The organism is Paenarthrobacter histidinolovorans, assembly GCF_014647595.1.
GTDB classification, from domain to species: Bacteria; Actinomycetota; Actinomycetes; order Actinomycetales; family Micrococcaceae; genus Arthrobacter; species Arthrobacter histidinolovorans.
Genome location: NZ_BMPM01000001.1, coordinates 1 through 115343, shown reverse-complemented (window position 1 = coordinate 115343; position 115343 = coordinate 1). Strand labels below are relative to the sequence as shown.

Genomic DNA, 115343 nt, shown 5'->3' with positions numbered 1-115343 from the left:
GGCCACCAGGGTAATGGCTGTTCCCGCGCCGGGGATTCCCGCGATGTCGAGTACACCGGCGAAGGGGGACTTCAGGCCTTCAGAGCCCACAGGAAGAATGGCGGCGATAACGAAGACAGAACCGATGTAGAAGACCAGGATGCGCCAGACCACCGTGCGGATCGCTTTGCCGACGCTGTGTGCCGGGTTTTCGGTTTCGGCAGCGGCAACGCTGACGATTTCGGTGCCGCCGAAAGCGAAAATCACTACGAACAGTGCCGCTGCGATGCCACCGATGCCGTGGGGCGCAAAGTCGCCGAAGGCGGAGAATCCCGGCGACGCGGCGTTGGGCAGCCAGCCGAACAGCAGTGCGGCGCCGATGAGCAGGAAGATCACAATGGCCGCGACTTTCAGGATGGCGAACCAGAATTCGAACTCCCCGAAATTCCGGACGCCCACCAGGTTGATCCCGGTGAAGACCACCATGAAAACCAGCGCCAGGACCCAAACCGGGATCACTGGCCACACCGAGAAGAGCAGTCCGGCCGCCCCCAGTGCTTCGGCTGCGATGACCACCACCAGCTGCAACCACCAAAGCCAGCCGATGGTTCCGCCGGCGGTCTTGCCCATGGCTTTTTCGGCGTAGACGGAGAAGGCTCCGCTGTTGGGGTTCGCCGCCGCCATCTCACCCAGGGCCCACATGACAAGGATGATCAGTGTTCCAGCTACCAGGTAGGAGATCAGGACGGCCGGCCCGGCGGCCTGGACGCCGGCGCCGGAGCCAAGGAAGAGGCCCGCGCCGATCGCGCTGCCCAGTCCCATCATGGTGAGCTGGCGGGGCTTGAGTGAATGGCCGAGGCCGGATGTTGGGGCAGGAGCCGCGATGGACTTCGTTGTCATACGTGTCTACCTTCTATGGATTTCATACGGGGCGTGGCGTGCCGGCCTGTTGGGCCTGGCAGGCGGGGCGTCGACGACGCAGCAAGAGCCGTGGAATAATTCTCGCAGTTTGTAAGATACATCACTTTTTGCTTAGGCGATGTGATGAGTAGAGAACCCCGGGGACAGGAACTTGGATGCTGGTCGATGCGCTTGATGCAAAAATTGTACGTTTCTTCACGGATTCACCGCGATCCTCGGTGCTGGAGGCCTCGCGGGTGCTGAAAGTTGCGCGGGCGACGGTGCAGTCCCGGATTGACCGGATGATCGAAAACGGGGTCATTGGATCCTGGGTTCCGCAACCGGATCCGGCCAACTTCGGCTTCCCTGTAGTGGCTTTCTGCTCGGTCACCATCACCCAGGAGATTGGCCATGACGCCATCATTGAGAGCCTCAGCGCCATCCCGGAGATCATTGAAGTGCACACGGTTACGGGTAATTCCGACCTCATGGTCCGGATCGCGGCCCGGTCCAACCCTGACATGCAGCGCGTGCTGGATGCCATGATTGCCACCAAATCCGTCGTCCGCTGTTCCTCCGTGATTGTGCTTAACAGCCACATCCAGGGCCGCACCCTGCCCTTGATGGAGGCCGCAGCGAAGGCAGTGTGACGCAAAGCATTTTGCGGACCGCGCGCAGAGTCGTACCATTAGTTCTAGTCAACATGACTTTAACTAAGATTCCGGTTCCTGGACCGGCGGCGATGAAGCGAGGTGAACGCCGCGAATCCCAGCTCCGCCAACGTCGCCGAGAGGCGGCTTGCACCGCCGTCGTTGGCTATTTCAACGGTGATTTTCGCCCTCCGCCCCAGCGAAAAGTCCGGGCGCCCCACACTATGGCTGCCACTGGTGCGTCGCATCCGAGAGCCTTACAAGGACATGTGGGCCCTCCCGGGCGGCCCCTTGGCCCATGACGAGTCGCTCCAGGACGCGGCCTCAAGGAATCTCCGCGAAACCACCGGCCTGACGCCGCATTACCTCGAGCAGCTCTACGCCTTCGGGGGACTTCACCGATCACCCACCCAACGTGTGGTGTCCATCGTCTACTGGGCGCTGGTTCAACCCACGGAGGCTGCGCTGGCGGACGAATCCGAGAATGTGCGGTGGTTCCGTGCAGACCGGTTGGGCGAACTCGCGTTTGATCACAACGCAATCGTGGATTACGCGCTGTGGCGGCTTCGGAACAAGATGGCCTACGGGTCCATTGCCTACCACCTGCTGGGGGAGTATTTCACTCTCGCCCAGGTTCGTGAAGTCTACGAAGCCGTGCTGGACCGGCAACTCGATCCCGCGAACTTCCGCAGACACATCAAGGCCACACCGGAAATCGAAGAAACCGGTGAATACCTGCAAGGCGGAAAACACCGCCCACCCCGCCTCTACCGCTTCACCGGCACGCCCGGCCTCGGGCCAGATAACAGGAGTACACCATGAGCAGCGTCAACACTGCCGTCCAGCTGATCACTCGCGAAGAAGCCGAGAAAGGCCTCTCCCGCACAGGATCCACGTGCAGCCCGGCCCTGGCCAGGGGCCCCTGGGAATACGACCTTGCCGAAGCCCTCGCCGGCGAGCCCGCCTACGGCCCCGGCGCCTCCAGCAGCGACATCGCACCCAAGGCGACGCCGCGCCAAGGCCAGCTTCCGGAAGAGTACAAGAAAGCCACAGACGCCGAACTGGACGCACGTATTCGTGCCGCCAAAGCGACGCTCGGGGACCGTGCCGTTATCCTGGGGCACTTCTACCAGCGTGACGAAGTCATCCAGTACGCGGATTTTGTGGGCGATTCCTTCCAACTGGCCAACGCAGCACTGACCAAACCGGACGCCGAAGCCATCATCTTCTGCGGCGTGCATTTCATGGCCGAAACTGCCGACATCCTTTCCACTCCTGAGCAAGCGGTAATCCTGCCCAATCTCGCCGCGGGCTGCTCCATGGCGGACATGGCAGACGAAGACTCCGTTGAGGAATGCTGGGAACAACTCGAGGAGATCTTCGGTACCGAGGTGGATGACCAGGGCCGCGTTCCGGTCATCCCCGTCACCTACATGAACTCCTCAGCGGCGCTGAAGGCCTTCTGCGGCCGCAACGGCGGCATCGTCTGCACCTCGTCCAACGCCAAGGTGGTCCTGGAATGGGCCTTCGAACGTGGCCAGCGTGTCCTGTTCTTCCCCGACCAGCACCTCGGCCGCAACACCGCCAAGGCACTGGGCGTTCCGCTGGAACAGATGCCCATGTGGAATCCACGCAAAGAGCTGGGCGGCAACGACGAGCAAACGCTGCTGGACTCACGGGTCATCCTTTGGCATGGCTTCTGCTCGGTGCACAAGCGCTTCAACGTGGGCCAGATCGAGAAAGCCCGCCAGGACTTCCCCGGGGTCAACGTCATCGTGCACCCCGAATGCCCCATGGAAGTCGTGGACGCCGCCGACTCTGCCGGTTCCACCGATTTCATCAAAAAGGCGATTGCCGCAGCCACCGAACCCACCACCTTCGCGATCGGTACAGAGATCAACATGGTGAACCGCTTGGCCGCGGAAAACCCGCAGCACACCATCTTCTGCCTCGATCCCGTAATCTGCCCGTGCTCCACCATGTACCGCATCCACCCCGGCTACCTGGCCTGGGTGCTTGAGGAACTCGTTGAGGGCCGCATCGTCAACCGCATCACTGTGGACGACGCCGTACAGGACAACGCGAAGATTGCCCTGGAACGCATGCTGGCCGCCAAGCCGGCATAGCCAAACCGGCACACATCAGACCCGGCACACACCAGAACTAGCCGAATCGAGCCCAACATGACTACAGAGAGCCTGGCTGGACGGCCCACCCACGGACGGTTGATCGTCATCGGAAGCGGCATCGCCGGCCTGTACTCTGCCTTGCTCGCCGCGGAGGCAGGTGCTGAGGTGGTTCTGCTGACCAAGGGCGCGCTTGCGGACAGCAACACGTATTACGCGCAAGGCGGGATTTCCGCTGTGCTGGAAGAACCCGCTCCAGGTGACACGGTGGCTGCCCACATAGCCGACACCCTGCGGGCCGGCGCCGGCCACTGCAACGAGGAGGCCGTACGAGTACTCTGCACCGAAGCGCGGCGGGACATCGCAGGACTCGGGCGGTTCGGCGTGCGGTTCGATCTTGACGACGACGGCGGGCCGGCACTCGGGCTCGAGGCCGCCCATTCGGCTCCCCGGATCCTCCACGCCGGCGGCGACGCTACAGGTGCGGGAGTCGCATCGGCGCTGATCAGGACCGTCCTGGACTTCCAGGCGCAAGGCAGGATCCAGGTGGTCGGGCATGCCCAGGTCACGGAGCTCATCCACCATGCAGGCCAGGTGGTGGGCGTGAATTTCCTCCGCGGGGGCCGTGGGCACAGCCTCCGTGGCCACTCGGTTCTTCTTGCCACGGGAGGCGCCGGGCAGCTGTTCGCGCAGACCACCAACCCCCAGGTGGCGACAGCCGACGGGCTGGCACTCGCGTGGCGTGCAGGAGCTGCCGTCGCCGACCTCGAATTCTTCCAGTTCCATCCCACCTGCATGGTGCCCGGTGGAGCCGCCCGCGAAGCCGAAGACGATACGCACCCCCTGCTGATCTCCGAGGCTGTCCGCGGCGAAGGCGCCATCCTTCTTGACGCCAACGGCCATCGCTTCATGCCCGGCTACCATCCCGACGCCGAGCTGGCTCCGCGGGACGTTGTCTCCCGCAGCATCGCCCTGCACCTTGCCACATTGGGCGACCCCAACGGCCACGTGTTCCTCGACGCCACCGTCATTGAGGAATCCCGCGGTGCAGGGTTCCTGGAAAAGCGCTTCCCCACTCTCAGCCACCACACCCGCCAGGCTGGCCTGGACTGGACCAGGGACCTGGTTCCAGTGGCACCGGCGGCGCACTACTGGATGGGTGGGGTGGTGACCGACCTCCACGGCCGGACCTCGGTTCCCGGGCTTCTCGCTGCCGGTGAAGTCGCGTGTACCGGTGTGCAGGGGGCCAACCGGCTGGCCAGTAATTCCTTGCTTGAAGGACTCGTGTTCGGGCGCAGGGCTGTTGAGGCGTTCCTGGGTACGTCGGGTGCGTCGCCAGACGGAGTCCCTCTGCGTGCTAACTCGGCCGCGGGCGGCCTCGCTTCTACGCACGCTGCCGGGACCCCGCCCGCCGGGCAGAGCGTCCCCGTCGCCCGAACGGCGCTGTCGGGAACTCTGGAACTGCCGGAGGATCCGGCACCTGCGGCCGGGTTCTCGCGGGGCGCTTTGCGGCGGTTGATGACCGCCAAGGCCGGGGTGCTCCGCAACGGGGTATTGCTTGCCGAGGCTGAGGCTGCGCTCGAAGCGTGGGCCGAAGAAGCGCAGCCATTGGACGCTGCGGAGTCCCTGGATGTCCGGGAGCACGAGGACGCCAATCTTTTGCTGGCTGCCCAGTTGCTCGTGCGGGCTGCCCGGGAGCGCCGGGAATCCCTGGGAGCGCACTACCGCAGCGACAGCGCGGGCCAAGCGGCCGCCGTCGATGATTTTGATAAGCGTTACACCCTGAGCCGGAAAGTGAGCCTTGTCCATGACTAACCTGACCCTCCCCGCGGGCCCCGTGCGGGACATCCTGGAACGGGCCTTCGCCGAGGACGCGCCCAGTGGGGACATCACGTCCCAGCTGCTCATTCCGGCCGAGGCGCAGGCCGTTGCGGTCCTCAACGCGAGGGTTCCCGGCGTGTTCAGCGGCGGGACCGTGTTCCGTGATGCCATGAAGACAGTGGACCCGGACACTGAAGTGGAACTGCTGCTGGCCGATGGTGAAGCTTTCGACGCCGGAACGCACCTTGCCCGCGTCAGCGGCAGCGCCCGTTCGGTCCTGCTGGCCGAAAGGGTGGGCCTGAACCTGGTACAGCGCATGAGCGCGATCGCCACCAAGACCGCCGAATTCGTCCGCCTGGTTGAAGGCACGCGTGCCCGGATCACCGATACCCGCAAAACCACCCCCGGGCTGCGGGTGCTGGAACGCTACGCCGTCCGCTGCGGCGGGGGAGCGAACCACCGTTACAGCCTCTCCGACGCCGTACTCGCCAAGGACAACCACCTCGCAGTCATGACCGGTGGCGACTCAGGCAAACTGACCGAACTGCTGATCGCTGCCAAAGCACAGCTCGGCCACACCACGCACTTCGAAGTCGAAGTGGACAGCGCAGAGCAGATCGAACCTGTGCTGGCCGCCGGCGTGGACACCATCATGCTGGACAACTTCTCCCTGGAGGAGCTGCGCGCCGGCGTCAAGCAGGTCGATGGCCGGGCCATTGTGGAAGCCAGCGGCAACGTGAACCTGGACACCGTCACCGGCATTGCCGCGGCAGGAGTGGATGTCATCTCCATCGGCGGCCTGACCCACAGTGTGAACGCCCTGGACCTTGGCCTCGACATCGAACTCACGCCGGGCCGGAACTGAAAGCCGGCTCCTGTAATGATCTTCCTCGACGCAGCAGCCACCACGCCGGTCCGCCGCGAAGTGCTGGAGGCCATGTGGCCATACTTGAGTGGCGAGTTCGGGAACCCCTCAAGCCACCACACCCTGGGTGAAGCAGCGGCGGCTGCGCTCGCGGGGGCGCGTTCCGGCGTCGCGAAGGTGTTCAACTGCCGCCCCGGCGAAGTGACCTTCACCTCGGGTGGCACGGAAGCGGACAACCTTGCCGTCAAAGGCATCGCGCTGGCGCGGCGGGAGGCGGATCCTGCCCTGAACAGGGTGGTGATCAGCGCAGTGGAACACCCGGCGGTGGAGGAATCGGCGCGCTACCTTCAAAGGGTCCATGGCTTCGTCGTGGACATCGTGCCCGTCGACACCGACGGAGTTGTCACTGTGGATGCGCTGCGCCAGGTCCTGCAGCCGGGAACAGCGCTGGTAAGCATCATGTACGCGAACAATGAAATCGGGACCGTACAACCCATTGCCGACCTGGCTGTGGTCGCCCACGCCGCCGGTGTTCCCTTCCACACCGACGCCGTGCAGGCTGCCGGGTGGTGCGCGCTGGATGTCAAGGAGCTCGGCGTTGATGCCATGAGTATTTCAGCCCACAAATTGGGGGCGCCAAAGGGGTCCGGAGCCCTCTTCGCCAAAGGTCGGCTGCGGCTGGAACCCCTCATGCACGGAGGCGGGCAGGAGAGGGGCAAGCGTTCGGGAACGGAGAACGTGGCCGGAGCTGTCGCTTTGTCCACGGCCTTGACACTCTCCCACGCCGAACAGCGGGAACAAGCGCACCGCGTGGCACAGTTGCGTGACCAGTTCATTCACCAGATCCTGGACACGGTGCCTGACGCCATGCTCACAGGACACCGCAGCCAGCGCTTGCCTTCAGTAGCGTCCTTCTGCTTCCCGGGAACCAGTGGCGAATCGGTCCTGCTGGAACTCGAACGCCTGGGAGTTGTGTGCTCCAGCGGTTCAGCGTGTGCTGCCGGATCGGATGCGCCTTCGCCAGTGTTGGTGGCCTTGGGCATCACCCCGGAAACCGCGCAGACAGCGGTTCGTTTCAGCTTCACCTCCACTGTCTCCGAGGACGACCTGGAGGCGGCCGCCGCTGCCGTGGGAACCGCCGTCGCGCGTGTCAGGAAGCTTGCGGCCCCGCAGGCCGGCTGACCCAACGTGCGGTACCGGACATGCCACGCTAGACATGCCGTGCCCGCCGGAAGATCCAATGCCGCAGCAAAGTGAAGCGGACGGCGGTGGCAACGAACCCGGACAACGTGGTGGTCCAGAGTTCCTCAGCGACGCTGGCACCAGGCTTGAACAGATGCAGTACCCCCAGGCTGCCACCAGTAATCAGCAACGCGATGCCAATCACGATCACCCCGCTGAGATGGTCCTGGGCGCGCTTCTTCCTGCCTGTGATCTTGAACGTCAGGCGGCGGTTGAGCGCTGTGTTCATCAACGACGTCAGTATCAGCGCCACGGCGTTCGCCAGTTGCGGATCGATCAGGGGACGCAACAGGGCATAGATGGCCAGCGAGCTTCCCGTGCAGACGATTCCGACGCCCGTGAAGCGGAGCAACTGCCTCACGACCGGGTACTTCAACAGGCCGCGATGCCGTTTCCGGGGTGGCTTTTGTGGTGGAGACGGCAGTAGCCCTGTGGCGTCCGCAGCTGTCTCCATGGGTTAAGCCTGACACACTATGCCGGCAGTTCCTCCCAGGAGGCGCCGGTCACGGGGTTGCTGAGCTCTCCGATTCCCTCGATTCTGCACACCACGGTATCGCCGGGCCGAATGCGCGTGCTTTCGGCCGGGAAGCCGGTGAGGACCAGGTCCCCGGGCTGGAGAGTCATGAAAGAGGTGAGGTAGACCAGGATTTCGTCGACTTTCCAGCCGAGATCGGCTGTGCTGGCAGTCTTCAACGCGGTTCCGTTATGAACGATCCCGATGCCCAATTGCGGGTAGTCCACCTCGGTGACTATCCATGGGCCGGCCGGGGTGAAGGTGTCCTGGCTCTTGGCGCTGATCCACAATTCATCGCTTTTCTGCAAATCCCGGGCTGAAACATCGTTGCCGATGGTGAAACCCAGAATTGCGGACTGTGCCGTTTCCAAGGTCAGATTCCGCGCTGCGCGGCCGACGACGATGGTCAACTCCGCTTCGGGGTCCACGCGACCGACGGACGCGCTGAGCTGGATCGCTTCACCCGGGCCGATCACGCTTGACGCCGCCTTGTGGAATGCCTGGGGAGGCAGGTTGCGGCCAGGTTGTCCGGTGTTGTGGGCCATGCCGAAGACGTTGACCGGCACGGACGGTGCAAGGAACCTGAAGGTGTCCTCAGTGACTTCCGAGCCTCTTTCCCAGCCCCCGCGTGACGGGCTGGCGGCATTTGCCCGGGATGACGGGAACGGGGAGTCGATGACGGACCATGTCCTTCCCTCCGCGGAGGCGAAATCGGGGGCGTCGTTTGCCACGAAGAAATGCTCGTCCGGTGAAGCCGGATTGAGGGGGCGGACGCGGGCGATTCGACGCGGAAGAGTTGAAGTCATGATGACATCCTACGTCCTCTGTTGGCGGTGCCGCGAGTGCGGGGACCACCGCTGTGCCCTTTTGCCGCGCCGTGGAGGGAAGCCCACAGGCGCGGGGCTTAGAATCCCTCTCATGCGTCTGGCGATTATCGGTTTGGTTCTGCTTGTAGCGGGCGGGGTAACCGTGGCCACGGGGGTCCTGCCGTGGGACGAAGTCATTGTCCTCGTGGACAGGGTGGCCCCGATCCTGGCATTTGTCGTCGCCATGACAGTCGTGACCGAACTGGTCAGTGAAGCCGGTACCTTCCAGTGGGTCGCCCGGCATCTGCGTACCTGGGGCCGGGGACGCAGCATCCTGCTGTGGTTGCTGCTGGCGCTGTTCGCCACCTTGAGCACCATTTTTCTTTCCTTGGATACGACGGCGGTCCTCCTCACCCCCGTGGTGGTCACCGTGGCCAGGCAGGCGGGCCTGCCTGTCCTGCCGTTTGCGTTGACAACCGTATGGCTGGCGAACACAGCCAGCCTGCTGCTGCCCATCTCGAACCTCACCAACCTCCTGGCCCAGCACAATCTGGGTGGGATAACCCCGGCAGAATTCGCACAGCTGATGTGGGCGCCGTCGCTGGCCGCCATCGTGGTGCCCATGGCATTCATCGCCTTGGTTTTCCGGCGCGAACTGCGCAAGAGCTACGCCCTGGAGGCATCCCGCCCAACGGTGGCCGCCACGGCAAAGGCTCCCGACCGCCTCCTGCTGGTGGGCAGCGCAATAGTCCTGATGTTGCTGCTGCCCGCGTTGGTGTCAGGTGCCGCCATTTGGATCCCGGCATCCGTGGCAGCGGCTGTCCTGGCGGTCCTGTTCGTTGTACGTCGGCCCGCAGTCCTGAAAATCACGCTGATTCCCTGGTCGCTTCTGCTGTTCACCTGTGGACTGTTCCTGGTGGTCGAAGCCACCCAATACTTGGGCGCATCAGCAGTGCTGGGGAGGGTCGCGGGCGAAGGTGATGGCTTCATCGAACTCCTGAGGCTGGCCATGACCGGCGCCCTCGGTTCAAACGTCGTCAACAACCTGCCGGCCTACCTCCTCGCGGAACCGCTGGCCGGCACCCCGGAGAGGATGGCGGCGTTGCTGGTGGGGGTCAACGCGGGTCCGTTGATTGCACCGTGGGCGTCCCTGGCCACGTTGCTGTGGCACGACAGGCTGATGCGGATGAACGTACTGGTCAAATGGCAGGGCTATGCCGTGATGGGCCTGCTGGTGGCGCCACTGACCATAGTTGCCGCCATTGCCGCGCTCGCAGCCTTCGGGCCCGGCGGCTTGTTCGGCTAGCTTGTTGTTCGGCTAGCTTGCGTACATTTCGCCGACCGGAACCTCCGCGGCCAATCTGTTGGCCGGGCCTGCGAGCGGGCACGCCCAAGCCTCGTTGTAGGCGCAGGACGGGTTGTAGGCGAAGTTGAAATCCAGGATGAACTCCTGCCCGGTGCCGGTTTCCCTCGTTCCGTGGAACGAGCCCTTGATGGTGTCCAGAAGGTACCTGCCGGCTCCGTAGCTGCCGCCCTGTTTACCGGCGGTCGCATCACGGAACGGCACGAAGATCCCGCCCCCGTAGCTCCGCAGCCGCCAAGCAGCCAAGGAGCCAAGTCCGGGCAGCTCGAACGTGCCAATCCGGGTGAAAGGCACCACGCCGTCGGTCCCGGTCTGGACATTCATTTCCTGGCCCAGGCCTTCCGGCTGGAGCATGGCATGGAAACGGTAGGCGGGATCATAACCGGCGGTCTGCAGTCCGGAAAACGACGCCTTCATCTCCGGCGTCAGGGCGGAAGCAGGATGCGTGGCAAACATCAGGTCCCGCTCCTGGCGCCAGTACACGTGTGCGTCAAAGGGATTTGTCGCTGCGAGTTGCCGGACTTTGTCATAGAGGGCGAAAGTCTTCAAACGCCAATCAGCTATGTCTACTGCGGACATCGTGGGGATAGTGTCCTCGGATTCGTCGTGCTGGGTGGGGGCCATACCCTCAGCCTAGCCCTGTGCGTGTCGCGGCACCCCCGCCGATAGGCTGTGGTCATGACTGGCACGAGGAACCTGGGCAGCTTTCCGCTCAAACTGGCCGCCGTGGCGCTGGCGGGCTCGATGGTAGTGGGTACGGCGGCCTGCTCTTCCGAAAACAAGGGTCCGCAGGTCACCTCGACGACGACATCGCGGCCCAACAGTTCCGAATCGGGAACCGGGTCTCCGGAAGCCACGACGTCGACCCCGGCCGCGGATGCCGACCAGGCGGCGTCTTCACCTGGCCCGGGCGGAACGGAAGCCCCCTCCGGGTCGCCGACCGCGGGCCCGGGTCCGGCGCCCACGGCCCTTTCGTGGAAAACCTATACGGATGCTGCCAAGAGCGTCAGTTTCGAGCTTCCCAAGGACTGGATCGCCCAGTCGGCAGAACCTGCGGCCGGCTCGTTGGCCGGCGCCGTGAAGGTGGAGGTCAAGGATGGTTCCGGGAAATACATAGCAACCCTCCAAACGGGACTGCCACCTTCCGCTCCTGCTGCCTGCCCGGCCGGACAAGGGACGCCCTATGTGGTTGTCAGCAGCACGCCCCTGGACGTACCGCACTCCGACGGGCCGGACACCATAGGTCCGCGGATGGTCTTCCGCGTCATCCAGGGATATAAGTTCTTCGGTTCCTATGGAATTACCAATATGGTGGCCGGCCTCGATGGTCAGGCGTGCGAGCTGGTCAACCGTGTGCAGGGACCTGCCGGAAAGGGCGACTTCTCGTTCGGCGATGTCCTTGCACTGCACGCCTTCGCGTCCGAGGAAAAAGTGGCACCCGTGAAGTCTTTCGACACGCTGGACCTGGCCGCAAAGTACGTGGCCCACGATTCTGAATTCGCCAACGTCCAGCGGATGCTACTGTCTCTGAAGGTCAACCCGTAGTCCTGGGATTGGCTGATCCACACATTCGGCGGCGTTGGGGGCCGCGCGCCGCAACCCAGTCCGGAGATCAATGGAACGCAATGTTGCTGCCACGCTCGTTTTCAAGACCGCAGCCAACACCAAAGTAGCCATGGCCGTTGCCGTGGCCAACAACCCAGGCTATGACCTGGTGACCGAAAACCTGTCGGTTACTGTTGCGGGCGAGGAACTCCCTGTGGCCGAACTCAGCGAGCACCACGGTGGACGGTTCCACTATCTCGAGTTCGCCGAGCCCAGCGAAGTAACGGTGGAGTACCGGGCAAGTGTCCACGGCTACGCCATCCCTGATACGTCCACTCCCATGGAGCTCATCCGGTATGTCAGGCCAAGCCGGTACGCGGAGTCGGACAGGCTGCTGCCCACCTCCTATGCCGAGTTCGGCGCCCTGCAGGGCGCTGAATTGCTCCACGCCGTGCGTGACTGGGTCCACGAAGAGCTCCGCTACGTCAGTGGTTCGTCGCGGGGAACAGACGGAGCCGTGGAGACTCTGCTGCATCGCAAGGGCGTGTGCAGGGATTTTGCCCACCTCGCCATTGCCTTGTTGCGCTCCAAGGATGTTCCTGCGCGTCTTGCTGCCGTCTACGCCCCCGGGCTGAGCCCCATGGATTTCCATGCTGTAGCTGAGGCATATGTTGACGGAGCCTGGCGGATCATTGATCCCACCGGCCTGGCGCCGCGCGAATCCATGCTCCGCATTACCGCCGGGCGAGACTCCTCGGACACCGCGTTTCTCTCCACGGTGGGTGGAAGCCTTTCGCTGAAGACCCTCAAGGTCAGCGCTTCCATCAACGGAGAGCTCCCGGTGGAGGATCACCGGGAGCTCGTCAGCCTGCGCTAGTGTCCGGCCACTGAGGCGCGGAGCTTCTCGGTCAACCGCAAGAGTTCACGCTGTTCATCAGCCGTAAGCGCGGGCGCCACCAAGGTGGCGATGTCCCGCACGTGTTCGCGCCCAATGGCTTTCTGAAGTTCGCGTCCGGCTTCGGTGAGGGCCAGCAGAACCCCGCGGCCGTCGTCGGGGGCGGTTGTGCGCTCCACGAGCCCGCGCTTCTCCAAGCGGTCAACCAAGCGGCTCAGGCTGGACTGGCTCAGCAGCACCTTGTCGTTGATTTCGTTCAGGCGGAGCTGGCCTGAAGGGCACCGGGAGAGCGTGAAGAGGACATCGTACTCCTTCACGGGCAGGGACTTGAACGCCGGTCCGGACTGCAGCTTCCGCATCACCGCCACCTGGGAGCGGAACAACGACTCCCAGGTTTCGGCGGCGAGGCGGACGGCAGAGGACCCTGAAGGGGCGGACATCAGGCGTCCTGGCCCGCTGCACCGGCGGTAGCCGATTCGGTGACGTTGGCTTCCAGCGCGGCTGCCACGCGGGATGCGTGGGTGGGCGCGTCCGGCACGTGCGCGGGCTTCATGGCGGCGTATTCCTTGCGCAGGACCGGCAGGACTTCCTCGCCGAAGAGGTCCAGCTGCTCCAGGACGGTCTTCAGGGGAAGACCGGCGTGGTCGATCAGGAACAATTGCCGCTGGTAGTCGCCGAAGGCCTCACGGAAGGTCAGGGTCTTTTCGATGACTTCCTGCGGGCTGCCCACGGTCAGGGGCGTTTGCGAGGTGAAGTCCTCCAGCGATGGGCCATGGCCGTAGACGGGGGCGTTGTCGAAGTACGGACGGAATTCCTTCACGGCGTCCTGGGAGTTCTTCCTCATGAAGAACTGGCCACCCAGGCCCACGATCGCCTGGTCGGCCTTGCCGTGGCCGTAGTGCTCGTAGCGCTCACGGTACAGCCCGATCAACTGCTGGTAGTGCTCCTTCGGCCAAAAGATGTTGTTGGCGAAGAAGCCGTCGCCGTAGTAGGCGGCAACTTCCGCGATCTGGGGAGTACGGATGGAACCGTGCCATACGAAAGGCGCGACGCCGTCCAGCGGCCGCGGTGTGGACGTAAAGTTCTGCAGCGGGGTACGGAACTTGCCGGACCAGTTGACGGTGTCCTCGTCCCAGAGCTTGCGGAGCAGGCTGTAGTTTTCGATCGCGAGTTCGATGCCGTCCTGGATGTTCTTGCCGAACCACGGGTACACGGGCGCCGTGTTGCCGCGGCCCAGCACCAGGTCCACGCGACCATCGGAGAGGTGCTGGAGCATGGCGAAGTCTTCGGCGATCTTCACGGGGTCGTTGGTGGTAATCAGCGTGGTCGCAGTGGACAGCGTGATGCGCTCCGTCTGGGCGGCGATGTACGCCAGCGTGGTGGTGGGGGAGGAGGAGAAGAAGGGGCGGTTGTGGTGCTCGCCCAGGGCATAGACATCCATGCCGATTTCTTCGACCTTCTTGGCAATGGCAACGGACGCCTTGATGCGTTCGTTTTCGGTGGGCGTGCGGCCCGTTGTGGGGTCAGCCGTGATGTCGCTGACGCTGAATACGCCGATCTGCATGATGTGCCTTTCTCCCTGCCCGTGGTTCCGGGCTCTGTAGACAGTGTACCTCAAACTAGATGCATTTGCATGTATCGCTGGCTGTAACAGAACAGGGCCGGGAATTGTTCCCGGCCCTGCTTCAAGGGTTTGTTGTGGCGTTATTCGCCTGGGTTGTGGGCCGCGCGGCGGCCGGTGACCCGGGGGATCATGCCTGTCGTCCAGTCCTGGAACCCGTCCGCGCCACTGCCGCCCTGGCCATTGCTTCCGGTTGCCGGGGTTGGCTTTTCCTGCAGCTGCCTCAGCAATTGCTTCTTCTCCCTGCGGCCTTCCACCAGCTTGTAGAGCACAGGGACCAGCACCAGCGTCAGGGCTGTGGAGGAGACGAGCCCGCCAATGACCACGATGGCCAAAGGTTGCGAGATGAAGCCCCCGCCGCCAGTCAGGCCCAACGCCATGGGTGTCAGCGCGAAGACCGTGGCCAGGGCCGTCATCAGGATGGGACGCAGACGTTGCCGGGCACCGTGGGTGATGGCGTCAGCTACGTTCATGCCAGGGCGGCCGTCATGCGGCTTTCGGTATTGGTTGATGAGGTCGATCAGGACGATCGCATTGGTGACAACGATGCCCACCAGCATCAGCATGCCGATCAGTGACGGCAGGCCCAACGGTACACCGGTCAACAAAAGGAGGCCGACAGCGCCCGTGGCTGCGAAAGGCACCGATACCAGCAGGATCAGGGGTTGGACGAGGGACTTGAAAGCCGCCACCATGATCACGTAGACAATGGCGATCGCCGCCAGCAGCGCCAAGCCCAATTGGCGGAAGGACTCGGCCTGCTGGGTGGTTGCGCCGCCGATGGTGGCTGTGACGCCGGCAGGCAGTTCGACTTTGGCCAGTCGCTCCTGGACCGCGGTGCTGACGCTGCCCAAGTTGGATCCCGACGGCGTGACGGTCACCCGCGCGGTCCGCTGGCCATTGCTGCTGGTGATGGACACCGGCGTGTCCACCTGTTCGACGGCGGCGATGGTCTCCAGCGCGACGCCTCCGCGGGCCGTGGGAAGCTGCAGCGCCCGAACGGCGGCAATGCTGGTAAACCGGGTCCCTTGGCCGATCTGGACCGGGTAGTCATCCGTATCGATCCGGACTGTGCCGGCAGGGATGGGGCTGACAGTCGAGGCAAGGAACGCCCCCACCTGCTCCTCGGTCAATCCCGCAGCTACGGCCTTGGCGCGGTCCACCCGGACCTGGACCACAGATTGGGTGGACGCCAGGTTCGTGGAGACTTCCGTGCTGCCGGGAACACCCTCCATGGCCTTGACCATGGCATCACTGGCAGTCTTCAAGTCGGCGGAGTTTGCAGCCTTGATGGTGATATCCACCGTGGAGGACGTGCCGAATCCGCCTTGCTGGGAGCCGACAGTGATCTTTCCTGCCGCCCCGGCAAGCTTGCTCCGGACCTCCTCCTGGAGCTTGCCCTGGTTGACTTTCTCGTCAGTGACAATCGTGAACGTCGAGTTTGATGAACCCGTGGAGGTCAGGGCAGCGAAGCCGGTCTGGGCATTGCCGGAAGTAACCTGCACATCCTTGATGCCGTTGATGCCCTTAAGGGAATCCTCGACCTTTGTGGCTTCGTCACTGGTGGCCTGCAGGCTGGTGCCGGCCGGAAGGACCTGCCGGACAGTCATGCTGTTCTCCCCGGAGCGGCCCAGCAGGTCCGTGGCCAGGAGCGGTGACACTGCGACGGTGGCCACCAGGACCAGCGCTGCGGCCGATAGGGTAATGACCGGGTGCTTCTGGGTCTTCGTCAGGATGGGAAGGTAGCCACGCTGGAGCCGGCTCCGCTGCTCGGCCTCACGCGCCTTCTCTGCTGCCTCCTTGGTGGAAGCAGTTGCCTCCGAGCCCTTCCGGGCTGAGGACAGGAACCAGTAAGCGAGCACCGGGACGATGGTCAGGGACACCAGGAGCGAGGACAACAGCGCTATGGTCACGGTCAGCGCGAAGGGACGGAACAACTCACCGGCGAGATCGCCCACGAAGGCGATCGGCAGGAACACTGCCACCGTGGTCAGCGTCGACGCTGTAATGGCCCCTGCCACTTCGCGGATCGACGTCAGGATGGCCGTGAGCTTGTCCTCGCCATAGCTCAAATGCCGTTTGATGTTCTCGATCACCACGATCGAATCGTCAACCACGCGCCCGATGGCAATGGTGAGGGCACCCAAGGTGAGGATGTTAAGCGAGTACCCGGTGGCTGAAATGCCGATGAAGGTTATCAGCAGGGAAAGTGGAATGGACACTGCCGTGACCAAAGTCGAGCGGACAGACATCAGGAACACCAGGATGACCGCCACAGCAAACCCGAGGCCCAGGAGCCCTTCGGTGGTGAGGTCCTTGATGGATTTCTCAATGAACGGGGCCTGGTCAAAAACAGGAGTGAACGTGGCGTTGTTGCCCAGTTCCTCTTCCATCGGCTTTATGGCATCCCGAACCGCGTGGGAGATCGCCACGGTATCGCCCTCGGGCTTCTTGGTGACGGACAGGGCCAATGTCGGCTTGCCGTTCGTGCGCGTGATGGAGGTTGCGGCGTCGTCTTCGATGCTGACGTCGGCCACGGCTCCGATGGTGGTGGCTTTGTTGGCTCCTGCCAGCGGGAGTCCCTTGATGACGTCCAGGGAGTCCACAGGGCTGCCGAGCTGGAGGGACAACGTTTTGCCCTGGTCCTCGATGGTGCCGACAGGAACCAGGGTCCCGTTGTTCTTCAACGCACTGCTGATCGACTGGACCGAGGCCCCTGTTGAAGCGAGATCGGCCTGGCGTGGCTGGATGAGGATGTGCTGGCTGGCGCCGCCAGTGACATCGGCGCCACGGACGCCGTCGATCTTCTGGAGCCGGGGCACGCTGAGCCTGAGCAGGTCCGCGTTGAGTTCGCTCAGTGGCTTGTCGGACGAAACGGCCAGGTAGACGATCGGGAAGTCACTGATGTTGCCGGCGATGGACTGGGGTTCCACGTTGGCGGGCAACACGCGCTTGGCGTTGGAAATGGCCCGGTCAATCTGGTTGCGTGCGCGGTCCAGGTTTGATCCATAGGTGAACACCATGGTGATCTGCGAAACGCCGTTGCGTGAGGTGGACGAGGTCGATTCAAGTCCTTCGACGCTGTTCAGCGCAGTTTCAAGGGGCTGGCTCAGCTGTTTGTCGACTACCTCCGGGGAAGCGCCTGGCATGGAGGTGACAACCGTGATCTGCGGGAACTCGATGGAGGGGATGAGTTCCTGTTTCAGCGATCCCATGGTGATCACGCCGAACACCGCCGCAAAGACGGTGATCAGCGCGATCAGGGCCCGGTTTCCCAGTGAAAGCTTGGCCAGGCGGAACATTGCATCGACTCCTGTGGTCTACGAAACGATTCGTCTGACGGGAACCGGCCGCAGCCCCGGTGTGGATCAGCCCTGGACGGCGTTGGCCACTTCCAATTGCAGGGACCTGGCAGTGCTGGCTTCCAGTTCGGTGGCAAGGTCCGGGTTCTCGTTGAGCTTGACGCCGTAGCCCGGCATCATGTCCTTGAGCTTGGACTGCCAACCCTTGAAGTTCTTGGGGAAGGACTTCTGCAGGAGTTCGATCATGATCGGCACAGCAGTGGACGCTCCGGGCGATGCACCGAGAAGGGCGCCGATGGAGCCATCGCGGGAGGCAATGACCTCGGTGCCGAACTGCAGGACGCCACCCTTCTGGGGGTGTTTCTTGATGATCTGTACACGCTGTCCGGCAGTGATAAGTTCCCAGTTGCTGCCGACGGCTTCGGGGTAGTACTCGCGCAGCGATTCCACCTTGGCCTCGTGCCGCTTGGCGACCTCCTTGATGAGGTAGGCCGTGAGGTCCATGTTGTCCTTGGCCACTGCCAGCATGGGGATGATGTTGCCCGGGCGGATGGACAGGGGAAGGTCCAGGTAGCTGGAAGTCTTCAGGAAGTTGGTGGAGAAGCCGGCGTACGGACCGAACAGCAGGGAGCGCTTTCCGTCAACATAACGGGTGTCCAGGTGGGGTACGGACATCGGGGGAGCGCCCACCGAGGCCTGGCCGTAAACCTTGGCGCTGTGCTGGGAGGTGATGGCGTCGTCGGTGCAGCGGAAGAACTGTCCCGAAACCGGGAATCCACCGTAACCCTTGCTTTCAGGAATGCCCGAGGCCTGCAGGAGGTGGAGCGCGCCGCCGCCGGCGCCAACGAAGACGAAGTTGGCGTGGATGCGGCCGTGCTCACCGGACTTGGCATGCTTGATGGAAAGATCCCAGCCGCCGCCTGCCGCGCGGTTGATGTTGGTGACGTCGTGGCCGTAGTTGACCTCCGCGCCGCTGCCCTGCAGGTAGCCGGTCAGCTCCCGGGTCAGGGCGCCGAAATCGACGTCGGTGCCTTCAGCTGCGCGGGTGGCAGCCACACGCTGCTTGCGGTCACGGCCCTTGACGATCAGGGGTGCCCACTTGGCGATCTGGTCCTGGTCCTCGGTGTACTCCATGCTGCGGAACAGCGTGTTGGGCTTGAGGGCCTCATAGCGGGTCTTGAGGAATTTCGCGTGGTCATCGCCAATGACGAAGCTCATGTGCGGAACGGTGTTGATGAAGCCCTTGGGGGATCCGATCACCTTGGTGTCCACCAAGTGGGACCAGAACTGGCGTGAGAGCTGGAACTGTTCGTTGATGTGGAGGGCCTTGGCAGGATCCACCGAACCGTCCTTGGCTGCCGGTGAGTAGTTAAGCTCACACAAGGCAGCGTGTCCCGTACCGGCGTTGTTCCACGGTCCAGAGCTTTCGAGCCCCGCTTCGTCGAGTCGTTCGAACAGGGAGATGGTCCAGGTGGGTTCAAGTTGCTTGATGAACGCACCAAGGGTGGCACTCATGATTCCGCCGCCAATAAGGACGACGTCGGCATGTTGAGTCTTGGAAATGAAGGTCACGATCAATCTCCGTTAGCGGCGGCACTGGCTGTCACAGAATATCCCCGCGCAGACCCAATACTGAAATTGTGGGGAATCGTCAAGGCTTTAAGCGGACGTTCGTGAAAACTTCGTTGAGGACCGGTGAAGCCGGGTAGCTTTCCACCTTGTTGGACAACGCCAGGGCCGAGATGGGGAAGGCGATGGGGACTGCCGGCACGGAGGCTGCAATCTCGGCGTTGATGGCCTGGTACTGGGCATTGCGCTCGTCACCCTCGGGCATGGCGCGTGCCCTTTCGATCTTGTGGAAGACCTCGGAGTCCGTGTAGCCGAATTCCGCCCGTGTCTCCCCGAACAGGGGACCCAGGAAGTTGTCGGCATCGGCATACGAGCCGTTCCATCCGAGCAGGTGCAAGCCGCGGTCCCCGGCGGACTGGACCTTTTGAAGGTAGCCGTTTTCCCAGTCGATAGGCACCGGTTTGATGTTGAGTCCCACGGCCACTAACTGGCGGCTGATTTCGGCGTAGATCTTCTCGGGAGTAGGCATGTAGGCCCTTGTGGCATTCAGCGGGTAGTAGAACTTCAGTTCCTCACCCTTGTAGCCGGCCTTCTCAAGGAGTTGCTTGGCCTTTTCGGGGTTGTATCCCAAGGACGGCGCATTGTTGTTGAAGCCGCTGAGCTTGGGCGGCACGAACTGGGACGCCTGGGCAGTGTTGTCGATGAAGAACTTGCGGATCAGGGATTCCTTGTCCACGGCCATCTCAATGGCCTGGCGGACTTCAAGCTTGTCCAAGGGTGCAACTGCCTGATTGATGCCCAGGTACATGACGGAGAACGGGTCCCGTTGGATGATCTGGACGCCCTTCTTGACCAGTTGGTCGAAGGTTGTCGGCGTTACGAGGTCGTACGCGTCGATCTTGCCATCCAGAAGAGCCTGCTGCCGTGTCTCGGCGCGGTCGTAGGGGATGAAGTTGATGGTGGCTATCTGGCCCCTGTTGCCCCAATAGCCTTTGTAGCTTTGGAGTGTGATCTTGTTCTCGTCCCAGGTTCCAAATTCGTACGGACCAGTGCCCACCGGGTGGCCCGCGTAGGCGGAGACGGCTTGGCCGTTCCGGGTCTGGTCCAGCACATTGGCACGTTGCGACTCCAGTGCCGCCGGGGAAGAGATAGCGAAGGCCGGAAGCGTCAGGGCCTGCAGGAATCCGGTGAAGGGCCTCGTCAGGTTGATCTGCACGTCGGTGGCTGAGACCACCTTGCAGTCCTTGAAGATGGAGAACACGGGCTCGTCGGAGTAGGCCTTGAAGACGCCCTGGAACGAGATTCCCGGTGCTTGCTTCCGAAGATCGGCCGGGAAACTGAACCAGCGGTTGAAGTTGGCACAAACTGCCGTGGCGTCGAAGGGTGTTCCATCGTGGAAGGTGACTTTGGAACGGAGGGTGAAGTCGTACGTCAGCCCGTTGTTGCTGTCCTTCCACTCCGTAGCCAGCAGGGGAGTGGTCTCTCCGGTTGATCCGTCGACGCCTACCAGTCCCTCAAGGACCTGGCGCGTCACGCGGTAGGACTCGGAATCGGCCGTCATGGCGGGGTCAAGGCCCAAGGGCATCGAGGCCGTGCCGAAGTTGAAGGTGGCAGCCGGCTCGGCCGTGGCGGAGCTTCCGGTCGACGACGACGGCGCTGGACCGGGCACTCCTGTGCATGCCGTGAGCCCCAATACCGCAAAAACAGAGCCCACCTTGAGCAACTGCACGGTCAGGCTCCGCATTTTGCTGCTTGCCACTCTTGTCCCCTCAAGCCGGTTGGAATGCCATGGCCGGCTTAGGCCAGACCGCAATCCAGTCTAGTTGAACGTCCTGAATGCACCTTCCAGCGCTTTTTCAGGAAGCTATCCCCGCTGCTTGAGGAAAAACCCCCGGCTCTGCAGCCGGGGGTGTTCCGCGTGCCCTTGGCCACGGCCTTACTTAACACTTGTGCGCAAGGGGGGACTTGAACCCCCACGCCCGAAGGCACAGGAACCTAAATCCTGCGTGTCTGCCAATTTCACCACTCGCGCTGGCGGGCATCAGGGCCCCCTTGGGGTGCCCCATGCCATATACGGCCTCCAGTGTACCCGCTACTGGTCCAGCTTGAGGTCCCGGCGCAGCTTGGCTACATGGCCTGTGGCGCGGACGTTGTATTGGGCCAGGGAAACCTTTCCATCAGGGTCTACCACGATGGTGGAACGGATCAGCCCCTGGTAGGTCCGGCCGTAGTTCTTCTTCTCGCCCCATGCCCCGTAGGCGTCAGCGACGGTGTGTTCCTGGTCGGACAGGAGGGGGAAAGTGAGCTGCTCTTCCGCGGCAAATTTGGCGATGGCTTCCACAGGATCGGGAGAGACTCCAACAACTTCGTAGCCGGCTGCCTGCAGGGATCCCAGAGTGTCCCTGAAGTCACACGCCTCTTTGGTGCACCCGGGGGTCGAAGCAGCCGGGTAGAAGTAGATGATGGTTTTACGGCCGCGGAAGTCGGACAAACTGACGTTTTTGCCCGATGCGTCCTGCAGGGTGAAGTCCGGTGCCTCGTTGCCCGGGATAAGTCGTTCCGCCAAAATATGCTCCTTGCTTTCGGTCGCGATTTCCCAGTTTAGACCGCAGAAGCCGCGTCCCCGGCCCTTGCGCGCATATACTGTCGGCATGCCAGATATGGAGAGATGGCCCACTACCCGACTGCTTTCGACAGCTGCGCGCCTGGTGGAAATCTCGTGGAACGAAAAATTGAAGTCCATCGGCCTTACCCACGCTGGTGTCATTGCCATGCAAGTACTTGCAGCCAAGGGTGCAATTACCCAGGCGGCATTGGCCGAAGTTGCGAGGGTCAAAGCCCAGACCATGGGGACCACCCTTGCCAGGCTTGAGTTGCACGGGCACGTTACCCGCCAGCGCAGCGACTCTGACCGCAGAAGCCACGTGGTCACCCTGACAGAGGCCGGCAGTGCAGCCCTTGCGGAAGCCGTGAAGCTGGAGCAGGAAGTGCTGTCGCCCGTTGCTGTGGATACTGCGAGGCTGCGCGAGGAACTCAGGATAGTTGTCCGGGGGCTCGCGGGCTTGCCAGCGCCGGAGCAGGAATCCCAGGAAGTCCAAAGCGACGTGCCGCAGGCCTGATTCAAAACCGGCCGGGCACTTGCCCGCCGGGAATTCCTGCCGGTACAAAAAGTAAAGGCTCCGGATCGTGTAAACGATCCGGAGCCTTTTGCCTTTGTGCACCCCCCGGGACTCGAACCCGGAACCCATTGATTAAGAGTCAATTGCTCTGCCAGTTGAGCTAGAGGTGCAGCTATTGTTTCGGTCCCGGAAGGAATTCCCATTCCCTGCGGACCTCCGCAACGACAAATAACTCTACACCACAATTCGTGGGTTCAAAACCACGCTCAAGGTGACGCCCACCACGGTGTGCGGTTGCATTCCAGAGGAAAAACAAAAGACCCTGGAGTGAATTCACTCCAGGGTCTTTCAGTGGTGCACCCCCCGGGACTCGAACCCGGAACCCATTGATTAAGAGTCAATTGCTCTGCCAGTTGAGCTAGAGGTGCAGCTGTTGATTTCGATCATCCGTGGGGCGTTTCCTTCCCCGGCGATCTCCGCAACGACATGTAACTCTACACGACTTGGTCCGAAGTGTGAAATCGGGATCCCGCGCTTGGCGCGCTTCACGGGTTGCCCCGCAAAATCAGCGCAAAGTCAGGGTTTTTGTTGTTGCTGAGCACCCACAGATCGCCGTTCGGAGCACGGGCGACGTCGCGCAAACGGCCGTATTCACCTGTGAAATAAGCCACAGGAGTTTGTGCTGTTGGACCGTCGAGGGGAACGGCCCAGAGCCGCTGGCCACGAAGGGCGCCGGTGTAAGCCACCCCATTGACGATTTCCAGTCCACTCGGCGAAGCCTCGGCCGTCGAGGGCCAAACGACCTTCGCGTCGGTCAGTCCGCTTCGGCCTGGTGCTCCCGTCACCAGCGGCCAGCCGTAGTTGCCTCCTGGTGTGATGAGATTCAGCTCGTCATCCACATCGGGGCCGAACTCGCTTGCCCACAGCCTGCCGTCGGCATCCCAGGCCAGGCCTTGGACGTTCCGGTGCCCGTAGCTGTAAACGGGACTGTCCCCGAAAGGATTGCCAGGTGCCGGGCGCCCCTCCGGGGTCAGGCGTAGGATCTTGCCGCCCAGAGCGTTCGTGTCCTGCGGCTGCTCCCTCCGCTGGGAGTCTCCGGTGCCGACGTAGAGCATCCCGTCCGGGCCAAAGCGAATGCGCCCTCCGTTATGGGTAGAGGCCTTTGGGATGCCCGCGAAGATGACCTCGGGCGCCCCAAGGCCCAAAGCCCCCGAGGCATCCTCGCTGAGGCGCATCCGGGCGATCCGGTTGTCAGTTGCCGACGTCAGGTAGGCATAGAGCCAGCGATCGGAGGCGAAGGATGGCGACAAGGCAAGTCCCAGCAACCCGCCTTCTCCTCCAGGAACGACGCCGGGTACCTCGGCTATGGGGGTCGCCCGGCCGTCCTTGATCTTCACGACTTTCGCTGAATCACGTTCGGACACCACGGCGGTGCCGTCAGGCAGGAAGACCACAGACCACGGCAGCTGCAAGCCGACGTCGAGCTTTTGCACGACATCAGGCGCCGGCAGTGCCGTCTGCGGAGCCTGGCCGGTTCCGGAGCCGGCAGGAGGTGGGGTGGCGGCAGTGCCGGGCGAGGAGGCGTCTCCAGTGCAGGCTGAAATTGTCACCGCCAAGGCAAGCGCGAAGCCCGCCGCCAGGCGCCGTTGTCTTGATGACTGTTTTCCCACGCTCCGTTGCCCCATGACCCTGTGTGTTGGTTCCTGACGCCAGGGTTTCCTGGCGGCCTGTTCAGTGTCTGCTGCTCAGTGCCTGCTGCTCAGTGTCTGCTGTTCAGTGTCTGCTGCGCCGGGGCGGCCGGAATCCGGCGGCTTCAGCGTGGGCGGCGGATTCGAACCAGACGTCGGCTTCGACGTCGTTGTAATCAGCGGCGTCTTCATCGTGGTAGGTCATGGTCGCCGCAATTGCCTTGACCGGATGGCCTTCGCGCTGCGTGCTGGACGAACCGGTTCCGTAGGGTTCCTCCGCCGCGAGGTGTCCGGACGGGCCGGTTTCTTCAACTGGAGTGTCTTCAGCTGTGGTGCCTTCAGCTGGGGTGCCTTCAGCAGTGGTGTCTTCAACAGTGTCTTCAGCGGCGGCGCTTTCGGCGCCGGGAAGCGTGGGGGAGTGTGGAGCGGTGTACTCCTGGTGATGGACCGGGGCGCCTCCTGCATCAGTCCAGGATGATTCCCATTCGGCTTTGTCGGCTGCCTCATCGGCCCTGGCGACGTCGTCTGCTGTGACCTCTGCCATGGGCGCATCCTGCCAGTCGTCTACGTCGCCGGCGTCCGCCGAATGCAGTTTGGCATCGGTGTCCACTACCGGTTCGTCCACCACCGGCTCCTCGACAACCGGGACAGCGATGACGGGTTCATCGACCGTCAGGCCCGGCGTTGCGGGCTCATGCCGCTCGGCGTTGGCGTCGAAATCCCCAGGTTGAACGCTTGCTTCGCCAACGGCAGGTCCAGCTGTTTCGCCGGCAGGTTCTACTGCTTCTTCAGCGCGTTCAACTTCACGGTGTTCAACTTCAGCGCGTTCAACTTCACTGTCCTGAACTTCACTGGGCGGTTCGTCGCCGGTTGGTCCGCTGCCCTGGGCGGCTGCCTTGCCCAGGTTGGTCACTCCGGCCAGTCCGGCGACTCCGGCCGTCACCGCACCCGGATCCGGCACGGTCCCGGTATTGGTGGGCTCCATTGCTGCGGGAGGCTGGCTTGCGGCGGTATTCGAGGTTTTGTTGCGGCTCATGAGCCACCAAACAATCGCGACGACCAAAACAATGACAATGACCCAAATTAACCAATCCATGGCGGGTGCCCTTCTGCTCACAGGGGTGCAGTACGTGGTATTTCCGACGTTACGTGCCTGCTATTGGGCTGTCCAGCGTTTGAGCGGCCGGTCCCGGAATTGATCAGATTACTTAGGAAGGGCGGCCGGCAATTTCTTTGGAGTGAATTCCTTCGAGTCACCTAGTCTGGCTTCATGGACTTCAAAAGGCTGCAGATCCTGCGCGAGTTGGCAGACCGCCAAAGCGTGGGCGCCACTGCAGATGCGATGAATGTCACCGCGTCTGCCGTTTCCCAGCAGTTGAAGACACTGCAGGCCGAATTGGGAGTAACCCTGGTGGAAAAGGCCGGCAGGGGAGTGCAACTCACTGAAGCCGGACAGGCAATGGCGGCCGCAGCAGCCGAAATCGCCACCGCCATGGCCCGCGCCGAGTCCACCGTGGACAGCTACCGGAAAGGCTGGCAGACCCACGTTTCAGCGGCGTTCTTTCCAAGCGCTGCAGAGATGCTGCTGCCGGGAATGCTGCATCGTGTGGCAGCCGTGGAGGGGCTGGGCTTCGATGCGCATTTCGAGGATCCGGGCACGGCACATTTCGCTCCGTTGGTGGCCGACTATGACATCGTGCTGGCCCACAGCGTGGACGGCCCCGAGGTCTTTGCCCGGCGCGGACTCGCGGTAATCCCGCTGCTGGAGGAAGCACTCGACGTCGCAATGCCTGCCGGGCACCCGCTGGCGTCCAAAGCACGGCTGACTCCGGAGGATGTGGTGGACCACCCTTGGATTGGCGTTCCGGAAGGATTCCCTTTTGACGCTGTCCTTCGGCAAATCGAAGTCCATGCAGGTAAGCACGCCACGCGCGGCCAGCGCTATCCGGACCTGCGGGTGCTGGAGGCTTTGGTGGGAGCTGGACACGGTATCTGCCTCCTTCCCCGCTATACGGCCCGCGCGAGTGCACGGAGGGGATTGGTCCTGCGGCCTTTGACGGGAGTGAAGGCGAGCAGAAGCATTGTGGCCCTGGCGCGGCAGGAGGTGGCCGCACGATCCACGATTGCCCGTGTACTGGACATGCTCCAGGCCGAGGCGGCCGGGATCGCCGGCCAGCTGGACGAATCCTGACCCTGCGGGTGGACCTCACAGGTGGCGGGTTGGCGCAATATTTGCCGGTTCGGGCTTAACCCGGCGGGGAACAAGCCCAGCCGCCACCAGGTACACATAGACTTTGGTCATGACCGACACCAACATTGCTACAGACAACACGCCGGACATCAAACCCCGCAGCCGGGTGGTCACCGATGGCATCCATGCCGCTCCTGCCCGTGGCATGTTCCGCGCGGTCGGCATGGGCGATGACGACTTTGCCAAACCCCAGATTGGTGTCGCGAGCTCGTGGAACGAAATTACCCCCTGCAACCTCTCCCTTAACCGGCTCGCGCAGGGCGCCAAGGAAGGCGTCCATGCCGGCGGTGGCTTCCCGATGCAATTTGGCACGATCTCCGTTTCAGATGGCATTTCCATGGGCCACGAGGGCATGCACTTCTCGCTCGTCTCCCGTGAAGTCATTGCCGACTCCGTGGAAACCGTGATGCAGGCCGAGCGTATCGATGGTTCGGTTTTGCTGGCCGGCTGTGACAAGTCCCTTCCCGGGATGCTCATGGCAGCAGCCCGCCTGGACCTGGCCTCGGTGTTCCTCTACGCCGGCTCGATCATGCCCGGCTGGGTCAAACTCGAAGACGGTTCGGAGAAGGAAGTCACTCTCATCGACGCCTTCGAAGCGGTGGGTGCCTGCGCCGCCGGCAAGATGAGCATGGAAGACCTCACCCGCATCGAAAAAGCCATTTGTCCCGGCGAGGGTGCCTGCGGCGGCATGTACACGGCCAACACCATGGCGTGCATCGGGGAGGCCCTTGGCATGTCCCTGCCGGGGTCGGCGGCACCGCCGTCGGCAGACCGCCGTCGTGATGACTTTGCGCGCAAGTCCGGCGAAGCTGTGGTCAACCTCCTGCGCCTGGGCATCACCGCCCGCGACATCATGACCAAGAAGGCGTTCGAGAATGCCATCGCCGTCACCATGGCTTTCGGCGGGTCCACCAACGCCGTGTTGCACTTGCTCGCCATCGCCCGCGAAGCCGAAGTCGAGCTGACGCTGGATGACTTCAACCGCATCGGCGACAAAATCCCGCACCTGGGTGACCTCAAGCCCTTCGGCCGCTACGTCATGACCGACGTGGACAAGATCGGTGGCGTGCCGGTCATCATGAAGGCACTGCTCGACGCCGGTCTGCTGCACGGCGACTGCCTCACCGTTACCGGCAAGACCCTCGCCGAAAACCTCGCCTCGATTAACCCGCCGGACCTTGATGGCAAGATCCTCCGCGCCCTGGACAACCCGATCCACAAGACCGGCGGCATCACCATCCTTCACGGCACCATGGCTCCGGAGGGCGCCGTGGTCAAGAGCGCCGGCTTCGACGCTGACGTCTTTGAAGGAACGGCCCGCGTGTTCGAGCGCGAACAAGGTGCCCTCAACGCTTTGGACAACGGCGAGATCCACAAGGGCGACGTCGTGGTTATCCGTTACGAAGGCCCCAAGGGCGGCCCCGGCATGCGCGAAATGCTTGCCATTACCGGCGCCATCAAGGGTGCCGGCCTCGGCAAGGATGTGCTGTTGCTGACCGACGGCCGCTTCTCGGGAGGAACCACCGGCTTGTGCATCGGCCACGTTGCGCCTGAAGCCGTCGACGGCGGTCCGATCGCCTTCGTGCAGGACGGCGACCGCATCCGCGTCGACATCGCTGCCCGCTCCTTCGACCTCCTGGTCGATGAAGCGGAGCTCGAAGCCCGCAAGGAGGGCTGGCAGCCGCTTCCCGCCAAGTTCACCAAGGGTGTCCTCGCCAAGTACGCCAAACTGGTCCACAGTGCTTCCACGGGAGCCTACTGCGGATAATTTCCTGTCCACGGCTCCGCTCCGACCTCGGAGTGGAGTCCGGCAGGCGGACATCGCTGTCCAAATAGTGAGATACGATAGTGGTCAATTGACACGTATCTCACTTTGAGGGAACACTGAACGCATGATCACATTCGTTACCGTCGGCGTCGTCGTCCTTACCAAGCGCGTGGCTTAGCCCGACTGGTAACGAACCGTCACGCGCAAACCCCTCGAAGAGCCGCAAGGCTGAGGGGTTTTTTTATTCCCCGAAGCAAGACACATCAACTGAAGATCCACTAAGGAAGAGTCCGATGAGCAAAGGATCGCCGATCAGCCCCTCGCTGATGGCTGCAAAGTCCGCTGGAGCCCACAAAGCTCCGGAAAAGGTCGACCGCACGGCTGAGGCCGTCGTCGTCGACGCTGCTGCACCTCTCTCTCCTGTACTTGGGCCGAACACCGTTGTACCCCCGACGGTGATGACCGGCTCGCAAGCAATTGTCCGTTCGCTCGAAGAACTCGGCGTGGACGATATTTTCGGTTTGCCCGGTGGCGCGATCCTGCCCACCTATGACCCCTTGATGGCCTCCAGCATGAATCACATCCTGGTCCGTCACGAACAGGGAGCCGGCCACGCCGCGCAAGGCTACGCCATGGTTACCGGACGGGTTGGCGTTTGCATCGCCACCTCCGGACCCGGTGCCACCAACCTCGTTACCGCCATCATGGATGCCCACATGGACTCCGTGCCGATGGTGGCCATCACCGGCCAGGTCGCCAGCGGAGTCATCGGTACCGATGCCTTCCAGGAAGCGGACATCGTGGGAATCACGATGCCCATCACCAAGCACTCATTCCTGGTGACCGACCCCAACGACATCCCGCATGTCATGGCCGAAGCTTTCCACCTGGCATCCACCGGCCGGCCCGGTCCTGTCCTGGTGGATATCGCCAAGGATGCCCAGGTTGGCCAGATGACCTTCTCCTGGCCACCGAAGGTGGATCTTCCCGGGTACCGTCCCGTGGTCCGTGGGCACAACAAGCAGGTCCGCGAAGCTGCCAAGCTGATCGCAGCATCCAGCAAGCCTGTTCTCTACGTGGGCGGCGGTGTGGTCAAGGGCCACGCATCTGCCGAACTGATGGAACTGGCGCTGGCTACCGGCGCCCCTGTGGTCACCACCCTGATGGCCCGTGGAGCGTTCCCGGACTCCCACCCGCAGCACGTCGGCATGCCCGGCATGCACGGTTCGGTCTCGGCGGTCACCGCCCTCCAGCAGGCAGATCTGTTGATCACCCTCGGCGCGCGCTTCGATGATCGCGTGACAGGTGTCCTGAAGACCTTCGCGCCCTTTGCGAAGGTCATCCACGCCGACATCGATCCCGCGGAAATCTCCAAGAACCGTACAGCCGACGTCCCGATCGTCGGTTCGGTCAAGGAAATCATCCCGGAACTCACGGAGGCCGTGAAGGCCCAGTTCGAGCAGAGCGGCGCTCCGGACCTCGACGCGTGGTGGGCCTTCCTGGGCAACCTGCGCGATACCTACCCGCTGGGTTGGACGGAGCCCGAAGACGGACTGTCTGCCCCGCAGCGCGTCATCAAGCGGATCGGTGAACTCACGGGTCCGGAAGGCATCTATGTTGCAGGCGTTGGCCAGCACCAGATGTGGGCCGCCCAGTTCATCAAGTACGAGCGCCCCCATGCCTGGCTGAACTCAGGTGGTGCAGGAACCATGGGTTACTCCGTTCCGGCAGCGATGGGTGCCAAGGTTGGTGAGCCGGACCGAGTGGTCTGGGCCATTGACGGAGACGGCTGCTTCCAGATGACCAACCAGGAACTGGCTACCTGCGCCATCAACAACATCCCCATCAAGGTGGCCATCATCAACAACTCCTCGCTGGGCATGGTCCGCCAATGGCAGACCCTGTTCTACGAAGGCCGCTACTCGAACACCGATTTGAACACTGGCCACGACACCGTCCGGATTCCGGACTTCGTCAAGCTGGCGGACGCCTATGGTTGTGCAGCCTTGCGTTGTGAGCGCGACGAGGACATCGACGCCACCATCCAGAAGGCGCTTGAGATCAATGACCGCCCGGTGGTCATCGACTTCGTTGTGAGCCCCAACTCCATGGTGTGGCCGATGGTGCCCTCGGGTGTCAGCAACGACCAGATCCAGGTTGCCCGCAACATGACCCCGGAATGGGAAGAGGAGGACTAGGCATGACCCGTCACACATTGTCCGTTCTGGTCGAAGACAAGCCCGGCGTGCTGACCCGCGTGGCCAGCCTCTTCGCCCGGCGCGCGTTCAACATCAATTCACTTGCCGTGGGCCCCACCGAGGTTCCAGGGATGTCCCGCATGACGGTCGTCGTCGATGCCGACGGCGACCTCATCGAGCAAGTCACCAAGCAGCTCAACAAACTGGTCAACGTGATCAAAATTGTGGAGCTGACTTCCGAATCTTCCGTACAGCGTGACCACATCCTGGTCAAGGTACGTGCGGATGCCGCGACACGTCTGCAGGTTACCCAGGCTGCAGACCTGTTCCGTGCCGCTGTCGTCGACGTGTCCACAGACTCGTTGGTGATCGAGGCAACCGGTACCCCCGAGAAGCTCGCTGCACTCTTGTCAGTGCTCGAGCCGTTCGGCATCCGTGAAATCGTGCAGTCCGGCACCTTGGCCGTTGGACGGGGATCCCGCTCCATGAGTGACAGGGCGCTACGCTCCGCGTAAAACCAGGCGTGATGGGTCAGCGGATGTCGTTGGCCCATCCTGCCGAGCGTTGCGTCCAGAACCGCAGCACCACATCAATATCTACGAAAAACCACTCAAGAGGAGTTACGCAAGTGACTGAAATGTTCTACGACGACGACGCAGACCTGTCGATCATCCAGGGCCGCAAGGTAGCCATCGTTGGCTACGGCTCCCAGGGCCACGCCCACGCACTGAACCTGCGCGATTCCGGCGTCGAGGTTGTTATTGCACTCAAGGACGGCTCGAAGTCGGCCGCCAAGGCCGAGGACGCAGGTTTCACGGTCAAGAACGTTGCCGACGCCGCCGAATGGGCCGACGTCATCATGATCCTGGCACCGGACCAGCACCAGCGCGCAATCTACAACGACTCCATCAAGGACAAGCTGACCGAGGGCAAGGCACTGGCGTTCGCCCACGGCTTCAACATCCGCTTCGGCTACATCGAGGCGCCGGCCGGCGTTGACGTCATCCTGATCGCCCCGAAGGCGCCGGGCCACACTGTGCGCCGCGAATTCGAAGCCGGCCGTGGCATCCCGGACATCATCGCTGTCGAGCAGGACGCTTCCGGTTCCGCCTGGGATCTGGCCAAGTCCTACGCCAAGGCAATCGGCGGCACCCGCGCCGGCGTCATCAAGACCACTTTCACCGAAGAGACCGAAACCGACCTCTTCGGCGAGCAGTCCGTCCTTTGTGGTGGCGTTTCCCAGCTCGTACAGTACGGCTTCGAAACCCTCACCGAAGCCGGCTACCAGCCGCAGATCGCCTACTTCGAGGTTCTCCACGAGCTCAAGCTCATCGTTGACCTCATGTGGGAGGGCGGCATCGCCAAGCAGCGCTGGAGCGTTTCCGACACCGCTGAGTACGGTGACTACGTCTCCGGTCCCCGGGTCATCACTCCCGAGGTGAAGGAAAACATGAAGGCTGTCCTCGCGGACATCCAGAACGGTGCTTTCGCAAAGCGCTTCATCGACGACCAGGACAACGGCGCAACAGAGTTCAAGGAACTCCGCGCCAAGGCCGAGCAGCACCCGATCGAAGAAGTTGGCCGCGAGCTGCGTTCACTGTTCTCCTGGCAGCAGCAGGACGCCGACTACGTCGAGGGTTCCGCAGCCCGCTGATTGCCCCGCGTGGCAGCAGCCCTGCACCAGCACTAAGCAGCGACGCCCGTCCGGCGATATTCAGCCGGGCGGGCGCCGCCGTTTCCAGCACCGTTTCTCCACCGAATTGCATGCCCGGTGGTGCTGTGAAGTTCTTCACATCGCTTCCGGTCCGGCCGTAACATCCCTCGCCGGCACCGGAAACAAGGCCCGGATTCGATATTCTGGGCTGGTCCCGGCGCCGTGCCCCGGGCCACGCATCCGCTCCTTGTCCAGTTCTGTCCCAAGTTGTCCAAAGTAAGGTGCCACCCCGTGTCAGCCAGCAAACCCGTTGTCCTCCTCGCTGAGGAACTTTCGCCCGCAACAGTCGAGGCATTGGGCCCGGATTTTGAAATCCGCCAGACCGACGGTGCCGACCGTTCCCAGCTGCTGTCTGCCATCGCCGACGTCGATGCCATCCTGGTCCGCTCAGCCACCCAGGTGGACGCCGAGGCAATCGCCGCAGCGAAGAACCTCAAGGTCATTGCCCGTGCCGGAGTAGGACTGGACAACGTGGACATCAAGTCCGCGACGCAGGCCGGCGTCATGGTGGTCAACGCACCGACGTCCAACATCGTCTCGGCCGCTGAACTCACTGTGGGTCACATCCTCAGCCTCGCCCGCCACATTCCGCAGGCCAGCTCGGCGCTGAAGAACGGCGAATGGAAGCGATCCAAGTACACCGGCATTGAACTCTTCGAGAAGAAGATCGGCATCATCGGCTTGGGCCGCATCGGCGCCTTGGTGGCAGCACGGCTCCAGGGCTTCGAAACCGAAATCCTCGCCTACGACCCCTACATCACCTCTGCCCGGGCCGCGCAGCTGGGCGTCAAGCTGGTCACCCTCGATGAACTTTTGGAGAACTCCGACTTCATCACCATCCATATGCCCAAGACGCCGGAAACGGTGGGCATGCTGGGCGCCGACGCCTTCCGGAAAATGAAGGAATCCGCGTATGTGATCAACGTTGCCCGTGGTGGCCTGGTTGATGAGGAAGCCCTTTTCATCGCGTTGAAGGAAGGCCAGATTGCCGGCGCCGGCGTTGACGTTTTCGTCAAGGAGCCCAGCACCGACCTGCCGTTCTTCGAACTCGACAACGTCATTGTGACCCCGCACCTCGGCGCATCCACCGACGAAGCCCAGGAAAAGGCCGGCGTTTCCGTCGCCAAGTCCGTCCGACTGGCCCTCGCCGGCGAGCTCGTGCCCGATGCCGTGAATGTTGCCGGTGGCGTCATTGCTCCCGACGTTCGTCCCGGCATCCCGCTGATCGAAAAGCTGGGCCGGATCTTCACTGCGCTCACCCACGCTTCTTTGACGCAGATCGACGTCGAAGTTGCCGGTGAGATCGCCGCACTGGACGTCAAGGTGCTCGAGCTGGCAGCGCTGAAGGGTGTGTTCGCCGATGTTGTCACGGAGCAGGTTTCCTACGTCAACGCGCCGGTCATCGCCGAGCAGCGCGGCATCAACACCCGGCTCATCACGACTCCGGATGCCGAGGACTACCGCAACGTCCTGACCATCCGCGGTGCCCTCAGCGACGGTTCGCAGATCTCCGTGGCAGGTACGCTGACGGGTCCCAAGCAGGTGGAGAAACTCGTTGGTGTCAACGGCTACGACGTGGAGATCCCGATCAGCGAGCACCTCGTGGTGGTGGCATACGCCGACCGCCCGGGCGTGATCGGTACTATCGGCCACATTCTCGGCATGAACAACATCAACATCGGCGGCATGCAGGTGGCCCGCCAGACCGAAGGGGGCCAGGTTCTTGCGCTGCTGACCATCGACAGCTCTGTTCCGCAGCAGGTACTGGAAGCCATCAAGGCCGGTATCGGTGCAGACATGGTACGCGAAGTGGACCTGGAGGACTAGGACTGATTCACATCAGCTGAAGTCCGCGTGCCGGCGACACACCTTTGGCACGCAGAAGTGGCCGGTCTGCTTACAATGGCTGGGTCCGGGATTCGGACCCGGCAGCAGGCCGGCCACAACTTTCAGCACACCCAGCCCGGTATTCCGCTGTGTCTTTTCAGGATTACCGGACCACGTGTGCGCGCCCGCAATCAAGGTCTCAGGGAGCCCAATGAACGCCGTCCAAAGGTTCATCAGAAGCCGTGTGCTGCTGCTGACCGCGGCCATTTTGATCGTCGCAATGTGCTTGTCCGTCCTCGTCCAGAGCCAGTCGCAGGCGGCCCTGAACCGGACAGTGGACGAGAACTCGCGGGGACTCTACGACATCCTGGTCCAGGCCAAGCCTGACCAGTCACAAAAGGACGACGGTGGTTCCCTGATCCAGCCGGAAATCGCCAATGGCCAAGGCGGAATCAGCTTTGACCAGTTGGAGAAAATCCGGGGCATGGGCCAGACAGCCGTGGCAGCCCCCATCAGCCTGGTCTCGCGGGTGTCCCAGAACCTTGAAGCTCCGCGCCTGAACGCGATGGACTACCTGGGGTACAACTCAGGACTCGCCGGAGCCGTAACGGCCGGTGACCCCTCAGCCATGGATTCCAGCAAGTGGCCCGCCGCGGAGTCGGTGTTCTCCGATTCTCCCAAGAAGTACCGCTTGACCGCTTCGGCCACGAGCTCGGACGGCGTCAAGGAGCAAACACTCTTCAAGACCAGCGCCGAAGGCACTTTGGGCAAGGGCCGCCTGGTACAGCAGCAGGCAGCAGGCGGCAGCAACGTTCGCATTGCCGGCCCCGACGGTGAAACGGGCATCAAATTCCCGGCGCCCGCTCTCGGCTCCGAGCACAACCTCTTCAATCTCTCCGTCGCCCTTCCCATGGCGCCGGAGGTGACAGAGTCCGTCGTCGCCGTTGATCCAGCCGCCGAAAGGGCGCTGCTGGGTTCGGCCGGCGACTTCCTCGCGCCGCTGGAGAAGGCTCCGCCCGCAGACGCCCGCGACGCGGGCGCGATCGGCCGCCACTTCGAAAGCCTCTTCACCACGGGCCTCACCATGGACCAGCTTGAAGAGGGACCGGATTTCCTCGGTGTGAAGCTCAAGTACTGGGCGCCGCTGATGACGCAGTACCAGCAGGCCAAACGGGACGGACTTTTGACCGCTGATTCGAAGGCCATTCCCTTGATCGTTCGCACGGGCACGTCCCTGGACCTGAAGTACTCGGTGAAGATCGAGGAACTGGACTCCAACGGGAACGTGGTCAAGGACGTAGGAACCGTCACCAAGTCCTTGGACAAGGACTACCTGCCGTTCGTTTCGAAGTCTCCGTTCGCGCTGCAGTGGCCCGGATCCACTGACCACAGCCAGTTGCTGGGCAGCACCGCCGCCTTCAGCCAGGGCCTTTACGACCCCGCCACCTGGAGCACTGCGTTCGCCGCCGCCCCGAAGTACAAGGACGGCGACGAAGCCGCCAACGGTGCTTCCGACAAGAGCGCGACCCCGGGGGACTGGGTAACGGTCAACCGTTTGCCAGAGAAGTCCTCCTTCGGCGCTGCCGTGGACCAGACCCAGCGCAAGCCCGTGGACGAGCGCTCGTACCGGGAAGACCTTGAGACCGGCAAGAAGCCGGCGGCACCCCTGCCCATGGTCTATGGCACCTTTGACCCCGCCGCGGTCCAGGCTGCGGCCGGTGACGTGAACAAACTGCCCTTGGGCGGTTACGACCCAACGCCCATGACCCTGACCAAGGACGCCGAAGGCAAAGACGTTGCGGGCTCGGAGCTCAAGCCCTCCCTCAGCGCAACGGGTCTGGTCAGCCAGTCCGCAGGCGCCATCACCGATTACTACGGCCTTGCAGCTGCCCGTGGCTACGACTCCAACGCCAACGTCATTGACGCCGTGCGGGTCCGTGCCTCAGCCACCGGCAACTGGAAGACAGCCCAGCCCGAGGTCGAGAAGCTGGCTGCACAGATCCGCGAGCTCGGTCTGGAAGCCACTGTCGTGGCCGGCTCCGCTCGTGAAGACGCCAACATCTTCGTGCCCGGATACAGCAAGGACGACGCCGGCAAGGAGTCTCCGCTGGGCACCGTCCAGCAGTCATGGGTCCGGCAAAATGCGGCTGACGCCGTCTCCGGCTCCCTGACCGGAACCAACATCACGCTGCTGTTCCTGACGTTGCTGGGTGCCACGCTCCTCACCGGAGCGTCCACTGTCAGCTACATCCGACAGCGCCGAAGCGAGGCAGGCATCCTCCGGGCCATGGGCTGGACGCAAAAGCGCATCCGGTCCTGGGTGCTCGAAGAGTTTGCCGTAGGCGCTGCGGCCCTGGCCGCTGCAGGCGTCATCCTCAGCCTCCTGAGCTGGAACATCGCCACCGTCATCGTGTCAGTGACCATGCTGGTCATCTACAGTGCCGCTGCCCTCCTGGCAGCGCAGCAGTTGCGGCACCGTGTGGTGATTGACCAGGAACCCCAGCACGACGAGCGGCTGGTCACCGTTGACTCACCCCTGACGTTCGCCAACAGGCAGCTGACCACCAACCGCTTCAACTCCATCTCCCTGGCTGTCGCAGTGGGTGTGTTTGGCGCCGCTGTGGGTGCCCTGATCGCCCTGCTGATCGACATCCCCCGCGCGGCGGGTGCCAGCGCCCTCAGTGGCCTGGCCGCTGCCAGCATTGCTTTACCGAGCGTGATCCTCGCCGTCTTCGGCGTCGTGGTGGGCCTCTTGCTGACCCTGGTCACCGGCAGGTTCGAGCTCCATGCCAAGCGGGAATACCTTGGTACCTTGCGGGCCATGGGCTGGAACCCGGACATGCTGGGCCAGGTCCGGTTCTTCGAAAACGCACTTGTCGGCACAGTGGCACTTCCCCTGGGTGTCCTCGGTGCCCTGGGGCTGGGTTTGCTCCTGGCCCCCTACGCAGCCCTGTGGGCCGGGCTCGCCGGCCTGCTGGCCGTAATTTGCTGGATTCCCATTGCAACGAAAGTAGTCAAATGACTGACAACCTCAACCCCGAGCTGACGGCCACCCCGGAATCCACGGAAGAGTCGCTGCAGACCAGGGCCAACACCATCGTGAGAGCCGCTGACCACGCAACACCCCTGGAACTGAGCCGGGTTACCATCCACTACGGCGGCGACAAGGGCGGCGCTGAGGAAGTCGACGTCGTCGACGACTTCAACCTGACCCTCCACGCCGGCGAAATGCACTGTGTCGCAGGCCGAAGCGGCTCCGGCAAGACCAGCATCCTGACGGTCAGCGCCGGACTGACGCTGCCGACGTCGGGCAAGGTCTTCTGGGAGGGCCAACCGCTGGAGGCCATGGGCGACGACGAAATCGCGGACCGCCGCCGGGCGCTGATCGGTTACGTGGACCAGGGTGGTGCACTGATCGATGGCATGAGCGCCTTGGAGAACGTGCTGCTGCCCGCTGTCCCGGACGGCGAAGTCGAACAGCGCACGGAGATGGCGAAAGACCTCCTGGATCTTGTGGGCCTTGGGCGTCGAATGCGCCACCGCCCGGCCCAGCTTTCCGGTGGTGAGCGCCAGCGTGTGGCGATCGCACGTGCCCTGATCCTCGGCACCCGCGTGCTGGTGGTGGACGAACCGACGGCAAGCCTTGACCGTGCGGCCGCCAACCGCATCATTGGCATCCTGAAGGACACCACCAGTGATGGCATCGCCGTGCTGGTGGCTTCGCACGACCACGAGCTGGTGCGGCTCAGCGATACGCTGACCGAACTTAACTAAGCTATTTCATCCGAAAAAAAGGTAACTTCTTAGAGTGACGTCTCCAGAGAAATCCCCGTTCTACATCACCACCGCAATCAGCTACCCCAATGGCGTGCCGCATATTGGCCACGCCTATGAGGTCATTGCGACTGATGCCATGGCGCGCTTCAAGCGCCTTGACGGGCATGAGGTTTTCTTCATGACCGGAACGGACGAGCACGGCCTCAAGATGCAGCAGTCCGCCGAGAAGGAAGGTCTCACGGCCAAGCAGCTCGCGGACCGCAACTCCGCTGCGTTCAAGCAGATGAGCCTGGACCTGGGCATCTCGCACGACCGCTTCATCCGCACCACGGACCCGGACCATTACACGGCATCGCAGGCCATCTGGAAGAAGATGGAAGCCAACGGGGACATTTACCTGTCCAAATACGAAGGCTGGTACTCGGTCCGTGACGAGGCGTACTACGTCGAGGACGACACCGTGGTGAAGGAGGACGGTCTTCGCTACTCCAAGGAAACCGACACCCTGGTCACCTGGACCGCCGAGGAAAGCTACTTCTTCCGGCTCTCCAACTACCAGGAAAAGCTTCTGGAGCTTTACGAAGCCCGGCCCGAATTTGGTGCTCCGCAGTCGCGCTTCAACGAGGTCATCAGCTTTGTAAAGCGCGGCCTCGAGGACTTGTCCATCAGCCGTACAACCTTCGACTGGGGCGTTCCGGTCCCGGGCGACGAAAAGCACGTCATGTACGTGTGGGTCGATGCCCTGACCAACTACCTCACCGGCGTGGGCTACCCCGATGTGGAATCGGAGGCCTTCAGGAAGTTCTGGCCGGCCGATGTGCACGTGATCGGCAAGGACATTTCCCGCTTCCACGCGATCTACTGGCCCGCATTCCTGATGAGTGCCGGACTGGAACTGCCCGAGCGCGTCATGATCCATGGCTTCCTCACCAACAACGGTGTGAAGATGTCCAAGTCCCTTGGCAACGTTGTGGCCCCCCAGGACTTCGTGGCGCAGTACGGCCTGGACCAGTGCCGGTACTTCTTCCTCCGTGAGGTTCCATTCGGCGCGGACGGCAACTACAACCACGAGGCCATCGTGGGCCGCATGAACGCGGACCTCGCCAACAACTTCGGCAACCTTGCCCAGCGCTCCTTGTCCATGGTGGCGAAGAACTGCGAGGGCAGGGTTCCGCAGCCGGGCGCGTTCTCGTCCGAGGATGAGGCACTCCTGGAGCAAGCCGGTGCGTTGCTGGAGACGGCCCGGAGTGCCTTCGAAAAGCAGGAATTCAGCCGGGCGCTCGAGGCCATTTGGACGGTATTGGGCGATACCAACGCCTACTTCGCCGAACAGGCTCCGTGGGTGCTGCGGAAGACGGACATCGAGCGCATGAACACGGTCCTCTACGTCACGTTGGAGGTTGTCCGGATCGTAGCGATCCTCGCCCAACCTGTCATGCCGACGTCGTCCGCAAAGCTCCTTGACGTCCTCGGTCAGCCGGAAGGCGACGCACGCCAGTTCGCTGCCATCGCCACGCCGCTGGCGGCCAGCACCGAACTGCCGGCACCGGCGCCCGTCTTCCCGCGTTACGAGGAACCTGTCGAGCCTTAAACCCTCGCGGTCTTACCAGCCCTGAACAAGAAACGCTCTCCCACTTTCTCCGGATAAAACCGGGGAAGCGGGAGAGCGTTTCCCGTTTGCGTGCCATGAGCAGCCGGAGGGGTTACGCGGTAGCAAGCCCTTCAACCGGCGACAACCGTGCCGCGCGGCGGGCCGGTACCACCGAAGCCAGCAGACCAGCCACCACCGCGACTCCGAAGACCGCCGCCAGCTGGAGCCACGGCACCGTCGGAACAACGGTCGCCACGCCGCCCAAGGTGGCCTGGGCGCCAAGCCAGCCGTACACGATGCCCATGCCTGCGCCCATGATGGCGGCGACGCCGGCCACGAGCACCGCTTCGATCGCCAACATGCCACGCAACTGGCCGGTCGTCAGGCCAAGGGCGCGCAGGAGCGAGTTCTCCCGGGTCCGTTCCAGGACTGAGAGGGACAACGTGTTGGCGACACCGATCAAGGCGATCACCACAGCAACCCCGAGGAGCCCTGTGACCACCAGGAGGAGGACATCGATGATGCTGTTGAACGTGACACGCTCGATCGCGGCGCCGCTGACGGCGCTCTCATTGACGCCCAGCGCCGCGGCTATGTCCTTCTGCAGCGCCTGTACCCGGTCCCCGGACACGGAATCGTCCAGCTTCACCCACACCATGCCCGGTGTGCCAGGCAGGGGACCGGAGGTGAGGCTGGAGGACTCCAGGAACGCCGGGACGTGGCGGGTCCGCAGGACCTTCGAGTCGAGGGTGACCTTGCCGCCCGCCGTCGTCAGCGTGGCTGGACCTTTCGGCGAGTCTTCGGGCAAGTAAACCGTGCCGGGGCCTGGCTTCAGATGGTTGTCCCGCAGGACAGCTGCGGCATCAGCTGCGGACAGCCCATAAACGGTGGTTCCACCGGAGGTGTCGTCCTGGATCGTCCCTACGGGCTGGAGCAGGACCGCGGCGCTGACGCCGTCGAGCCCCTTGATTCGCGGGATAGCCTGTGCGGGGTCGGCGGAAGCTGCCCCCTGCGTCGCGGTCTGAGCGGCAAGGTCCACCGGATAGTTCTCCGCCAGGGTGTCGTTGAACGCCTGCCGGGAGGTCGCTGCGCCGGTCATCATGAGGGAAACCAGGGTGACGCCGATCAACAACGCCGCTGCTGTTGCCGAGGTGCGTGCAGGGTTGCGGGTGGCATTCACTGCCGCGAGCTTGCCGGGGACACCGGCCGGTGCAGCCAGGCGGCCGGCGAGGGCAACCACAGTGGGGATGAACAGCGTGGAGCACAGCAGGATGCCCACAAACGAGGCCGCGCCGCCCACCAAGGCCACCCCGAGCGCCACGTTGATGCTGCCGTACACCAGCAGCACCGTTCCGCCGAGCAGAGCCGCCAGGCCCACGAAGAGCCGGACCTTGCCGCGACGGTTCCGCACCGAGGCGTCATCGGCCGGCCGCAGCGCGGCAAGAGGGGCGACGGCGGTGGCCGCCTTCGCCGGGACCAGCGCCGCAACCACGGTCAGCAGGGTTCCGGCGACCAAGCCGGCAATAATGGCCGACGGCGGCACCGCCAACGTTGCGAACGCCCGCTCTGGCTGGGACTTGGCCCATGCAATCAGGGCGGTCATCAGGCCGGTCGCGGCGAGGACGCCCAGCACCGAGGAGATGAAGCCGACCACAAGCGCCTCAAGCATGACTGACCCACGGATCTGGCCCCGTCCGGCGCCAAGGCAGCGCAGGAGCGCGAGTTCCCTGGTCCGCTGGGCCACCAGGACGGAGAACGTATTGGCCACCACCAAAGTTGAGACCAGGATGGCGATGCCTGCGAAGGCAAGAAGGACAATCGTCAGTTGGTCCTGGCCCGCGCTCAGCATGGCTACCGTTGAGGTCACCTTCTCCTGGCTGGTCTCAAGCACCGGCTCCACCGCTCCCGCGGCTTCCATCCGGTGGGCGATATATTCCTTGGCCGAAGAAACATCTTCACCTGGTTTAAGGGCAAACTGCAGCCCGGAGTACCCCGCGCCCGCGTCCTGCACTGCATTGAGGACAGACTCGGTGGCAACAAGCTGCGCCGCTGAGGAGGAGAAGGGGTCGTTGGTGGCCTGGAGCAGGCCCGAAATGGTGACCTTCGCATTCTTGACCGGACCCCCGCCCTGCAACACCAGCGTGCTGCCAACCGCCAGGCCAAGGTGCCCGGCGGTCTTGACGTCGATCGCCGCCTCCAAGGCGTTGGCAGGCATGGAACCGGAACTGAGCACGGCACCTTCCAAGGAACCTGGGGCCGCGTTCCGAAGGCGCCCGTACTGCTCGCCCCCACCTGCCTGGAACGTCACGTAGGTGGACCGCTCGGCGTAGCTGGATTCCACTGCCGGGGCGGACACCGCAGCATCCACCGCGGCCTGGGTGAAAGCTTCGCCGTTTTTGGACGTGGCGACGAGATCGGCGTTGCGGTAGGCCTCCCCGATACTGGCGCCCAGAGAGGCATTGGTACTGGCGCCGACCATGAGTGTTGAGGACAGGAACATCACGGACAGCATGACGGCAAGTCCGATGGCAATGAACCGCCGGAAATGCGTCGTCAACTGGGACAGGGCAACGCGCAACATGCCTCAGGCCCCCAGCTTGCCGAGGGCCGTCAGGACGGAGTCCGCCGTCGGCTGGTGGATCTCGCCCACAAGGCCGCCGTCACTCATCAACACCACCCGGTCCGCGTAACTGGCCGCCACAGGATCGTGGGTCACCATGATGATGGTCTGGCCCATCTCCTGGCTGCTGCGGCGCAGCAAGGCAAGCACTTCGCCGCCCGCCTTGGAGTCCAGGTTGCCCGTAGGTTCGTCACCGAACACGACGTCGGGCCGCGTCAGCAGCGCACGGGCTACCGCCACGCGCTGCTGCTGGCCGCCGGACAGCTCATGCGGACGGTGCTTCAACCTGTCCTTCAACCCAAGGGTGCCAACAACGGTTTCCAGCCATCCGGCGTCGGCCGTTGTCCCTGCCAAGGCGAGCGGAAGCGTGATGTTCTGCTCGGCAGTCAACGTGGGCACCAGGTTGAAAGCCTGGAAAACGAAGCCGATCCGCTCGCGGCGAAGCGCCGTGAGCTGGCGGTCGTTGAGTCCGGTGAGCTCTGTCCCACCCAGGACGATCCTGCCGGAGTCGGCTGTATCGAGCCCTGCCAGGCAGTGCATGAGCGTAGATTTGCCGGATCCGGACGGACCCATAATGGCCGTGAACTTACCGGCATCGAAGCGTACCGAGACTTCGTTCAGGGCCGTCACGCTGGTATCGGCGCGGCCGTAGCTCTTGGTCAGGTTGAAAGCCTCGACGGCGGGACGCGCCTGGGCGGCGTCCGAACCTGTGGGGCGACCGGTTCCGGGAGGATGGGGGAGAGGCGTGAATGTCGTCATGGTTCCACGCTATGATCCGGCGCCGGCCTGCGGGATCGGGCTGCGGGCCCATTGTCGCCGGGCGATGCTCATACCGTGGTCTGAGTCTAGGTCCCGGGGGCCACGACCCCGGTCTCGTAGGCGATGACCACTACCTGCACACGGTCCCGGGCTCCCAGCTTGGCCAGGATGTGCCCCACATGGGTCTTCACCGTAGCTTCCGAGAGGAACAGTCCCGCTGCGATCTCGGGATTGGATTGTCCCTGGGCGATGAGTTGGAACACCTCGCGCTCGCGGTTCGTGAGGGACTCGACGGCGGCCGCGTGCTCGCTCTGCCCGGGGGTCTGCGACCTGAGCAGGGGTGCCACGTGGTCCAGCAGGCGGCGGGTGGTGGACGGCGCTATGACCGCGTCTCCCCGGTACACGGTGCGGATGGCTTCAAGGAGTTCCTCCGGAGGGGCATCCTTCAAGAGGAAACCGCTGGCTCCGGCCTGAATGGCGGCCAGCGCGTACTCGTCCAGGTCAAAGGTGGTGAGGACGACGATCTTCACCTCTGCGCGTTGCGAACCCGTGGGCTGGGTTGCCGCTTGTTCCAGGATCCGGCGGGTGGCTTCGATTCCGTCCATCCCGGGCATGCGGACGTCCATGAGGACCACGTCCGCGGTGGTCGCGCTCAGCGCCTGAAGCGCTTCGATTCCGTTGCCTGCTTCCGCCACCACATCGAGGTCCGGCTGCGAATTGATGAGCATGCCAAGGCCCGAGCGGACCAGTTGCTGGTCATCAACGAGTGCAACCCGGATGGGTGTGGGTAGTTCGGGCATTGCTCAGGCCTCCGAATAGGGAATGAAAGCGGACACACGGAAACCGCCGCCCTGTTCGGGGCCGGCCGTCAATGAACCATCGTAGAGCGAGACCCGCTCGCCCATTCCGCGCAGCCCGTTCCCGCCCCCTGCCGCGGGGGGATCGGCGGCGGCGCCCCGGCCGTCGTCGACGATGTCCAGTTGGACGCCGCGGCCCTGCCAGGTGAGCGCCACGTTGGCGGTGGCCTTCGGGCCGGCGTGCTTCATGACGTTGGTGAGGGACTCCTGGATGATGCGGTAGGCGGTGAGTTCCGCTCCGGCCGGAAGAGGCCTCCGCGGTGTTCCCACCTGTTCGAAGCCGACCTGGAGGGAGGCCGCCCGGAAGCCCAGGAGCAGTTCGTCCAGGTCCGAGAGCCTGGGCTGGGGGCGGGTGGGGGAGTCCTCGTCAGAGCGGAGGATGCCCAGGAGCCTCCGCATTTCGCCGAGCGAGTCCCTTCCCGTGGCGGCGATGGTGGCCAGCGCTTCGGTGGCAAGTTCCGGTCTTGCTGCAGCGGCGTAGCGTGCGCCGTCTGCCTGCGTGATGATCACGGACAGCGAATGTGCCACGATGTCGTGCATCTCCCGGGCAATGTGGGAGCGCTCGTCGGCAGCGGCCAGTTTCCGCTCCTGCAACTGTTCCACTTCCATTCGGCGGGTGCGGTCCTCGAGGGCTTGCAGTTGCAGCCTGCGGACGCGGGTGAGGTCACCGAGGGTCCAGCTCACCAGCACCAGCATCCAGATCAGGACGGTGTACAAGGCGCCGATGGTGAGCCCCATGATGCCGGACTCCACCCCGTTGGAGTACTCGCGCGTGGTGAGCATGACGCCGCCGACCAGCCCGGCCACCAGCACCGTGCGGCTCGCCCAGGCCGGACCGTAGGCTGCCGTTGCGTAGATGACCAGCGGGACGGCTATCTGGCCGGCCACCGGCTCGGCGCCCGCCGTCCACTGGATGAGGCACACCAGAATCACGACGCCGGCCGCTACTGCCGGGCGGGTGCGTCGCCAGGCGAGGGGCAACAGGAGGCTGCAGGACAGGAGGAACAGCCAGGGCCGGCCGGCAAGGAGGTACACGGGTCCGAAGAGCAGGATCAGGAGGCACGTTGCCGTTAGGTCTACTGCGAAACGGTTGATCCGGAACCATTCGTATACTGCGTGCCTTCTGTCCACGGTAAGACTCTATGTGCTGGGCCGGGGCGTGGGCATCATGCCAGGGTCTGAGCCACCCATGCCCAGTGTTCAAACAGTGAGACGATTTTGACCAGCATGTGGATCCCTTGGCTAGATAGACGTATGAGTGCATCGTCCATCAACCTCGCTGTCATCCCCGGCGACGGCATTGGCCCGGAGGTCATCGCCGAAGCCGTCAAGGTTCTAGGGAAAGCCGTCGCCGCTGAAGGCGTCACCCTCGAGCAGACCCACTACAAGCTCGGTGCCCAGCACTGGCTTGAGACGGGCGAGACCCTGCCTGACGAGGTCCTTGCGGATCTCCGCACACGCGATGCCATCCTCTTCGGTGCCGTGGGCGCAGCACCCGGGGATACGCGCATTCCCTCCGGCATCATCGAACGCGAAATGCTCCTCAAGCTCCGCTTCAGCCTGGACCACTATGTGAACCTGCGTCCATCACGGCTGTACGGCACCGTCGGCAGCCCTTTGGCCAACCCCGGGGCAATTGATTTCATCGTGGTTCGTGAAGGAACCGAAGGCCCCTACGTGGGCAACGGCGGCACGTTGCGTGGGGGCACTCCGCACGAAGTTGCCACGGAGGTTTCCCTCAACACCGCCCACGGCGTGGAGCGCGTTGTCCGCGATGCCTTCCGCCGGGCCAGCGAACGTCCGCGCAAACATGTCACCCTCGTCCACAAGCACAACGTCCTGGTCTTCGCCGGGCACCTGTGGAAGCGGACGGTGGAGGCAGTGGCCCGGGAATTCCCGGAAGTAACCCACGATTACCTGCACATCGACGCGGCCACCATCTTCATGGTGACTGACCCCTCGCGTTTCGATGTGATCGTCACCGACAACCTCTTCGGCGACATCCTCACCGACCTCGCTGCTGCCGTCACAGGCGGTATCGGCCTGGCGGCATCGGGGAACATCAACATGGACCGCACGGCGCCGTCCATGTTTGAACCCGTCCATGGCTCAGCTCCGGACATCGCCGGTCAGCAGAAAGCCGATCCAACCGCGGCCATCCTCTCCGCAGTGCTCCTTCTGGACCACCTTGGCTACACCACGGCGGCCCGCAAGATCGAAGCGGCAGTTGTTGCCGACGTCGAGAACCGCGATGGAAAGCCGCGCAGCACAGCTGCCATTGGCGATGCCATTGCGGCCGCACTTTAGGCCTGTTACCCAGGCGTAAGCTTGTCTTGAATTATTTATCTGCTTCCCTGGTCCATCGCTGAACCACACCCTTTGGGGCCCGGTTCGCCGTGCCAGGTAGCTGACTGTGGAGGAAACATGACTCAGACTGCCCACGGCGTCGAATTCAGCCAGCAGCTCTCGGAAAACCCGAAGTCTGCTGAGGAGCGTGCAGCCATCCTGGCGAACCCGGGCTTTGGCGACTACTTCACCGACCACACCGCCGTCGTCGACTACAAAGTCGACGCCGATGGCAATGGCGGTTGGCAGAATGCCCGGATCGAGCCCTACGGACCCATCTCCCTGGATCCGTCGGCCGCTGTCCTGCACTACGGCCAGGAAATCTTTGAAGGCCTCAAGGCCTACCGCCACGCCGATGGTTCCGTGTGGACCTTCCGGCCCGAAGCCAACGCGGCACGACTGAACAAGTCGGCCCGCCGCCTGGCCCTTCCCGAGCTGCCCGAAGAGTACTTCCTGGGCGCCATCCGCGAACTCGTTCAGGCGGACCAGAAATGGGTACCGTCCGGTGACGGCGAAGCTCTCTACCTGCGTCCGTTCATGATTGCCACCGAGGCTTTCCTCGGCGTCCGGGCTGCACGGGAAGTGTCCTTCCGCGTCATCGCATCTCCTGCCGGCAACTACTTCGGCGGTGAACTCAAGCCGGTCTCCATCTGGATCTCCCGTGAGTACGCCCGTGCGGGACGCGGTGGAACCGGTGCCGCCAAGTGCGGCGGCAACTATGCTGCGTCGCTGATCGCACAGCAGGAAGCCGAAGCGAACGGCTGCAAGCAGGTACTGTTCCTGGACCACTTCAATGACGACGCCGTGGAAGAACTCGGCGGCATGAATGTCTTCTTCGTCATGAAGGATGGCTCCTTGGTGACTCCTGCACTGAGCGGCACCATCCTCGAGGGCGTTACGCGCATGTCCGTCATCCAGGTTGCCCGGGACATGGGCCGCGAGGTCTCCGAGCGGAAGATCACGCTGGACGAGTGGCGCGACGGCGTGGCTTCGGGTGATATCACTGAAGTCTTCGCTTGTGGAACGGCAGCGGTCATCACGCCGATCGGGGTCCTGAAGGACGCCACCGAGTTCATTGGTGCCGAGGACGCCAAGGCGGGGGAAACCACCATGGCCATCCGCGAGAAGCTTCTCGGCATCCAGACCGGAACCGTGGAGGACACGCACGGCTGGCTGACCCGCCTGGTCTGATCCTCAGGATTTACCGGACAACTCAAACGCACGACGGCGGTCCTGCCCTTGGTTACCAAGCGGCAGGTCCGCCGTTCTGCTTCCCGGACGCATCCTCACATTACGGGGTGCCTCGTTCGGGGCTGGCGGGAAGCCGGTGGGAAGTGATGGAGGCTCAGAAGGGTGCCAAGATGGGACTGTGACTACTGAACCAATGGCGACTCCAGAACCAATGGCGACTCCAGGCCACCAGCACACGGGCGGCTCCTCCCTGCAGCGCAGCAGCGCACTGACGCGCTTCCGGCTTGCCCCGAACCCTGGCCCGATGAGCTTGGACGGCACCAACTCGTACGTCATCGGCGTTCCCGGTTCGGGCCGCGCAGTGGTTGTGGACCCGGGTCCCCGGGATGAAGAGCATCTGGCTGAACTGGCCGCGGCCGGTCGGGTTGAGCTGGTCCTGATAACCCATCGCCACACCGACCACACTGAAGCATCCGAGCGCTTCCATGAGCTGACGGGCGCCCCGGTCCGGGCGATGTCCTTGGAGTACTGCCATGGTGGCAATCCTCTCCGGGACCGTGAAGTCATCAACGCGGGCGGCGTTGAAATCCGTGTGCTGGCAACCCCCGGCCACACTTCGGATTCGGTGTGCTTCCACCTCCCCGACGACGGTCCACAGGGGTCCGTGCTCACTGGCGACACCATCCTGGGCCGGGGCACTACTGTGCTGGACTACCCTGATGGCCGGCTGGGGGATTACCTCGCCAGTCTGGACAAGCTCGAGGCCCTCGGTGCGGCCACGCTGCTCCCGGCCCACGGTCCTGTGCTTCCCGCCCTGGACGCGAAGTGCCGCGAATACCGCGCACATCGCCATCAGCGTCTGGAGCAAATCAGGGCAGCCCTGGAGCAGGTGGGCCAGGACGCAACCATCGCCCAAGTGACGGACGTGGTGTACGCCGACGTCGACCCGTCGGTCAGGTGGGCCGCTGAGACCTCTGTCGCGGCGCAGCTGGAATACCTTCGAAGCTAGGCCGTGACGGTAGGCTTGGGCCCATGCGTATCGCCCGGTTTGTAGTTGATTCTGATCCCCTTTACGGCGTTGTGGAAGGCGAGCCCGGCAGTGAGGAAATCACTGTCATCAACGGTGACCCTTTCTTTAACGGCGTTGAACGTACCCACGTCAAGCACAAGCTGGAGGACGTGCGGCTTCTCGCCCCCATCATTCCGCGCAGCAAGGTTATTGGCGTAGGCAGGAACTTCGCAGAGCACGCTGCGGAACTCGGCAATGAGGTGCCGCAACAGCCGTTGCTTTTCCTCAAGCCGAACACGTCGGTGATCGGTCCGAACGATCCCATCATCCTCCCCGAGTTCTCCGAGGAGGTCTCGTTCGAAGCTGAGCTGTGCGTCGTGATTGGCCGCATCTGCAAGGACGTTCCCGAAGAGCGCGCGGACGATGTCATCTTCGGCTACACCTGCGGCAACGACCTCACCGCCCGCGATGTCCAGAAAACGGACCTCCAGTGGGCGCGGGCCAAGGGCTTCGATACCTCCGCGCCACTGGGGCCATGGATCGAGACCGAGCTGGACCACGAAGACCTCTCCATCCAGGGCCGCCTCAACGGAGAAATTCGCCAGGATGGCAGCACCAACCAAATGATCCGCGGCGTTCGCGAGCTCGTATCGATCGTTTCCCACGCGTTCACCCTTCTTCCGGGCGACGTCATCATGACCGGCACCCCCGCCGGTGTAGGCCTGGTCAGCGAGGGCGACCGCTTTGAAGTGGAGATCGAAGGCATCGGACGCCTCTCCAACCCCGTCGTTCGCCGGTAAGCGACCGGACACAGCAAAACCACGACGGCGGTGCTTGCCTTTCGCGCGAAAGGCAAGCACCGCCGTCGTGCGTCTTCGCCCGGGCAACCGAGGCGACGCCAAGCGGTAAAGTTGGAACTACTATGACTACTGCTTCTGCGTCCCCCGCTGCCTCCAGCGCCATTCCTGCCGTCAACGCCGAGACTCCCGTCCGGGTCCGCTTCTGCCCGTCACCCACGGGAACCCCGCACGTTGGCCTGATCCGCACTGCCCTTTTCAACTGGGCTTACGCGCGCCACACTGGCGGCAAGCTGGTCTTCCGGATCGAGGACACCGACTCTGCCCGCGACAGTGAGGAGAGCTACCACCAGCTGCTGGATGCGCTCAAGTGGCTCGGCATCAACTGGGATGAAGGCGTGGAAGTCGGCGGCCCGCATGAGCCTTACCGCCAGTCGCAGCGCGGTGACATTTACCAGGATGTCATCGCCAAGCTTAAAGCCGGGGGACACGTCTACGAGTCCTACTCCACTCCGGACGAAATCGAAGCCCGTCACAGGGCCGCAGGCCGCGATCCCAAGCTGGGCTATGACGGTTTCGACCGCCACCTCACCGAAGAGCAGCTCGCGCAGTTCAAGGCCGAGGGCAGGGAAGCTGTCCTGCGTCTTCGCATGCCGGACGAGGACCTGACCTTCAACGACCTCGTCCGCGGGGAGATCACCTTCAAGGCCGGTTCGGTCCCCGACTTCGCTGTGGTCCGCGCCAATGGTGCCCCGCTGTACACCTTGGTGAACCCGGTGGATGACGCCCTCATGGGCATCACCCACGTCCTGCGCGGCGAGGACCTGTTGAGCTCCACGCCGCGGCAGATCGCTCTGTACCGGGCGCTGTACGCGATCGGCGTTGCGGAGTACATGCCGGAGTTCGGCCACCTGCCGTACGTCATGGGCCAGGGCAACAAGAAGCTCTCCAAGCGCGATCCCGAGTCCAGCCTGTTCCTGCACCGCGAACGTGGCTTCATTCCTGAGGGCCTGCTGAACTACCTCTCCCTGCTTGGCTGGTCGCTGAGCGCGGACGAAGACATCTTCACGGTGGAGCAGCTCGTAGCCAACTTCGACATCCACGATGTCCTTGGCAACCCGGCGCGTTTCGACATCAAGAAGGCCGAAGCCATCAATGGAACCCATGTGCGGATGCTCGCGCCGGAGGACTTCAAGGAACGCCTGGTTCCTTACCTCCGTGCTGCAGGTTTCGTAGGAGAGATCCTCACCCCTCGTCAGGAAGAGATCCTCGCAGAGGCCGCCCCGCTGGTTCAGGAGCGCATCACGCTCCTGGGCGAGGCTCCTGAGATGCTGGCCTTCCTGTTCAAGGCCGACGACGCAATCGACATCGCGGACGACGCCCGCAAGGGCCTCCCGGCCAACCTGGAGGAAGTCCTGGACGCTGCCCTTGCCGCCCTGGAACCCATCGAAGAGTGGACGGCGGAAAACATCCAGACCGCGCTCAAGCAGGCACTCGTGGAGGACCTGGGCATCAAGCCCAGGGCAGCGTTCGGGCCTGTGCGCACGGCCATCTCCGGTCGTCGCATTTCCCCACCGTTGTTCGAGTCGATGGTGATCCTGGGCAAGGATTCCTCGTTGGCCCGCGTTCGCGCTTTCCGCGGCTAGAAGGGCACCTGTCATGGCGATTGCAACTGCCTTCGGCGCTATCCGCGGTGTCCTGTTCGACATTGACGACACTCTGGTGGACCTTGAATACGCCATGACGACAGCTTTGCGTGATGTCAGCGAACATCTCCTGCCCGGCCTTGACCAGGCCGGGTGGGTGAAGTTCGGCCGGATCTTCACGCACGAAACAACGCATTTCTACGACCGTTACCTGGCCGGTGAGCTGACCTTCAACGAGCAGCGGCTGCTGCGGGGCCGGGCCGCACTCGGTCACTTCGGCGTCGAACTCGACGACGGCGAGGACGCCCAGGCGTGGGTAGCCGAGTATCACCAACGCCAGACAGCATACGTTCGCGCCTTCCCCGATGTGGAAGGTGTGTTGGACGCGCTCGACGCCGCAGGCATCCCTTATGGGGCTGTCAGCAACAATGTGCACGATTACCAGCGCGCCAAGCTGGACGGTGCCGGCCTGTCGCGGATCAAGGTTCTGGTGGGCACGGACACTGTGGGGGTCGCCAAGCCTGACCCGGCCATCTATCTTGAAGGCGTGCGTCTTCTGGGCACAGAGCCTGGAGTGACCCTCTACGTAGGCGACAACCGGCTGCTCGATGCTGATGGTGCCGATGCAGCAGGGCTGGTGGGAGTCTGGCTCAACAGGACCGGCGAAGTAGTGGAAGAGTTCACTGGACGTCAGGTGGATTCCCTCTCGCAATTGCTGGCGACGGCACCGACGGCCGTCTGAGTTTCCATGTGATGCAGGTAACGGCTTGTCGATTTGTGCAGGTGGCAAGACTCCGGTAGAGTCATTACTCGTGCTGAGGGGCACGGAGGGAAAAGCTGAGGGAAACCAAGGCGGGGAACTCCGGTCCGAAAGTCACTTTGGGATATGGTGTAATTGGCAACACTACGGTTTCTGGTACCGTCATTCTAGGTTCGAGTCCTGGTATCCCAGCTCTGAAATTCCGCGTAAATACGCAGGAAATTCGGAACCTCCAATCAGCGAAAGCGATTTGGAGCGAGGCTGAAAGTATGAAATACTCATTCAGCTTGATCGCCGGAAACGGTGACAAAAAAGTGCAAGGCCCCATCGTATAGCGGCCTAGTACGCCGCCCTCTCACGGCGGTAACGCGGGTTCGAATCCCGCTGGGGTCACAATGAATCCCCCGGAACACATGTTCCGGGGGATTTCTTTTTTGCCCAGTGCGCCTGCCCGGCGCTCGTGGGCGGGACCGGGCTGGCATGATGATGCTGTGACCGAACACTCAGACCCGTCAGCATCCCGGGTGAGCCCTGTGCCCCCAAGTGCGGCAGCCGCCGTCGAAACCCTGGAAGCTGCACGCGCCGAACTTGCGGCCACCATGCTTCCCCTGGCTGTGCCCGAAGCCCAGGAGGCGCGCCAATGGATCAGGGAGTCCCTGGCGCAGCTTGATGACTACATCATTCCCCGCTACCGCAGCCTGGACGCGCCGCTGCTGGCCGTGGTTGGTGGTTCAACCGGGGCGGGGAAGTCCACGTTGGTCAATGCTCTGGTTGGATTCCCGGTGACACGTTCGGGAGCGATCAGGCCTACTACCCGCCAACCGATCCTTTTGCACCACCCCAACGATGCGGGGTGGTTCGAAGGGCAGAGGATCCTGCCGAACCTGCAGCGGATCCGCGGCGCGGTGTCCTCAGTTCCCGTCCCGGCGAACCAGGCAGGCCCCGGCCCCGACGCCCCGGCGATCACCTCGTTGGTGCTGCTGGGGCACCCGGCCGTGGCCCAGGGCATTGCCCTGTTGGATGCCCCGGATGTCGACTCCATCTCCGACGACAACCGCAGGCTCGCCGGGCAACTGCTGGCCGCGGCGGACCTGTGGATTTTCGTCACCACAGCCAACCGGTATGCCGACGCCGTTCCCTGGCGTTTGCTCCTGGACGCGGCTTCGCGGGACATCACCGTGGCCGTGGTCCTGGACCGCGTGCCGCCGGCGGCCGAAGATGAAGTGCGGACCGACTTGCAGGCGATGCTTGACCGTCAGGGCCTCGGCGGGGCAACTCTCTTTGTCATGCCGGAAAGCGCACTGGACGGGCTGGGAATGCTGCCGGCGGAATCGGTGGAGCCGTTGCGCCGGTGGCTCGGAGCCCTGGCCGCCAACGCCACCGGCCGTGCCGAGGTTGCCCGGCGGACACTCAACGGGGCCGTCAAAGCCGTGGGCCTTCGACTGGAAGCAGTGGCAGTGGCCGCAGCGGCGCAGGAAGCTGCCACCCGGGACTTGGAGGGATCATGCTCCGAGGAATACGAGCACGCGCTCACCCGCATCCTTGAAGCCACCAAGGATGGGGCGCTTCTCCGCGGAGAAGTCTTGGCCCGGTGGCAGGATTTTGTGGGAACGGGCGAGTTCTTTCGGACCCTGGAGCAGAACATCGGCCGCATGAGGGACCGTATGGGCGCTTTTTTCCGTGGCGAACCGGCGCCGGCGGTAAAGGTGGAGACTGCGATCGAAACAGGGCTGCAGGCGGTCATCCTCGATGAAGCTGCCACGGCGGCTGAAAACGTTGACAGGCGCTGGCGGGCGGACCCGGCGGGCCGCCAACTCCTGGACCGCGACGACCTCTCCGGAACAAGCGAGGGTTTCGACGCCAAAGCGGCCGCGGCAATCCGTACCTGGCAGGAGGGTCTCATGGAGATGATCCGTACACAGGGCCAGGGGAAGCGGACCCAAGCAAGGTGGCTGTCCTTCGGGGTCAACGGCCTTGGTGCTGCACTCATGGTGGTGGTGTTCTCCATGACGGCAGGCCTGAGTGGTCTGGAAATCGGCATCGCGGGCGGCACGGCGGTAGTCGGGCAGAAACTGCTCGAAGCGGTATTCGGCGAGGACGCTGTCCGCCGCCTTGCCCAGCAGGCCAGGCAGGACCTGCACACGCAGTGCCAACGTCTGCTGGATGAAGAACGGCACCGTTTCCTCAACCGACTTGAGGCCATCCAGCCTGGCTCGGGCGCTGATCTCGAACTGCATGCCAAGGCCCTTCGCCGGCTGGCAGGGGCCGCATGAGCCGCCACAGTCTGGTCCGGGAATCGTCCCAACTGCAGCTCAGGCTTGAAGCCCTCAACACCGCGCGGGAGCTTGCCGAAGGCGTCCTGCCCGATGAGGAACTGCAGTCCGTCTATGACGTTCTGGAGCGGGCAGCCTCCCGGCGCTCGTTGTCGGCAGGTCACACCGTGGTGGGCTTCTTTGGAGCCACAGGGAGCGGCAAGTCATCGCTGTTCAACGCGGTTTCCGGAAGTGGGCTGGCAACCGCGGCCGCGCGACGACCCACCACCTCCGAACCCTTGGCGGGCATCTGGGGTGAGGACGGCAGCGGACCACTGCTCGATTGGTTGGACGTGAAGGAGCGCCACGTTCTGCCGCCGGTTTCCGGCTTTGCCGATGCCGACAGTGGCCTGGTGCTCCTGGACCTGCCGGACTTTGATTCCACCAGGGTAGAGAACCGGGAAATTGTCCAGCGCATGGTGGGCATGGTGGATGTCCTGGTGTGGGTGATGGACCCGCAGAAGTACGCCGATGCCGCGGTGCACAACGATTTCCTTCGGCCCATGGCTTCCCATGGTGCCGTCACCTTGGTGGTCCTGAACCAGATCGACACCTTGAACGCACCGGATGCCGCAGCAGTTCTGGACTCCCTGGAAGGGATTCTCGAGCGTGACGGCCTGGGGATGGTTCGCGTCCTGGGCGCGTCGGCGCTGACGGGCGACGGCGTCCCGGCCGTTCGCGGGGCCATCAGGAACGTCGTGGCCCAGCGGGCAGCCACCACGCAGCGCCTGGCAGCCGATGTCGCCAAGGCTGCGACCGGGTTGTCGGAAGTATCCGGCCACGGTGAAGCGCGCGGGATCAAGGGAAACGCCAGGTCCCGTCTTGCGTCGGAACTGGCGACGGCGGCGAACGTCCCTGTGGTGGTGGAGGCGGTTCAGCGTTCCTTCCAAAGGGAGTCGGCCCGCAGGACGGGGTGGCCAGTCACACGATGGTTGTTGCGGTTCCGTCCTGACCCCTTGCGGAGGCTGAACCTGGGGCGGAGCGACACCAGGCCCGAACTGAGCCGCACATCCTTGCCCCCGGCCGGGGCCCCGGAGCGTGCTCGCACGGATGCCGCCGTCAGGGAGTTTGCGGATGAGGCCTCGTCCGGTGCCCCGGGTCCTTGGCGCGCAGCCATCCGTGGGGCAGCGAGGGATGGCCGGGATCAGTTGCCGGATGCGTTGGACCAGGCCATTGCAGGGGCGGACCTCAAAACCGCGAAACGTCCCCTCTGGTGGCCGTTGTTCAACACCCTGCAGTGGCTGGCGCTCCTCCTGGCAGTCGGCGGTCTGGGCTGGCTGGGAGTCTTGGCGGCTTTGGGCTATTTCCAGATGCCCGTACCGGAGGTTCCGCGCACAGAGGGGTGGCCTTGGCCCACGTTGATGGTAGCCGGGGGAGTGGCGTTGGGGGTGCTGTTGGCCATTACCGGACGCATCCTGGGCGGCTGGGCGGCGCGTATCAGGGCAGCCGGCGCAGCGAAGCGGCTGAAAGCGGCCGTGGCCGCGGTGGCGGAGCAAAGGATTGTGGAGCCTGTGGATGTGGAGATCACGCGGTTGACAGCCTTCAACGCTGCGCTGAAAGCCGCCCGCCCGCACTAGAGGGCGACGGCGGCATCCCTGACTTTGACCAGTGTGCGGAGGTTACGGGTGGTCGTGCCCGCCTTGTACCGCGGCTTCGCGGAGAGCTTGCTGAAGGGGCTGTCCAGGGTGCCGCCTGCAGGTGCCAACCAGGCAGAGGCTTCAGGACCCAGGCGCACCTGCGTCACGCCACCGAGGTCTTCGCCTGCGGCAAAGAGCTCATCAAGCATGGCGGTGTCCGAGGCCAGGGTGATGTAGCTGTGCATCGATTTGTCATCCGCGGGGTACGGACAGGCATCCACAAGTTCGGCGACCCTCTGTGCGCTCAGCACCACCACCCAGGCGTCATAGTCGAAGGAGTCCCGCAGGCACTTTTCGAACCGGGCTTTGACGTCCTTGGCGCTGAGCTCGCTTTGCAGCACCACGTTTCCACTGGCCAGCAGTGTCTTGACCTTGGAGAACGGGTGGTCCTGGAGCGCTGCTTTGAGGTCGGCCATCTTGATGTTGATGCCGCCCACATTGATTCCGCGGAGGAATATGGCGTAGCTTTCCATGGCTAGTCGTTGTTCTTCCGCAATGCCTCGGTCAGGACCCGCGCGGCATTGCACACCACTTCGGCGTGCAGGCGGCCGGGTTGGCGGGTAAGCCGTTCTATCGGGCCCGAGATGGACACTGCGGCGATTACCCTTCCCGACGGTCCGCGCACCGGCGCTGAAACCGAGGCGACCCCCGGCTCGCGTTCGCCGAGGCTCTGGCCCCAGCCCCGGCGTCGTACTCCTGCCAGTACGGTGGGCGTGAAGCGGGCGTTCTGCAGTCCTTCGAGGAGCCGGTCGTGGTCTTCCCAGGCCAGCAGGACCTGCGCTGCGGAGCCGGCTTTCATGGACAACTGTGTGCCCACCGGGATGGTGTCGCGCAGGCCGATGGGGCGTTCTGCCGAGGCGACGCAGACGCGCCAGTCACCCTGGCGGCGGAAGATCTGGGCACTTTCGCCTGTGGCGTCACGGAGTTGGATAAGGACGGGGCCGGCCGAAGCAATCAACCGGTCCTCACCGGCGGCGGAAGCAAGCTCAACGAGCCTGCTGCCCAGGACAAAGCGCCCTTGGATGTCGCGGCTTACGAGCCTGTGGTGAACCAGTGCCAAAGCAAGCCGGTGAACCGTGGGCCGGGCAAGCCCGGTGGCTGCTACGAGTTGGGCAAGTGTCGTTGGGCCAGCCTCGAGGGCATCGAGTACCTGGGCCGCTTTATCAATGACACCGACTCCACTAGAATTGTCCATGTAATGATATTGCCGTCTCAATATCTGAGATGCAAGTTGTTTCGCTGGCCTATATTGCAAGCGTGCTGGTTCAGTGGATGAAGAACAGTTCAGTGGATGCCAACCATCCGACCGCAGTGAAGGGAGCAAGGCCGTGGGAAAGACACTGGCCGAGAAAGTCTGGGACGCGCACGTTGTGCGCAAGGGTGAAGGCGAAGGAGCCAATGCCCAGCCCGATCTTCTCTTCATCGACCTTCACCTGGTCCACGAAGTAACGTCCCCGCAGGCGTTCGAGGGCCTGCGCCTGGCCGGCCGCAAGCTGCGCCGCGTGGACCTGACCATTGCCACCGAAGACCACAACACTCCCACGCTGGACATCGACAAGCCGATTGCCGACCTCACCAGCCGCACCCAGATCGAAACCCTGCGCGCCAACTGCAAGGAATTCGGTGTGCGCCTGCACTCGTTGGGTGACAAGGAACAGGGCATCGTCCATGTGGTGGGCCCGCAGCTGGGCCTCACGCAGCCGGGAATGACAGTGGTCTGCGGCGACTCCCACACCTCAACGCACGGAGCCTTCGGTGCGCTGGCCATGGGCATCGGCACCTCTGAGGTAGAGCACGTCATGGCCACCCAGACGCTGTCCTTGAAGCCGTTCAAGACCATGGCCATCAACGTCGAAGGCACCCTGCGCCCTGGCGTCACTGCCAAGGACATCATCCTCGCAGTCATCGCCAAGATCGGTACCGGCGGTGGCCAGGGCTACGTCCTGGAATACCGGGGTTCGGCCATCCGGGCCCTGTCCATGGACGCCCGCATGACCATCTGCAACATGTCCATCGAGGCAGGTGCCCGCGCGGGTATGGTCGCTCCGGACCAGACCACGTACGACTACATGCAGGGCCGCCCGCACGCGCCGGAAGGCGCGGACTGGGATGCCGCCGTCGAGTACTGGAACACGCTGCACACCGACGCCGACGCGACCTTCGACGTCGAGGTGGACCTGGATGCCGACACGCTGGAGCCGTTCGTGACCTGGGGTACCAACCCCGGCCAGGGCGTTTCCCTCTCTGCCAAGGTTCCGTCCCCCGAGGACTTCGGTGACGAGAATGCCAAAGCCGCCGCCGAGCGCGCGTTGCAGTACATGGGACTGGAAGCCGGGACGCCCATGAAGGACATCCGCGTGGACACTGTCTTCCTGGGGTCCTGCACGAACTCCCGCATCGAGGACCTGCGCGCTGCTGCGGACATCATCCGCGGCCGGGAAAAGGACCCGAAGGTCCGGATGCTGGTGGTTCCCGGATCGGCGCGTGTCCGGCTGGAAGCCGAGGCCGAGGGCCTGGACAAGGTCTTCAAGGACTTCGGTGCCGAATGGCGCTTTGCCGGCTGCTCCATGTGCCTGGGCATGAACCCGGACCAGCTTGAGCCGGGGGAGCGTTGCGCGTCAACGTCCAACCGCAACTTTGAGGGCCGCCAGGGCAAGGGCGGCCGCACGCACCTGGTTTCGCCCGTGGTGGCTGCAGCGACAGCCGTCCGCGGCACGCTGAGCTCGCCGTCGGACCTCGAGTCCGCCGTCACGGGCACTTTGACCGGAACCGCAGTCTAGGAGGATCCCATGGAAGCTTTCACAACCCACACCGGCATCGGGGTCCCGCTGCGCCAGAGCAACGTGGACACCGACCAGATCATCCCGGCCGTTTACCTCAAGCGCATCACCCGCACCGGATTCGAAGACGCCCTGTTCGCCGCGTGGCGCAAGGACGAGTCCTTCATCCTGAACCAGCCTCCGTTCAAGGCCGGTTCCGTGCTGGTGGCGGGGCCGGACTTCGGTACCGGATCCTCCCGTGAGCACGCTGTCTGGGCCTTGAAGGACTACGGCTTCAAAGCGGTTCTGTCGTCCCGGTTTGCCGATATCTTCCGCGGCAACTCGGGCAAGCAGGGACTTCTTGCCGCGCAGGTAGCCCAGGACGACATTGAACTGATCTGGAAGGTCCTGGAGAACGCTCCCGGCACCGAAGTCAAGGTTGACCTGGTCAGCAAGACAGTCGAGTGCGGCAACGTCGTGGCGCCCTTCGATATTGACGACTACACGCGGTGGCGCCTCCTGGAGGGCCTGGACGACATCGGCCTGACACTCCAGCACGAAGAAGACATCACCGCCTACGAAGCCACCCGGCCGTCGTTCAAACCCCGGACGCTCCCGGCGAAGGTCGAAGCCAACTAACCGTTTAAGTACATCGGATTTTCCGCTGACAGAGGACCACCGGACCCCCTTGCGAGGGTCCGGTGGTCCTTTTTTGCCGGCGTTCAGCCTGTGCCGGATCCTTGCCACGCGGGGCGGGTCCATTTCGGTTCGGTTACGTGAGCTTCTATGCTTAGCTGGAGCCTTTGTAAGTTTGGGGGGCGAGTAGTCGTGAGGAAACCGGTATAGATGAGTAGTGTTCTGACAATCCGCGGTGGGGTCCCGTTAACTGGACGAGTGACCGTTCGCGGTGCCAAGAACCTGGTGCCCAAGGCGATGGTGGCCGCGTTGCTGGGCAGCGAGCCATCGGTGCTGAGGAACGTGCCGGAAATCAAGGACGTCGAGGTCGTCACCAGCCTGCTGAAGCTGCACGGTGTAACCGTCGTCAAAGATCCAGAGTCGGGCGACCTCACCTTGGATCCCAAGGACGCCAAGACGGCTTCCAGCACTGCAATCGACGCGCATGCCGGCGATTCCAGGATCCCTATCTTGTTGTGTGGACCCCTGATCCATGCGATCGGTGAGGCGTTCATCCCGGATCTCGGCGGTTGCAAGATCGGCGACAGGCCCATTGACTACCACTTAAATGTCCTTCGCCAGTTTGGTGCGGTGGTGGAAAAACGCCCCGGCGGCATCCACATTTCGGCTCCCCACGGCCTGCATGGTGCCAAGATCTCCCTGCCCTACCCGTCCGTGGGCGCTACCGAGCAGGTTCTGCTCAGCGCAACCCGGGCCGAAGGCATCACCGAGCTTATTGGTGCGGCAACCGAGCCGGAGATCATCGACCTGATCGCGGTCCTCCAGAAGATGGGCGCCATCATCAGCGTCCAGACTGACCGCACTATCCGCATCGAGGGCGTCAAGGACCTTCGCGGGTACAACCACCGTGCCCTCCCGGACCGCAACGAGTCCGCATCCTGGGCCTCTGCTGCCTTGGTAACCCGCGGCGATATTTTTGTTGAAGGCGCTTCCCAGCGCGACATGATGACGTTCCTGAACACCTACCGCAAGGTGGGCGGCGGAATGGACATCGGCGACGACGGAATCCGTTTCTACCACCAGGGTGGAAAGCTCAGCCCGCTCGTCCTGGAGACCGACGTGCACCCGGGCTTCATGACCGATTGGCAGCAGCCCCTGGTGGTCGCGCTGACCCAGGCCGATGGCGTGTCGATTGTCCATGAAACCGTTTATGAGAACCGCTTTGGTTTCACCGAGGCTTTGGCCCGCATGGGGGCGAATATCCAGGTGCACCGCGAATGCCTGGGCAGCGTGCCCTGCCGCTTTGGTCAGCGGAACTTCCTGCACTCGGCGGTGATCTCCGGCCCCACGCCCCTCAGGGGCACAGACATCGACATTCCGGACCTCCGTGGTGGCTTCAGCCATCTCATTGCAGCGCTGGCCGCAACTGGAACCTCCAAGGTCACCGGGATCGATATCATCAACCGCGGTTACGAGCGCTTCACCGAGAAGCTGGCCGCCCTGGGCGCCGATTTCGACATCACCACCATCAAGTAGCGGGGGAACCCTTGAAGGAATCGGCCACGAGCCGTGCCATGTTCATATTGCTGGCGGGCCTTGCCCGTCCGGCGATGAATTTGTTGATGGCAAAGAAGTGGGAAGGCATCGGGAAACTTCCCGCAGGCGGGTTCATCGCCGTGCCCAATCACTGCACCGAAATTGATCCCATCGTTGTGGGCCACCTGGTGTACAACCAGAAGCGCCCGCCCCACTTCCTGGCCAAATCGGGTCTTTTCAAGGTGCCGGTCCTCGGCAGCCTGCTGCGCGCCACGAAGCAGATTCCCGTTGAACGCTCGACGGCGGGAGCGAACCGCTCGCTGCAACTGGCCAAGGAGGTGGTGGACGCCGGTGGCGCCATCATCATCTATCCCGAGGGAACCCTGACCAGGGATCCGGACCTGTGGCCGATGAAGGGCCATACCGGGGCTGCCCGACTTGCCCTGCAAACTGGGGCGCCGGTAGTACCGATGGCCCATTGGGGCGCCCAGGAGGTCTTCCCGCGGTACGCCAAGCGTTTCCACATCTTCCCCCGGAAGACTGTCCGGGTACTGGTGGGTGAACCCGTGGACCTGAGTTCCTTCGCTGACCGGCCCCTTGACCGGGCCACGCTCACCGAGGCAACAGACGTGATCATGGACGCCATCACAGCCCTCCTGGAGACGCTTCGTGGCGAAAAAGCCCCGGCCGAACGCTGGGACCCTGCGCTCCACAAGCAAAGCAAGCATGGCCGTTTCGTTGAGGGGGCACCCTCCGAGGCCCAGGATCCGGAGGCGGGCAAGTGACGGTGATCGAAAGCGCGGACTTCGTTCCACGCACTGTGGCCGTTCTGGGCGCAGGGTCCTGGGGCACCACGTTCGCGAAGATCCTGGCTGATGCGGCCATTGCTGCCGGCGTCGAGCGCAGTATCCGCATCTGGGGGCGCCGCGCCGAAGTAGTGGAGCAGATCAACACACGTCACCGCAACGAGCAATACCTGAAGGACATTGATCTTCCTGCCTCCATCACTGCGTCCACGGATGTGGCTGAGGTGCTGAAGGATGCCACCCTTGTGGTTCTCGCTGTACCTGCGCAGTCGTTGAGGCCGCAGTTGGGTGACTGGAAACCGCTGTTGTCGTCCGACGCCGTGGTTGTGTCCCTCATGAAGGGCCTGGAGCTGGGCACGGACGCCCGCATGAGCGAAGTCATTGCCCAGGAGCTTGGTCTTTCGGAGACCCGGGTCGCAGTGGTTTCCGGTCCCAATCTGGCCATGGAGATTGCCAGGGAACAACCAACGGCCTCCGTCGTGGCCTGCAGCGACGCCGATACGGCAGCTGCGATTGCCTTGTGCTGCACGGCGCCCTACTTCCGTCCCTACACCAGCACGGACGTGGTGGGCGTGGAGATCGGCGGCATCGTCAAGAATGTGATTGCCCTGGCGGTCGGGATTTGTGAGGGCCGGCAAATGGGCGACAACACCAAGGCGTCGGTGATAACCCGCGGACTTGCCGAAACGTCACGGCTGGCCCTGGCCCTGGGTGGCGAAGCCCACACCATGGCCGGTCTCGCCGGACTCGGTGACCTGGTGGCCACCTGTTCATCTGCGCTCTCCCGGAATCACACTGCCGGCCGTCTGCTGGGCGAAGGGCTCAGCCTGGTGCAGGTGGCGGAACAGATGACCCAGACCGCCGAGGGCATCAAGTCCGGCCCCGCCGTGCACGAACTGGCGGGAAAACTGAATGTCGAAATGCCCATCACCGCAGCCGTCGTGGCCGTGCTTGAAGGCAGAATGTCCGTTGATGACCTGGGGCCGCGTTTGCTGGCCCGGGCACTGAAGTCTGAAGGCGACTACTGATGGTGACTGAAGAACCCACATCCGTGAAGGCGAAACCCCGCGTGGCGATCCTCTTCGGGGGCCGCTCAAGCGAACACGCTGTCAGTTGCGTGACGGCAGCCGGTGTCATGGGTGCCATCGACACCAACAAGTACGAGGTCATCCCCATCGGCATCGCGAAGTCGGGCCAGTGGGTCCTGGCTTCAGGCGACACCAGCCAATGGTCCTTGAGCTCCACGGCGCTTCCCGAGGTAGCGGCGTCGGACCAGACTGTGACCTTGGCCGAAATCGGTGGTGAGCATCAGCTGATCGTCGCAGAGCCCAACGCCGTTCCCCGTGAGCTCGGATCCGTGGACGTGGTGTTTCCGTTGCTGCATGGTCCGTGGGGCGAGGACGGGACCATCCAGGGACTCTTGGAGTTGTCCGACACGCGCTACGTGGGCGCCGGAGTCCTGGCTTCGGCAGTGGGCATGGACAAGCACTTCATGAAGGTCGTCTTCGAGGCCGCCGGACTGAAAGTGGGCCCCTATGTGGCAGTGACGGACCGTGAATGGGTGACCGATGCCGAGGCCGTGCGCAAACGCGTGGACAAGCTCGGATTCCCGGTGTTCGTCAAGCCTGCCCGTGCCGGTTCTTCCATGGGAATTTCGAAGGTTGACTCCCTGGACGGCCTGGATGCCGCCGTCGAGGAAGCCCGACGCCATGACCTGAAGCTCGTTATCGAAGCCGGGATTGTGGGTCGTGAAATTGAGTGCGCCGTCCTGCAGGGACGTGGTACCGATGCTCCCCGCACGTCGATGCCCGGTGAAATTGCGGTGGCCGCCGGGGAACACCAGTTCTACGACTTCGCTGCCAAGTACGTGGAGGATGGGGCTGCCGCATTGAGCTGCCCGGCCGACATGCCGGACGAAGCCATTGCCCGGGTCAGGGAACTGGCGGCCGTCGCCTTCGACGCCGTCGGCGCGGAAGGCCTCAGCCGTGTGGACTTCTTCTACACCCCGTCAGGCGAGCTGGTCATCAATGAGATCAACACCATGCCTGGCTTCACTCCCAAGAGCATGTACCCGCAGATGTGGGCAGCTTCCGGATTGGCCTACGCCGACCTGATCGATGAACTGATCCATTTGGCGCTGACCCGGAAGACAGGCCTGCGCTAAGCTCGCGGGGCTGGGGCACAAAGCCTGCCTTGGCAGGCAGTGTCCCGGCGCCGCCGCTACTTGCTGGAGGGCAGGTTCTGCAGGTCTTCCTGGCCCACGCACTTGCCGCTTGCCTTGATTTTTCCGACGGCGGCAGCGAGCTCCGTCAGGACCGTCGCGGAGCTGATGTTGGCAGACTCCAGCTTGACCGGGTCGACCAGGATTTCCGTGGCGGGCTCGCGGCCGAAAGTGGTCAACGTATACACGGGGTCGCCTTCCTTGATGACCCAGTCGATGCCGTTGACGCTGACGCAGCGGTCCGTGGTTGGTCCGGGGACGTTCACGCCGCAGCGGAGGATTACCTGGGACGGATCTCCCCAGGCAGCCGTCGCCTGGCTGTTCGTCTTGCGGAGGGCAGCATCGCCGATCTTGTCGGGCAGGGCCACCATCATGGGGGCGCAGGCAGGGTTGGCGGCGTCAGTGGCAGCAGTAACGTCAACGGCAGGTGAACAGGCCGACAAAGCGAGGACGGATGCAGAGGCCAGGGAAATGGCCATGGCAGTCCGGCGGAGGGTCTTTCGATGCATCCCTCCAGCCTATCCCGCATGCACTGCCTGCCCCGCCCGGGTAGCGCGGGTCACATTCCCGCGAAGCCACCACAGGGGCAGCCGGTCGTTATTGTGTCGGTGGATCGCGATAGCGTAGAACCGTGCCCGCAGAACAGATGACCGTCCAAGACCTTTCGGAGTCCGAGCTCCTTGCCCGGATCTTCCCCCGGCTGAACAGCAGCCCCGGCGTCCTGCTGGGACCCGGTGACGATGCAGCCCTCGTGGCGGCCCCGGATGGCCGCGCCCTGATTTCCATAGACACCCAAACGCAGGACCAGGACTTCAGGCTGCAGTGGAACAACGGCTACAGGACCAGCGGATACGACGTCGGCTGGAAGGCTGCGGCGCAGAACCTCAGCGACATCAACGCCATGGGCGGCAGGGCCACCTCGTTGGTGGTGAGCCTGACCCTGCCGCCGTCCACTCCGGTCGATTGGGTGGAAGCATTTGCGGACGGTCTCACGGCAGCCATCACCGGGCTGGGGGCACCGGACTGCTCTGTTGCCGGCGGAGACCTCGGCCGCGGCCGCGAACTCGCGGTGACAGTCGCCGTCGTCGGGACCCTTGCCGGGCTGGCGCCGGTGCTACGCTCAGGCGCCCGTGCCGGGGACGTCGTGGCGGTGGCCGGAACCCTGGGCCGGGCGGCCGCCGGCTGGGCGTTGCTTGAAAGCGATGTCCCGTTTGAAAAGCTTGACAAGGAGTTGACGGGTTTCGTCGGAAACCAGTGCAGGCCTTTGCCGCCGCTGGCAGCGGGACCACTTGCTGCCAAGGCCGGTGCAACGGCAATGATGGACATCTCCGACGGCTTGTTGCGCGACGGTGGCCGGCTGGCCACCGCCAGTGGTGCAGTGCTGGACTTCGACCCCATCGCGTTGAAAAAGTATGCCGCCGTGCTGGAACCGGCGGCCGCTTTGCTGGGCGCCGAGGCCATGGAATGGGTTCTGGGCGGGGGAGAAGACCACGGGTTGCTGGCCACGTTCCCAGCAGGAATTCAGCTGCCGCAGGGCTTCACTGCGATAGGCTCAGTGCAAGCCGTTGTCGAGCCGCCAGGCAGTGGCGTCCGGATTGCCGGGCATGCTGCTGACACCGTTGGATGGGATCACTTTGCAGACTAAGATCGCCGCGAATGCGCACGCCATGAAACGTTGGCTCGGCAAGGCGGAAGTGGTCCTTGGAAACCACAGCGATCGCCTCAATGCGATCAACATCTTTCCCGTCGCCGACGGCGACACCGGCACAAACCTCTATCTCACGGTCCGTGCTGCCGTTTCGGCGTTGGATGAATCCCCCGTCGCGGTGACCGAATCGGGCAACGATGTTGGCGCGGTGCTGTCAAAGGCCGGCCAGGCGGCAATGGAACAAGCGCGGGGCAACTCGGGAACATTGTTCGCTGTCTTCCTGTGCGCAGCTGCCGAACCATTGGCCGGCAAAACGCGCCTTGGCGCCCCGCTTTTGGCTACCGCTTTGAACAGGGCCCAGATACGCGCCTGGTCTGCGCTCAGTGAGCCCGTGGCCGGAACCATGTTGTCAGTCCTGGAAGCCGCTGCCCATGCCGCACAGCGCGTTGACGCCGAGCAGGACGGCGACGACAGCAACCACGCACTGGGGTTGTCGCTCGATGCCGTGGTGGAAGCCGCCTACCAGGCCGTTCTTCGCACCGAGGATGAACTCGCCCAGTTGCAGGAGGCTCACGTGGTCGATGCCGGCGGCGTGGGCATGCTCCTGGTACTGGACTGCCTTCGTTCAGCGGTGCTCGGAATGACGATGACGATGACGATGAATCGCCGATGGAGGCCAGTTACCGCTGGCGTGTCCATGTCCACGTTCCGGACCCCGCTCCCGCCGTGGAACTGATCCGTTCGCTCGGGGAACCGAGCGATATCGCCGTCAGCCAGCTTGCCCTGCCCCGGCAGGACTCAGACCTGCCCCGGCATGACTCAGACCTGCCCCAGCATGATTACTGAACTGGAGCTGCCTCTCGAACGCAGGATCGGTAAGCGGTCCGCGGCAGTCATCGACAAACACCTGGGCCTCAAGACAGCAGGCGCCCTGCTGAATTATTTCCCGCGGCGTTACCTGAGCCGTGGTGAGCTGACGCCCATCAGCAACCTGCCGTTGGACGAGGAAGTGACGCTCATCGCCCGCGTCTTGTCCAACAGCACCCGCCAGATGCGCGCCCGCCGTGGTTCGATCACAGATGTCGTGGTGACCGACGAGGCCGGCGGAAGCGGTGTTCCGGGGACCCTCAAGGTGAGCTTCTTCAACGGGTTCCGCGCCAAGGCGGAGCTTCTGGCGGGTCGCAGGGCCATGTTTTCGGGGAAGGTGACACGTTACGGTGGGGCGCTTGGCCTGACAAACCCGGACTTCCTGCTGCTGGATGAGGATCCTGAGGCCGAAGGTTCCATGGACCCTGCGAAGCTGGCCGCAATGCCCATTCCGGTGTACCCGGCCACGGCCAAACTGACCAGCTGGTCCATCCATAAAGTGATCACTGCGCTGCTTCAGACCATGGATCTTGACGGTCTGGAGGACCCCATCCCGGCGCCTCTTGCCGGGAGGGACGGCTTGTTGAGCGTCGCGGAGGCGTATCGGCTGATCCATTCGCCGGAAACCCCGGCGGACTGGCAAAGGGCACAGGAACGCTTCCGTTACCAGGAAGCTTTGGTCCTGCAGACTGCCTTGGCGCGTAGGCGTGCCCAGCTGGCGGCCGAGGAAGCAACAGCCCGGCGCCCGCTGCCTGATGGCCTGCTCAGTAAATTCGATCGGAACCTGCCGTTCACGCTGACCGCCGGCCAGTCCGCCGTCGGAAAAACCCTGGCCGCAGAGCTGGGCCGGGATACGCCCATGAACAGGCTCCTGCAAGGAGAAGTGGGTTCCGGCAAAACGATTGTTGCCCTGCGCGCCATGCTCCAAGTGGTGGATGCCGGAGGCCAGGCTGCCCTCCTCGCACCCACCGAGGTCCTTGCCGCGCAACACTTCGATTCAATCCGCCGGACCCTTGGTCCCCTTGCCCGCGACCATATGTTTGGTGGGGCAGGCATGCTCGGCGGCGACTCCGGGCAGCAAGCCGTACAGGTAACTTTGCTGACGGGTTCCAGGCCCACAGCCGCACGAAAGCAGGCGATGCTTGATGCGGCGTCTGGAAATGCCGGGATCGTCATCGGCACGCATGCCCTGCTGAGCGACAAGACCAGCTTCCAGGATCTCGGCCTGATCGTGGTCGATGAGCAGCACCGTTTCGGGGTGGAGCAGCGCGACGCCCTCCGGGCAAAGGCGCAACGTCCGCCCCACTTGCTCGTGATGACGGCGACCCCCATTCCGCGCACTGTGGCAATGACGGTGTTCGGCGACCTTGAGACGTCCATCCTTGATGAACTTCCCGCCGGCCGCGCCCCTATTTCCACTCATGTGGTGGGGCTCTCCGAAAACCCAGGCTGGGCCGACCGCATCTGGAAACGGTCGCGCGAGGAGGTCGACGCAGGGCACCAGGTCTACGTTGTGTGCCCCAAGATCGGATCAGACGACGACGGCGATTTCAGCCCCGGCGAATCGGAACCAAGTGACGCCGAACTCCAGGAGGAGGGCGCGGCGAGGGAGCTCGCCTCGGTGACGGCCGTCGTCGAGGGCCTCCTGCAGGAGCCGTCCCTGGCCGGCGTGCCGGTGGCACCCCTGCACGGCCGGCAGGACCCGCAAGTGAAGTCCGAAACCATGGCCTCCTTTGCCTCCAACGAGACCAAGGTTCTGGTTTCCACCACTGTCATCGAGGTGGGTGTGGATGTCCACAACGCCACATTGATGGTGATCCTTGACGCTGACCGTTTTGGCATTTCCCAGCTCCACCAGCTGCGCGGGCGTGTGGGGCGCGGAGGGCTGCCCGGCACGTGTCTGTTGGTGACCACCCTGGAGCCCGGACATCCGAGCCGGCGCCGGCTGGACGCGGTCGCGTCCACCACCGATGGTTTTGAATTGTCGCAGGAAGACCTGAAGCTGCGCCGGGAGGGCGACATCCTGGGTGCGTCGCAGTCCGGCGGACGGTCGACGTTGAAGCTGCTCCGGGTCCTTGAACACGAGGACCTCATTGCCCGTGCCAGGACCGATGCCCAATCCTTGGTGGCGGAGGATCCTGCGTTGGCGGACCAGCCCGCGCTTGCCGCCGCGATCGACCAGTACTTGAACCCTGAGAAGGAGGCGTTCCTTGAACGCGGTTAGAAGCCCCGGGAAACGCCCGCTAGGAGCATGCCTGTGAGCCGCATCATCGCCGGAGTTGCCGGTGGCAACCCGCTGGCAAGTGTCCCCGGAAATTCCACGAGACCCACCACGGATCGCGTCAAGGAAGCCCTGTTCTCGCGTCTGGAGTCCCTGGCGGTCATTGATGGCGCCCGGGTCCTGGATCTCTATGCCGGCTCGGGGTCGCTGGGCGTCGAGAGCGCCAGCCGGGGCGCGCGCAGCGTGGACCTGGTGGAGTTCGATGCCAAGGCAAGCGACGTCTGCCAGCGGAATGCGGACCTGGTCAACCAAAGCCTGGGGTCCAGGAGGGTGTCGGTTCACCGCTCCAAAGTGGAGTCGTTCCTGGAGCGTGCGGGTGATGCTTTGATCTGGGACTTGGTCTTCCTTGACCCGCCCTACCCCCTGGACGAACCGGCCCTCGGCGCGGTGCTCGAAAAACTGGCGCTGCACCTGGACGATGCAGCCGTAGTGGTGGTGGAGCGCAGTTCCCGCAGCCCCGAACCGTCGTGGCCTGACGCCTTGGAGTGTTTTGCAGACAAAAAGTACGGGGAGACCAAGCTGTGGTTCGCTGAACCCGCGTGAACTGTGGGTCCGGCTATCCGGTGATCCGGTCCAGGTCCACGCCCGTCAGGACGGCAGCCGGATGGGGGCCGCGGGCCAGTAGTTCAGCTGTCCATTCGGCAGGCCATGGCGTGCGCGTGCCGACCAGGATGATATTGCCCGGATAGCGGCCTGCAAACATGCCGGCTTCCGCAAAAGCAGCGGCATCCGGCATGGCTTTGCGCAGTGCTGATACCTGGCTGCGGACAAGGGTGAGCGCAGGCTCGTCGCCCACGTTGACTACGAGGACCCCACCGGGAGCGAGTCGGGCCGCTGCTTCTTCATAGAACTCCTGGCATGCGATATGGGAAGGGGCCTCCGGCCCCGAAAAGATGTCAAGGATGACGACGTCGAACCCCGCCCCGGCGGGAAGCTCCGCCAAGGCGTCGCGCGCGTCGCCGATATGGGAGGTCAGCCTCGTACCTTCGGGCATCGGCAGCTTGTTCAGGACAAAGTCCAGGAGTTCGCGTTCCAGTTCAACGGCGTACTGTTCGGAGCCGGGGCGGGTGGCTTGGATGTAACGGGCCAGTGTGAGGGCTCCGGCACCCAGGTGAAGGGCCCGGATGGGGCGTCCCGGTTCTGCCGCCAGATCCACCACATGCCCGATCCTGCGAAGGTATTCATAAAAGATTTCCCCGGGCTCTGCCAGGTTCACGTGTGACTGTTCGGCACCGCCGATGCTCAGGATGAAGCTGCCCTCCACGAGGGGGTCTGGATAAATGCTGGCGTGCTGGCCCGTGGTGCGGAGGAAGCGCGGGGCATGGCCCGGGTCTTGGGGGCTCACAGGCGTTCCTTGAGCGTGGCAAGACGGCCGGCAGCTTCTTCCAGGACATCCATCTTCTTGCAGAAGGCAAAACGCAGCAGGCTCCGGGTGCGTTCGGCGCCCTCCGGGTGGCAGAAGACCGGGACGGGGATGGCAGCCACTCCGACAAGCCCCGGCAGGCGCCGCGCCAGATCAACGGAGTCACTGATGCCCAGGGGCCCGGTATCGACGTTGATGAAATACGTACCGCTGGGGTTGTAGACCCCGAAGCCGGCGGCGCGGAGGCCTTCGGCAAGGACGTCGCGTTTTTGCCGGAGCGTTTCGGCAATGCCCAGGTAAAACGAGTCGGGAAGGCCAAGGCCGACGGCGATGGCGCCCTGGAACGGTGTTCCGGAGCTGTAGGTCAGGAATTGCTTTACGGTGCGTACAGCTGCCACCAGGTGTGCAGGTCCCGTGAGCCAGCCGATCTTCCATCCGGTGAAGGAGAAGGTCTTGCCGGCGGAGGAGATGGTGATGGTGCGTTCGGCAGCGCCGGGAAGGGTGGCCACCGGCATATGCGGCACGCCAAACGTGAGATGTTCGTAGACTTCGTCGCTGAGGATGATGGCGTCGTATCTGACTGCCAACTCCACGATCCTGGCGAGGACGCTCCTGGGAAAGACGGCGCCCGTGGGGTTGTGCGGGTTGTTCAGGAGGACAATTTTGGTTCTGCTGCTGAAGGCTTCTTCCAGCGTTTCGAGGTCCGGCAGGAAGTCAGGGGCAAGCAGGGGAGCGGTGACATGCTTGGCACCGGCCATCCCGATAATGGCCCCGTACGAGTCGTAAAACGGCTCGAACGTCAGGACCTCGTCGCCGGACTCGACGAAGGCCAGCAGCGCCGCTGCGATGGCCTCCGTTGCTCCGGTGGTGACCAGGACTTCATTGTCGGGATCCGGTGCCAGTCCGTAGAACCGTTGCTGGTGGGCGGAGACGGCTTCCCGCAAGGCAGGGACACCTTTGCCGGGCGCATATTGGTTCGCTCCTGCGGCGATGGCGTCCTGCGCAGCGGCCTTGATCTCTGCGGGGCCGTCCTCGTCGGGAAAGCCTTGACCGAGGTTGATGGCGCCGGTGGAGACAGCCAATGTGGTCATTTCTTCGAATATGGTGACTCCCAGGTCCCCGGCAGGAGAGAGCAGGTTGGCCCCCAGAGCGGCCCGTTTCCAAGGCGCCGGAGCCTCGTCGGAAGTTCCAATAAGGGGAGCGTTGCTGCCTGCTGATGCCATGGCAGCCATGGTATCCCGGCGAAGCCATGGGGTAGGTTCGTCTCATGAGACGCGCGGTATGCCCTGGATCCTTTGACCCTATCCACAATGGACATCTCGAAGTCATTGCCCGGGCCGCCGGCCTGTTCGATGAAGTCATCGTGGCCGTGTCCACCAACTACGCCAAGAAGTACCGGTTCAGCCTCGAGGACCGCATGGAGATGGCTCGCGAAACGTTGGCTTCCCTGCGTGGAATCATCGTGGAGCCCATGGGCGAAGGCCTCCTGGCCGAGTATTGCCGTCACAGGGGTGTTTCGGCGATCGTCAAAGGCCTGCGCTCCTCCTCGGACTTCGACTACGAGTTGCCGATGGCCACGATGAACCGCCAGTTGGCCGGCGTCGAAACCGTGTTCCTGCCCGCCGAGGCGCACTACGTCCACTTGTCCTCAACCCTGATCAAGGAAGTCAATGTCCTGGGTGGGGACATTTCCGATTTCGTCCCCAAATCGGTCTTGAAGCGGCTCCTTGCAGGCGAGCCGCCCACTGAAGGGCCGCGCAAGGGGTAGGCTTGTCGGGTACCTGCGCTCTCACGCAGAGTTCCCCAAGCTGAAACCAGCGCGCTTCCGTGCGCGCCCGGAGCCGGTTTGAGTCCTCAAGCGTGATCAGGCTAAGATGGTACGTCGGTCATATGTTCTACAGGAGTTCTCATTAAGCGAGATGCAAGTTCGCCCTTGGCGCTGGTAGTCAAGGACCTTGGACGCAGTCCAGGGACCATGCGGACACTCAACGAGCATGTACCTGCACCAAGTGACCTTGGTGTGGCGCTCATTGGCGTAAAGGAAGGCTCGGATATCGAGCTGGATCTTCGTCTTGAGGCCGTACACGAAGGAATTCTGGTATCCGGATCCGCGATCGTCGAAGTAACCGGCGAGTGTGGGCGATGCCTGGATCCCCTTGCGTATGACCTTGAGGTCAATGTGCAAGAACTTTTCTTCTACGAAGGTGCTGAGCTTTCGGCCGAAGAAGACGATGAAGAGCAACGTCGAGTCGAGTACGATCTGATCGATCTTGAGCCGGTGTTGCGGGACGCAGTTGTCACTATGCTGCCGTTCCAGCCGGTGTGCCGGGAAGACTGCCAGGGTCTGTGCTCCGAATGTGGAGCGCGCCTGGAAGACGAGCCGGGGCACCACCACGAGGTCATTGACCCTCGCTGGGCTGCCCTAGCTGATCTGGCTAAGACTGACCGGCAAACCGATTAGTAAGTGTTCGTCTAAGAGAGAAATGAGATAGCCGTGGCTGTTCCCAAGCGGAAAATGTCTCGCGCAAATACACGCGCCCGCCGTGCCCAGTGGAAGGCAACTGCCCCCAACTTGGTCAAGACCATCGAAAACGGTCAGGTTACGTACAGCCTGCCGCACCAGGCAAAGGTCGTTACTGACTCTGCCGGCACCGCGCTGTTCCTTGAATACAAGGGCCGCAAGGTCGCAGACGCCTAATCTGCCGTAGAGGCTGACTAAGGATGTCTTCAACTGAAGAGCTTCTGAAGCGTCTCGGTGTCTCCATTGACACCGAGACGCTTCGTCTTGCTCTCACACATCGCTCATACGCGTATGAGAACGGCGGGATCCCCACCAACGAGCGCCTTGAGTTCCTCGGCGACTCCATCCTGGGTTTCTCCGTGACCGATTCCCTTTACCGTGAGAACCCCACGCTGCCTGAAGGCGAGCTGGCCAAGCGCCGCTCCGCCGTCGTCAGTACCCGTGCCCTGGCTGGAATCGGCCGTGAGATCGGCGTCGGCGAGTTCATCTACCTCGGGCAAGGCGAAAAGCTCACTGACGGCAAGAACAAAGCCTCCATCCTGGCTGACACCATGGAGGCGTTGATCGGTGCCACTTATCTGTCGAACGACATCGAAACCGCACGCCAGCTGGTGATGCGGCTCGTGGGACCGCTCCTGAAGGACGCAGGTGCCTTGGGCGCCGGGACGGACTGGAAGACAAGCATCCAGGAGCTCACCGCAAGCCGGCAACTGGGTGCCATCCACTATGCGGTGGAGGGCTCGGGTCCTGACCACGCACGGACTTTCGAAGCCGTACTGAACATTGGCGGAACACCCTACGGGCGCGGTTCCGGGCATTCCAAGAAAGAAGCAGAACAGGAAGCGGCCGCCGACGCCTGGCGTGCCCTGACTGCCCTGGACGCGGCCCCGACTGGTCCGGCGTCCGCTTGATCCATGCCTGAGCTTCCCGAAGTAGAAGTGGTGCGCCGTGGCCTTGCCCGGTGGGTCAGGGGCCGGACCATCACCGGCGTCGAGGTACTTGACCCCCGCTCCATCCGGCGCCACGCCCTCGGGACCGAGGACTTTGTCGGAAACCTTGAGCACGCCCGAGTGCTTGACGTCGTCCGACGCGGAAAGTTCCTGTGGATGCCCCTTGCCATGGATGGTCTGTCCGCTACAGATGAAGCGACCCTTCCCAAGGTGGCGCTGATGGCGCATCTTGGGATGAGCGGGCAACTGCTCATGCAGGACCCCGAGGTACCCGACGAAAAACACCTCAAGGTCAGGATCTCGTTGAGCCCGGTGGACGGCATGCCGGAGCAACTGCGGTTCGTGGACCAGAGGATCTTCGGCGGCCTCTTCGTGACCTCGCTCGTGCCCACTCCGGACGCTGGTCCAGGAGGCCTGGGCGAGACTCCGCTGCCGGAGATCGCAGAACAAGCCTCGCACATTGCAAGGGATCCGTTGGATCCGTGGTTCTCGTTCGACGCGTTCTACCGAAGCGTCAAGAAGCGGAAGACGGGCCTGAAGCGTGCCCTTCTTGACCAGGGAGTCATCTCCGGCATCGGCAATATCTACGCCGATGAGGCCTTGTGGAAGGCGCAGCTCCACTATGCACGACCCACAGACACCCTGCGACGGGCAGATGCGGAGCGGCTCATCGCCGCCGTCAAGGATGTCATGGACGCCGCTTTGGCCGCCGGAGGAACCAGTTTCGACTCCCTCTACGTCAACGTCAACGGTGATTCCGGATACTTCGCGCGCTCCCTCAACGCCTACGGGCGGGCCGGCGAATACTGCCTGCGCTGTGCCGCAAAGGGACTCCAGAGCGTCATCAAGCGGGAACAGTTCATGAACCGTTCCTCCTATACCTGCCCGGTCTGCCAGCCACGCCCACGGAATGGGCGCTGGTAGGGCTAAAACTGTTCCGGAATCGCGGTGTGAATGGCAGACTGTCCCCATGAAACGCATGGTGCGGTACATCGCCATCGCACGGCCTAACGCCACCTCATCGCGGGTGGCGTCACTTCTACCCGCTGCTCCTGACTCCTCCGCAGAAGATCCGCTGCGGGGCCGGGCCGTTCTTGCGGGAACGCCATGATGGCGCGGCGGCTGGTCATCGCAGGCATATGCCTTGCCGTGCTGATCGCCGCCGTCGCGATTCTCTTTGACCAACTGGCCGTGAAAACGGCGCCCTCGGCGCAGACGACGTCCTCGTCCACCCCAAGCCCCGGCTCCACCGGGCCAGGCTCCACCGCTTCGGCCGGCACCACCTCGCAGGGCGCCGAGGCACCCACGTCCGGCAGTTCGCCGTCGGGCGCTTCATCGGGTGGAGGTACTGAAGGCGGCGTCGACGGCGGATCGTCACCCTCCGCCGGCAAGGCGCTGGAAGTCCTTCCTCCCGTGACGGCAACACCCACAGGGCTTCCCGCGCCTACGGCTCCCGCTCCACTGATCACCGGGGCCTTGCCGGAGCCCGGTTCCGCAGACGGTGAAATGGTGGACGGATGGCCCGCAGGGATCCTTACCCTGCCGGCTGGGTCCACCATCGGTTCAACCTCCGTCTCGACCTCCGGCAACACACTCCAGGTTGCAGCTGACGGCATCATCGACAAGCCGCAGGCAGAGGTGCTGGGTTCCTTCCGTGACTCCTTGGTGTCGCATGGATTCTGGACCGAAGAAGCGCCGGCCGCGGACGGTGCCATGGCTGCCCGGTTCGTCCGGGGCACGGACACGGTGACCGTCTCGGTATCAACAACGGGGACAGGCAGCTCGCGCTTCCAGCTTTTGGGCAGCCTGCACACGGCGGCGGATTAGAGCACAGATGTATATTTCCCTTTCGGACCGCAGCGGCGGTAAGCGGGATAAACCGCAGGGCATGGGGACGGCACTATCCAGCGAGGTGCCGTTCCGCTTGTCTCCGGTGATCCTGTGGCTGGGCATTGTCAGTATGGTCACCGATGTCTCCTCGGAATCGGTGTCGGCGATCCTGCCCCTGTACGTGACAGGTTTCCTGGGTTTGTCCACCATCGCCTTCGGGGTCATTGACGGCATCAACCAAGGTGCCAGTGCCATAGTCAGGATCGCGGCCGGCTGGGCTGCCGACCGCACCGGCCACCCCAAACGCATAGCCTTGGCGGGCTACGGCTTGTCCATGCTTGCCAGGATCGGTTTCCTTTTCGCCGGGGGTTTCTGGGCGATTGCGGCGATTGTCACCGCTGACCGTATCGGCAAAGGTATCAGGACCGCTCCGCGCGATGCGCTGATTTCAGTCTCTGCGCAGCCGCAGCATCTGGCGAGGTCGTTCGGCGTGCACCGGATGCTGGACAACATAGGTGCGGCAGCTGGTCCGTTGATCGCCTTCTTTGTGCTCTTGATGATTCCCAACGGGTTCAGCACCGTGTTTGTGGTGTCGCTGGCCTTCGCGGTGATTGGCGTCGCCGTTCTCGGCCTGGTGGTGCCCGACATCCAGGCCAAGGCACTGAAAGGGTCCGGGGCACGGGAGGGCCACAGGCTTTTCGCGTTTTCCTGGAGCCACTTGAAAGAACCGTGTCTGGGCAAGCTACTGATCGCAGCAGGGCTTTTGGGCTTGGCGACCATAGGCGACGGGTTTATTTACCTGGTCCTCCAGGACAGGGATTCCTTCGCCGTGCAGTGGTTCCCGCTTCTTTTCGTGGGCACCAACGTGGTGTTTCTCGCGTTGGCCATCCCAATGGGGCGGCTGGCAGACCGGGTGGGCAAGATACCGGTGTTCGTAGCCGGGCATGTCGCCCTGCTTGCCACGTATCTGCTGGCCGCGGCTCCTTTCGGTGGGCTGTGGGCGACGGTAGGCTGTTTGGTCCTGCTGGGTGCTTTTTACGCAGGCACTGATGGCGTCCTGGCCGCCTTGGCAAGCCAGCTGACGCCGTCGGGAAAGCTCGCCACGGGCATCGCCTCCGCGCAAACTGTGGTGGCCCTGACCCGCATGCTGGCATCGGCCGGCTTCGGTGTGCTGTGGTACGCCGTTGGTGCTTCCACTGCGATGCTGCTGGCGGGGGCGCTGTTGGCAGGTGCCGTGCTGGCTGTGGTCTTCATCCTCCGTGGTGCCAAGCGCGCTGTCCCAGCCGACGTGAGCGACGACGCATGAGGGATCGCGCCTCAGCGGGAGCTGGCGGGCAAAAGGTGCGGTGGGGCGCCCTCCTGGTGGTCACGGTAGTGGTCCTGGTTGCTGCAGGGGTATATGCGGTGGGGGCCTACCAACGCTTCGAGGAGAGCCGGACGGCGGCCTCGTCCGTGGGGACTTCGGCCGGCGTCAAGCTTCCCGGCGCTCCGTTCGTGCTGTTCCGCAACACCGCATCCGGGCAGGGGTACGGGAACGCCGCCACTGTTCCGTTGTCGGATCCTGGCGGTACCCGGGCCATCAGCGGCCAGGAATGCGACCGGGTTTACGGTTCGCCGGAGCAGGTGGTGTGTTTGCGCACCAACCGCGGCCTGGTGACCTCTTTTGAAGCCAACGTGTTTGACCACGACTGGGAGCAGCAACGGGCCTGGCCGCTGCCCGGGATACCCAGCCGGACCCGGATCAGCCCCGACGGCTCCATGATCGCCACCACCGTGTTCGTCACAGGTCACTCCTATGCCACCGCAGGATTTTCCACGGCCACCGAAATCAGCCTGCCCGGTGGTACTACCGGCAACCTGGAGGATTTCGCCCTGCTTGTCAACGGCGAACGTTTGCAGGCTACCGACCGGAACATCTGGGGGGTGACCTTCGCGCCGGGCCAGGCGGACGTTTTCTATGCCACCGCAGCGGCTTCCGGACGCATCTGGTTGGTGCGGGGGAGCTTGTCAGCAAAGACCTTGACGGCTGTCCATGACAACGTGGAGTGTCCTTCGATCTCCCCGGACGGTACCCGGATCGCGTACAAGAAGAACGACGGCGGTGCGTTGGCTGCGCACTGGAACGTCGCGGTTCTTGACCTCGCCTCGGGACGCGAGACCGTCCTTGGCGAAAAGCGGAGTGTGGACGATCAGATCGAGTGGCTTGATGACCGGAACCTTTTATACGGGTTGCCGGATGAGTCCAGTGATGGGGACAGCAACATCTGGAAGCTGGGAACAGACGCCGGCGCCCAACCAAGCGTGTTCATTGCCCACGGCTGGTCGCCAAGCGTCGTTCGCTGAGTACGTTGCTTCAGCAGATCCGAAGCAAACCGCAGATGAGTCCTGTCTGGCTCGGGCTGGGCGAGGGACTCGGTGATGGACTCGGTGACGGGGTCGCCGTCGCAGTAGCCGTCGCCGTCGCCGTCGCGGTTGGTGTTGGTGTTGGTGTGGGCGACGGCGATGGAGAGGCCACCTGCTGGGCTGGTGCGGCGGTGGAGTACACCACATCCACGAAGTAGTTCGTGGCGTTCCAGGAGTTGGTGGGCATGACGCCACCTGAGCCGTACCGGTAGCGTCCATTGTTCGGACCCGATGCCGTGAACACTCCGCTCGTCCATGTCTGGTTGAAGAACCCCGGCGTGGAGGAGTAGTGGCCGTTCGGTGCCCGGTAAGACACCACATAGGTTTGGCCGGTGGACAAGGCAACCGGGGTGGCCAGCGTGGCCGTTTGCCAGCCAGTGGCCGTCTCGTTGGTAAACGTCACCTGTGCCAGCCGGGTGCCCGCAGCGTTCCACAGCGAACCAACGTGGGTTCCCGTGTTTCCGGTCCCCTTGTAGAAGCGGATGCCGGTCACGTTGCCGCTTTGGGACACCGTGAAGGCTGTTCCGAGCTCCACTGAAAGCGAGTCGGAATTGGCGGCAACCTGGGGAAGCAACGAACCAAAGATCGTCGATTGCTGGACAGCGGCCGCTGCAGTGGTGAACTGCCAGGAGGTCGGGGGCAGGGTTTGCCCCTGTGGGGTGGCCACGCCCGAGACGTTGACCGATATCTGGGTGTTGGCGGGAAGGGCGGCCGTCGGCGTGAACGTGATGGTTCGGGCGTCAGCTGACAACGCCGCCGTTCCTGCCACGGACGAGCCGTTCGCAGTCAAAGTGAACGTGGCACCCGGGTTAATTGCGGTGGAGAACGTGATGGATGGTTTCACGTCCGTGGGAATGGCGGTGGCTCCTGGAGCGGGCACCTGGGCACTAATGGCCAGAGGCGGTGCGGCGACGGTGAAGACCAGGTCCACAAGGTAGCTGGCCGTTGACGCCGTACTCGGGAAGTCACTGGTATAGGAGTAGGCCCCCGAATCCGGTTGGGTCTTCAGCGGTCCCCTCGTGAAGCCATCGCCGAAGCCGCCGGAGGTGTAGGAGTACTTGCCGGTCGGCGTCTTGTAGGCAGCGACGTACTCGGTGTCTGCCTGGATGTTCACAGGCTGGCTGAACGTTGCGCTCTGCCAGCCACTGCTGGATTCGTTCGTGAACGTCACCGTCGCCAGGACCTGGCCGCCCACCGTGTAGAGGTACCCGGTATGGGTTCCGGTGTTGCCGGCCGACTTGTAGAAGCGCACGCCGGTCACCTGCCCTGCAGTGTCACTGGTGAACCGGACACCCAAGGTCAAAGGCACGCCATCATCGACTTCCAGGGTGCCTGGCGTCACCGTGTCATCGTAAAGCGTGCACGGGCACGAACCGGGTGTGCCCGCGGTCTGCACTGTGGTGAACTGCCACGTACCACCGGAGGACATTGGTTGTCCGGACACAGCTGTCGCAGTCACCGTGGCGGTGTAGGAAGTACCTGCCGCCAAGGCAGCCGCAGGGGTGAAGGTGACCTTGCGGGTATTGCTGTCATAGACGGTGGTCCCGGCAACCGAAGCACCTGCGGCCGACTTGAGCGACAGAGCGACGCTCGAGGCGACTGCTGCTTCGGAAAGAACAGCGCTGACTGTCGTGTTGAGGGGAACACTCGAGGCGTTCGGGATGGGGGATTGGCCACCGACGGTGAACGGGGGAGCCGAAACCACCACCACGACGTCCACAAGGTAACTGGTGGAGGATCGTGAAGCGGGGAAGTCCCCGCTGTAGCTGTAGGCCCCGGCGTCCGAAACGGTCCTCAGCGGTCCAACGCTCAGCCCGGACCCAAAGCCATTGGCAGTGGCCGAGTAGGCGCCGGTCAGCGACTTGTAGCTCGCAATGTACTCAGTGTTGGCAGCCATTTGCACCGGCTGGCTGAACATGGCCGTCTGCCACCCGGAGCTGCTCTCATTGGCGAAGGTCACCGTTGCCAGCTGCTGGCCTCCGGCTGTATAGAGCGCGCCTGTGTGGGTCCCGGTGTTGCCGGCCGACTTGTAGAAACGCACGCCGGTTACCTGCCCTGCGGAGACACTGGTAAACCGTACTCCCAGGGTCAGCGGCACTCCGTCCTGGATTTCCGCGATGCCGGGAGTGACGGAGTCGTCATAAAGACTGCACGGGCATGACCCCGGCACGGATGCCGTGGCAGCGGTGGTGAAGGTCCACGTGCCGCCGGAGGTGACCTGGCCTCCCGTGCTGTCGGTGCCGGACAACGTTGCCGTGTACACGGTGCTGAAGGCCAACTGGGATGCAGGTGTGAAGGTTGCCTTGCGCGTGGTCGCGTCATAGCTCGTACTGCCCGCCACTGTCCCGGCGGAAGATTTCAGGACCAGCTGCACGCTGGCAGCGGTCACGGGCTTGGAGAAGGAGGCACTGACCTTGGTGGTGACAGGGACGCTGGACGATGACGGAATGGGCGATTGCCCGGACACTGTCAGCGGGGAAGTGTCCACGGTGCTGAAAACAGCATCAACAAAGTAGTTGCCGCCATTGAAGCTGCTGGTCGGGAAACCTTGTGAGGTGTTGTACACGCCCGCAGGCTCTGCTCCGAACCCACCGGCCACCTTCAATGGCGGATCATTGAAACCAAAGCTCGCCCACTGGTAGTCCTTGGTGGCGTAGTGCCCCTTGGGTGCCCAGTAGGAGACTGTGTACTTTTGCCCAGCAGAAACTGCTACCGGTTGGCTGAACAGAACGGTCTGCCATCCCGAGGCTGTTTCATTGGCAAAGGTCGCCGTAGCCAGGCGGGTACCGGTGGAGCTCCACAGCGAGCCCGTGTGGGTTCCGGTGTTCGCTGTGCTCTTGTAGAACCGGACCCCCGTCACGAAGCCATTCACCGAGGGCGTGAATTGCATGCCCATTTCGTAGGCTCCGCCGTCTCCGGAGTCGGTGATGGCAGGGACAGTCTGGCCAAAGACGCTGTAGGGCCCGGTGAGGCCAAGGTTCCTCGTAGCCACAGCTCCTATGTTGGCGCTGTCATCCACGGCCCGCACCTGGACCGTGGCGGTGTCCAGGCCCTTCTGGATATAGGTGTAGGTCCATGCAGCCTTGCCTTGGGCCGGGTGCCAGGTAGTACCGCCGTCGGTCGAAACCTCGACGCCGGCCACCACACCGCCGGTGTCGGTGGCGGTTCCGCTGACCGTCACACTGCTTCCATGGGCGATGGTCGCGCCGTTGGCTGGAGCGGTGATGGTTACCGTTGGGCCGGTCAGATCCGGGCTCGCGCTCGCGGCAACAAGCCCGGCCGCTAGGGTTGCCGGCTGTACGCCCATGTCGGCGAAGAGGTTCACTTGAGCCTGCCGCATGCGCACATCGGCAGCGGCCCCATCGCCGTCGTGCTCCTGGTCCAGGCCCCACGTCCACTGGACGCTGCCGGCAGAGAACACCAAAGCCCCGCTGGGTGCCCGGTACAACGTGATGTGGTGGGTGGTGGTTCCAGGTTTGACCGTATTTCCGTAATCCTGAAGGTACTCGCTGACGCTGCCTACTGTTGTGGACAACTGGATCAGACCCGACGGCCGGAAACCGTTGTCGAGGTCCTCATCGGATTCGTAGCCCACTGTGTGCGGCGCCAATGCAGCAGTGGAACCTGCGGGCAGGGACGCCAGTGAAGTGTTGCGCCACAACCGCGACTTTCCTTCAGCTGCTGAGACCGTCACAGGCAGGTCGGTGTAATTGGACATATACAGCGTGCCCGTCAGGCCGTTTTCGGGCAGACCACCACCATTGGCCTGGGATGCGTAGCGCGGATCCCGCCACGTTCCGGTCCATTGGCTGGTGGGATCGATCTTTCCGTTGCTCCACGTTTCCTTGTAGCAGGTCAAGGTGCGGCCTGCGGCGCCGTCCACGGAGGAGGGCTCGAACCGTGTACGCCAGTACATCTCATTGCCTGAAAGGAACTGGAGGTTGACGCCCGCGTCGCGGGCCGCAGTAACGTTGGCCCTTTGGGGGCCGGACCAGTATTCGTCGTGGCCGACGGAAAGAAATACTTTGTGGTTCAACAGCTCTGCACCATTGCGGTCAACGTCAAGGCCGCTGACATAGCTGACGTCATAGCCGTTTTGTTCCAGGAACCGCACCATCGGATATTCGTTGGCGAAGTAGAAGTCCCGGCCTCCGATGCCGCCCCGGGTGTTCACGGGCCGGTTGTAGCTCACCTTGTAGGCGCGCCCGTTGACGGCCCCCTGGTAGAAGTCGGCACCGCCATAAGTGTTGTAGGCCTGCCACGTCTGATCCGCCGTTTGGAAAACGACCGATGACCGGTTCCCGTCGTTTCGGACGATGAAGGTGATGTGGCTCTGCCCACCCGTATCCGGCCGCGTCAGAAGGGCAATATAGACCCCGGATACCGCAGTGGCAGGCACCTGCCAGGTGGCCGAAACAGCCCAGGTACCGCAGTCATACAGTTCAGTCGTCAGGTCGCTCCTGCAAGCGGGCTGCGTCTGGCGAAGGACGGACGGCGTGACGTCGGCAATCTTCCGCGCACCGTTGCCCCCGTACCAGCCTGTGCGGTAAACCGCGATCGTGTAACTGGGGGCCTTCGTGTCGATCTTGAAGCGGATGGGTTGTCCGGCATTGACGCTGATCTCAGTGGAAAAACCCTGGATGCTGTCATCCCCGGCCCCATCGATGTCCCACTCCGACGGCGGGCTGCCCGGTTTGGAATTCTCGCACACCACAGCGTTCACTATGGGGTCGCAGGGGCCAACCGCCACAGCTGCGGGCGCGGTCAGGGGCAGCAAAGCTGCCACCATCGCCAACACCAAAGGGAAAAGCAGCCCTTTGAGGGTCCGCTGCGGTGGGGTTGCTGAAGGACCGGGCATGAGAACTCCTGGAGTGGTACGCCAATTGCTACGACGGGTCTGCGTCTTCACGCAGCCCCTGCTTGCCGCTCCCCAGCCAGGGTCAAACCAAGATCTTCAGTTATGGAAACCACGGTGCCTTGTGGACAGGCGTTCCTACTACGGGACCGGACCCAGCCGAAGCCGAACAGAAGTTCAAGCCGAGGCCGGATCACCGGAACGAATCCACCAAGTAACCCTTGGCAGGAGTGTAGGGGTGCGGCATCCCGGCCGCAAGGCTTTCCCGTTGCAGATCCGTGGATTTCACGTAAACGGCAGTAGATTTAGGGGGACACAAACACCCGGGCCACCCAGGAGAACCGAAGCGCCTTGCATTTGAAAAGTTTGACCGTCCGCGGATTCAAGTCGTTTGCGTCGGCCACGACGTTCGACTTCGAGCCCGGCGTCACTGCCGTCGTCGGTCCCAACGGATCCGGCAAATCCAACGTGGTGGACGCGCTGGCCTGGGTGATGGGTGAGCAGGGCGCAAAAACACTGCGCGGCGGGAAAATGGAGGACGTCATTTTCGCCGGTACCTCGGGCCGTCCGCCCCTTGGCCGCGCGCATGTGTCGTTGACCATCGATAACGCAGACAATGCGCTGCCCATCGAGTACAGCGAAGTGACCATTTCCCGGACTCTCTTTCGCACCGGAGGATCCGAATACGCCATAAACGGTGCGCCATGCCGGTTGCTGGACATCCAGGAACTGCTCTCGGATTCCGGGCTTGGCCGGGAAATGCACGTCATCGTCGGCCAAGGACAGCTGGACCGTGTCCTGCACGCTACGCCCGAAGACCGCCGGGGCTTCATTGAAGAGGCCGCAGGCATCCTCAAGCACCGGCGGCGCAAAGAAAAAACGGTGCGCAAGCTGGAGGCCATGCAGGCCAACCTGGCCCGGCTCGGTGACCTGACCGCTGAAATCCGTCGACAACTGACCCCCCTGGGGAAACAGGCCGAAATCGCCCGCCGTGCGCAAACCGTCCAGTTCGACGTCCGCGACGCCCGCGCGCGCCTCCTGGCCGACGACCTCGTACAGCTGACAACAACCCTTGAACAGGACGTCGCCGACGAAGCCGCACTCAAGGAACGCCGCCAGGTAGTCGAGGCGGGGCTCGGCGTGGGACGGCGACGGCAAGCAGAGCTGGAACAGCAGGCCGCGGAAGCAACCCCCCGCCTCAACACCGCCCGCGATACCTGGTACCAGCTCTCCGCCGGCAGGGAGCGCCTGCGTTCCCTCGGTTCATTGGCCGCTGAACGCAGGAGGCTGCTGGGTTCCTCGGAAGCCGCCGCCGAATCGGGACGCGATCCGGAGCACCTCGAGCGCCAGGCGGCCAGGGTCCGCGAAGAACAAGCAGCCCTGGAACACGACATTCTGGCCAAGCAGGCTGCACTGCTCGAAGCCACTGTCGCCAAAGACGCTGCCGAAGCGCTCGCAGCAGCCGAAGACAAACGCCTCACAGGCATGTTGCGTGCTGCAGCTGACCGCCGGGAGGGACTTGCCCGGCTCGCCGGCCAGCTTGCTGCGGCGCGGTCCCGGGCCGAGGCGGCCGAGGCCGAGCGCGGCAGGCTGCGGGAGTCGCTGGGTGCCGGCGACGAGCGGCGAAGGCAGGCGCAAAGCGAGTTCGCCGCCCTCGAGGCACAAGTCGCCGGCGTCGAGGACGGCGAGGAGAGCCTGGATGCCGAATACGAGGAAGCCAGCGCGGCGCTGGATGAAGTACTCGCGGAAATTGAGGAACTCAAGGCTTCCGAGCGGGAGGCAGTCCGTGAACGGGACGCCTTGACGGCCCGGCGGGATGCTCTCCAGTTGGGACTCAACCGCAAGGATGGCTCCGGCCACCTGTTGACGGCCGAAGGTGTACTCGGTCCGCTGGCGGGCTTGATAAGCATGGAAACCGGCTACGAGGCCGCCATTGCCGCAGCCCTGGGTAGCGCGTCCGATGCCCTGGTGGTTGCCGACGCCGACGCCGCACTGTCGGCCGTGGCCACATTGAAGAAGGACGACGCCGGCCGCGTGGCTTTGCTCCTGGCCGGCGGTTTCGCCGAAAAAGACGCCGCCGAATCAGCCGTTGAACTGCCGGGAGGATGCCGTTGGGCTGTCGACGTCGTAAAAATTGCCGACCCGGCGGGCCGCGGGGCCATCGGACTCCTGGCCGATACCGTTGTAGTTGATGATCTCCGCACGGCGGCAGGATTGGTGGAGGAGCACCCTGGCCTGAAGGCAGTCACTACCGACGGTGACGTTTTCACCGCCGCGACGGTCCTGGGCGGCTCAGCCACCGTGCCGTCGCTTCTTGAAGTCCAGGCTGCCGTGGACGACGCCAATGCCCGCCTTCACGAAGTCACCGCCCGACTGGAACGTGGCCGCTTCGCCCTGGCCGGGACCCAGGCCCGCCGTGCCGAAGCGCAGGACCGTACCGATGCCGCACTGGAAAGACTGCATGAATCCGACGCGCGCCTAGCGGCAGTCGCCGAGCGCCTGGGCCATCTGAACTCTGTTCTTCGCAGCGCAGTGGGTGAGAGCGATCGTCTGGCGGCCTCCATGGCCAAGGCGGAAGCGAACATCGCAGAGGCGCAGCTGGATCTGGAAGTTGCCGCCGAACGCCTTGCTGCCGCCCAGGAAGTCCCAGACGAGGAACCTTCCACCGACCAACGCGATGAGCTCGCCGCCGAGGCAAGAACGGCCCGGGCCTTGGAAACGGAAGCCCGGTTGGCGCTTCGCACCGCCGAAGAGCAGCTGGGCGCCGTCAGCAACCGGGCCGCCTCCCTGGAACGGGCTGCAGCGACGGAACGCCGAGCACGCGAAGAGGCCGCACGGCGGGCCCAGCGACGCCGGGCACAGGCCCAACGTGCTGCCGCTGTTGTTTCGGCGGTCGAACAGACACTCCGTTACGTCGACGTATCGGTGGAGGTGGCTGCCAGTGAACGCGACCGGGCCGAGCAGAAACGGGAAGTCCTTGAAAAGGAGCTTTCGGACGTCCGCTCGGGCAACGAGGCTCTGGCACGGGAGCTCGCCGAACTGACCGATTCGGTGCATCGGGACGAGATGGCACGAACACAACAGCGGCTCCGGATTGAGGCCCTGGAAAGCCGGGCCATTGAAGAACTGGGGCTTTCCACTGAACAGCTCATCGCGGACTACGGGCCGGACCGGCCGGTTCCGCTTCCCGCCGGTTCCACCACGGACAAATGGGCCGAACTGAGGGCCCCTGTGGACGAAAACGGCGAACCCGTGGTGGAAGGTGTTCCCTTTGTGCGGGCGGAGCAGGAGAAGCGGCTGAAGAAGGCCGAGCGCGAGCTGTCGGCACTGGGCAAGGTGAACCCCCTGGCGCTCGAGGAGTTTGCGGCCTTGGAGGAACGGCACCAGTTCCTCAGCTCGCAACTGGAAGATCTCAAGTCCAGCCGCAAGGACCTTCTGGACATCATCAAAGAGGTGGACAAACGCGTCCAGCAAGTCTTTACGGAAGCTTTCGCGGACACCTCTGCCCAGTTCGACCACGTCTTTGCCAGGCTCTTTCCCGGTGGCGAGGGCAAGCTGGTGCTCACTGACCCGGACGACATGCTGACCACCGGCATTGAGGTAGAGGCCCGTCCTGCAGGCAAGAAGATCAAGCGGCTGTCACTTCTTTCAGGTGGTGAGCGCTCCCTGACAGCCGTCGCGCTGCTCGTTGCCATCTTCAAGGCAAGGCCTTCACCGTTCTACGTCATGGACGAAGTCGAAGCGGCACTGGACGACACCAACCTGGGCCGGCTCATCACCATCTTCGAAGAACTGCGTGAGTCCAGTCAGCTCATCGTGATCACCCACCAAAAGCGCACCATGGAAGTGGCTGATGCCCTTTATGGTGTGACGATGCGGGGTGATGGCGTATCCACCGTCATCAGCCAGAGGCTCGGTGCCGGCGCTTAGCTTTATGAGAAGGTAGGGGAGTGAACGATTTCCTACCCATAATTCTGTCCATTCTCGCTGCGCTCGTAGTGGTCGGCGGACTCGTGCCGGTATTGATGAAAGCCCGCAAGTCGGGCGCAAAATACCCCGGAACGCGAGATGCGAACGATCCTTTGCAGTCCTCGGCAGCAGGCGGCGGAACCCTTGTGGAGGACCGCCCGGATGAGGTGAAGGCGCCGGCCCCAACCTTTGACGGAACAGTCGAAGGCGCGGAGGTTCCGGACGACGCCGCTGGGCTCGAAACCATCGCCATCGACACTCCAGCGCCGGTGGAAGGGCGTCTGACCCGCCTCCGCGCACGCCTGGTCAAATCCAACAACATCCTCGGCAAGGGCCTGCTGGCTTTGCTGTCCGGCGACAAGATCGATGAAAACGTCTGGGATGAGGTGGAGGAAACCCTCCTCCTGGCCGATCTTGGCACCGAGCCCACCATGCAGTTGGTAGATGCTTTGCGTGAGCGCGTCAAAGTCCTGGGAACGCGCAGCCCCGAAGACGTCAAGGCGATGCTCCGGGAAGAGCTCATCAAGCTGGTTGATCCCGGGATGGACCGTTCGCTCAACGTCGAACGCAAAGGCGACCGGCCCGCCGTCGTTCTTGTTGTCGGTGTGAACGGCGTCGGCAAGACCACCACCGTGGGCAAGCTGGCGCGTGTCCTGGTGGCCGAAGACAAGGACGTGCTGCTCGGTGCCGCCGATACCTTCCGGGCAGCCGCAGCCGAGCAATTGGCCACGTGGGGGCAGCGGGTGGGCGTGCCGACGGTGAAGTCCGACATCGACGGCGCTGATCCCGCCTCCGTTGCGTACGAGGCCGTGAAAGCCGGAATCGACCAGGAAGTCGACGTTGTCATGGTGGACACGGCAGGCCGCCTGCAGAACAAGACCGGCCTGATGGACGAGCTCGGCAAAGTCAAGCGCGTCATTGAAAAGCTGGCGAAGGTGGACGAGGTCCTGCTGGTTCTGGACGCCACCACCGGCCAGAACGGACTCAACCAGGCACGCGTTTTCGCTGAGGTGGTCAACATCACGGGCATCGTGCTGACCAAGCTTGACGGTACGGCCAAGGGCGGCATTGTTGTTGCCATCCAGAAGTCCCTCGGTGTTCCGGTGAAGCTGATCGGGCTGGGTGAAGGCCCGGATGACCTGGCACCATTCGAAGCGGAAAGTTTCGTTGACGCGCTGCTCAACTAGCCTCCAACTCCTCTGAACTGACTGGCAGCTGTTGTTGTCCGGCATCCCGGGCAACAACGGCCGCTGGTCAGTTTTTGGGTTTAAGCGGCTCCCTGGCCGGCAGCCACGCAGCGGCGGTGACCAACAGCACCGCACCGGTCAGGCCGAAAGCCCAGCCGTAGCCCAAGCGGTCGGCAATCAGGCCGGCAACCACCGGGCCGATGATTGCGCCTGTGTCGGCAGCCATCTGGAAGACGGCAAGCACTTTGCCGCCGGAGCGGCCCCGTCCAATGACATCGGCGACGGCGGCCTGCTGCGCCGGGCCCAACAGGCCGGAGCCGAAACCTGCTACGGCGGAGGCGATAAGGAAAGCAGTGAGGTCCGTCGTCAGGCCGATGAGTCCGGTGGCCAGCCCGGTGATTACCAGGCCCGGGATCAGGAGGCGCTTGCGCCCCCAGGCGTCCGCCAGACGACCGGAAAACGTCAAGGCAAGGGCATTTCCGACGGCGAACACGGCAAGTGCCCAGGCCGCGGTTTCCGGTCGAGAATCGAGGACGGCCACAGCAAAGAGCGGGATGGTTGCCATGCGGACGCCGAAGGTGACCCAGCCGTTGCCGAAGCTGGAAAAGACAGCGGCACGGTAGGCGGAATCGGACAGCGCCTCCCTCAACGCCATGGCAGGTGCCTGGCCTGCGTCCTGTGCGGCATTGCCGTCTCCCCGGAGCATTGTGCGGACCACCAGGGCAGCAACAAGGAGCGCTCCGGCGTAGGCCAGGAAGGGAACCCTCAGTCCGAATCCTGCCAGCAGTCCACCCACCACCGGCCCCAGGACGCTGCCGATCAGGAACGCAGAAGCGTAGGCGCCGGATACGCGTCCTCGCCGTTCCGGCGGGGCAAGCCGGATGAGCAGTCCCATGGCGGCCACGGTAAACATCACCGAGCCGGCCCCGCCGAGTCCGCGGAAGATCAGCAACTGCCAGTAGTCCTGGGCAAACGCGCAGGCCGCCGTGGAAACGGCCACAATCAAGAGGCCTGAAACGTAGACGTTCCGTTCCCCGAAGCGTCCGATCAACGCTCCGCCCGCCGGTGCGAAGACCAGCCGCATAAAGGCGAAGATGCTGACGATCACCGCCGCGGCGGTGGCACCGACGTCGAAGGTCGTGGCGAATTGCGGCAGGACGGGAGCAACCAGCCCGAACCCCAGGGCGATCAGGAACGCGGCAGCCAACATCACCCTGATGTCCCGGGGCAGAGGAGACTTTTCCTGTCGGATCCGTGGAACTTTGATGGATCGGGACGACTGGATCATTCGGTGCTGGTCCTTCTGGTGGTGTTCTGGCGCCCATGTCCCGCAGAGGGAGTTGAGCTGGGCATTTCCAGTGAAGTCTGACGCCTGAAACATATCCGTAACGTCGGAGATATGCACCATTTACGTTGGGGAGGTTGTTGTAACCGGCCCGCAATATAAAACCCGCGCAGGTGAAACACTGCGGCACAAAACTCTTAAGCAGGACGCAAAAGGCGTCAGGACAGCGGTTGAACCGCAGATCTAGCAAGAGAGGAACGTGCACCATGGAACTTACCGCAGGTCACGTATGGGTCATGGTGGCGGCGGCGCTTGTGCTGTTCATGACACCTGGTCTGGCATTTTTCTACGGCGGCATGACACGCGCCAAGGCTGCCTTGAACATGATGATGATGAGCTTCATCTCCATCGGCATCGTTGGTGTCGTGTGGGTGCTGTGGGGCGCTTCCATGAGCTCCGGAGAAGGATTCCTGGAGATCGTGGGCAACCCGTTCGCTTCGTTCGGTCTTATCGGTGTTGAAACCACCCCGGACGCGATGATCAAGATTGGCTACGCAGCTACCTTCGCCATCATCACCGTCGCCCTCATCAGCGGCGCGATCGCTGACCGCGCCAAGTTCGGCGCCTGGAGCCTCTTCGTTCCGGTCTGGGTCACCCTCGTTTACGCCCCCTTGGCCTACATGGTCTGGGGTGGTGGACTGTTCGGTCCTGAAGGTGCAATCGGCAAGGCCCTTGGCCCGGCCATCGACTTCGCCGGTGGCACCGTGGTCCACATCAACGCTGGTGTTGCTGCGCTTGTTCTCGTCCTCATCATCGGCAACCGTCGCGGCTTCGGCAAGGATCCGAACCACCGCCCGCACAATATCCCGTTCGTCATGCTGGGTGCAGCCATCCTGTGGTTTGGCTGGTTCGGCTTCAATGGCGGCGCTGCAACTACCGCGGAACAGGCGGGCCTGATCTGGATCAACACCCTGGCAGCACCTGCGGCAGCCATGATCGGCTGGCTCATCACGGAACGCATCCGCGACGGCCACCCGACGTCGCTCGGCGCAGCGTCCGGTGTAGTCGCCGGTTTGGTAGCCATCACCCCTGCCTGCGCAAACGTTGATCCCATCGGCGCCCTGGCGCTCGGTGTGGTTGCCGGTGTGGCCTCTGCTTTGGCTGTCGGCTTGAAGTTCCGCTGGGGCTTCGATGACTCTTTGGACGTCGTGGGAGTCCACCTCGTCTCCGGAATCATCGGAACCGTGGCCCTGGGCTTCATCGCCAAGTCCACGGACGGAGTTGGAGGCGGCCTCTTCTACGGCGGCGGTTTCACCCAGCTGTGGGCCCAGCTTGCAGCAGCCGGCGTAGCAATCGCATTCTCGGCCATCATGACGGCAATCATTGCCCTCGCCATCCACAAGACCATGGGCTTCCGGGTTTCCACGGAACAGGAGAACGTCGGCGTTGACCTCAGCCTCCACGCTGAGACCGCTTACGAGTTCGGCGTCAACGGCCACGGCGGCAGCTTCCAGCCGCTGCACGAGGCCATGACCGGCAAGTCGGAAACCACCGCAACCAAGGCACCCGCAGAGGGCAAGGAGAGTGTCCAGGCATGAAGCTCATCACAGCGATCGTTCGTCCCGAAAAGCTTGAAGCGGTCCGTGAAGGCCTCGAAGCCTACGGAGTCCAGGGCCTGACGGTCAGTGCGGCCAGTGGTTATGGCCGGCAGCGTGGCTATACCGAGGTATACCGCGGGGCTGAGTACAACGTGGATTTGCTGCCCAAGATCCGTATCGAGGTCCTCGCCACGGACGAGCAGGCGGACGACATCCTGGATGTCCTCATCGCCAGCTCGAACACAGGACGCGCCGGCGACGGCAAGGTGTGGACCGTAGACGTTTATGAAGCGGTCCGGGTCCGGACAGGCGAACGTGGCGCAGCCGCGATCTAGGACAGCAACACCGTGACCAGGACAGCAACACCGTGACCAGGACAGCAACACCGTGACCAGGACAGCAAGACCGTCCAGGTGATGGCAAAGCGGGCCGGGTACCCCTCAAGGTACCCGGCCCGCTTTGCGTTCGCTGTGTGTTTCGCCTTCAGTCCTCGACGGCGGTGGGCCAGCCCGCCGGGCCCCCGCTCCCGGCGTCGTATTCTTCCAGCGGCACCTCGCCGTCTGCCCAGGCCCGCAGGACCGGCTCGATGATCCGCCAGCAGTCTTCGGCGGTGTCGCCCCGGACGGAGAGGAGGGGATCGCCGCTGAGGATGCCTTCCAGGACTTCACCGTAGGGCAGCATTCCCGCTGCGCTCAGTTCTGCCATGAGGGTCGCGCGGTCCAGCCTGAAGATGTTCCCGGGCCCGTTGACATCGACATGGAGCTCCAAGGTGTCCGGCCCAAAACCGATCCGTAGCTGGTTGGGGGAGTCCACGCCCGTAAAGCCCACCGGCAGCTGGGGAACCGGCCGGAACGTGATGACGGCTTCCTTCCGGCGTTTTCCCATGGCCTTTCCGGATCGCAGGATGAAGGGGACGCCCTTCCATCGCCAGTTGTCGATGTCCACTTGGACCTCAGCCAGGGTTTCGGTGTTGCGGCCCGGATCCACGCCCTGTTCGGCGGCGTAGTCGGGCACCGTGCGTTCGCCCAGGGTTCCTGCCGTGTACCTGGCCCGTCGGGTGGAGGCGTCGTAAGGACCCTTGACGCTGCTGGCCCGCAGCACGGTGGCCACGGCGTCGCGAAGATCGCGTTCCTCGATGGTGGCCGGAGCATCGATGGCCAGGAAGGCCATGATGTGAAGGAGGTGGCTCTGGATCATGTCCCGGAGCGCCCCGGCGGTGTCGTAGTAACGGGCGCGGCCCTCAAGGGCGAGGTCCTCGTCGAAAATGACCTCCACCTTCTCAATGTGTTCCCGGTTCCAGACGGGTTCCAGGAATCGGTTGGCGAAGCGAAGGCCCAGGATATTCAGCACCGTCGCTTTGCCCAGGAAGTGGTCGACGCGGTGGATATGGTCCTCGGGCACCAAAGCCGCAAGGGTCTTGTTCAGTTCATGGGCTGATTCAGTGCCCGATCCGAAGGGCTTTTCCAACACCAGGCGCGTGCCGGCGGGTATTTGGTCACGCCGCAAGATCTCGCAGGCCTTCTGGCTGACGTGCGGAGGCAGCGCAAAGTACACGGCGACGGGTCCCTCCAGCTGGGAGAGCAGTTCGGCCAAAGGGCCATCCGCTGTTACATCCAGCTGGTGGTATTCAGTGCTTTCCGACACCGCGGCCAAAGCCGCGCGTCCGGCAGTATCGGCTGACGTCGCCGCTGCTTCGAAGGCGCCCTTGACCCGGTCCTGCCATTGATCCGGTGACCACGGGTCCGAACCGGCACCCACCAGCCTGAGCCCGGGGGCACGGCCGGCCGCCAGGAGTCCGGCAAGGCCGGGCAGGAGCAGCCTGCCTGTGAGGTCCCCGGAAGCGCCGAGGATGAGCAACGTTTTTACAGTTGTTTTACTGGTCACTGTGCCAGCATGCCACCTTGTCAGCGCGACTTGGTACCCTAGATAGTCGAGTCCCGTGGTTAACGCAGATTTGTCGTGGTTGAGACATGTTTGCTGGGGCAGGAATCGTCAAGACTCTGGTGTGCCGGACCGGCCACCTTTCATGGACCATCGAAAGAAGTGCGCGGCGCGTGTTCAATTCACTCTCTGACCGGTTGACAGCAACCTTCAAGAACCTCCGTGGCAAGGGCCGCCTCACCGAGGCTGACGTCGACGCCACCGTCCGGGAGATCCGCCGCGCCCTCCTGGACGCGGACGTCGCCGTGTCCGTGGTCCGGGAGTTCACAGGCCGCATCCGTGAACGCGCGCTGGGTGCCGAGGTTTCTGGAGCGCTGAACCCGAGCCAGCAGATCGTCAAGATCGTCAATGAGGAACTCAAAGAGATCCTCGGTGGCGAGACCCGGCGCATCCGCCTGGCCAAGAACGGCCCCACCATCATCATGCTGGCCGGCCTTCAGGGTGCCGGGAAGACCACCCTCGCCGGCAAGCTGTCCAAGTGGCTCAAGGCCCAGGGACACAGCCCCATGCTTGTGGCGTGCGACCTTCAGCGTCCCAACGCAGTGACCCAGCTCCAGGTTGTTGGCCAGCGTGCCGGCGTACCGGTCTTCGCCCCGCACCCGGGTGCCACCTCCGAACTTGAGCACCCTGCCGGTGACCCGGTAGCAGTAGCCAAGGCCGGCGTCGAGGAAGCCCGGCAGAAGCTCCACGACGTCGTGATCGTGGACACCGCCGGCCGCCTCGGCGTTGACGCCGAGATGATGGACCAGGCCCGCCGCATCCGCCAGGCGATCATTCCCAACGAAGTCCTCTTTGTCATCGACTCGATGATCGGCCAGGACGCCGTCAACACGGCGATGGCGTTCGACGAAGGCGTCAACTTCACCGGCATTGTGCTTTCCAAGCTCGACGGCGACGCCCGCGGTGGTGCCGCGCTCTCCGTTGCGTCGGTCACCGGTAAGCCGGTCATGTTCGCGTCCACGGGCGAAGGCCTGGACGATTTCGAGCTCTTCCACCCGGACCGCATGGCCTCCCGCATCCTGGACATGGGTGACGTCCTCACCCTGATCGAACAGGCTGAGAAGGCGTGGGACAAGGACGAAGCGGCCAGGATGGCGAAGAAGTTCGCCGACCAGGAAGACTTCACCCTGGACGACTTCCTGGCCCAGATGCAGCAGATCCGCAACATGGGCTCCATGAAGAAGATGCTCATGATGATGCCGGGTGCGCAGAACATCCGCCAGCAGCTGGAGAACTTCGACGAAAAAGAGATCGACCGCGTCGAAGCGATCGTCCGCTCCATGACCCCGCACGAGCGTGTGGCTCCCAAGATCATCAACGGATCCCGCCGCGCACGTATCGCCAAGGGTTCAGGTGTCCATGTTTCCGAGGTCAACGGCCTGCTTGAGCGTTTCGCCCAGGCCCAGAAGATGATGAAGAAGCTGGCCCAGGGCGGTGGAATGCCGGGGATGCCCGGGATGCCTGGCCTCGGTGGTCCTGGCGGAGGACGCAAGAACGGGAAGAACGCACCCAAGAAGAAGGCGCGGTCGGGCAACCCGGCCAAGGCAGCCCAGGAATTGCGTGACGCAGAGGCCAAGCGGGCGAATGCGGCTTCGGCGGCTCCTACGGGTGCGGCTTTCGGCCAGGGCGCAGCGGACTTCGACCCGTCCTCCCTCAACCTTCCCAAGGGTTTCGACAAGTTCCTCGGCAAATAACCGTGCCGACATCCCGGCCCCGCGCCGGAGCCGGGATGTCAGAGCCGTCGAATAGGCTGAACCAATGCATAAGCAGCGCATAGTCTTCCTTCACGGCCTGGGCAGTTTCGGTGCTGCGGCTTGGCCCAAGCAGCACGGCATGGCGCTTGGCTACGATGCCCTTTTTCTCCGGCGGCACGGCTTTGATCCGGTCGCGGAACCTACGGAGTCCAACGTCGCTGCCGACGTCGCCATCGTGATCGGGGCCTTGGCCGATTCAGGGGGAGGCCACGTCGTGGCGCACGAGCAAGGCGCCATCCCGGCCATGCTGGCGGCCGTTGAGCGCCCTGATCTTGTCCATTCCCTTTCCTTGGTGGAGCCCGCCTGCTTGTCCCTGACTGCCGAGCTTCCCGCTACGGCGTCTTATCGGGCGCTGATGGAACCGCTGTTTGAGGTGCGGGGCCAGCTGAACGACGCCGATTACCAGCGTGAGTATTACCTGCGTGCGTTCTCTGCCGAAACGGGAGGGCTCGACACCCCGGAGGCCCGGCGTTCTGCCCGCAGGCTCAGGCTCCAGGCGCCACCGTGGGAAGCCCCGCTGCACATTGTTCCCGGCGTTCCCACCCTGGTTCTTACCGGTGGTTGGGAGCCGCTGTATGAGGAAATTGCCGCCTACCTCCAAGAGACCGGTGCCCTCCGCCGCGTGGCAGCAGGTGGGCACCGGCCCCAGGATTCAGCCGATGGTGATCACATCATCCGCTCGTTCGTCGCAGATGTGGGACGGGCCCGGTCAGTTCAGGCGTCCTGAGTTCCCGGGAACCTGAAGCTCCGGGAGGTAGACCTTTCCACCGGAGGCGAGGAACTCCGCACTCTTTTCGCGCATGCCGCTGTACACTCCCGCGATCGCTGCCTGGGCCTCCGCTGAACCGTATTCGTCGCGGATGTCCTGGCTGATGCGCATGGAACAGAACTTGGGTCCGCACATTGAGCAGAAGTGCGCCGTTTTGGCGGGTTCGGCGGGCAGCGTTTCGTCATGGAAGGACTCTGCCGTCACCGGATCCAGGGACAGGGCAAACTGGTCCCGCCACCGGAACTCGAAGCGGGCCTTGGAAAGAGCGTCGTCGCGCTCATGGGCACCGGGGTGCCCCTTGGCAAGATCTGCCGCATGTGCCGCGATCTTGTACGTGATCACCCCTGTTTTGACGTCGTCCTTGTTGGGCAGGCCCAGGTGTTCCTTGGGCGTGACGTAGCAGAGCATGGCCGTGCCGTAGCGGGCGATTTCCGTTGCCCCGATGGCTGAGGTGATGTGGTCGTAGCCGGGGGCGACGTCGGTGACCAGCGGCCCCAGGGTGTAGAAGGGTGCACCTTTGCAGAGTTCCTGCTGCCGTTCCACATTTTCGCGGACCAGGTGGAACGGGATATGCCCGGGACCTTCCACCATCACCTGCACGTCGAATTCCCAGGCGCGCTGAGTGAGTTCGGCGAGGGTGTCCAGTTCCGCGAACTGGGCGGCGTCGTTGGCGTCGGCGGTAGCACCGGGACGCAGGCCGTCGCCGAGGGAAAAGGCGACGTCGTACTTGGCAAAAATTTCGCACAACTCGTCGAAGTGCGTGTACAGGAAGTTCTCCTCGTGGTGTGCCAGGCACCACCCGGCCATGATGGAACCGCCCCGGGAAACAATGCCGGTGACACGGTTGGCGGTCAGCGGCACGTATCTCAGCAGCACGCCGGCATGGATCGTCATGTAGTCCACGCCTTGCTCGCACTGTTCGATCACAGTGTCACGGAAGATTTCCCAGGTGAGCTTGTTGGCCTCGCCATTGACCTTTTCCAGCGCCTGGTAGATCGGCACCGTGCCGATTGGAACGGGGGAGTTGCGGATCAGCCATTCGCGGGTGGTGTGGATGTCGTCGCCGGTGGACAGGTCCATGACGGTGTCCGCGCCCCACTTCGTGGCCCATTGAAGCTTGTCCACTTCTTCGGCAATTGAACTTGTGACGGCCGAGTTTCCGATGTTCGCGTTGATCTTCACCAGGAAGGCCTTGCCGATGATCATGGGCTCGGATTCGGGGTGGTTGATGTTGTTGGGGATGATCGCGCGGCCGGCGGCAACTTCGCTGCGGACCAGTTCGACATCGCAATTCTCGCGCAGCGCCACGAAACGCATTTCAGGAGTCACCAGGCCGTGCCGTGCGTAGTGCATCTGGGTGACGGTCTTGCCCTCGACCGCACGGCGGGGTACCGGTTGCGCGCCCTTCCACTCAGCGGAGGCGGCTCCGCGGCGGACGGCCGACTTGCCGTCGTCGAGCAGGTTCCGTTCACGGCCGGTGTAGGCCTCGGTGTCACCGCGGGACTCGATCCAGGCGGCCCGGAACGGTTCCAGCCCCACGACGGGATCGCTTCCGGGTCCTGCTGTCCGGTACACGCGCAGTGGTGCGTTGGCTTGGCCGTTGGGGGAGGGTTCGAGCGCGATTTCAGTGACGGGGACGCGGATTCCGGCGTCATGGTCTTCAAGCCAGGCCAGGGAATGGGACCTCAGGGACTGCGTAACAGGCTCGTTTTGGGTGCGGCTGGGCTCGTTTTGGGCAGGGCTGTGCTGTGTTTTGGTGGTGCTCAAAGGATTACTCACTTCCTTCGCCGGCATTACCCGGACAGGTTCAACGGTCGCAGGCTGCCTCAGCCCGATCTCAGCCCCTGCAAGGGCCCCCGTGTGGTCGTAGACGAAGCTACCACAGCTCGCTTGGGGCGCCCAGTCACATCAATCCGCCTGGGGCGGCAGCCCCGATGCGGATTAGGCTTTTGCCATGGCCAACATCATTGAATTCAGCGGACCTGTGCTTGTGGCGTCAGATGACGTGCGCCACGGAATGTGGTCTGTTGGGGGAGCGCTGACCTTTGAACGCCCCTTGGCGCGCCCGGACGAGGTGCTGGACGGTTGGGTCCTGCCGGGCTTTGTTGATGCCCACTGCCATATCGGATTGGGCGCCGGTGGGGCGGTGGACGAACACACCACCCTCGCCCAGGCCCGGGCTGACCTGGTGGCGGGGACTTTGCTGATCCGTGACTGCGGATCTCCCAGTGACACGCGGTGGGTGCAGCAGCGGAAAGATTTGCCGCGCCTGATCAGGTCGGGCCGCCACATTGCCCGCAGCCGCCGGTACCTGCGCGGATTGGGCCATGAGATTGAGCCGGAACAGTTGGTGGAGACTGTCCGGAAGGAGGCCCGCGACGGCGATGGGTGGGTGAAGCTCGTGGGTGACTGGATCGATCGTGGCGTTGGCGATCTGGCGGCTTCGTTTCCGGCCAAGGCCGTGAAGGATGCCATCTCGGCGGCGCATGATGAAGGTGCCCGTGTGACGGCGCATTGTTTCGCGGAGGAGACCATCGACGACATGCTCGATGCCGGCATTGACTGCATCGAACACGCAACCGGGCTGTTGCCACGGCACATTCCGCGTTTGGTGGAGCAGTCCGTGGCCATTGTTCCTACGTTGATCAATATCGCGACTTTTCCGGAGATCGCCGCCCAGGCGGCGCCGAAGTTCCCCCGGTACGCGGACCACATGACGCGGTTGTGGGAGCGCCGGCGCGAGCGGGTGCTGGAGGCCTACGAAGCCGGGGTGCCCATCTACGCCGGAACCGACGCCGGGAGCGTGATCCGCCACGGCCGCATCGCGGACGAAATGCATGAACTGCACGACGCCGGCCTGCCGCCTTCCGCGGTCCTGGATGCCGCCGCATGGGGCGCCCGGAAGTGGCTGGGAGCCGATGCCATCAGCGAGGGGGCCAGTGCCGACGTCGTGGTTTGCCGCCACGATCCCAGGCGCGATCTGGGTGCAGTTTCCGCGCTCAAGCACGTTGTCCTTCGCGGTGAGCTTGTGGGCCGCGAATAAGAAGGCTGGGAATAAATTGAAGCTTCAAGTAATTTAGTGAAGTAGAAAGTGCCAAAAGGCGGCCTCTTCAAAACCGGGAGCTTCACATGTCCGCATCATCTGTACAGGACCTTCTTCCTGCCGACCTCGCCATGGGCACAGTCATGCTCAAGGTTGGCGATATGAAAGTCATGAGTGACTACTACCAACGTGCATTGGGCCTGGAGGTCGTGGCCGAACAGGACGGCGGCCTCTACCTGGGCCGGGTAGGCAAGCCCGTGGTGCATCTTGCCCCAGCCGCCGGCCTTCACATTCCGGGGCGCGGTGAAGCCGGACTGTTCCACACCGCCATCCTGTTCCAGGACCAGCCCTCACTGGCCGCTACCATCGCAACGGCTGCCCAATACGAGCCCCGGGCGTTCGTTGGCAGCGCGGACCATCTGGTCAGCGAAGCCTTCTACTTCACCGACCCCGAAGGCAACGGCATCGAGCTTTACTATGACAAACCCCGTGAAACCTGGCAGTGGGACGGCAAGAACGTCGTCATGGACAACGTCGCCCTGCCGCCGCAAGGCTTCCTTCAGCAGCACCTGAGCGAAGAGGCCGTCACCGGCCAGCGCCAGGCAGCAGCCGGCGTCGGGCACGTCCACCTTCAGGTGGGTGACGTGGCAACCGCCGGAGACTTCTACGTCGGAACATTGGGATTCGAGCGGACCGCGGGTTGGCATGGCCAGGCGCTGTTCGTGTCCGCGGGTGGCTATCACCACCACATGGCCATGAACGTCTGGAACAGCCGGGGCGCCGGCCCCCGCAAGGACACCCTTGGGCTGGGGGAAGTATTGATCGAGGTTCCTTCCAGCGGGGACGTCGATGCCTTGGCGGACCGTTTGCGGGTGGCCGGGGTGCAGAACCATCACACAGGGGCTGAACTGCAGTTCGAAGATCCGTGGCGGAACCGGCTGCGGGTGGCCGTCCGATAGGCGGCATCCCGTGGGGGTGCCTGTCGGGGTCCCGCGCTGCAATAGGCTGGGCAGTGACGGTTCGGGACCCTGGTGGGCCTGCGCCGGACGTCCCGTCAGCACGAAGGATTGAGAGTACTTTCCATGGGCTTTGCCGAAATTTTTGTAGCCACCCACGACGAAGCACTCAAGCGGGCGGCAGCCCTGGGTAAAGGTGCAGATGCCGCTGGCCCCGCAGTCCGCATCAACGGCATTACCGACTTTGAGGTCGAACAGCTGGGCGACCTCGCCGGTCAGGCGGTCCATGCCGCAGGCGCCGACTACGAGCTCGCACTGGTGGACGTGACCAGTGACGCACTGCTTGGCGTTCCCGAAGCGATGGTGAGGGCACTGGCTGAATTGCTCACGTATGAGAGCGAGGGTGAAGCAAACGTCCTGGATGATGTCGCTGCCGCCTGGGCCGGGCAGGAGGACATGCCGTTCGACGCCGCGCAGTCCCGGCAGTACGTCCAGCAGCTGGCCGCCCTCGCCACGGACGTGGAGAAAACTGAGCGCGCCGGGCTTTACGTCTGGTCGGAATAGGCTGCCTCCAGACTGGAATGGGGCTCCGTCCGGGTGCTGGTGTGACCAAGAACTCACCGACCCGGACGGCCTGAGTCGTAATCTACCCGGGCATCTGGCACAATAGACAGGTACTCGATCGGTGCGGCCCCTCTCTCCGTGCTCGTATCTTGTCCTTCGAACCGTCTAGTATGGCCCGCCCCACGGGTGCAAAACGTCGGGTTCAACCCCGTTTCAGAAACAGGAGTGACCACAAAAGTGGCCGTAAAGATTCGCCTTAAGCGCTTCGGTAAGATGCGCGCACCGTACTACCGCATTGTCGTCATGGATGCCCGCGCCAAGCGCGATGGCCGTGCCATTGAAGAAATCGGCAAGTACCACCCCACCGAAGAGCCGTCGTACATCGAGGTCGCTTCCGAGCGCGCCCAGTACTGGCTTTCCGTTGGCGCCCAGCCGACTGAGCAGGTTGCTGCGATCCTCAAGATCACCGGTGACTGGCAGAAGTTCAAGGGCCTCCCGGGCCAGGAAGGCACCCTGAAGACGAAAGCTCCCAAGGAAGCTTTCGTAGCTCCGGAGAAGGGTTCCGTCATCATCCCGGAAGCCATCACCAAGAAGGCCAAGAAGGACGACGCTGCCGAGGCTCCGGCCGAGGCTGAAGCAGAGACCACCGAGGCTGAGTAAGTTGCTGGCAGAAGCGCTCGAGCACTTGGTCCGTGGGATCGTTGACAGCCCTGAGGATGTCAAGGTCAGTGCCAAGAACAACCGCCGTGGGGAGTCCCTCGAGGTGCGTGTTCACCAGGAGGACCTCGGACGGGTGATCGGCCGTCAGGGACGCACCGCACGTGCACTGCGCACTGTGGTTGCCGCCTTGGCTGGTGGCGAGCAGGTCAGGGTCGACGTCGTCGACACCGACCGCCGCCGGTAACGCGCTCAGCACTGCTTGTCTTAGATCCGGCCCCTTCACCGAATATGGTGGAGGGGCCGGATTGCTTTGTCCAACATTTCAGACCGTGGCTGCCCGGCGGCCGCGGGAACAACAGGAATTCAGAGGAACCCATGCAGCTCCAGGTGGCCCGGATCGGCAAACCCCATGGCATTCGCGGCGAGGTAACGGTGCAGGTACTCACTGACGCACCCGCAGAGCGCTTCGTCGCCGGAACCGAGTTCGTCGTGGAGCCCGCGTCTGCCGGACCCCTGACAGTCCGCAGTGCCAGGTGGAACAAGGACATCCTCCTGCTCGGATTCGAGGAGATCGCGGACCGCAATGCCGCCGAGGCCATCCGTGGCGCCAAGCTGTACATCGAAACCGAAGAACTCGACGACGAAGACGACGACGAGGGTTGGTACGAACACGAACTGGTTGGGCTGGAAGCGCGCGTTGGTTCACAGGTAGTTGGCAAGGTTGCAGCTCTGACGACGTTGCCCGTCCAGGACCTGCTGACGGTTACCACGGACGAGGGAAAGGAAATCCTGGTTCCCTTCGTCGACGAAATCGTTCCCGAGGTCAACATCGAGGACGGATACATCCTCATCACCCCGCCCGCGGGACTCTTTGAGCTCAACGACGATTCCTCCCCTGAAGCAAAGGATGCCGCGGGGGATGACGCCTGAATGAGGATTGATGTCGTCAGTATTTTCCCTGAATACCTTGCCCCGCTTGAGCTTTCCCTCATAGGCAAGGCGCGCCAGGATGGATTGCTGGAGCTTAACGTCCATGATCTCCGCAGCTTCACCACGGACAAGCACCGGACGGTGGATGACACACCGTACGGCGGCGGTGCCGGGATGGTCATGAAGCCGGAACCATGGGCGCAGGCCCTTGAGTCCGTTGCCGGAGAGCGCGAAGGTGCCAAGCCGGTCCTGATCGTTCCCTCACCTGCGGGGGAACGCTTCAACCAGGCGTTGGCCTACGAACTCGCTGAAGAAGAACAGCTGGTCTTCGCCTGCGGCCGCTACGAAGGCATCGATGAGCGGGTCATGGACTGGGCCGCGGATCACTTCACGGTGCGCCCCGTCAGCCTTGGCGACTACGTGCTCAATGGCGGCGAGGTAGCTGTCCTGGCCATGGTGGAAGCAATCGGACGACTTCTTCCGGGCGTGGTCGGCAACCCGGAATCCCTGATCGAGGAGTCCCACTCCGACGGCCTTCTGGAGTACCCGGTTTACACCAAACCGTCATCGTGGCGGGACCACAACGTGCCGGAAATCCTGCTCAGCGGCAATCATGGAAAGATTGCCCAGTGGCGCCGCCACGAGCAGTTCCGCCGCACCGCAGAGCGCCGGCCCGACCTCCTGGCGGATTTCGACGCCGGTGCGTTGAGCCGCGCCGACCGCAACGCCTTGTCGGAGCTCGGCTATGACGTGGTGGATGGACGCCTGCAGGCCAGGCACGGCGGCGACGCCGCCAACTAACGCAGCCTGCCGCCGTCGGGAGTTCCATTACCGCCAGTTGGCTGGATGGCTGCGCTTGTGGCAGAATTAACCATTGTGTCTGCTGGGCTGACACCTGCCACAGGGGGAGTTCAGCCAACAGTCGGACAACCCGGTGACGCCAATCAGTGGCGGAACCGGACACCAAGAAACTTCGGCGGAGATTTCCGGCTGGCCTTCGGGCTGCGGGCTTGTTCGCCGTAACCCAAAGTGAATGACCTGTGGCGTTCACCAGGAGTGGATTAATGCATATCCTCGATAGCGTAGATGCAGCCTCGCTGCGTAACGATGTTCCTGAGTTCCGCGCGGGTGACACCCTCAAGGTTCACGTCAACATCATCGAAGGCAAGAACTCCCGTGTCCAGGTATTCCAGGGCTTCGTCCTTGGCCGCCAGGGCGACGGCGTTCGCGAAACCTTCACCGTGCGCAAGGTTTCCTTCGGTGTCGGCGTAGAGCGTACCTTCCCGGTACACTCCCCGATCATCGACAAGATCGAGGTCGTCACCAAGGGTGACGTCCGCCGCGCCAAGCTTTACTACATGCGCGCACTGCGCGGTAAGGCTGCGAAGATCAAGGAAAAGCGCGACTTCGCCAAGTAAGTCCTGCGACTTACGCAACGGGTCCAGGATTCGTGCCCGGTAGTTCCGGAGCAATCCGCAACGCAACAGGGATACGAGTCATGGACACATCAGAACGCCAGCCCCGGAAACAGGGCTGGCGTTTTGTTTTGCTCGCACTGGTGCTTGCGATCGCCATCAGCGGATTGGTCCGCTCCCTGTGGCTGGACGTGTACTACATTCCCTCCGAATCCATGGAACCGCTCCTGGTGACCGGCGACCGGATCCTGGTATCTCGGACCGATTTCAGCACCGAGCCGATCCACCGGGGCGATGTCGTGGTCTTCGATGGACGGGGTTCCTTTGCGCCGCTGAGCAGCGGGCGTGGTCCCTTCGTGGACGCCGTGTCGGCAGCAGCCCAGTGGTTCGGATTGACTGGCAGCGACACCACGTACGTCAAGAGGGTGATCGGGGTACCGGGTGACCACATTCAATGTTGTGAAGCCACCGGCCACCTCACAGTGAACGGTCAGGAACTTGAGGAACCCTATCTGTACCCGGGAGATGAACCCAGCAAGCAGAAATTCGACGTCGTGGTGCCTCCGGACCGTCTCTGGTTGATGGGCGACCACCGTTCGCGTTCTGCTGACTCCCGCGGCCTGCTGGGTGCGCCCGGTGGCGGCATGGTTCCGATGGACCGGGTTATTGGCCGGCCGGTCCAGATCATCTGGCCACTTGATAGATTTGCAGAGATGCCTCGCTCCACGCAGGCCGAAACACCATCGAAGAACGGACAGTAGATGCCGGACAAAGCTCCCGGGAACGCCGAGCGGTACGACGACGACTCGCGGCTTCCGGACGGATCGGCAAGTGCCGCTGGTGTAGCGGAGCCGCAAGAGGATCAAGCGAAGCCCCGCAAGAACCCTGCCCTGGTGTGGATCAAGGAAATCGCCACCGTGGTGGCCATTGCGCTGGTGTTGTCCTTCCTGCTGAAAACGTTCCTCTTCAAGGCCTTCTACATCCCGTCGGAGTCCATGGAGCGCACCCTGGACGTTTACGACCGCATTTTCATCAACTTGCTCGTTCCCGGACCGTTTGACCTCTCGCGTGGGGACGTCGTGGTCTTCAAGGACACGCAGGCCTGGCTGCCGCCTGTCGCCCAGAAGCCTGCCGGCCCCATGGACTGGGTAGGGGACACCCTCGAGTTCGTAGGCTTGGCGCCGGACGCCAGCGAGCAGCACCTGGTGAAGCGCGTCATCGGCCTGCCGGGCGACCACGTCACATGCTGTGATGCCCAGGGCCGCGTCAGTGTTAACGGCGTAGCGCTCAATGAGAGCTACATCAACCCCGCTGAGATCCCGTCCCCGCAGGCCTTCGATGTGGTTGTACCTGCAGGTAAAGTGTGGGTCATGGGCGATAACCGCAACCACTCTGCGGACTCGCGCGCCCACCAGGAAGTCAACGGTGGATTCGTGAACATCGAGGACGTTGAAGGCAAGGCCACCGTCATCGCCTGGCCGATTAACCGGTGGACGGTCCTTGATAACTACCCGGACGTTTTCCGTAATGTCCCTCAAGGCACCCTGGCGAAGTAATGGGCACCGCAACAGCCCGTAAGAAGATCCCGTCCACCGCCAAGGCCAAGGTGAAGGCCCAGGCAGGTTTTCCCACCCTCGACGTTGAGCGTTCGTTCCTGTCGTCCGGGGTGCGCTTGCTGGCGGGTGTCGACGAGGTAGGCCGTGGAGCCCTGGCCGGTCCGGTCAGTGTGGGTATCACAGTGGTTGACCTCGCCGATCATGGCCTTTTGGCCGAGGTTCGCGACAGTAAACTCCTCAAACCGGAGGACAGGGACAGGCTGGAACCCCTGGTCCGTGAATGGGCCCTGGCATCAGCCGTAGGGCACGCCTCGTCACGGGAAATCGATGAGATCGGCATCATCGCGGCTTTGCGTCTGGCCGGTACGCGTGCGTGGTGTGAAATCCTGGACGGCGGCATCACGCCTGATCTGGTCTTGTTGGATGGAAGCCACAACTGGCTCTCGCCCGAGGTCCAGGCCTCGCTTTTTGATCCTGCGCCCTCAGGCCCTGGCTGCGAGGCGCCAGTCCACACCAAGGTGAAAGCGGACATGAGCTGCCTGAGTGTTGCTGCGGCCAGCGTGTTGGCCAAGGTGGCCCGTGACCGCATCATGGTGGATCTCCACTCCGAGTTGCCCGCGTATGGCTGGAATGTGAATAAGGGCTATGCCACCGCCGCACACAGGGAAGTCATTCGCGTGCACGGTCCCAGCGCCTACCACCGGACCAGCTGGCACCTGACCGGGCCCGACCCGGAGTAAGTGCGGTCGCGTAGGTTTCCGTTGCCGGTCTGGCGCATGCCACCCGGCAGATGGTGCAAGATGGAACCATGAGTGCCGAGGACCTTGAGAACTATGAAACCGACATGGAGCTGCAGCTCTACCGCGAATACCGGGATGTCGTCGGTCTGTTCAGCTACGTTGTAGAGACGGAGCGGCGGTTCTATTTGGCCAACCACGTTGACCTTCAGGCCCGCAGCGCGGACGGGGAAGTCTACTTCGACTTGACCCTGCAGGACGCCTGGGTCTGGGACGTTTACCGTTCGGCCCGTTTCGTCAAGAACGTCCGTGTGATTACGTTCAAGGACGTCAACGTCGAAGAACTGCCCCGTAATGAGGATCTTTCCTTGCCGAAGGATGGCGGCCTGGGCGATCTCGGAGATCTTGGCAACTAGCCTGCTGCCCTGCACTGTTCCTCCACAGCGCTGATTTTTTGCGGGTTACGCACATAGTCTGGTAAGCCCCTGCCGTTCACCCCCTCCAGCCGGAAGGCTGGACAGCGGAGGTGATGGTCATGAGAGCAAAGGACCGGCTGGGCCAAAACGGCGAAGCATTGGCGGCGGATTTCCTGACGGATCAGGGGATGCGGATCATTGATCGCAACTGGCGGTGTGCGGATGGTGAAATCGACATCGTCGCGATCGACGGAGACACCTTGGTGGTGGCCGAGGTCAAGACCCGGAGGAGCCTGGACTACGGGCACCCCTTCGAGGCTGTGGGAGCGGCAAAGCTCGCCCGCCTCCACCGACTCGTTTCATGGTGGTGCCGCGCCCACGAATTCAAGGCATCGCGTCAGCGTGTTGATGTCGTGTCAGTGGTAGACGACGGCGTCGGTGAGCCCGTGCTCGAACACCTGCGGGGTGTCGGGTAGATGGGGGTTGGCCGCAGCTACTGTGTTGCCCTGGTCGGCCTGAACGGTTACATCGTGGAGGTGGAGGCCGACATCGGCCAAACGCTGCCCAACTTTGTGATCCTGGGCCTCCCCGACGCTGCCTTGAACGAGGCCAAGGAACGCATCCGATCGGCTGCCCAGAACTCCGGAATACCTTTGAGCCGCCGGAAGATCACGGCCAATCTGATCCCTGCGTCATTGCCCAAACGGGGTTCGGGCTTCGACCTCGCCATCACCATGGCGGTGCTTCGTGCTGCCAAGGACATCCGGTCCATCGACGGAACAGTCTTCATCGCTGAGCTTGGCCTGGATGGCAGGCTGAGGCCGGTCCGTGGAATGCTGCCCGCCGTCATGGCCGCCGTCCAGGCAGGATTTCCGGACATCGTGGTGGCCGAAGCGAATGCTGCCGAGGCGGCCCTGGTGCCTGGCGCGAACGTGCGGGGCTACAAAACCCTTGCCCGGCTCGCTTATGACTTTGGCGCAGACCCGAAGGACCTCGCCCTGGACTACGATCCCGCGGACGAGGATGTCCCGGACGTCGACGCGATCGAAGCGCCCCTGGCGCCGGATCTTTGCGATGTCTCAGGGCAAGAAGAAGCCCGGCAAGCGTTGGAAGTCGCTGCCGCCGGCGGACACCACATGCTCCTGACAGGTCCGCCGGGAGCCGGCAAGACCATGCTGGCCGAGAGGTTGCCGGGGTTGCTTCCGGATTTGGCGGACACGGCCGCAATGGAAGTGACGGCCATCCATTCCCTGGCCGCCATCCAGGCGTCTGCTGTGAGGCTGATACACAGGCCGCCGTTTGAGAATCCCCACCACAGCGCAACTGCTGCCGCCATCATCGGCGGCGGGTCAGGACTTCCCCGGCCCGGCGCGGCATCGCGTGCGCATCGTGGCGTGCTGTTCCTTGACGAGGCTCCCGAGTACGAGCGACGGGTGCTGGACGCCCTTCGCCAGCCTCTCGAGAGTGGCGAGCTTGTCATCCATCGATCGGCAGGCACTGCGGCCTACCCCGCACGTTTCCAACTCGTCCTGGCGGCAAACCCTTGTCCGTGCGGCAAAGCCTCCGGCAAAGGCATGGAGTGCACTTGCACGCCGATGATGAGACGCCGCTACATCGGCAGAATGTCCGGCCCGTTGCTGGACCGCGTTGACATTCAGCTGAATGTGGAGCGGGTGTCCTTGGCGGATTTCGGCCATTCCGGACAGGAAGAGGACACCAGCACCGTAGCGGAACGGGTGCTGGCAGCCAGGGAACGGCAGTTGCTTCGCCTGCACGGCAGCGGACTCGAGACCAACTCCCAAGTACCGGGAAGAATCCTGCGGGGTCAACTGCGGCTGCCTCCGGGAACCACGAGGATTCTGGACACTGCACTGGAGCGCGGCGTTCTGACCGCACGCGGCTACGACCGCGTCCTTCGTCTCGCCTGGACACTCGCGGATCTGGACAGCAGCGAGAGACCGGATGTTGACCATATCGGGCAAGCGCTCGGCCTGAGGCAGGCCGCGGCGGCGACATGAACACCAACAACGTGAACAACAACGAAGTGAACGGAAAACGGGAGTGGCAGAAATGAGCGCGCAGGAGAAAGACAGGGTTGCCCGGGCCGCTTTGTCCAGGCTGATGGAGCCGCAGGACTCGGTGGGATTGGCCCTGGTGCAGGTGGCCGGCGCTGTGGACGCACTGGGAATTGCCACGGGCGAGCTCGGAATCGGCCCTGCCATGGAGCAGGAAATTTCCGCAGCCCTCCGTGACGGGGGAGGACCCGCAACGTGGGCAGGTCTGCAGGACAGCCTCAGGCGCTGGGCGCCGCGTGTTGCTGATTTGGCCCCTGACCGGGACTTGGAGACCCTGCGGCGGCTGGGTGGTCGGTTGATTATCCCCGGAGATGATCTGTGGCCGGGACAACTTGCGGACCTGGGCCTTCAAGAGCCGCTGTGCCTGTGGTGGCGGGGGCTCGAACAGGAGTTGCCGTCGGCCGGTCGTGCCATCGCCCTGGTGGGTTCAAGGGACAGCACAAGCTACGGTGCATCCGTTACGGGAGATTTCGCCTTCGGGCTTGCCCAGCGGGGTTTCAGCGTGGTTTCGGGTGGTGCCTACGGCATCGACGCGCATGCGCACCGCGGGGCGCTCAATGGAGGTGTGGCCGGCCTGCCCACCATTGCGGTGATGGCCGGGGGAGTGGACCGTTTTTATCCCTCCGGCAACGAAGACCTCCTTCGGGCAGTCGCCGCGCAGGGAGCTGTGATCTCAGAAGTTCCGCCGGGGTCCGCGCCCACTCGTTACAGATTCCTGCAAAGAAACCGTCTCATTGCAGCTTTGGCCTCGGCCACTGTTGTGGTGGAAGCGCGTTGGCGCTCCGGAGCCCTCAATACCGCCCACCATGCAGAGTCGATTGGCCGTGTGGTCGCGGCTGTTCCGGGATCCATCCACAGTGCCAATTCGGCCGGCTGCCATCGCCTGTTCAGGGATGGCGGAGCCGTTTGTGTCACGGACGTCGGCGAGATCGCTGAGCTTGCAGGTGCCATCGGTGAATTCGGCAGCCAGGACGGGGACCACAACGGGAACAAGGAACGTAATGGTAACAAGAAACAGGGTGCAGCAGTGCACGATGGATTGTCCTTGGAGGACCTGATTCTCCTGGACGCGTTGCCCCTTCGGTCCACCAGCTCGGTGGAAAAGCTGACGGTGGTGGCGGGACTGGGTCCCGAGGCCGTTCGCGCTGGGCTGGGCCGGCTGGGGCTGTTGGGGCTGGCGGTCTCGGAGCGGGGTGCCTGGAAGCGTGGAAAGAACGCCTGACGCGGTCGCAAAACAGCATGTCGATGCAAGCGCCGGAGGACGACTACTGGCACTGTAGGAAGGGTGGACGGACAATCACTACCTGCAGCCCTGGCTGGCGCTGTTGAGGGCTTTCGGCGTTATCTGGAGGGCGAACGGGCGCGGTCGGCCCATACCGTTCGTGCCTATATTGCGGACGTCGAGAGCCTCCTGGGTTTTGCTGTCCAGGAGGGGGTTGAACAACTGCCGCAATTGGAACTCGGTTCGCTTCGGCGCTGGCTTGGCGCGCAGAGCGAAGCGGGGATGTCCCGGGCCACTTTGGCCAGACGTGCAGCCACTGCCAGATCCTTCACCGGCTGGGCGCTCCGGGAAGAACTGATCCCGGCTGACCCGGCAGTACGCCTCCAAGCGCCCAAACGCAGCAAGTCACTGCCCGGGGTCCTTCAGCAACAGCAGGTCACCCGAATGGTGGATGACCTGAACGCCGCAGCGGAGGATGGTGGACCGATGGCCATCCGCAACCGGGCAATGGTTGAGCTCCTCTATGCCACGGGAGTCCGGGTCGGCGAACTTGCCGGACTGGACATCGACGACCTCGATCCGGACCGAAGGACCCTGCGTGTGCTGGGTAAGGGAAACAAGGAGCGCACGGTGCCGTTCGGGGTTCCGGCTGCCGTGGCAGTGGACGACTGGCTCAGACGCGGGCGCCCAGCTGTCGTCACCGCTGGCAGCGGCCCTGCCTTGTTCCTGGGTGTCAGGGGCAACCGCGTGGATCCGCGACAGATCCGCGCCGTAGTCAGCGACTTGCTTCAGGCCTTGGGTGATACCTCGGCCACGGGCCCGCATGCGCTGAGGCACAGTGCGGCAACACATCTGCTGGACGGCGGAGCGGACCTTCGCGCCGTCCAGGAAATCCTCGGGCACAGCAGCCTCGCCACAACCCAGATCTACACCCACGTTTCCGTAGACCGGCTCCGGAACAGCTATCAGCAAGCGCACCCCCGGGCGTGAACATGACCCTTGCAAACCCTGCACTGGCGGAAACCGACAGCGTACGGCAAAATGAAAGCACCATGGGGAAACCTTCAATGTACGGTTGAGGGTTACTTCTGTGCCAAGATCGTCAAAAGGAATACACAACTGAATAGCCTGTCAGGGCCCTCATGAGATTCATGACATCCGGCAGCATCAGCAGAACATCCAGGCAGAGGTCGTTGGGGAAGACGTACCTACAGCTATGGAGGATGGAATGTCTGTTGCAACAACCCGCGGTGTCCTGTTCGTGCATTCGGCCCCTACGGCGCTCTGCCCGCACGTGGAGTGGGCCATAGGATCGGTCGTGGACAAGCGGACCGACCTTGAGTGGACCCCTCAACCTGCAGCACCCGGAATGTTCAGGGCCGAGCTCTCGTGGACAGGCGCCCCCGGAACCGGAGCCCAACTGGCGTCGGCCTTGAGGGGCTGGGCCCACTTGCGCTACGAAGTCACCGAAGAACCGAGCCAAGGGGTGGATGGAGCCCGCTGGTCCCACACCCCTGAACTCGGCATTTTCCATGCCGTCACCGACGTGCATGGAAACATCATGGTGACCGAAGACCGCATCCGCTATGCCTACGAGTCCGGGGCCGGGGATCCCTCAGCCGTCTACCACGAGCTGTCTCTGGCCCTTGGCGAGGCGTGGGATGAAGAACTCGAGCCGTTCCGCCATGCCGCCGAAGGCGCGCCGGTGCGCTGGCTGCACCAGGTTGGCTGACAACCTCACTCGACAAACACCCCATAGCAATGAAGAGGGCCCCACCGACTGGTGGGGCCCTCTTCATGTCGCACGCTTCGGCAGCTGCAAAGCCTGCCTAGACGTTGCGTACCGCGATGACTGCATTGTGTCCGCCGAAACCGAAGGAGTTGCTCAGCGCGACGATATCGCCGGTGGGCAGGTCCCTGACGGAAGTCACGACGTCGAGAGGGATCTCGGGATCCTGGTTCTCAAGGTTGATGGTGACCGGTGCCTTGCGCTCGTAGACGGCCAGGACCGTCAGCACGGCTTCAACGGCGCCTGAAGCGCCCAGGAGGTGCCCCATCTGGGACTTGGTGGCGGAGACCGCCACGTTGTCCACGTGGGTCCCCAGGGCGGCGCGGAGGGCCGTGTACTCGGGTTTGTCACCAACAGGAGTGGACGTTGCGTGTGCGTTGACGTGTACTACGTCCTCAGCCTGGATCCGGCCGTCGAACATGGCGGCCTTCAGTGCCCTGGTGGCCCCCAGGCCTTCGGGGTCCGGAGCGGTGATGTGGTAGGCATCGGCAGTCACCGATGTGCCTGCGAGCTCAGCGTAGATGCGGGCGCCGCGGGCAATCGCGTGCTCCTCGGCTTCAAGGACGAGGGCGCCTGCGCCTTCACCCATGACAAAACCGTCACGGTCGATGTCGTACGGTCGGGATGCGCGTTCCGGCTCATCGTTGCGGCGGGAGAGGGCCTGCATCGATGAGAACGCGGCCAAGGGCATCGGGTGGATGGCTGCTTCAGCGCCACCGCACACCACAACGTCAGCCTTGCCGGACCGGATCAGGTCCAGTCCAAGATGAAGTGCTTCGGTGCCTGATGCACATGCGGAAACCGGAGTATGTGCGCCTGCGCGTGCGCCGAGGTCGAGGCTGACCGCGGCAGCAACGCCGTTCGGCATGAGCATGGGAACCGTCATGGGCAGGACCCTCCGGGGCCCCTTGTCCCTGAGCGTGTCCCACGCATCCAAGAGGGTCCAGACGCCGCCGATCCCGGTGGCGAAGGCGACAGCCAGCCGGTCGTGGTCGATGTCGGCAATCCCGGAGTCGGCCCAGGCCTCGCGGGCAGCGATGACGCCGAACTGTGTGGACGGGTCCATGCGCTTGGCCTCAACGCGGCTCAGTACCTCAAGGGCCGGCGTGGAGCACCGGGCAGCAAAGTGGACGGGGAGGTCGTACTTGGCCACCCACTCGTCGTCGAGCGTGTGGGCGCCGGAGACGCCTTTCAGCGCGTTCTGCCACATTGTGGGTACGTCGCCGCCGATGGGAGTGGTGGCCCCCAGACCGGTTATGACTACTTTGCGTGCCATGCGATCACTCTCTGTCGGATCAGCCATCCCGCCTGCGGGGTGCGCAGGGGTAGGCAGGAAAATCTTTGGGCGTTATTGCGGCTGTGCCGGGCGCAGGGACTAGCGCCCCGGCCCGGCACAGCTGGTGTCAGGACTAAGCCTGTGCGTTGGCGATGAAGCTGACGGCGTCACCGACGGTCTTAAGGTTCTTGACCTCTTCGTCGGGGATGCGGACGCCGAACTTCTCTTCAGCGTTGACAACGATGGTCATCATTGAGATGGAGTCGATGTCCAGGTCCTCGGTGAAGGACTTGTCGAGCTCGACGGCTTCGGTGGCGAGGCCCGTCTCTTCGTTGACGATTTCAGCCAGGCCGGCCAGGATCTCTTCGTTGCTAGCCATTGTTGGCTCCTTTTCTTGTTGTACCGGCTACTGCCGGAAAGGGGGCAAACCGCGGTTACGGTTTGGGTTTTCAAGTCGTATTCAGTTGGCTGGTGGCCACAGGGGCCGGTCCAGGTCTACGGCAGGACGACAACCTGGGCGCCGAAGACCAAGCCGGCGCCGAAGCCGATCTGCAGGGCAAGGCCGCCGCTCAGGCCAGGGTTCTCCTGGAGCAAGCGATGGGTTGCCAGGGGGATGGAGGCCGCAGACGTGTTTCCGGCCTGCGCAATATCGCGGCCGATCACAACAGACTCGGGAAGCTTCAGCTTCTTCACCATCTCGTCAATGATGCGCATGTTGGCCTGGTGGGGAACAAACGCAGCGAGGTCACTGGCTTCGATGCCGGCAGCGTCCAACGCCTGCTGGGCCACCTTTGCCATTTCCCAGACCGCCCAGCGGAAGACGGTCTGGCCGTCCTGGCGCAGAGTCGGCCAAACATCCTGTGTTGCCGAAAGGATGGCGGGGTCGTCAATTTCGTCGGAGTGCCTGGCGGATTCGCCGAGCTTCTTGACGTCTTCAAGCGAGTGGGTCATGCCGATTGCATCCCATTTGCTGCCGTCGGAGCCCCACACGGACGGACCGATGCCCGGCGTGTCGGACGGACCCACCACCACCGCGCCGGCTCCATCGCCCAAAAGGAAGGAGATGGTCCGCTCGTGGTTGTCGATGACGTCCGAGAGCTTTTCGGCACCTACCACCAGGACGTACTCGGCCGCGCCGGAGCGGACCAGCGCATCAGCCTGGGCCACGCCGTAGCAGTACCCTGCGCAGGCGGCGGAGATGTCAAAGGCCGGTGCCGGCGTCGCGCCGAGGCGTTCGGTGAGCGCAGCGGCGGCGGAAGGCGTCGCGTAAGGGTGCGTGACGGTGGAAACAATCACAGCCCCCAGTTGTGAGGGCTCGATGCCGGCCTGCTGGATGGCCTCCCGCGCTGCGCCTTCGGCCATGTCGATGACGCTAACGTCGGCGGCTGCGCGGTGGCGGGTGATGATGCCGGTACGCTGGCGGATCCATTCATCCGAGGAATCGATCCACTGGCAAACGTCTTCATTGGTGACGATGACGTCCGGGCGGTAGGCCCCAATGCCCAGAATGCGGGCATTCTCGTTGACGGTGGCCTTCTTGAGTACCGGCGTGCTCATGCCTGTCCCTCCAGTTCAGCAAAGAGTGCGAGTGCCGCGGACAGGTCATCCGGGGTTTTGACTGCAACAGTCTTGACGCCCGGCATGCCGCGTTTTGCCAGCCCCGCGAGGGTGCCCGCCGGTGCGAGCTCAATGACGCCTGTGACGCCGCGCTCCACCAGGGTCTCCATGCACAGGTCCCAACGGACGGGCCGGGAAACCTGGGCGATCAAGCTGTCGACGGCGGCGGGTCCGTCGGTGACTTCCTTGCCGTCATAGTTGGACAGCAGCGGGACTGTCGGGCTCTGGGGCGACAGTGACGGTTTGAGCGCTTCCAGTGCACTGACGGCCGGGGCCATGTGTGAGGTGTGGAACGCGCCGGCCACCTTGAGCGGGATGACACGGGCCTTGGCCGGCGGGTTCTCCGCGAGGGCCTTGAGCTGTTCGAACGTACCCGCGGCCACAGTCTGACCGGCGCCGTTGACGTTGGCCGGCGTGGCGCCTGCAGCTTCGATGGCTGCCAGGACCTCGCCCGGATCGCCGCCCACCACGGCGCTCATGCCAGTGGGGGTGACCGCAGCCGCTGCGGCCATGTTGTTTGCCCGCTCCCGAACGAAAGTCATGGCCTCTGACTCGGTGAGGACGCCGGCAAGGGCGGAGGCGGTGATCTCGCCGACGGAGTGGCCGGCAAGAATAACGGGAAGGGTGCTCAATTCGACGTCGAACAAGGACTTCGCGGCCACGAGGCCGGCAGCAACGATCAGGGGCTGCGCAACCGCAGTGTCCTTGATGGTCTCTTCGTCCGAGGTGGTGCCGTGGGCCTTGAGGTCAATGCCTGCGATCTCGCTCAGGGCGGCCAGTTGGCCTTCGACGGAGGGGAGTTCCAGCCAGGGGGCCAAAAATCCGGGGGTCTGGGAGCCCTGTCCAGGGCAGACGATTGCAAGCACGTATCCAGCTTTCCAAATTGCCACGTGATCCACTGGTGTTTTGGTACACCAAGCTCACTGGGTCAGTTTGTAGGAAGTCTACAACGGTTCAGCTCTGCGAACGTGACGCGTGACGTTCCGGAACGGCTTTTGGCGGGGTGGAGAGACGGCCGACCACCAGGGCCGTTTGAAGAACAAACGCCTCCCTCGGAAGGAGCGGATCCCAGCCAGTCACATCGCAGACACGCTTCAAACGGTAGCGCACCGTGTTGGCGTGGACGAACAGTTCCCGGGCCGTAGCCTCGAGTGAATGCCCTAGTTCAAGGTACGTTCCCAAGGTCTCAACGAGGCCGTTTGAGGCTGCCAGAAGTGGTCTGTAGATGTTCTTGATCAACGATCGCCTGGCGGCGTCATCGCCCGAGACCACACGTTCCGGGAGCAGATCGTCCGCCGCGACGGGACGGGGCGCGGAGGGCCACGCGCGGGCGGCCGTGAGGCCAGCGAAAGCGGCCTGGGCGGAACTGCTCGCTTCCAGCAAGGACCCCGCCTCGGGACCATAAACGACGGCGCCGGGGGCAAAGAGTTCACTAAGTTTGAGGTAAGCGGTGTCCCGGTCCTGGACTCCACCAAGGATCAGGATGAGCCGGTCGCCCTGGATTCCCACCAGCGCATCCTCAGCAAACCGCCCGGCGGTACGGCGCAATTCGCTGACGTAGCTTGCACTGGGTTCCGACGGCGAGTTGCCCACCATGACGGTGAAGCGTTCCTGCGCTTTCCAACCCAGCGCAGCGATCCGCGACCGCAAAGCGTCAGTGTTTTCGCCACGGAGGATGGCATCCACAATCAGCGCTTCGAGCCGGGTGTCCCAGGACCCTCGGGACTCGGCTGCCCGGGCGTAGACGTCAGCTGCTGCGAAAGCGACCTCGCGCGAATAGCGCAGGACTGCTTCGCGCAACGAGGGCTGATCGGACTCCGGGGCGATCACTGGCACCTGGTCTTCCACCACTTCCACCACAATGCGGATAAGCTGCAGGGCCTTTTGGAGGCTGATCGAGCGGGTGAGCTCGGTGGGGGCGTTGCCAAAGACGTCAGTAAGGATCCACGAGGGTGAACTGGGGCGTTCGTACCAGGTCACGAATGCCGCGATGCCGTTTTGCGCTACCAGGCCGAGCGCCGAACGTTCATCGGAGCTCAGGCGGCTGTACCAGGGGAGTGATTTCTCCAGTTGGCGCATGGTGCTGGTGGACAGTTGCCCTACGTTGGCGCGGAGCTGCCGGAGAGTTTCCGCCTTTTCCGGCGACAATGCCGGGGTTGCTGCCTTGCGCTTTGACGTTGTTTTGGTGGGCTCTGCCATGGAATGAGCATACGGCCCAGCCCGGGGAAGCTCCATTTGTGAGAAGGCTACAACTCGCCTTGGTGCCCGTCACGTCCCGTCGGGCAGCCGGGCGCAGGTTTTAAACGCCCGACGGCGGCCCCTACCTTCCAGGTGAGGGCCGCCGTCGGGATGGTGCTGGTGACGCGGGACGTCCGGAACGAGCCTAGGCGTCGCCGCCTGCTCCGCCGGTGGTGCCGGCGTTGACATCCAGGAGCCGGTACTTCTCGATTGCCTTTTCCAGTGCGCCTTCTTCGACTTCGCCCCTCGCCGCCAGCAACTGGAGGGTTTTGGCGACGATGGAGTGGGTGTCGTTTTTGAAGTAGCGGCGGGCGGCTTGGCGGGTGTCGGAGAAGCCGAAGCCGTCTGCTCCGAGGGAGGCGAAGTCGTTGGGGATGAATTGGCGGATTTGGTCGGGGACGGCTTTCATGTAGTCGGACACGGCGATGACGGGTCCGGTGGTGCCTGCGAGTTGTTCGGTGATGAACGGGGTGCGGGCGGGTTGGCCGGGGTTGAGGAAGGCGTGTTCTTCGGCGTCGAGTCCGTCGCGTCGGAGTTCGTTCCAGGAGGTCACGGACCAGACGGTCGCGGCGACGCCCCAGTCTTCGTTGAGGATCCGTTGGGCT

Annotated in this window: 98 protein-coding genes, 5 tRNA genes, 1 pseudogene and 1 riboswitch (1 of these 105 running past the window's edge); of the genes and pseudogenes, 70 read left to right on the top strand and 34 right to left on the bottom strand. The window is 63.5% G+C overall.

What is annotated here, in order from left to right; all coding sequences use genetic code 11:
• A protein-coding gene (locus tag IEY62_RS00520; protein ID WP_189013006.1) for an amino acid permease crosses the window boundary here: on the bottom strand, positions 1–879 show its 5' portion. The gene continues 507 nt to the left of window position 1, outside the view; 879 of the gene's 1386 nt are visible here — the first part of the coding sequence; it begins with the start codon at positions 877–879; its stop codon lies off the left edge, out of view.
• Positions 880–1055: 176 nt separating this feature from the next.
• On the opposite strand from IEY62_RS00520, the gene IEY62_RS00515 reads away from it, so the two are divergent.
• The 6 genes from IEY62_RS00515 (at position 1056) to IEY62_RS00490 (ending at position 7523) form a co-directional block, all read left to right on the top strand.
• Positions 1056–1529: an Lrp/AsnC family transcriptional regulator gene (locus IEY62_RS00515; RefSeq protein WP_189013004.1), complete on the top strand. Its 474-nt coding sequence runs from the start codon at positions 1056–1058 to the stop codon at positions 1527–1529.
• A gap of 102 nt (positions 1530–1631) precedes the next feature.
• On the top strand, positions 1632–2351 hold the full coding sequence (locus IEY62_RS00510; protein WP_189013002.1) for an NUDIX hydrolase: 720 nt from the start codon (positions 1632–1634) through the stop codon (positions 2349–2351).
• Positions 2348–3655: a quinolinate synthase NadA gene (nadA, locus tag IEY62_RS00505; protein ID WP_189013000.1), complete on the top strand. Its 1308-nt coding sequence runs from the start codon at positions 2348–2350 to the stop codon at positions 3653–3655. Before IEY62_RS00510 ends, nadA begins: the two co-directional genes overlap by 4 nt.
• 57 nt (positions 3656–3712) lie before the next feature.
• Positions 3713–5470 (top strand): L-aspartate oxidase, encoded by a 1758-nt coding sequence (locus tag IEY62_RS00500; protein WP_189012998.1) that lies wholly within the window; start codon positions 3713–3715, stop codon positions 5468–5470.
• Positions 5463–6341, top strand: coding sequence for a carboxylating nicotinate-nucleotide diphosphorylase (gene nadC / locus IEY62_RS00495; protein WP_189012996.1), 879 nt, complete (start codon positions 5463–5465; stop codon positions 6339–6341). The genes IEY62_RS00500 and nadC overlap by 8 nt, the downstream gene beginning before the upstream one ends.
• A 15-nt stretch (positions 6342–6356) precedes the next feature.
• Positions 6357–7523 (top strand): cysteine desulfurase family protein, encoded by a 1167-nt coding sequence (locus tag IEY62_RS00490; protein WP_189012994.1) that lies wholly within the window; start codon positions 6357–6359, stop codon positions 7521–7523.
• Between the two features lie 28 nt (positions 7524–7551).
• Here IEY62_RS00490 and IEY62_RS00485 read toward each other — a convergent pair whose 3' ends face one another.
• Together IEY62_RS00485 and IEY62_RS00480 are read right to left on the bottom strand one after the other, a co-directional pair.
• On the bottom strand, positions 7552–8037 hold the full coding sequence (locus tag IEY62_RS00485; protein WP_189012992.1) for a GtrA family protein: 486 nt from the start codon (positions 8035–8037) through the stop codon (positions 7552–7554).
• A gap of 17 nt (positions 8038–8054) precedes the next feature.
• On the bottom strand, positions 8055–8903 hold the full coding sequence (locus IEY62_RS00480; protein WP_189012990.1) for a fumarylacetoacetate hydrolase family protein: 849 nt from the start codon (positions 8901–8903) through the stop codon (positions 8055–8057).
• A gap of 112 nt (positions 8904–9015) precedes the next feature.
• Between IEY62_RS00480 and IEY62_RS00475 the strand changes: the two genes are divergently transcribed.
• On the top strand, positions 9016–10209 hold the full coding sequence (locus IEY62_RS00475; RefSeq protein WP_189012988.1) for an SLC13 family permease: 1194 nt from the start codon (positions 9016–9018) through the stop codon (positions 10207–10209).
• Between the two features lie 12 nt (positions 10210–10221).
• Here IEY62_RS00475 and IEY62_RS00470 read toward each other — a convergent pair whose 3' ends face one another.
• On the bottom strand, positions 10222–10890 hold the full coding sequence (locus tag IEY62_RS00470; protein WP_189012986.1) for a DUF1684 domain-containing protein: 669 nt from the start codon (positions 10888–10890) through the stop codon (positions 10222–10224).
• Between the two features lie 54 nt (positions 10891–10944).
• On the opposite strand from IEY62_RS00470, the gene IEY62_RS00465 reads away from it, so the two are divergent.
• Positions 10945–11811: a hypothetical protein gene (locus IEY62_RS00465; protein ID WP_189012984.1), complete on the top strand. Its 867-nt coding sequence runs from the start codon at positions 10945–10947 to the stop codon at positions 11809–11811.
• Between the two features lie 70 nt (positions 11812–11881).
• Entirely contained in the window at positions 11882–12688 is an 807-nt protein-coding gene (locus IEY62_RS00460; protein WP_189012982.1) for a transglutaminase-like domain-containing protein, read from the top strand.
• Here IEY62_RS00460 and IEY62_RS00455 read toward each other — a convergent pair.
• From IEY62_RS00455 to bcp, 7 genes are all read right to left on the bottom strand, one after another.
• Positions 12685–13146, bottom strand: coding sequence for a MarR family winged helix-turn-helix transcriptional regulator (locus tag IEY62_RS00455; protein ID WP_189012980.1), 462 nt, complete (start codon positions 13144–13146; stop codon positions 12685–12687). The genes IEY62_RS00460 and IEY62_RS00455 overlap by 4 nt on opposite strands.
• Complete coding sequence (locus IEY62_RS00450) at positions 13146–14270, bottom strand: LLM class flavin-dependent oxidoreductase (RefSeq protein WP_189012978.1); 1125 nt, start codon at positions 14268–14270, stop codon at positions 13146–13148. The genes IEY62_RS00455 and IEY62_RS00450 overlap by 1 nt, the downstream gene beginning before the upstream one ends.
• A gap of 140 nt (positions 14271–14410) precedes the next feature.
• A complete protein-coding gene (locus IEY62_RS00445; protein ID WP_189012976.1) occupies positions 14411–17629 on the bottom strand; it encodes an efflux RND transporter permease subunit in 3219 nt (1072 codons plus the stop codon).
• A gap of 66 nt (positions 17630–17695) precedes the next feature.
• Positions 17696–19201: a malate:quinone oxidoreductase gene (locus IEY62_RS00440; protein ID WP_189012974.1), complete on the bottom strand. Its 1506-nt coding sequence runs from the start codon at positions 19199–19201 to the stop codon at positions 17696–17698.
• A 79-nt stretch (positions 19202–19280) separates the two neighbouring features.
• Positions 19281–20957 carry an ABC transporter substrate-binding protein gene (locus IEY62_RS00435; RefSeq protein ID WP_407671439.1) on the bottom strand — a complete coding sequence of 559 codons (1677 nt, stop codon included), beginning with the start codon at positions 20955–20957 and terminating at the stop codon, positions 19281–19283.
• A gap of 191 nt (positions 20958–21148) precedes the next feature.
• Positions 21149–21230, bottom strand: a tRNA-Leu gene (locus IEY62_RS00430).
• 60 nt (positions 21231–21290) lie between these two features.
• Positions 21291–21764, bottom strand: a complete 474-nt coding sequence (gene bcp, locus IEY62_RS00425) for a thioredoxin-dependent thiol peroxidase (RefSeq protein WP_189012972.1) — start codon at positions 21762–21764, stop codon at positions 21291–21293.
• Between the two features lie 85 nt (positions 21765–21849).
• Between bcp and IEY62_RS00420 the strand changes: the two genes are divergently transcribed.
• The gene (locus tag IEY62_RS00420; RefSeq protein ID WP_229784963.1) at positions 21850–22317 is read left to right on the top strand and encodes a MarR family winged helix-turn-helix transcriptional regulator; all 468 of its coding nucleotides are present in this window, start codon (positions 21850–21852) and stop codon (positions 22315–22317) included.
• Between the two features lie 97 nt (positions 22318–22414).
• Here IEY62_RS00420 and IEY62_RS00415 read toward each other — a convergent pair.
• The 4 genes from IEY62_RS00415 to IEY62_RS00400 form a co-directional block, all read right to left on the bottom strand.
• A tRNA-Lys gene (locus tag IEY62_RS00415) sits at positions 22415–22487 on the bottom strand.
• Positions 22488–22669: 182 nt separating this feature from the next.
• Positions 22670–22745, bottom strand: a tRNA-Lys gene (locus IEY62_RS00410).
• Between the two features lie 117 nt (positions 22746–22862).
• Positions 22863–24002: a PQQ-dependent sugar dehydrogenase gene (locus tag IEY62_RS00405; protein WP_189012970.1), complete on the bottom strand. Its 1140-nt coding sequence runs from the start codon at positions 24000–24002 to the stop codon at positions 22863–22865.
• Between the two features lie 88 nt (positions 24003–24090).
• Positions 24091–25101 (bottom strand): sunset domain-containing protein, encoded by a 1011-nt coding sequence (locus tag IEY62_RS00400; RefSeq protein ID WP_229784962.1) that lies wholly within the window; start codon positions 25099–25101, stop codon positions 24091–24093.
• 174 nt (positions 25102–25275) lie between these two features.
• Here IEY62_RS00400 and IEY62_RS00395 point away from each other — a divergent pair, with 174 nt between their 5' ends.
• From IEY62_RS00395 to metG, 9 genes are all read left to right on the top strand, one after another.
• Complete coding sequence (locus IEY62_RS00395) at positions 25276–26196, top strand: LysR family transcriptional regulator (RefSeq protein ID WP_189012969.1); 921 nt, start codon at positions 25276–25278, stop codon at positions 26194–26196.
• Positions 26197–26305: 109 nt separating this feature from the next.
• A complete protein-coding gene (gene ilvD, locus IEY62_RS00390; RefSeq protein WP_189012968.1) occupies positions 26306–28024 on the top strand; it encodes a dihydroxy-acid dehydratase in 1719 nt (572 codons plus the stop codon).
• Between the two features lie 293 nt (positions 28025–28317).
• Positions 28318–30222, top strand: a complete 1905-nt coding sequence (locus IEY62_RS00385) for an acetolactate synthase large subunit (RefSeq protein WP_189012967.1) — start codon at positions 28318–28320, stop codon at positions 30220–30222.
• 2 nt (positions 30223–30224) lie between these two features.
• Complete coding sequence (gene ilvN, locus IEY62_RS00380) at positions 30225–30737, top strand: acetolactate synthase small subunit (RefSeq protein WP_021470923.1); 513 nt, start codon at positions 30225–30227, stop codon at positions 30735–30737.
• Positions 30738–30850: 113 nt separating this feature from the next.
• Positions 30851–31876 (top strand): ketol-acid reductoisomerase, encoded by a 1026-nt coding sequence (ilvC, locus tag IEY62_RS00375; protein ID WP_189012966.1) that lies wholly within the window; start codon positions 30851–30853, stop codon positions 31874–31876.
• 291 nt (positions 31877–32167) lie between these two features.
• A complete protein-coding gene (gene serA, locus IEY62_RS00370) occupies positions 32168–33763 on the top strand; it encodes a phosphoglycerate dehydrogenase (protein WP_189012965.1) in 1596 nt (531 codons plus the stop codon).
• A gap of 211 nt (positions 33764–33974) precedes the next feature.
• Complete coding sequence (locus IEY62_RS00365; protein ID WP_189012964.1) at positions 33975–36785, top strand: FtsX-like permease family protein; 2811 nt, start codon at positions 33975–33977, stop codon at positions 36783–36785.
• On the top strand, positions 36782–37537 hold the full coding sequence (locus tag IEY62_RS00360) for an ABC transporter ATP-binding protein (RefSeq protein ID WP_189012963.1): 756 nt from the start codon (positions 36782–36784) through the stop codon (positions 37535–37537). Before IEY62_RS00365 ends, IEY62_RS00360 begins: the two co-directional genes overlap by 4 nt.
• A gap of 34 nt (positions 37538–37571) precedes the next feature.
• Positions 37572–39131 carry a methionine--tRNA ligase gene (metG, locus tag IEY62_RS00355; RefSeq protein ID WP_189012954.1) on the top strand — a complete coding sequence of 520 codons (1560 nt, stop codon included), beginning with the start codon at positions 37572–37574 and terminating at the stop codon, positions 39129–39131.
• A 112-nt stretch (positions 39132–39243) separates the two neighbouring features.
• Here the strand turns inward: metG and IEY62_RS00350 are convergent, their stop codons facing one another.
• The 4 genes from IEY62_RS00350 to IEY62_RS00335 form a co-directional block, all read right to left on the bottom strand.
• Positions 39244–41712, bottom strand: coding sequence for an ABC transporter permease (locus tag IEY62_RS00350; RefSeq protein ID WP_189012952.1), 2469 nt, complete (start codon positions 41710–41712; stop codon positions 39244–39246).
• 3 nt (positions 41713–41715) lie between these two features.
• Entirely contained in the window at positions 41716–42510 is a 795-nt protein-coding gene (locus tag IEY62_RS00345; protein WP_189012950.1) for an ABC transporter ATP-binding protein, read from the bottom strand.
• 86 nt (positions 42511–42596) lie between these two features.
• Positions 42597–43310 (bottom strand): response regulator, encoded by a 714-nt coding sequence (locus tag IEY62_RS00340; protein ID WP_189012948.1) that lies wholly within the window; start codon positions 43308–43310, stop codon positions 42597–42599.
• A gap of 3 nt (positions 43311–43313) precedes the next feature.
• Positions 43314–44498: a sensor histidine kinase gene (locus tag IEY62_RS00335; protein ID WP_189012946.1), complete on the bottom strand. Its 1185-nt coding sequence runs from the start codon at positions 44496–44498 to the stop codon at positions 43314–43316.
• Between the two features lie 123 nt (positions 44499–44621).
• Between IEY62_RS00335 and IEY62_RS00330 the strand changes: the two genes are divergently transcribed.
• From IEY62_RS00330 to IEY62_RS00285, 10 genes are all read left to right on the top strand, one after another.
• On the top strand, positions 44622–45674 hold the full coding sequence (locus IEY62_RS00330) for a 3-isopropylmalate dehydrogenase (protein WP_189012943.1): 1053 nt from the start codon (positions 44622–44624) through the stop codon (positions 45672–45674).
• 117 nt (positions 45675–45791) lie between these two features.
• Positions 45792–46904 (top strand): branched-chain amino acid aminotransferase, encoded by a 1113-nt coding sequence (locus IEY62_RS00325; RefSeq protein WP_189012941.1) that lies wholly within the window; start codon positions 45792–45794, stop codon positions 46902–46904.
• 211 nt (positions 46905–47115) lie between these two features.
• Positions 47116–47913: an MBL fold metallo-hydrolase gene (locus tag IEY62_RS00320; protein ID WP_189014329.1), complete on the top strand. Its 798-nt coding sequence runs from the start codon at positions 47116–47118 to the stop codon at positions 47911–47913.
• Between the two features lie 23 nt (positions 47914–47936).
• The gene (locus IEY62_RS00315; protein WP_189012939.1) at positions 47937–48713 is read left to right on the top strand and encodes a fumarylacetoacetate hydrolase family protein; all 777 of its coding nucleotides are present in this window, start codon (positions 47937–47939) and stop codon (positions 48711–48713) included.
• Between the two features lie 122 nt (positions 48714–48835).
• A complete protein-coding gene (gltX, locus tag IEY62_RS00310) occupies positions 48836–50356 on the top strand; it encodes a glutamate--tRNA ligase (RefSeq protein ID WP_189012937.1) in 1521 nt (506 codons plus the stop codon).
• Positions 50357–50369: 13 nt separating this feature from the next.
• On the top strand, positions 50370–51098 hold the full coding sequence (locus IEY62_RS00305; RefSeq protein WP_189012935.1) for an HAD family hydrolase: 729 nt from the start codon (positions 50370–50372) through the stop codon (positions 51096–51098).
• Between the two features lie 138 nt (positions 51099–51236).
• A tRNA-Gln gene (locus IEY62_RS00300) sits at positions 51237–51308 on the top strand.
• Positions 51309–51436: 128 nt separating this feature from the next.
• A tRNA-Glu gene (locus IEY62_RS00295) sits at positions 51437–51509 on the top strand.
• A 206-nt stretch (positions 51510–51715) separates the two neighbouring features.
• Complete coding sequence (locus IEY62_RS00290; RefSeq protein ID WP_229785069.1) at positions 51716–53389, top strand: dynamin family protein; 1674 nt, start codon at positions 51716–51718, stop codon at positions 53387–53389.
• Positions 53386–55005 carry a GTPase gene (locus IEY62_RS00285; RefSeq protein ID WP_189012931.1) on the top strand — a complete coding sequence of 540 codons (1620 nt, stop codon included), beginning with the start codon at positions 53386–53388 and terminating at the stop codon, positions 55003–55005. The genes IEY62_RS00290 and IEY62_RS00285 overlap by 4 nt, the downstream gene beginning before the upstream one ends.
• Here IEY62_RS00285 and IEY62_RS00280 read toward each other — a convergent pair.
• Both IEY62_RS00280 and IEY62_RS00275 read right to left on the bottom strand, forming a co-directional pair.
• Positions 55002–55538, bottom strand: a complete 537-nt coding sequence (locus tag IEY62_RS00280) for a DUF1697 domain-containing protein (RefSeq protein ID WP_189012921.1) — start codon at positions 55536–55538, stop codon at positions 55002–55004. The two genes, IEY62_RS00285 and IEY62_RS00280, sit on opposite strands and share 4 nt — an antisense overlap.
• A gap of 2 nt (positions 55539–55540) precedes the next feature.
• On the bottom strand, positions 55541–56260 hold the full coding sequence (locus IEY62_RS00275) for an IclR family transcriptional regulator (RefSeq protein WP_014922101.1): 720 nt from the start codon (positions 56258–56260) through the stop codon (positions 55541–55543).
• Positions 56261–56393: 133 nt separating this feature from the next.
• On the opposite strand from IEY62_RS00275, the gene leuC reads away from it, so the two are divergent.
• The 6 genes from leuC to IEY62_RS00245 all read left to right on the top strand — a co-directional run bounded on the left by leuC (position 56394) and on the right by IEY62_RS00245 (position 62966).
• Entirely contained in the window at positions 56394–57845 is a 1452-nt protein-coding gene (leuC, locus tag IEY62_RS00270) for a 3-isopropylmalate dehydratase large subunit (RefSeq protein ID WP_189012919.1), read from the top strand.
• Positions 57846–57854: 9 nt separating this feature from the next.
• Complete coding sequence (leuD, locus tag IEY62_RS00265; RefSeq protein ID WP_189012917.1) at positions 57855–58463, top strand: 3-isopropylmalate dehydratase small subunit; 609 nt, start codon at positions 57855–57857, stop codon at positions 58461–58463.
• 207 nt (positions 58464–58670) lie between these two features.
• Positions 58671–59996, top strand: coding sequence for a UDP-N-acetylglucosamine 1-carboxyvinyltransferase (murA, locus tag IEY62_RS00260; protein WP_026266908.1), 1326 nt, complete (start codon positions 58671–58673; stop codon positions 59994–59996).
• Between the two features lie 11 nt (positions 59997–60007).
• The gene (locus IEY62_RS00255; protein ID WP_189012915.1) at positions 60008–60781 is read left to right on the top strand and encodes a lysophospholipid acyltransferase family protein; all 774 of its coding nucleotides are present in this window, start codon (positions 60008–60010) and stop codon (positions 60779–60781) included.
• A complete protein-coding gene (locus IEY62_RS00250) occupies positions 60778–61830 on the top strand; it encodes an NAD(P)H-dependent glycerol-3-phosphate dehydrogenase (RefSeq protein WP_189012913.1) in 1053 nt (350 codons plus the stop codon). The genes IEY62_RS00255 and IEY62_RS00250 overlap by 4 nt, the downstream gene beginning before the upstream one ends.
• Entirely contained in the window at positions 61830–62966 is a 1137-nt protein-coding gene (locus IEY62_RS00245; protein ID WP_189012911.1) for a D-alanine--D-alanine ligase family protein, read from the top strand. Before IEY62_RS00250 ends, IEY62_RS00245 begins: the two co-directional genes overlap by 1 nt.
• Positions 62967–63022: 56 nt before the next feature.
• Here the strand turns inward: IEY62_RS00245 and IEY62_RS00240 are convergent, their stop codons facing one another.
• Entirely contained in the window at positions 63023–63532 is a 510-nt protein-coding gene (locus IEY62_RS00240) for a DUF3515 domain-containing protein (RefSeq protein WP_189012909.1), read from the bottom strand.
• Between the two features lie 137 nt (positions 63533–63669).
• Here IEY62_RS00240 and thiL point away from each other — a divergent pair, with 137 nt between their 5' ends.
• The 4 genes and pseudogenes from thiL (at position 63670) to rsmD (ending at position 68362) form a co-directional block, all read left to right on the top strand.
• A complete protein-coding gene (thiL, locus tag IEY62_RS00235; RefSeq protein WP_189014327.1) occupies positions 63670–64668 on the top strand; it encodes a thiamine-phosphate kinase in 999 nt (332 codons plus the stop codon).
• Between the two features lie 22 nt (positions 64669–64690).
• A pseudogene (locus IEY62_RS00230) lies at positions 64691–65517 on the top strand (DAK2 domain-containing protein).
• Positions 65507–67762 (top strand): ATP-dependent DNA helicase RecG, encoded by a 2256-nt coding sequence (locus IEY62_RS00225; RefSeq protein ID WP_189012907.1) that lies wholly within the window; start codon positions 65507–65509, stop codon positions 67760–67762. Before IEY62_RS00230 ends, IEY62_RS00225 begins: the two are co-directional and overlap by 11 nt.
• A 33-nt stretch (positions 67763–67795) precedes the next feature.
• Positions 67796–68362: a 16S rRNA (guanine(966)-N(2))-methyltransferase RsmD gene (gene rsmD / locus IEY62_RS00220; RefSeq protein ID WP_189012905.1), complete on the top strand. Its 567-nt coding sequence runs from the start codon at positions 67796–67798 to the stop codon at positions 68360–68362.
• A gap of 13 nt (positions 68363–68375) precedes the next feature.
• Here the strand turns inward: rsmD and IEY62_RS00215 are convergent, their stop codons facing one another.
• On the bottom strand, positions 68376–69164 hold the full coding sequence (locus tag IEY62_RS00215) for a spermidine synthase (protein ID WP_189012903.1): 789 nt from the start codon (positions 69162–69164) through the stop codon (positions 68376–68378).
• Positions 69161–70414, bottom strand: coding sequence for an aminotransferase class I/II-fold pyridoxal phosphate-dependent enzyme (locus tag IEY62_RS00210; RefSeq protein WP_189012900.1), 1254 nt, complete (start codon positions 70412–70414; stop codon positions 69161–69163). The genes IEY62_RS00215 and IEY62_RS00210 overlap by 4 nt, the downstream gene beginning before the upstream one ends.
• A gap of 35 nt (positions 70415–70449) precedes the next feature.
• Between IEY62_RS00210 and coaD the strand changes: the two genes are divergently transcribed.
• The 8 genes from coaD to IEY62_RS00170 all read left to right on the top strand — a co-directional run bounded on the left by coaD (position 70450) and on the right by IEY62_RS00170 (position 76826).
• Complete coding sequence (coaD, locus tag IEY62_RS00205) at positions 70450–70950, top strand: pantetheine-phosphate adenylyltransferase (protein WP_189012898.1); 501 nt, start codon at positions 70450–70452, stop codon at positions 70948–70950.
• 165 nt (positions 70951–71115) lie between these two features.
• Entirely contained in the window at positions 71116–71643 is a 528-nt protein-coding gene (locus IEY62_RS00200; protein WP_079582429.1) for a YceD family protein, read from the top strand.
• A gap of 33 nt (positions 71644–71676) precedes the next feature.
• Positions 71677–71880 carry a 50S ribosomal protein L32 gene (rpmF, locus tag IEY62_RS00195; protein WP_011775139.1) on the top strand — a complete coding sequence of 68 codons (204 nt, stop codon included), beginning with the start codon at positions 71677–71679 and terminating at the stop codon, positions 71878–71880.
• 23 nt (positions 71881–71903) lie between these two features.
• Positions 71904–72614, top strand: coding sequence for a ribonuclease III (gene rnc / locus IEY62_RS00190; RefSeq protein ID WP_189012896.1), 711 nt, complete (start codon positions 71904–71906; stop codon positions 72612–72614).
• A 3-nt stretch (positions 72615–72617) separates the two neighbouring features.
• The gene (gene mutM, locus IEY62_RS00185; RefSeq protein WP_189012894.1) at positions 72618–73577 is read left to right on the top strand and encodes a bifunctional DNA-formamidopyrimidine glycosylase/DNA-(apurinic or apyrimidinic site) lyase; all 960 of its coding nucleotides are present in this window, start codon (positions 72618–72620) and stop codon (positions 73575–73577) included.
• A gap of 183 nt (positions 73578–73760) precedes the next feature.
• Positions 73761–74480, top strand: a complete 720-nt coding sequence (locus tag IEY62_RS00180) for a hypothetical protein (RefSeq protein ID WP_189012892.1) — start codon at positions 73761–73763, stop codon at positions 74478–74480.
• Between the two features lie 61 nt (positions 74481–74541).
• Positions 74542–75789, top strand: a complete 1248-nt coding sequence (locus IEY62_RS00175) for an MFS transporter (RefSeq protein ID WP_229784961.1) — start codon at positions 74542–74544, stop codon at positions 75787–75789.
• Positions 75786–76826, top strand: coding sequence for a TolB family protein (locus tag IEY62_RS00170; RefSeq protein WP_189012891.1), 1041 nt, complete (start codon positions 75786–75788; stop codon positions 76824–76826). Before IEY62_RS00175 ends, IEY62_RS00170 begins: the two co-directional genes overlap by 4 nt.
• Before the next feature lie 10 nt (positions 76827–76836).
• On the opposite strand, the gene IEY62_RS00165 is transcribed toward IEY62_RS00170, so the two are convergent.
• Positions 76837–81744, bottom strand: coding sequence for a DUF4082 domain-containing protein (locus tag IEY62_RS00165; protein WP_189012889.1), 4908 nt, complete (start codon positions 81742–81744; stop codon positions 76837–76839).
• Between the two features lie 348 nt (positions 81745–82092).
• On the opposite strand from IEY62_RS00165, the gene smc reads away from it, so the two are divergent.
• Positions 82093–85671, top strand: a complete 3579-nt coding sequence (smc, locus tag IEY62_RS00160) for a chromosome segregation protein SMC (protein WP_189012887.1) — start codon at positions 82093–82095, stop codon at positions 85669–85671.
• A 20-nt stretch (positions 85672–85691) separates the two neighbouring features.
• The gene (gene ftsY, locus IEY62_RS00155) at positions 85692–86897 is read left to right on the top strand and encodes a signal recognition particle-docking protein FtsY (protein WP_189012878.1); all 1206 of its coding nucleotides are present in this window, start codon (positions 85692–85694) and stop codon (positions 86895–86897) included.
• 67 nt (positions 86898–86964) lie between these two features.
• Here ftsY and IEY62_RS00150 read toward each other — a convergent pair whose 3' ends face one another.
• Positions 86965–88185 carry an MFS transporter gene (locus IEY62_RS00150; RefSeq protein WP_189012877.1) on the bottom strand — a complete coding sequence of 407 codons (1221 nt, stop codon included), beginning with the start codon at positions 88183–88185 and terminating at the stop codon, positions 86965–86967.
• Positions 88186–88448: 263 nt separating this feature from the next.
• On the opposite strand from IEY62_RS00150, the gene IEY62_RS00145 reads away from it, so the two are divergent.
• Together IEY62_RS00145 and IEY62_RS00140 are read left to right on the top strand one after the other, a co-directional pair.
• The gene (locus tag IEY62_RS00145; RefSeq protein ID WP_189012876.1) at positions 88449–89780 is read left to right on the top strand and encodes an ammonium transporter; all 1332 of its coding nucleotides are present in this window, start codon (positions 88449–88451) and stop codon (positions 89778–89780) included.
• Positions 89777–90115, top strand: coding sequence for a P-II family nitrogen regulator (locus IEY62_RS00140; protein WP_017199639.1), 339 nt, complete (start codon positions 89777–89779; stop codon positions 90113–90115). Before IEY62_RS00145 ends, IEY62_RS00140 begins: the two co-directional genes overlap by 4 nt.
• 148 nt (positions 90116–90263) lie before the next feature.
• Here the strand turns inward: IEY62_RS00140 and IEY62_RS00135 are convergent, their stop codons facing one another.
• The gene (locus tag IEY62_RS00135) at positions 90264–91664 is read right to left on the bottom strand and encodes a glucose-6-phosphate dehydrogenase (protein WP_189012875.1); all 1401 of its coding nucleotides are present in this window, start codon (positions 91662–91664) and stop codon (positions 90264–90266) included.
• Between the two features lie 170 nt (positions 91665–91834).
• On the opposite strand from IEY62_RS00135, the gene ffh reads away from it, so the two are divergent.
• Entirely contained in the window at positions 91835–93415 is a 1581-nt protein-coding gene (gene ffh / locus IEY62_RS00130) for a signal recognition particle protein (RefSeq protein ID WP_189012874.1), read from the top strand.
• 64 nt (positions 93416–93479) lie between these two features.
• Positions 93480–94202: an alpha/beta fold hydrolase gene (locus IEY62_RS00125; RefSeq protein ID WP_189012873.1), complete on the top strand. Its 723-nt coding sequence runs from the start codon at positions 93480–93482 to the stop codon at positions 94200–94202.
• On the opposite strand, the gene thiC is transcribed toward IEY62_RS00125, so the two are convergent.
• On the bottom strand, positions 94185–96011 hold the full coding sequence (gene thiC / locus IEY62_RS00120; protein WP_189014323.1) for a phosphomethylpyrimidine synthase ThiC: 1827 nt from the start codon (positions 96009–96011) through the stop codon (positions 94185–94187). The genes IEY62_RS00125 and thiC overlap by 18 nt on opposite strands.
• A riboswitch (TPP riboswitch) is annotated at positions 96007–96114 on the bottom strand. It overlaps the preceding gene by 5 nt.
• Positions 96115–96198: 84 nt before the next feature.
• Here thiC and IEY62_RS00115 point away from each other — a divergent pair.
• From IEY62_RS00115 to IEY62_RS00035, 17 genes are all read left to right on the top strand, one after another.
• Positions 96199–97287, top strand: coding sequence for an amidohydrolase family protein (locus IEY62_RS00115; protein ID WP_189012872.1), 1089 nt, complete (start codon positions 96199–96201; stop codon positions 97285–97287).
• An 86-nt stretch (positions 97288–97373) separates the two neighbouring features.
• Positions 97374–98246 (top strand): VOC family protein, encoded by an 873-nt coding sequence (locus IEY62_RS00110; protein ID WP_189012866.1) that lies wholly within the window; start codon positions 97374–97376, stop codon positions 98244–98246.
• A gap of 123 nt (positions 98247–98369) precedes the next feature.
• Positions 98370–98807, top strand: coding sequence for a hypothetical protein (locus tag IEY62_RS00105; protein WP_189012865.1), 438 nt, complete (start codon positions 98370–98372; stop codon positions 98805–98807).
• A 237-nt stretch (positions 98808–99044) separates the two neighbouring features.
• The gene (rpsP, locus tag IEY62_RS00100) at positions 99045–99467 is read left to right on the top strand and encodes a 30S ribosomal protein S16 (protein WP_018776208.1); all 423 of its coding nucleotides are present in this window, start codon (positions 99045–99047) and stop codon (positions 99465–99467) included.
• A 1-nt stretch (position 99468) separates the two neighbouring features.
• The gene (locus tag IEY62_RS00095; RefSeq protein WP_011775119.1) at positions 99469–99711 is read left to right on the top strand and encodes an RNA-binding protein; all 243 of its coding nucleotides are present in this window, start codon (positions 99469–99471) and stop codon (positions 99709–99711) included.
• Between the two features lie 131 nt (positions 99712–99842).
• Positions 99843–100397, top strand: a complete 555-nt coding sequence (gene rimM / locus IEY62_RS00090; RefSeq protein WP_189012864.1) for a ribosome maturation factor RimM — start codon at positions 99843–99845, stop codon at positions 100395–100397.
• The gene (trmD, locus tag IEY62_RS00085) at positions 100398–101198 is read left to right on the top strand and encodes a tRNA (guanosine(37)-N1)-methyltransferase TrmD (RefSeq protein WP_189012863.1); all 801 of its coding nucleotides are present in this window, start codon (positions 100398–100400) and stop codon (positions 101196–101198) included.
• Positions 101199–101461: 263 nt separating this feature from the next.
• Positions 101462–101815: a 50S ribosomal protein L19 gene (rplS, locus tag IEY62_RS00080; protein ID WP_014922079.1), complete on the top strand. Its 354-nt coding sequence runs from the start codon at positions 101462–101464 to the stop codon at positions 101813–101815.
• 80 nt (positions 101816–101895) lie between these two features.
• Positions 101896–102573: a signal peptidase I gene (gene lepB / locus IEY62_RS00075; RefSeq protein WP_189012862.1), complete on the top strand. Its 678-nt coding sequence runs from the start codon at positions 101896–101898 to the stop codon at positions 102571–102573.
• Complete coding sequence (gene lepB / locus IEY62_RS00070; protein WP_189012860.1) at positions 102574–103368, top strand: signal peptidase I; 795 nt, start codon at positions 102574–102576, stop codon at positions 103366–103368.
• Positions 103368–104108, top strand: a complete 741-nt coding sequence (locus tag IEY62_RS00065) for a ribonuclease HII (protein ID WP_189012858.1) — start codon at positions 103368–103370, stop codon at positions 104106–104108. The genes lepB (IEY62_RS00070) and IEY62_RS00065 overlap by 1 nt, the downstream gene beginning before the upstream one ends.
• A gap of 68 nt (positions 104109–104176) precedes the next feature.
• Positions 104177–104521: a DUF2469 domain-containing protein gene (locus IEY62_RS00060; protein WP_189012856.1), complete on the top strand. Its 345-nt coding sequence runs from the start codon at positions 104177–104179 to the stop codon at positions 104519–104521.
• Positions 104522–104631: 110 nt separating this feature from the next.
• Positions 104632–104997 carry a YraN family protein gene (locus IEY62_RS00055; protein ID WP_189012854.1) on the top strand — a complete coding sequence of 122 codons (366 nt, stop codon included), beginning with the start codon at positions 104632–104634 and terminating at the stop codon, positions 104995–104997.
• Positions 104998–106539 (top strand): YifB family Mg chelatase-like AAA ATPase, encoded by a 1542-nt coding sequence (locus IEY62_RS00050; RefSeq protein ID WP_189012852.1) that lies wholly within the window; start codon positions 104998–105000, stop codon positions 106537–106539.
• A gap of 52 nt (positions 106540–106591) precedes the next feature.
• Positions 106592–107818 carry a DNA-processing protein DprA gene (gene dprA / locus IEY62_RS00045; protein WP_189014321.1) on the top strand — a complete coding sequence of 409 codons (1227 nt, stop codon included), beginning with the start codon at positions 106592–106594 and terminating at the stop codon, positions 107816–107818.
• Between the two features lie 63 nt (positions 107819–107881).
• A complete protein-coding gene (locus IEY62_RS00040; protein WP_189012845.1) occupies positions 107882–108808 on the top strand; it encodes a tyrosine recombinase XerC in 927 nt (308 codons plus the stop codon).
• A 238-nt stretch (positions 108809–109046) separates the two neighbouring features.
• Entirely contained in the window at positions 109047–109550 is a 504-nt protein-coding gene (locus IEY62_RS00035) for a DUF3145 domain-containing protein (RefSeq protein ID WP_018776197.1), read from the top strand.
• Between the two features lie 97 nt (positions 109551–109647).
• Here IEY62_RS00035 and IEY62_RS00030 read toward each other — a convergent pair whose 3' ends face one another.
• The 6 genes from IEY62_RS00030 to IEY62_RS00005 form a co-directional block, all read right to left on the bottom strand.
• Positions 109648–110883 (bottom strand): beta-ketoacyl-[acyl-carrier-protein] synthase family protein, encoded by a 1236-nt coding sequence (locus tag IEY62_RS00030; RefSeq protein ID WP_189012842.1) that lies wholly within the window; start codon positions 110881–110883, stop codon positions 109648–109650.
• A gap of 133 nt (positions 110884–111016) precedes the next feature.
• Positions 111017–111262: an acyl carrier protein gene (locus IEY62_RS00025; RefSeq protein WP_011692310.1), complete on the bottom strand. Its 246-nt coding sequence runs from the start codon at positions 111260–111262 to the stop codon at positions 111017–111019.
• A gap of 116 nt (positions 111263–111378) precedes the next feature.
• Positions 111379–112440 carry a beta-ketoacyl-ACP synthase III gene (locus IEY62_RS00020; RefSeq protein ID WP_018776195.1) on the bottom strand — a complete coding sequence of 354 codons (1062 nt, stop codon included), beginning with the start codon at positions 112438–112440 and terminating at the stop codon, positions 111379–111381.
• A complete protein-coding gene (locus IEY62_RS00015; RefSeq protein ID WP_189012840.1) occupies positions 112437–113366 on the bottom strand; it encodes an ACP S-malonyltransferase in 930 nt (309 codons plus the stop codon). Before IEY62_RS00015 ends, IEY62_RS00020 begins: the two co-directional genes overlap by 4 nt.
• Positions 113367–113454: 88 nt before the next feature.
• The gene (locus IEY62_RS00010; protein WP_189012838.1) at positions 113455–114699 is read right to left on the bottom strand and encodes a PucR family transcriptional regulator; all 1245 of its coding nucleotides are present in this window, start codon (positions 114697–114699) and stop codon (positions 113455–113457) included.
• 184 nt (positions 114700–114883) lie between these two features.
• Positions 114884–115343: transketolase-like TK C-terminal-containing protein (locus IEY62_RS00005; RefSeq protein ID WP_407671437.1), on the bottom strand; the 460-nt coding region annotated here is incomplete at its 5' end.

What these genes read in the sequence shown, in the direction of transcription:
- IEY62_RS00450 (WP_189012978.1), bottom strand. Translation starts at nt 14,270, where the DNA reads ATGCAGATCGGCGTATTCAGCGTCAGCGACATCACGGCTGACCCCACA.
- IEY62_RS00170 (WP_189012891.1), top strand. Translation starts at nt 75,786, where the DNA reads ATGAGGGATCGCGCCTCAGCGGGAGCTGGCGGGCAAAAGGTGCGGTGG.
- IEY62_RS00400 (WP_229784962.1), bottom strand. Translation starts at nt 25,101, where the DNA reads ATGGATTGGTTAATTTGGGTCATTGTCATTGTTTTGGTCGTCGCGATT.
- IEY62_RS00020 (WP_018776195.1), bottom strand. Translation starts at nt 112,440, where the DNA reads ATGAGCACGCCGGTACTCAAGAAGGCCACCGTCAACGAGAATGCCCGC.
- IEY62_RS00025 (WP_011692310.1), bottom strand. Translation starts at nt 111,262, where the DNA reads ATGGCTAGCAACGAAGAGATCCTGGCCGGCCTGGCTGAAATCGTCAAC.
- IEY62_RS00060 (WP_189012856.1), top strand. Translation starts at nt 104,177, where the DNA reads ATGAGTGCCGAGGACCTTGAGAACTATGAAACCGACATGGAGCTGCAG.
- lepB (WP_189012860.1), top strand. Translation starts at nt 102,574, where the DNA reads ATGCCGGACAAAGCTCCCGGGAACGCCGAGCGGTACGACGACGACTCG.
- IEY62_RS00280 (WP_189012921.1), bottom strand. Translation starts at nt 55,538, where the DNA reads ATGGAAAGCTACGCCATATTCCTCCGCGGAATCAATGTGGGCGGCATC.
- IEY62_RS00490 (WP_189012994.1), top strand. Translation starts at nt 6,357, where the DNA reads ATGATCTTCCTCGACGCAGCAGCCACCACGCCGGTCCGCCGCGAAGTG.
- IEY62_RS00145 (WP_189012876.1), top strand. Translation starts at nt 88,449, where the DNA reads ATGGAACTTACCGCAGGTCACGTATGGGTCATGGTGGCGGCGGCGCTT.
- IEY62_RS00065 (WP_189012858.1), top strand. Translation starts at nt 103,368, where the DNA reads ATGGGCACCGCAACAGCCCGTAAGAAGATCCCGTCCACCGCCAAGGCC.
- thiL (WP_189014327.1), top strand. Translation starts at nt 63,670, where the DNA reads ATGACCGTCCAAGACCTTTCGGAGTCCGAGCTCCTTGCCCGGATCTTC.
- IEY62_RS00515 (WP_189013004.1), top strand. Translation starts at nt 1,056, where the DNA reads ATGCTGGTCGATGCGCTTGATGCAAAAATTGTACGTTTCTTCACGGAT.
- murA (WP_026266908.1), top strand. Translation starts at nt 58,671, where the DNA reads ATGAGTAGTGTTCTGACAATCCGCGGTGGGGTCCCGTTAACTGGACGA.
- IEY62_RS00240 (WP_189012909.1), bottom strand. Translation starts at nt 63,532, where the DNA reads ATGCATCGAAAGACCCTCCGCCGGACTGCCATGGCCATTTCCCTGGCC.
- ilvN (WP_021470923.1), top strand. Translation starts at nt 30,225, where the DNA reads ATGACCCGTCACACATTGTCCGTTCTGGTCGAAGACAAGCCCGGCGTG.
- dprA (WP_189014321.1), top strand. Translation starts at nt 106,592, where the DNA reads ATGAGCGCGCAGGAGAAAGACAGGGTTGCCCGGGCCGCTTTGTCCAGG.
- IEY62_RS00275 (WP_014922101.1), bottom strand. Translation starts at nt 56,260, where the DNA reads ATGGACAATTCTAGTGGAGTCGGTGTCATTGATAAAGCGGCCCAGGTA.
- IEY62_RS00010 (WP_189012838.1), bottom strand. Translation starts at nt 114,699, where the DNA reads ATGGCAGAGCCCACCAAAACAACGTCAAAGCGCAAGGCAGCAACCCCG.
- IEY62_RS00460 (WP_189012982.1), top strand. Translation starts at nt 11,882, where the DNA reads ATGGAACGCAATGTTGCTGCCACGCTCGTTTTCAAGACCGCAGCCAAC.
- IEY62_RS00405 (WP_189012970.1), bottom strand. Translation starts at nt 24,002, where the DNA reads ATGGGGCAACGGAGCGTGGGAAAACAGTCATCAAGACAACGGCGCCTG.
- IEY62_RS00385 (WP_189012967.1), top strand. Translation starts at nt 28,318, where the DNA reads ATGAGCAAAGGATCGCCGATCAGCCCCTCGCTGATGGCTGCAAAGTCC.
- IEY62_RS00285 (WP_189012931.1), top strand. Translation starts at nt 53,386, where the DNA reads ATGAGCCGCCACAGTCTGGTCCGGGAATCGTCCCAACTGCAGCTCAGG.
- IEY62_RS00470 (WP_189012986.1), bottom strand. Translation starts at nt 10,890, where the DNA reads ATGGCCCCCACCCAGCACGACGAATCCGAGGACACTATCCCCACGATG.
- IEY62_RS00345 (WP_189012950.1), bottom strand. Translation starts at nt 42,510, where the DNA reads ATGACGACATTCACGCCTCTCCCCCATCCTCCCGGAACCGGTCGCCCC.
- IEY62_RS00050 (WP_189012852.1), top strand. Translation starts at nt 104,998, where the DNA reads ATGGGGGTTGGCCGCAGCTACTGTGTTGCCCTGGTCGGCCTGAACGGT.
- IEY62_RS00325 (WP_189012941.1), top strand. Translation starts at nt 45,792, where the DNA reads ATGACTCAGACTGCCCACGGCGTCGAATTCAGCCAGCAGCTCTCGGAA.
- IEY62_RS00500 (WP_189012998.1), top strand. Translation starts at nt 3,713, where the DNA reads ATGACTACAGAGAGCCTGGCTGGACGGCCCACCCACGGACGGTTGATC.
- mutM (WP_189012894.1), top strand. Translation starts at nt 72,618, where the DNA reads ATGCCTGAGCTTCCCGAAGTAGAAGTGGTGCGCCGTGGCCTTGCCCGG.
- IEY62_RS00245 (WP_189012911.1), top strand. Translation starts at nt 61,830, where the DNA reads ATGGTGACTGAAGAACCCACATCCGTGAAGGCGAAACCCCGCGTGGCG.
- gltX (WP_189012937.1), top strand. Translation starts at nt 48,836, where the DNA reads ATGACTACTGCTTCTGCGTCCCCCGCTGCCTCCAGCGCCATTCCTGCC.
- IEY62_RS00125 (WP_189012873.1), top strand. Translation starts at nt 93,480, where the DNA reads ATGCATAAGCAGCGCATAGTCTTCCTTCACGGCCTGGGCAGTTTCGGT.
- rimM (WP_189012864.1), top strand. Translation starts at nt 99,843, where the DNA reads ATGCAGCTCCAGGTGGCCCGGATCGGCAAACCCCATGGCATTCGCGGC.
- IEY62_RS00110 (WP_189012866.1), top strand. Translation starts at nt 97,374, where the DNA reads ATGTCCGCATCATCTGTACAGGACCTTCTTCCTGCCGACCTCGCCATG.
- IEY62_RS00315 (WP_189012939.1), top strand. Translation starts at nt 47,937, where the DNA reads ATGCGTATCGCCCGGTTTGTAGTTGATTCTGATCCCCTTTACGGCGTT.
- IEY62_RS00420 (WP_229784963.1), top strand. Translation starts at nt 21,850, where the DNA reads ATGCCAGATATGGAGAGATGGCCCACTACCCGACTGCTTTCGACAGCT.
- IEY62_RS00395 (WP_189012969.1), top strand. Translation starts at nt 25,276, where the DNA reads ATGGACTTCAAAAGGCTGCAGATCCTGCGCGAGTTGGCAGACCGCCAA.
- trmD (WP_189012863.1), top strand. Translation starts at nt 100,398, where the DNA reads ATGAGGATTGATGTCGTCAGTATTTTCCCTGAATACCTTGCCCCGCTT.
- leuD (WP_189012917.1), top strand. Translation starts at nt 57,855, where the DNA reads ATGGAAGCTTTCACAACCCACACCGGCATCGGGGTCCCGCTGCGCCAG.
- IEY62_RS00180 (WP_189012892.1), top strand. Translation starts at nt 73,761, where the DNA reads ATGATGGCGCGGCGGCTGGTCATCGCAGGCATATGCCTTGCCGTGCTG.
- IEY62_RS00360 (WP_189012963.1), top strand. Translation starts at nt 36,782, where the DNA reads ATGACTGACAACCTCAACCCCGAGCTGACGGCCACCCCGGAATCCACG.
- rplS (WP_014922079.1), top strand. Translation starts at nt 101,462, where the DNA reads ATGCATATCCTCGATAGCGTAGATGCAGCCTCGCTGCGTAACGATGTT.
- IEY62_RS00485 (WP_189012992.1), bottom strand. Translation starts at nt 8,037, where the DNA reads ATGGAGACAGCTGCGGACGCCACAGGGCTACTGCCGTCTCCACCACAA.
- IEY62_RS00290 (WP_229785069.1), top strand. Translation starts at nt 51,716, where the DNA reads ATGCTTCCCCTGGCTGTGCCCGAAGCCCAGGAGGCGCGCCAATGGATC.
- IEY62_RS00445 (WP_189012976.1), bottom strand. Translation starts at nt 17,629, where the DNA reads ATGTTCCGCCTGGCCAAGCTTTCACTGGGAAACCGGGCCCTGATCGCG.
- nadA (WP_189013000.1), top strand. Translation starts at nt 2,348, where the DNA reads ATGAGCAGCGTCAACACTGCCGTCCAGCTGATCACTCGCGAAGAAGCC.
- IEY62_RS00225 (WP_189012907.1), top strand. Translation starts at nt 65,507, where the DNA reads ATGATTACTGAACTGGAGCTGCCTCTCGAACGCAGGATCGGTAAGCGG.
- lepB (WP_189012862.1), top strand. Translation starts at nt 101,896, where the DNA reads ATGGACACATCAGAACGCCAGCCCCGGAAACAGGGCTGGCGTTTTGTT.
- IEY62_RS00115 (WP_189012872.1), top strand. Translation starts at nt 96,199, where the DNA reads ATGGCCAACATCATTGAATTCAGCGGACCTGTGCTTGTGGCGTCAGAT.
- IEY62_RS00465 (WP_189012984.1), top strand. Translation starts at nt 10,945, where the DNA reads ATGACTGGCACGAGGAACCTGGGCAGCTTTCCGCTCAAACTGGCCGCC.
- coaD (WP_189012898.1), top strand. Translation starts at nt 70,450, where the DNA reads ATGAGACGCGCGGTATGCCCTGGATCCTTTGACCCTATCCACAATGGA.
- IEY62_RS00475 (WP_189012988.1), top strand. Translation starts at nt 9,016, where the DNA reads ATGCGTCTGGCGATTATCGGTTTGGTTCTGCTTGTAGCGGGCGGGGTA.
- IEY62_RS00480 (WP_189012990.1), bottom strand. Translation starts at nt 8,903, where the DNA reads ATGACTTCAACTCTTCCGCGTCGAATCGCCCGCGTCCGCCCCCTCAAT.
- ilvD (WP_189012968.1), top strand. Translation starts at nt 26,306, where the DNA reads ATGACCGACACCAACATTGCTACAGACAACACGCCGGACATCAAACCC.
- IEY62_RS00175 (WP_229784961.1), top strand. Translation starts at nt 74,542, where the DNA reads ATGGGGACGGCACTATCCAGCGAGGTGCCGTTCCGCTTGTCTCCGGTG.
- IEY62_RS00320 (WP_189014329.1), top strand. Translation starts at nt 47,116, where the DNA reads ATGGCGACTCCAGGCCACCAGCACACGGGCGGCTCCTCCCTGCAGCGC.
- IEY62_RS00340 (WP_189012948.1), bottom strand. Translation starts at nt 43,310, where the DNA reads ATGCCCGAACTACCCACACCCATCCGGGTTGCACTCGTTGATGACCAG.
- IEY62_RS00210 (WP_189012900.1), bottom strand. Translation starts at nt 70,414, where the DNA reads ATGGCTGCCATGGCATCAGCAGGCAGCAACGCTCCCCTTATTGGAACT.
- IEY62_RS00105 (WP_189012865.1), top strand. Translation starts at nt 98,370, where the DNA reads ATGGGCTTTGCCGAAATTTTTGTAGCCACCCACGACGAAGCACTCAAG.
- IEY62_RS00455 (WP_189012980.1), bottom strand. Translation starts at nt 13,146, where the DNA reads ATGTCCGCCCCTTCAGGGTCCTCTGCCGTCCGCCTCGCCGCCGAAACC.
- IEY62_RS00035 (WP_018776197.1), top strand. Translation starts at nt 109,047, where the DNA reads ATGTCTGTTGCAACAACCCGCGGTGTCCTGTTCGTGCATTCGGCCCCT.
- IEY62_RS00150 (WP_189012877.1), bottom strand. Translation starts at nt 88,185, where the DNA reads ATGATCCAGTCGTCCCGATCCATCAAAGTTCCACGGATCCGACAGGAA.
- nadC (WP_189012996.1), top strand. Translation starts at nt 5,463, where the DNA reads ATGACTAACCTGACCCTCCCCGCGGGCCCCGTGCGGGACATCCTGGAA.
- IEY62_RS00330 (WP_189012943.1), top strand. Translation starts at nt 44,622, where the DNA reads ATGAGTGCATCGTCCATCAACCTCGCTGTCATCCCCGGCGACGGCATT.
- IEY62_RS00165 (WP_189012889.1), bottom strand. Translation starts at nt 81,744, where the DNA reads ATGCCCGGTCCTTCAGCAACCCCACCGCAGCGGACCCTCAAAGGGCTG.
- IEY62_RS00305 (WP_189012935.1), top strand. Translation starts at nt 50,370, where the DNA reads ATGGCGATTGCAACTGCCTTCGGCGCTATCCGCGGTGTCCTGTTCGAC.
- IEY62_RS00350 (WP_189012952.1), bottom strand. Translation starts at nt 41,712, where the DNA reads ATGTTGCGCGTTGCCCTGTCCCAGTTGACGACGCATTTCCGGCGGTTC.
- IEY62_RS00365 (WP_189012964.1), top strand. Translation starts at nt 33,975, where the DNA reads ATGAACGCCGTCCAAAGGTTCATCAGAAGCCGTGTGCTGCTGCTGACC.
- rnc (WP_189012896.1), top strand. Translation starts at nt 71,904, where the DNA reads ATGTCTTCAACTGAAGAGCTTCTGAAGCGTCTCGGTGTCTCCATTGAC.
- IEY62_RS00030 (WP_189012842.1), bottom strand. Translation starts at nt 110,883, where the DNA reads ATGGCACGCAAAGTAGTCATAACCGGTCTGGGGGCCACCACTCCCATC.
- IEY62_RS00140 (WP_017199639.1), top strand. Translation starts at nt 89,777, where the DNA reads ATGAAGCTCATCACAGCGATCGTTCGTCCCGAAAAGCTTGAAGCGGTC.